Below are 115,343 nucleotides of genomic sequence, written 5' to 3' on the forward strand. Positions count from 1 at the left end.
GCCGATGGCTACCCTCTGCTGGTGATCAGTGAAGGCTCGTTGCAAGAACTCAATCGTCGCAGCCCAGAACAGCACAGCATGGATCAGTTTCGTACCAATTTGGTGGTGTCGGGCACTGAACCGTTTGGCGAAGATAGCTGGAAACGCATTCGCATTGGTGAGGTGGAGTTTGAAGCCGTAAAACCGTGCGAGCGTTGTATTTTGACCACCGTCGACGTACAGAAAGGTGAGTTTCGTCCAACCAAAGAGCCGCTGCGAACGCTGTCTCAGTTTCGTGCCAATGAACGCGGGGGCGTATTTTTCGGCCAGAACTTAGTGGCTAAAAATGAAGGCATGATCCGCACGGGTGATGTGGTGGAAGTGCTCGAATATAAAGAGAAAGAGTATTACCCCGACCATGGTCAAAGCCACTACCTGATGACGTGTGTCGAGCGTGAAGAGATTGCGCGAGACTTTGTGACCTTCTGGCTTGAACCGCAACACGGCCAAGCACCGAGTTACCAACCGGGTCAGCACCTGCCGATCGAAGTGGTGGTGGATGGCGAAAATGTCGCGCGCCGCTACACGCTCTCATCCAGCCCCTCACGCCCCGGACGCTTGGCGATTTCGGTGAAACGCATTGATGGTGGGCGAGTGTCCAATTGGTTGGCGGAAAACCTGCAAGTGGGCGATACGCTGGCCACCCAACTGCCGGATGGCAGTTTCCATCTTGAACAAGCGCTGCACCAGCAGCCCTTATTGCTCCTGTCTGCGGGCAGTGGCGTGACGCCGATGCTCTCGATGTTGCGTTATTTGGTCGATCACCAGCAAATTAACGATGTGGTGTTCTACCATCAATGCCGCGCGGAGGAAGACATTCCCGTTCGCGAAGAACTGGAACAGCTCAATCGCGAGTTTGACGGATTGAAAGTCTTTATCTCATTGACGCAGCCTCCGGTGGATTGGTTTGGTCTTAAAGGGCGCTTTTCACTGTCGCACCTGAAGCAAGTGCCCAATGTGGCCGCTCGCCAAGTGTTTGTCTGTGGCCCGGATGGGTTTATGCAAAAAGCTAAAAATCTGTTGTTAAAACAAGGATTGCCAGAAGCGGCCTATCATCAGGAAGCGTTCGGTGTGGCGCAGAGCGTGACCAAGGCATTTAAAACCCTGCAATTGAGCGTGAACGGCAACGTGTTTGAAGGCAACAACCAAGCGACTTTGCTCGATCAAGCGGAAGCGGCGGGGATTGCGATTGCCAGCAGTTGCCGTGCAGGCTTCTGTGGGTCATGTAAAGTGACCCTCGAATCTGGTCAAGTGCATCAACCGGATGTGCCTGCGCTCCAAGCGCATGAGCGCAACATGGGGGTTGTGCTGGCTTGCTGTTGTATTCCGGAAACGGATATCGAAGTGGTGGACTAATCGCAAAAAAAACACCTCCCATTGGGAGGTGTTTTTTTATCAAATCGTCTTATTGGGCGTCGCCTAACACCAGTTGGCACATTTGCTGATATTGCGCGTGATTGTCGGCAAACAGCTCCGCGACAATGGCCTCTTCTTTTCCGCCGGACAAACGGCGTTTCATCGCCTCGCGTACCAACAGCACCCAATGCTGCTCTTTGCTGATGCCGACGTGTTCGGTGACCGACCAATTTGCCAGCGCCTGCATAAACGGCGTGGTGCGCAGCGTCGGTTCAAAGTTTTGCACTTCGGCTTTTAAGACTTGCAGCAAATGCGGATACACTGCGTCTTCGCGTTGAGTGCGACGTAAACGTTCCAGCACTGCCAAACTCAGTGCACTATGGTGTACGAAGCCCGCTTGATGCGGAAAAACATCACGCACACGGACAGAGAAATCGACGCGGCTGATTTGGGTGTTCGGGAAGAAGGTCAACGCGCATAAACAATCGAGGGGAATCCACACCGCTTGATTCGGTTCCACGGCGTATTCCTGTTTCCCCAATTTGATCAGCACCAGTCCTTGCTCCACATGAATCAAGCTGTGCTTGGTGGCCCGTTTGCGAGACGTGGCTTCTAAATAGGGAAATAAGCACGTTTCTGACTGGATAGCGTAATTCATGGATGGCCTCGAGATAATTTGGGGCGCTAAGGGTACCGCTTTCACTCACAAAAGCCAATTCTCTCGCGCTGCAAACAGGCACGTTCAATGCATTACTCAATGGGTTGCATTGAAACACGCGTCGATGTGACGCGTATGGAAACCTTTTTCATTAAAGCTGGTCTGACCTTATGAATTATGTGGTAACGATAGCTGCGACGCTCGATGAGTATGCGTAGAATAGGCCAGCTTTTTATTTGACGTATAAGTATATGACTTCAACAACTGATCCTTTTGTAGATATTCGTCCATACAACGACGATGAGATTCCTGCGGCCCTTGATCGTTTGATCAATGACGAAGAGTTTATTGCTGCCATTTTGCAGCACCGGTTTGAGCGCCAGCCGTCTTGGCTAAAATCTCTGATGGGGCCGTTTGTTAAAGCCTACCTCAAATTTAAATGGGCCAAGCTGACTTCGGTGGAAGCGATTCAACTGGAAGTGAAAAAATACCTCGACCAGACGCTGGAACACACCACGCGTGGCGTGACTTACAGTGGTCTGAATCAGCTCGACAAAAACACCGCTTACCTGTTCGTATCGAACCACCGCGATATTGCGATGGATCCTGCGTTGGTGAATTACGGTCTGCACATCAGCGGTCACCGGACGGTGCGCATCGCCATCGGCGATAACTTACTGAAAAAACCATGTGCCACTGAGCTGATGAAGCTCAACAAAAGCTTTATCGTCAAACGTTCGGCCAAAGGCCCGCGTGAAATGATGAAAGCACTAGGCACGCTGTCGGGTTACATCAAACACTCGCTCGAAACGGGTAACTCCATCTGGATTGCACAGAAGGAAGGCCGCGCGAAAGATGGCAACGATTTTACTGATCCGGCTATTTTGAAGATGTTCCATGTGGAAGGTCGTAAACAGAAGATTGAGTTTGCGGACTACATTAAGTCGCTGAAAATTGTGCCAGTGTCGATTGCCTACGAAAATGACCCGTGTGACATCGCCAAAGCGCGCGAACTGTATGAGAAAGCCACGCACGGCAAATACGAAAAAGGTGAATTTGAAGATATCGAAAGTATCATTCAAGGCATTGTCGGTGACAAAGGCCGCGTGCATGTTGCGTTTGGTCATGTGATTGATCAAACCTTTGACACGCCGGAAGCGTTGGCTGAGGAGATTGATCGTCAGATCCATGAAAACTATCTGCTGTACCCCATCAACCTGTTGGCGGCCGGTGAAGAGAGTGATGAGATCACGCCTGCTGTGCGCGCGAAACTGAATGAAAAATTGGCGCAATTGCCTGAAGGGGCGCACGCGTACTTGCTTGATAGTTACGCCAACCCGGTGCGTAATCGCAAATAACGCGCAGCGTCAGCCTAAAAAAGAGAAGCCTTGGCTTCTCTTTTTTGTCTTTGGGAACTGGGATGTTAACGGGCGACAGCGCCGCCAAGGGTTAACTTTGTTGGCCATTGGGTGATCTGATTGCCGCCCAGATAGATATTGCCATGGACCGTCATGGTTTCGGGGAAGGTGGTGATTTGCGAGCCGCCGATAAACAAACTGCCTTGTACAACCAAGCCTTCGGGCAACTTGCTTAACGGCGTGCGGATCACGCTCAGATCGCCTTTCACAGTCAAACGCGGTGGCAGCGTCGCAAGGGGCGTGTCAGTAAAGTTGAGATAGCCGCCGACGTTAACGCCCGCTGGCCAGTTGGTGATCTTCGACCCAAGCAAATTGGCGTAACCACGAATAAATGTGCCCCGTTGGACGCGCGCCAACTGGCTGTTTGATGCATCGAGGCTGCCATTGACTTTGAGCCCGTTGGGCAGGCGGCTAATGCCGGTTTTGGCGATGTTAAGGTTGCCTTTTACCTCCAGACCATCGGGCAGGCTGGTAAATGGCTTATTGCGCAGATCCAAGTTCCCGTAGTTATCGAGATAATTGAGGATATGGTATTGATCCAGCGGGGATGCCATCAGCGGTATGCTGGGCAAGCACAACATTAAACAAAGCAGTAGTCGCGGCATAGCGGCTTCCGGTAGTCGTCACAATCACGTTGGTTAGTATCGCCAGCATTGCGCGCGGCTTCAATCCCTGTTGCGCGAAAAGGCGAGCAGCGTGGGAAAAGGTCACAAAAAACGGGCCAGGTCGGCCCGTTTCATAGCATCGGATGCTTGAACTTCGAATTAACGCGCCAGTGAGCGAGTTTTCAATTCGAAAATCAGTTTTTCAGCGCTCACTTCAAACTGAAAGCGGGCGTGCAATTCTTTTGCGTCATCGGCGAGGGGCAGAACTTCGTGTTGCACGTTCTCGTTCACCTGTTTGGCAACAGCGAGGTATTTTTCTAGCTCAGCATTCAGTTGTTCACGGCTGTCAGCGAAGATAGTCACTTCTGCCACATCATCGCCCTCACGGATGATATAACCCATTTCACCGGCCACACCACACGCTTCACACACTTCGGTTTCTACGTAGCTTTCGTTACTCATCTCATAATCCTCTTACAAAAGTTATGGTCATTCTAACCCTGTATGCAACCGTATTCCAGAGTCAGAGCTTGCTGTTTTTGCACTGTTTTACAGTGTGATATTTCGTATCGGGTCACATTTCAATTCTTGCATCATGGCGAATCTCTGGCGGGGAGATGTGATGTGAGTCAATTTTTTGTGAGTTTTAGTGCCATTATTTTGTCATACTGCCACCAATTTCATTGCTATAGCTTATGGATTGTAAGATTATCCTCAATCCAGTTAGCAATATTTTGTCGTCGTTTGATGACGTTTGTTCGGGTGTTTTCATCCATTCAATGAACCCATTCGTGTCGGTCATGGTTCGCATGCGGTCTGTCACGCGGGTGGTCTTAGGGCGCTTGTGTGTTGTCTTGGCAGCAAGGTATAGGGCATTGATAAATAATAAATGATGAATCGACCTCGCGATGCAGCCTGCCACTGTACAGTCATGTTCGTGCAACCATGTTTGTACAGTTATGTTCGTACAGTGATGTAGTCGAGTGCTGGTAGGCTTGTTGCGTGATTTGTCAGCGAATAAAAAACAATATGGGATTACATAAGAAGAGCTTTAACCATGCCAAAGCGTAGTAAAGAAGATACAGAAATCACAATTCAAAAGATCATGGATGCCGTTGTTGATCAACTGTTGCGACTTGGATACGACAAAATGTCATATACCACGCTAAGCCAGCAGACGGGTGTGTCACGCACTGGGATCAGTCACCATTTTCCGAAGAAAACAGATTTCGCCTCCGCGCTCGATGGACGTATTTTTAAAATGTTTATCGATCATCTGGATTTTGACAATGGCACAGACTCGTTCTCATCCAGTTGGGTGAAAGCGTTAGATAACTCGGAATTTATCGCCATCCTTCGTCTGCTGTTCCATCACATTGTGACCACGGAACGTGCAGAGAGCTTTGCATCAAACGGCATTGAACGTTTGTACCGCCTTGCGGATGAAAAGCTGGGTGATGGCAGTGATAAACAGGTTGAGTGGTTGATCGGCAAATCGCTGGTCACCATGAGCCAGTAACCGACCCCATAACTCAAAAGGCCAACTCATGTTGGCCTTTTTCATTTCTGAAAGGTGTCGCGATGAAGAAGGTGTCGCGATTAAGCCGCTGGATAAACCATCGGAAAATCCAATTGCGGATGCGGTGCCACCATTGCGTGATAGCCGTACACCCGTTCGATGAGGTCGCTGCTGAGCGCTTGCCAGGGCGGTGCATCGCACACCAGTTTTCCCTCGTGTAACAGCACCAGACGGTCTGCGTATTGCGACGCGAGGTTGAGGTCGTGCAGCACCACAATCACTGCGCAGGCTTGGGTGCGTGCTAAATCACGCGCAATGCGCAGCGTGTTGTGCTGGTGGGCCAGATCAAGCGCCGAGGTTGGTTCGTCCAACATCAGCACTTTCTGTTCGCCGCTTTGATGCAATTGTGTCAGCACGCGCGCCAAATGCAGCCGCTGCTTTTCACCGCCGGAAAGCGCCGGATAGACGCGCTCGGCAAGATGCACCACATCGGTTTGCGTCATGTAATGACGGGCGAGCTGACGTGTCTCTTGCTTGCTGGCATGGAGAGGAATGGCGCCCAGCTCTACTACTTCTTGCGCGGTAAATGGAAAACTCAGGCTGCTGCTTTGTGGCAGTAGCCCCACATGACGGGCAAGTTCTGCGGGCGGCCATTCATGGCGCGCGCGGCCAAAGAAGTGGATCGGTGCGGCGCTGTCGAGTTCGCCGCTGAGCAGTTTCAATAAGGTACTTTTCCCGGCGCCATTAGGGCCGAGCAGCGCGGTGACTTCACCTGCTCGAATCTCAAGATCAATCTCATCAAGCACGGTGCGAGCACCAAACCGAGCGGACAGGCCATGCGCCTGAATGGCAATCGACGACATCAGAAAATCTTCCCTTTTTGCTGAAATAGAAGGTAGAGGAAAAAAGGCGCGCCGACCAGAGCGGTGACAATGCCAATCGGCAGTTCGGCTGGTGTCGCGGCAACCCGTGCGACCATGTCGGCGATGGTCAATAGCAGCGCGCCAAGCAATGCCGAAACGGGCAGCAGATAACGATGATCCGGCCCCACCAACATGCGCCCCAGGTGTGGGACAACCAAGCCAACAAAGCCAATCATTCCGGCGGCACTGACCGTGACGCCCACACCAACGGCACTGAGGACGATCAGCGCGCGTTTGAGGCGCTGAATTGGAATGCCGAGGTGACGCGCTTCGGATTCGCCAAGCAGGAGCGCGTTCAGCGCCATCGCTCGGCGTGCAAAGTAGAGGTATAGCCCTAGTAACGTCAGCGCGCACAAGGTGATGCTTTGCCAGTTCGCTCCGGCAAAGGAGCCCATGGACCACAAGGTCAAATCGCGCAGCATTTGATCGTCGGCGACATAATTGAGGTAACCAATGCCCGCTCCGGACACGGCGCTGATCGCGACGCCAGCCAACAGCATGATGGTGACGGAAGTGCCGAATTTATTGGTGCCCAAGCGATAGACGATGATGGTTGTCAACGCGCCGCCGAGAAATGCGCACAAGGGCAACGTGATTGCGTTCATCCAACGTGCGTCAAAATTCAAACTGCCGAGGAAGACGATCGCCAGTGCCGCGCCCAGTGACGCGCCCGCCGAGACGCCGATGATCCCCGGCTCTGCCAATGGGTTGCGAAACAGCCCCTGCATCACGGTGCCGCACAGCGCGAGGATCGCGCCAACCAATAAGCACAGCAAGGTGCGCGGGAAACGGATCTCGTGGATCACCAAATTGATATGATTGGCGATGGTGTCACTGCGCAGCAGCAAGCTGTGCAGACTGTCGCTGAAACTGATGTCCATTGGACCGACGGTGATCGAATAAAGGGTGGCGATCGCGACGATCAGCCCCAACATCGATGTGGTCACATAAAGCGGAACCTGTCTTAACACGATTGATTAACCTTGTGGGTAGAGCAACGCTTGCAGGCGCTGTGCTTCTTCCAAGCTTTTCAGCCCCAAACCGCCCACGAGGGCATGACCATCGACGGTGACGATGCGTTTGCTTTGGCCCGCGGGTGTGGCGGCCAGCATGGGCATCGCTTTGAGAATGGCGTCCGCGCCGCCCATCTTATCGTAGCTGCGACCGCTCACCAGAATCACATCCGGTTGCATTTGAACCATGGCTTCCATGGACAGCGGTTTGTAAGCGTTCAAAGTACGAGCCGCCGGATTCACGCCGCCAGCGAGGGTGATCATCGCATCCGGCACGGTGTCACGCCCGGCCACATTGGCTGCACGTCCTTCGTGGATCAGCAAAAACAGCACCTTTTTGCGCGCAGCTATCTCCGGTTGGTGTGCTTGCAGCGTTTGCAGGGCATCGTCGACTTGTTGTTTCAGCGGTACGGCTGCGTCTTCGGTGTGCGTCAGGCGGGCAATCTGGTCGATACGTTGCAATAATCCCTGCGGCGTTGAATCACTGTTGATGACTTTCACCGCAACGCCAGCCGATTTCAGTTGGTTCAATGTGGTGTCTGGGCCCATTTCGTTGGAACCTAACACTTGCGTCGGCTCAAGCGCCAGCAGCCCTTCGGCGGACAACTGACGATGATAGCCGACTTTAGGCAGCGCCAAGGCGGGCGGTGCAACGCTGGTAACATCAATGCCGACCAATTGCTGCTGTGCGCCGAGGGCTAAAATTAGCTCGGTCACGCTGCTGCCAGCGCTGATGATGCGCTCTGCGGCTAAAGTGGGAGTAGAAAAGACGGTGAGTGCCGTGGCTGCCAGCCACACGGCGCGAACAGAGGTTTTCATAACAAATCTCATTCTGTTGAAGGTTTTTCGGTTAAGAGTTGTGTGGCTGGAATGCCGTTGTCTTGTAAGAAGGCCAGCAGCTTGACCAGATGCTGGACTTGCGCATGTTTATCGGCACCAATCACGATCGGGCGCTGATGGTGTTGATGGGCTTCCAGCAAAGCGAGCGTGAAGTTGTGCCAGTCCAGATATGCCTGACCGTCGATGGCCCAATACGGCGCTTCGGCGGTGATGTTGATGGTGAGAGATTGCGACGCCACCGTGGTCACTGCCGCCGAATCGCTGGTGGGTAAACTCACGTCCAGCGAGTCGAGCTTCACCGCTGCGGTGAGCATCAAAAACACCATCACGATGAAAATGATGTCGAGCAGCGGCGTGAGATCCGGCGTTAATCCAAAATCACGTTTGTAGGGCGCGCTTTTGATCATGGTGTACTCACTTCAGGTGAAGTGGCGGTGCTGTCTTGCGTGCGGCGCGCATCATGGGTATTGAGGCTGATGCCTTCCAGCCACAGATTGACGTAGTTGAGCGTGTGTTCAAGCTTGGCCATCACTTTGTCGGCCCATAAGCTCAGTAACTGCGCGCCAGCGATGGCGGGCAGCGCAATCATCAACCCCGCCGCGGTGGTGCGCATCGCAATGCCAAGGCCATCGGCCAGATCATTTGGGGTAATGTTGCCACTTGAAGCGGCGACGCCTTTGAACATTTCAATCAGGCCCAGCACAGTGCCGAGCAGACCAATCAACGGGCTGATGACGCCAATGAGCGTCAGCAGACGCAATCCGGCGTTGAGTTGATGACGCTTTTCTTGCAACCAAATGCCCGCCGCATCTTCGCGTAATGCTTTGGGAAACGCATGGTGCGCCAATAGCATCGCGACGGAGCGATATAACAATGGACGCTTGCCTGCCAACGCCTCGGCCAGCGCTTCAAGTTGCGTGGCGTTGGTGGGGGAAATGCCATTCAAGTGACGACGAATCGCCCCTTTTCCGACGCCCAAGCTCAAGATCACCTGAAATGCGCGCTCAGCCAGAATCATGACCGTCAGCGCGGAGCAGATCAGCAGCGGCCAAGTCATCAGGCCGAGTTGTTGTTGTAATTGATGTAGCGGTTCCATTATCCATCCAACCTAAAACGAACGGGGATTTGCACTCGGTGAGCAAGCGCTTCACCGTTGATGATGTGCGGAGAAAACTTCCACTGTTTGATGGCATCCAGAGCGGATTGGTCCAACATCGCAGTACCGGAAGACGAAATTAAAATCTGTTTGATTTGGCGACCGTGTTCATCGAGCCATACTTCATACGTTGCCACGCCCTCAATGCCCCGTTTTTGCGCCAAGCGCGGATAGCTCGGACGCACCGGGCGAGAGACAAACGACGGGCGATCGACCATCATCGGTGTGGCATTGGCGCCTTGGCTGCTGACGATGGGGGCAGGCTTGCTCGCAGCTACCGGTTCGACGGGGTTTGCGGCGGGCTTGGGCTTCACCGGTTCAGGTTTGGGCGCTGGTGTGGCGATGGGGTCGGTCGATTTAGCCACGGTGTCGGCCGTTGGCTTCGACGGTGTGGGTTTAACGCGCTTTGGCGTGACTTTGGGTGTCGCTTTAGGTATCGCTTTGGGCACTGCGGTGTGTTTCACCACCTTGGCGGGGGATTGCGGCGCAGGTTCCGGTGCGGCTTGCGGCGTTGTTGTGTCTGGCACTGTTTTTTCGACAACACGTTCCTTCGCTTGCTGCGGTGCGGGCTGCGGGGCGGCGACGAAATTAATGGCGACGGATGTGGACTGATTGCCAGCGGGCATCGCCAGCGCAGTGGATTGGTTTGCCACCAACATGAATGCGGCATGCAGTGCAAGAGAAACGCCGCCTGCGACAACATATCTTGGAAAATTCACGTTCAGCTCCAAAGCCTGTGGGTTAGTAAGTTTCAGAATTATCACTCAACATGCAAATAAGATCAATTATCAATTGCATTCTCATTTATCTGTATCTATCATTTTGTCACTTTGTACAGAAGGATGCTCGAGACCAGTCGTATCAAGCATTTGCTAGAGATAATGTATGTTGGATTTAAATAATTTTGATGAATCAATTCTTGGGTTAGAGACCCCAGATCCGCTGCGTTTCGCATTCAAGGCCAAACACTCCGCACACGCGGGGGGCGGCGTGGTGCCTGTACCGCCGCCATTGGCCCAATCGACGTGGGATCGCATCGCGAATCAAACCACCCACGCCACTCAGCGTTGTTTGTACATTCACGTGCCGTTTTGTCGCGTGCGTTGCACCTTCTGTAACTTTTTTCAGAATGCAGCCAGTCGTGAACTGGTAGACGGCTATTTTGCCGCCTTGATGACCGAGCTACGCGCCAAAGCAGCGTTGCCGTGGACCCAATCGGGCGTGTTTCACGCCGTGTACGTTGGCGGCGGCACGCCGACGGATTTGTCCCCTGCGCAAATTCGTCAGCTCGGACAAGCCATTCGTCACTACTTTCCCCTCAGCAGCGATTGTGAAATCACCCTCGAAGGGCGCACCAACCGCTTTAGCGATGAAATGTTTGATCACGCTTTGGAAGGGGGCTTTAACCGCTTTTCGTTTGGCGTGCAGAGTTTCAATACCTTGGTACGCCGCAGTGCCAAACGCTTGGATGAGCGAGAAACGGTCTTGCAGCGTTTGAGCGACCTCAGTGCCACGCAACAGGCGCCCATCGTGATCGATTTGCTGTACGGCTTACCGCATCAAACACTGGACGTCTTCGAGCAAGATTTACGTGATTATTTGCAAACTGGCGCGCATGGTGTCGACTTGTACCAACTGGTTGTGGGCGGCTCCGCACCGATGCTGAACTTGGTGGAAAAAGGGCGTTTGCCACCGCCAGCGACCACGCCAGACAAAGCGGCGATGTATGAGCTGGGCGTGAACTTTTTCGCGCGTCATCACCTCAAACCATTAAGTGTGAACCATTGGGCGCGTGACAATCGTGAGCGCAGCCAATACAACTCGCTGGCCAAAACCTATGCGCAAGTGTTGCCGATTGGCTGCGGCGCGGGCGGGAATGTCGGTGGGTATTCACTGATGCAACATCGCCAACTGCCAGCGTATATGGACGCGGTGAAACGAGGCGAAACGCCCATCGCGATGATGTTCGCGCAGCATGCGTTGGAACCGGTATTTGCGACGTTGAAAGCCGGGTTTGATGCTGGCGTGGTCGCGCGTTCTGCGTTCCAACAGATTGATGGCGGCGACAGTTTTGACCGGCTCAAACCGCTGTTTGCGCATTGGGCGCAGCGCGGGCTTGTCACCAATGACGATGCGTATCTGGTTCTGACACTGGCGGGGCGCTTTTGGTCCGTCACTTTGGCGCAAGCCTGCATTCAGGTTTTACAAACCAACACGGCGCAACATCGTATTGTGCAATAACCTTGGATAGAACTATGGAATCTCTACAACAGCAAGTGGCGCAGCTACTTGAACAAGAACCTACATTGTTACCTGCGGCGATGGCTGAACGTCTCAATGTGTCTGAATTTGATGTGGTCAACGCGCTGCCAGCAGAGATGGTCGCCGTGTTGGCGGGCAGTGACGCTGAAACCCTGCTGAGCGACATTGCCGATTGGGGCACCGTGACCACCATCGTCCAGTCGTTTGGTTCGATTTTTGAGGTCAAAGCTCCGCTGCCAAAAGGGAAAATGGCGCGCGGCTACTACAATTTGATGGGGCGTGACGGTCAGCTGCACGGCCACTTGAAGCTCGATACCATTGCGCACATTGCGTTGGTCAGCAAGCCGTTTATGGGACGTGAAAGCCACTACTTTGGCTTTTTCAGCGCGCAGGGCGACAACATTTTTAAGGTGTATTTGGGACGTGACGAAAAGCGCGAGCTGTTATCCGACCAAGTCACTCGCTTTAAAGCATGGCAACAACAACTACAAAAATAATGATCGGTTTGAGGAGAAAGTAAATGGATCAGCAAGTAAAGCAGGAGCGCCTGCAAGGACGTCTGGAGCCGGAAATCCAAGCGTTTCGTCAGGAACGTGCCACGCTGCAACTGGCCACTGTCGATGCAGACGGTCGCCCGAATGTCAGTTACGCCCCGTTCGTGCAAAACCAGGAAGGGTACTTCATTCTGATTTCCCACATTGCCCGTCATGCCCGTAACCTGGATATCAACCCTCAGGTGTCGATCATGATGATCGAAGACGAAAGCGATGCAAAGCAACTTTTTGCGCGTAAACGTCTGACGTTTGATGCGGTCGCCAAAAGTGTTCCTCGTGATGCGGCGTTGTGGCAACAGGTGATTAGTCAAATGAAAGATCGCTTCGGTGAGATCATTGATGGCCTGAGCCAACTCGAAGATTTCACCCTGTACTGCCTAAAACCAGAAAAAGGCCTGTTCGTGAAAGGCTTTGGTCAAGCGTATCAAGTATCTGGGGATGATCTGGTGGACTTTGTTCATCTGCAAGAAGGGCATCGCAAGATCTCAAACGGCTGAGACCGCGGTTGCGCGTCACCGCATCAAAGTAAATCTAAGGGCTGCACATCGCAGCCCTTTTTCATGCCGGATTTGCCCGTGGATGTGGGTAAGAAACCGGCGGTATCACCAATATAGTGCATTTTGGTACATCATTGTGCATAAGATGCATTGGTTTGGTGCAAATTAAAATGAAACAATTCAATAACATAAGAGAGTTGTCCTAGTGACGACTTCAGGATTAGTGAAGTCGTTTTTCGCAGGCGTGAAATTCAGCACAGCGTATTGTTTCTCAATTTTTGGAACGTGCTTTGCATAGTTTGAATGAATAATAATACACATGGATGGTGGATTTATGCAGTTAACGTCGGCGGAGCGAGGATGGCTTCCATGGCTGGGTCAGACCGGAAAATTGGCGATGCGCAAAGCGTGTTTTATGAACCGGAAACGCGTGGGATCGCTACAGCAAACCTTTGAAAATATTGCCAACACACGGGTTCAGATTCTCACCACTTGGGCGGAGAATGAATGGTCATTTCTACACGATGCCGCGCTTTATGTCGCGACCAAATCCCCTCAAGAATATCGAGATACACTCAATCGGTTGCTCAAACGCAGCAGCGACTTGTCTGAGTTGTTTATTGTCTCGCCCGAAGGAAAAATTGTGGACTCCACCTATCCGCCTCAGCAGGGAAAGTCGGTCGTGTCGATGTCCGCGTTACGCACCGGATTGACGCAACCTTTTTTGCACGGGCCTTATCGTGACGATGTCACGTTAGCCATCGGGCCGTCGAGTTCGCTGTTCCATGATGAAGTGACGCTGATGTTCTACCAACCCCTGATCAACGATGGCGTGCAGATTGGCTGTTTGTGTGGCCGCGTACCCAATGATGTGATTGGGGACTTGATCCAACGGGAAGCGGGGCACATCTACAGCGAATCGGGTGATAACTACCTGTTTATGGTGCAATCGCAGTTTGACCCGTCGATTCAGCAGGGCGTAGCGCTGTCGCGTTCGCGCTTTGAAGACAACCGTTTCTCTCATGGGGAAAACCTCAAGGAAGGCGTGAACACGCGTTGGGGCGTGGTGAAAGTGCAGCGTCACACTGAATTTGAAATTGTGTTTAACGATCCGGCCACCAACCAATTGCATCCTGGCGTGCGCGAAACGATCAAAAATGGCAGCAACTTGTTTGTCGAATATCCGGGGTATTCGGACTATCGCCACATTCCCGTGATTGGTAAAGGGGTGACGTTTACCATGCCGGGGTCGGTGGATCGCTGGGGCATGATGTGTGAATCGGATCTGGAAGAGGTCTATCGCCATCGTTCGTTGGCACAAACACTCGACCAACAGTTCACGCTGAGTATCTTCGCGCCATTGTTGCTGCCCTTTCTAGTCAGTTACGTGTATCCGCTACAAGAGTGGCAGTTGCTGCTCTTGTCGCTGCTGATGGGCGCGCTGGCGGTCGGGCTGTTCCATGGTTTTACCTCGCGGCCGATGGCCAAGCACCTTGAAAGTATGACGCAAGTGATGCAGGTTCTGGCGGAAGGGGATGGCAACTTGACTCGGCGATTGGATGCCAGTCGGTTCAAAGCCGATGAAACAGGCGATTTGGGGCGCTGGACCAACAGTTTTATCGACAGCCTTGAAGGCATCATCAAAGAGTTGGTGTTTGCCAGCCGCGAAGTGCAAAGCGTATCAGAGTCGATGTTTCGTCGCAGTCAATTGTTGCTGTCGACCAGTGACACCACCGCGACCTCGATCACCGACATGCTGTCTCTGGCTGGGATTCAAAGCCAGGAGATCAACAATGCCAACGACACGGCCAATGAAATGAATGTGTTGATGCAGGAAACGGTCGAAGCGGCGCAGTTGGATTATCAAAAGGCCGCGGAAAGCGCACACGACATCAAAACCATTGTGCAGTCGTCGGCGCAAACGGTGAACGAAGTGAACAGCGAAATGCAGAAAATCGGCGGCATTGTCGCGTTGATTACTGAAATTACCGCCCAAACCAACCTGTTGGCGCTCAATGCGGCCATCGAAGCGGCGCGCGCGGGGGAGCACGGTCGCGGGTTTTCGGTGGTGGCCGATGAAGTCCGCGTGTTGGCGAATAAAACCTCACAGGCGGCCAACAACATTGGCGACTTGATGAAAGCGCTGCACAGCCAATCGGAGTTGGCGGTGCGTTACATGCAAGAAGGCATCACCAACGTCGAAAATAGCACCCAAATCGTCGATGATTCCGCGCGGAGTGAGCAACTGCGTTCATCCGTCACGGGGTTGTTTACCTTGATTCAAGGCATTGCGCGCAACAGTGAAGAGCATCGCCAAACCGCCGATTCGGCGCAGCATACCGTGGTGAAATTGCAGGAAGCCTCATCCCAGTTGGCGCGGCGTACCACGTTGATGCAAAACTCATTGCAGCGACTCGACCAACTGGTTGGGCGATTTGAAGTGAGCAAGGCGTCGTAACAGACGCTTCTGGCGCGATCAAAAAAGGCGGGGAGACCCGCCTTTTTACGTTGAATGAGGTTGGCTTATTTCGAGGTTGGGTGCGGCGTGCGCGCCGATTTTTTCCAAGGCACGGCGAGCAGCGCGAAGATGCCGAGCGCATAAAACATTGACCAACCCAAACAGATAAATACACCGGTACACAGCAGCAGCGCGATGGCGGCCAGTACTTTGGCAAAACCGTGCAGCAGTTTGTAGGCGGCGAACATCGCCAACAGGTAAACCAACACAAAAATGCTGTTGGCCAGTTTCAGGAAGAATTCCAGATTCAATCCAGACCACTGGGCGACGACACAAGAGACCAACAAAATGAGGCCGACGATCCACGTGGCGTGCGCGGGCACGCCGCGGCGTGACAATTTCGCCACAGCACTGTTTGGACGGTATTCACGCGCTTGCGTCCACACCATGCGCGACAGGCTTTGCGTGTAGAGGTTCACACTCGCAAAGCAGGCGAAAAAACCCACTAGGCTGATCAAAATGGCAGCGTTGGCGCCGAACAGTTGATCGCTCAGCCATGGAATCGATGCGCTATCAAATTGGGGGCTGCCGTAGGCGCCAAATTTCAGGATTACCACCGAGCAGACCCAATAGGTTGCACCGGCGACAAAACAGCCCACCAGAATCGCAATCGGAAAATCGCGTTGCGGATTCTTAAACTCTTCCCCCATGTGCGCGAAAGCTTCAATGCCGACAAAACACCAGAACATGACCCCCAGCGCGGCGCCGATAGGCCACATCGATGCTTGGGTTAACGGTGGCATCTTCAGATCGTCACTGCTGACATCACCGACCACAAAGAAAGAAGCGATCAGCACAAAGATGCTCAACGCGATGACCGTTTGCAGACGGCCGGAGGATTTGGTACCCGCCAAATTGACACCAATCAGCAGCGCGATGGTCAGCGCTTGTGCCAATAAAGGGTGGTCAATCGGAGCGGGTAACAGTTGCTGTAAAAACCCGGCAGCCAAAGCAATTGCTGCGGGAACGCCTACAGGAATGACGCTAACAAAAAGCCAAGCGACCGCGCGCTCTAAGCGGGCGTTAAACGCTTGTCGGACGAAATAGGCCGTGCCACCGGCGTTTGGGTAACGTTTACCCAAGGCGGCAAAGGTCAGGGCGATCGGGCAGATGGCGACAAACAAAATCAACCACGCCCACAACGAGAACTCACCCGCAATCCCTGCCGCAATGGCAGGAATCATGAATAAGCCCGTACCCATTAATGTTGTTGAAAGCTGCCCGATACCGGACAAAAGAGTGATGTCTTGTCTGAGTTGCTGCACGTTCTCGTTCCCTGATCTTTATTATGATTCCCTGTCCATTTGGCATTGCACCAACATAGGGCTTATGGGGAAAAGGATACGCTTAAGTTGTTGTTTATGCATCTGCCAAAGTGGCTGGCTTTCACGTCAAATTGACGCATTTTCTTGGCTTTACCGTCATTTTGACGGTTAAAGTATGCGGAAAGTGTGAGAACAAGTAGTCTCACTGGGAAATTTATGTCAAATTAGCGAGGAATCAACAGGATAAGTTGGTGGTTTTTCACCGTGACTGTGCGACGAAAAACCTATTTGTGTGGAAATTATAAAAATGGATAAATTTGACAACCAGATCATCAACTTACTTCGGCGTGATGCGCGAATGTCCGTGAGTGACATCGCACGTGAAGTGAGTCTTTCCCGTTCCGCCATTACGGCCCGAATCAAGAAACTCGAACAGGATAAAGTCATTTTGGGCTACCACGCTCAAGTTGCGCAGCCCGAAACAAATAACAATGTGTGCGCTTACTTCGCGCTGAAGTTTGATACCTCGGCCAGTTTGCATTCGTGTGAGCGGTACGCCGAAAAATTGTATCAACTGCCGGGGATCAAATGGTGCCATGCCATCAGCGGGGAAACCGATTTGATGCTGTATGTGGAAGTGGAGAGCATGGCAGAGCTCAATGCGATTCGCGATGAATTGCAGCTCAACCCGCAACTGCGGAATTTGATGACGCACGCGGTACTCAAAGAGTTTTTCAATACCAAAAAGCAGGTGTGAATGAACGCACAACCGACTGTGGAACAAGGTGAGCAGGCGATGGCGCAACGATGTCTTACCAACCAACCAACCGACAAGTGAGTGACGTATGAATCACATCAACCTTAATCTGCTGCGCTCGCTCAAAGTTCTGCTGGATGAGTGTCATGTCAGCCAAGCCGCCCATAAACTCAACATCACGCAGTCTGCGGTGAGTCGTCAGCTCAGTCAGTTGCGCGAGCTGTTTGCCGATCCGCTGTTGGTGCGTGATGGCAATCAGTTGATCCCGACACCGAAAGCGTTACAGCTTCAAGCCAAACTCGAGCATTGGTTTCTCGAACTCGATGAGTTGATGGTGGAGGCTGAATTTGAGCCTGCGCAATGGAAAGGGGAGTTTGTGTTGGCGTCGAGTGACTACGTGGCGCAATTTATCTTGCCAGAGATTGTTGAAGCGATGGCAGTGCAATCGCCGCAGGTGTCGGTCAAATACTCTCTTTGGCAGCCCGATTTGCTGCCGCAGATGGCAGAATCCGACATTCAACTGGCCTCTACCATGTCGCCAGAGCCACCAGTCGGCGTGTCGTCGTTGCTGATTGGCGCCGATTATCCGGTGGTGGCGATGCACAATCAGCATCCGTTGGCCGCGCAAGCCACGCTCACGGTCGACGATTTGCTCGATTACGCGCACATCAAAGTGATTGGCGGCGGCGATAAAGACACCTACATTGATGAAGCGTTGGCCAAATTAGGCGAGCGACGCCGAGTCGCCTTGAAAGTCCCGTTTTTCTCCGCGGCGTTTCGCTCCTTGTGTCTTAGTCAGCATTTGATGGTGGTGCCGGAGCACATTGCCAACAACCTTCAACACCATTATGACGTGGTGTACAAACGCTTGCCCGTGACGACGCCACTGCACAAGTATTGGTTGTTGTGGCATGCCAAATACGACAATCAAGCTTCCCATCAGTGGGCGCGAACGTTAGTCCATGCCATCATGACCGAAACATCTTATTCGATTGGGTATGATTACAAATCATAGCTTTCATGAGAATTGTTGATTTCAATTAATACGCAAGGCTTGTTAATGTCGTGACTTCACTAAGGAGTTTCTATGACATTCACGGTTTGGCTTTCCCTTCTTACTATCTCGATTTTAGGTGCGATGTCACCGGGCCCAAGCTTGGCAACTGTTGCCAAACATACGCTGGCGGGCGGCCGAAAAAATGGCCTCGCAGCGGCGTGGGCGCATGCGTGCGGGATTGGTTTCTATGCGTTTATCACCTTAATTGGTTTGGCGGTGGTGTTGCATCAATCGCCATTGGTGTTTAAGACCGTGAGTTACGCGGGCGCATTTTATCTGGCGTATTTGGGATTAAACGCCCTGCGTTCGAAAGGCGGCGTGGCAGCGAAATTGGAATCGGGCGAGCGGGTGACGGTGTGGCAATCGGCGCAAGAAGGCCTGATGATTTCACTGCTTAGCCCAAAAATCGCATTGTTCTTCATCGCGCTGTTCAGTCAGTACGTCGCTGTTGGCAGCGGAGTGGGCAGTAAAGCGGCGATCGTGATGACGCCGTGGATCGTTGATGGCCTTTGGTACACCTTGATTACGTTCGTGCTGTCGAGCCCCAAACTGCTGAACAAGTTGCGCGCGAAAGCGGTGGTGATCGACCGCATCTCCGGCGTGGTTTTGATTGCACTGGCTGTGCGTGTGGTGATGACGGTGTAATTGCCTTGGGGTTGGGCTGCCTTGTCTCGGCACGACCCCCGTTTTTCCCAAAGAAAAAATTGTTCCAAAAAATAAGTAATCCCAAAGAAAAAGCCGCTGAGCATGTGATGCCAGCGGCTTTGTTGTGTCTGTGATTACGATGATCGGTGATGGCCGCCGGATACGTCTTCAAACTCGCCATCAATGACATGGCCTGGGTTACCCTGCGCCTGATAAAACGGGCGACGTTTCAGTTGCTTTTCCAGACGTTTTCCTGTGATGACGGCGGCGATAGCCAAGGGAATCGCCAGTAACAGGCTAAACATCAAAGCGAAGAATCCGGTGATCAGAGCCAGTGTGGTGACTAGAAATCGATACATGTTCTGCTCCTCTGTGTCATGAGTGGTTACTCTAACCGGGTCAAGATGAATCAAACATGAACAAGATCATCAAGATATTCAGAATAGGGTTCGAGTCATAATGACTTGTTTGAGTGTTTTTGCCTGATTTTTACGTGGTCGAAATGACCTTGTAAAATGTAATGAATATGATAAATGTCATATAAATCATATAGATAAAAATTGGCACGCAATATGCCATAAGAGCTGCGGAAAGCATAAATAAGCGAGATAAACTCGCCCTCATCACTCTGGAGCTTCAATATGTTCTGTATTCAATGCGAGCAAACCCTATCTACCCCTGCTGTGAAAGGTTGTGCCTATGCCCAAGGCATGTGTGGCAAAACAGCAGAAGTCTCAGACCTGCAAGACGTGCTGGTGTATTCATTACAGGGTGTCTCATTTTGGGCCAATCTGGGCCGCGCATGCGGTGTGACGATCGACGCGATCGACCAGTGGGCGCCGAAAGCCTTCTTCGCGACGTTGACCAACGTCAACTTCGACCCTGACCGCATTATTGAATTTGCTCAGTTATCTCATCAATACAAACGTCAATTGGAACAACAGGTCCGTGCAGCGGCGACGCTGACCGGCTTTGAGATTCCAACATTGTCAGCGGCGGCTGAGTTTGAGCTGCCACAGGACAAAGCGGCGCTGCTGGCATTTGCACCGACGGCAGCGGTGAACCGTGGCAAAGAGAGCCTGCACGAAGACATCATTGGCCTGCGTTTGCTGTGTTTATATGGCCTCAAAGGCGCTGCGGCTTATATGGAACATGCGCGCGTGCTGAGCCAAACCGACGATGCAGTGTACGCGGAATATCACCAGATCATGGCGTGGTTGGGTACGGATCCAACCGACATCGACGCGCTGCTGAAAACTGCGATGCAGATCGGCATGATGAACTACCGCATCATGGAAATGTTGGATAAGGGCGAAACTGAAACCTTTGGTCACCCAGCGCCCAACCAAGTGAACGTGAAACCGGTCAAAGGCAAATGTATTTTGGTGTCTGGCCACGATTTGCACGATCTAGAAAAAATCCTGCAACAAACCGCTGGTAAAGGCATCAATGTTTACACCAATGGTGAAATGCTGCCTGCTCACGGTTATCCAGAATTGAACAAATACCCGCACTTGGTGGGGAACTACGGCAGCGCATGGCAGAACCAACAAAAAGAGTTTGCTAACTTCCCGGGTGCGATTGTGATGACGTCAAACTGCCTGCTGAACCCGAATGTCGGTCAGTACGCGGATCGCCTGTTTACCCGCAGCATCGTGGGCTGGCCGGGCGTGGCGCATGTGGAAGGGGACGACTTCAGCGCCGTGATCGCGTGTGCGCTGGCGCAACCGGGTTTCCAATATGACGAAATTGAGCACTACATTACCGTTGGTTTTGGTCGCAACGCATTGATGGCGGCAGCACCTGCGGTGGTTGATCAAGTGAAACAGGGCAACATCAAACACTTCTTCCTAGTCGGCGGGTGTGACGGCGACAAAGCAGAGCGCAGCTACTACACCGACTTTACCGCACAAGCCCCACAAGACAGCGTGATTCTCACGCTGGCATGCGGCAAGTTCCGTTTCAACAAAAATGAATTTGGCGACATCAACGGCATTCCACGTTTGCTCGATGTCGGTCAATGCAACGATGCGTATTCGGCCATTCAGTTGGCATTGGCGCTGGCAAACGAATTTGACTGCGGCGTGAATGACTTGCCGCTGACGTTGGTGCTGTCTTGGTTTGAACAAAAAGCGATTGTGATTTTGCTGACCTTGTTGGCACTGGGCGTGAAAGGCATTTATACCGGCCCAACGGCGCCAGCGTTCCTGACGCCGAACCTGATGGCGGTGCTACAAGCGCAGTTTGATATGCGCAGCATCACCACAGTCGAAAACGATCTGGCGACCATTCTCGCCGCGTAATCACAATCAGGCCCTGCGTGCAGGGCCTGACAACAAGAGGAGAGCATTATGTCTGCTTGGGCAGAACAGGAGATTCTCGAATTGGTGTGTGCGCGTAAATGGATAGAAACGCCAGACTGTGTCAGCTTTGAGCTGGCCTCACCCGATACGGTGGCATTTGATTTCAAGCCGGGTCAATTTGCCAGTTTGGGGTTTGAGATTGCCGGTCAAACGGTGTTTCGCGCCTATTCCATCAGCTCGATGCCAATGCAGTCGGTATTGCAATTTACCGTCAAACGCGTGGCGGGCGGTCAAGTGTCGACCCATGTGGTGGAATCCCTCAAAGCGGGGGATGTGATTCGCGTGATGAAGCCGCAGGGGCAATTCAACACGGTCGATTGCCCACCGCGCGAGAAGGTGGTGTTGATCAGCGCTGGGTGTGGCATTACGCCCGTGATGTCGATGGCGCGAACGTGGCTTGCGCAGGGCAACGTGGCGATTGATTTTCTGCATGTGGCGCGCAGCCTCTCGGAAACGATTTATGCGCGCGAATTGCAACAACTGGCCGCGGCTTATCCGCAGTTTCATCTCAAATTATTGCTCAAAGATGCCAGCGGCACCGAACATCCGCAGGGGCGTTTGGATCAAGTGGGGCTGCAACATTTGATTCCCGACCTGCATCAGCGCACGGTTTATTTGTGCGGGCCAGTGGGCTTTATGCAGGATGTCGAGCGTTACTTACAGGCGCTTGAGTTTGACATGCAGCATTTCTACCAAGAGAGCTTTACGCCAGTTTACCACGAGAGCTTGACTTCAGCGGTGACCGAGCCGGTGCCGAGGGGCAATTCGTCGGTGCGTGTACGCGTGGCAGCGTTTGACGCGACAATCGACGCGCCCAGTGAAAGCTTATTGCTCGAGGCTTTGGAAACGGGTCAACTGCCGATTATCGCCGCGTGTCGTAGTGGCATCTGCGGATCGTGCAAATGCCGCGTGACGTCGGGAACGGTTCGTACCCACAGTCAGGACACCTTAACGGCCGACGAGATTGCGCAGGGATACGTGTTGGCCTGCTCCACAGTGATCGAATCGGACGTCGATGTTGCGCTCAACTAATCAATGTTGTGTCAACTCAAGTCACGCCTACTCAAGTCGCGTCAACTCAATGCGGCGCAGTGACGCCATCAATCGCTGAACTATTGGAGGGCCAGTGACAGCTGGCCTTCATCGCACTGCGTGTGTTGATTCAAAAAGGTGATAAACGCGCACACCGGCAGCGGTTTTGCGTAAAAATAGCCTTGAATGTAGTCTACGCCCAGCTCGCGCAAAATATCGAGCTGTTCCTGTGTTTCCACCCCTTCCACAATCACCTGCATATTCAAGCTTTGCGCGAGTTGCAGCATCGACACCAACAAGTTGTTGAGATGCAGCTCGTGGCCTAAATTCTTCACAAACACGCGGTCGATTTTTAATGTGTCGAAATGGAACTGACGCACGAAATTAAGCCCGGAATACCCCGTGCCAAAATCATCCACCAACAAGCGAATGCCAGACTGAGTCAAACGCTGAAAATTACGTTCAACGATTTTGAGTTCCTGTTCGCTGAAATCGCCATTTTCTGTAATTTCAAACGCGATGTATTCCGCAAAGCTTGGGTTTGCATTCACGCGCTCTACCATGCGATAGGTGAACGCTTCATTGCACATTAAGCTGCGATCAATGTTGACGCCAATGTACTTGCCTTGCATCAGTTCGGCGTTGTTGTCGACCAGTGCCAACGCGCGGTCGATGACAAAATCTGTCAGTTGTTCAATAAAACCCAACCGCTCGGCAAGAGGGATGAATATGGTAGGCGGAATTTGCCCCTGCGTCGGGTGGTTCCAGCGCAGCAAGGCTTCACAGCCAATCACGTGTTGAGTGGAGGCTTTGACGATCGGCTGAAAATAGACATCAAATTGGCGTTCACGCAGTGCATGCAAAATAGAACTTTCTAGGCTTTGTTTTTGCAGTACTTTTTTGCGCTTGTACAGATATGCAGACAACATCACAAAGTAGATACACAGTAATATCCACGCTTCACTGATAATAAAATGCAGGTAGGTTTTCGGCGTAATATAAAATTCAAGGACCAAAGGAAATACCGAAGATTTAAACTGCAGTGTATTTATTATCTCTTTGATTTCTTTATTTAAAATTTTGTTTTCATAAACTTTAATTTCAAATGGCAGCAGATCTTCATCAATCACATCACTCACAATACGTGTGAGATACCGAGGCGGTATCAACATACTGATACCTTTTAAATCGCTGTTAGCGAAAATATAGATCAGCGAATACGTTTTGGTGATCGCGGTTTTGGTGTACGCCAGTGTTTCGTGTGAAGGGGAGTGCAGGACTCGCTCAAAAATAGACGGATAGATGTTGACGGCGGAATAGCCTTGCGTGCTGGTGCAGTAAATCATCGGTGAATGGTTAAAAATACCGATCTCTTTGGCGTAGTCCGATTGGAACACGCTTTGTCGCAGATGACCTGCGACCTCTGAACACGGTCGTTCATGTTGCACCAGCGTGATTAACGGTTCTGTTTGCTGACGCGTGTGTTGCAGTGCCTGTTCAATAAATTGGATGGATTCTTTACCTAATCGGTCAAATCGTTGATGGCTGTATAAGGCGCAAAATAAAGCGTAAGCCAATAAAGCAATCCCGAGCAAAATAACCTGATGTATTAAAGATTGGCGGTCCAATCGTTTTAGGAAACAACTCAGTTTTGTTCGAATTAATTGCATACAGTATCGAATTCCAACTCAGCCTCGTTGCCATGGCGAGTATGTTTGTGTGACGGATGGTTTGACCAGTAACTATTTGCCATATTAGGTATTTTTAATCCGTTAAACGAACGAACATCATCGTCGATAGCCATGAAATAGTCAATGTTTCTACTTATTTCTGTTGATGAGTATGCGAGGTAATTAATCAGGATATACTGATATATAATTTATATTATTCTGACATTTTAATAATTATAACATTCAGGTTTTAATTCATTTATTAAATAATATAAACAAAAACTAATAATAAAAACGCCCCGAATGTTCGGGGCGTTTTGTCAGGTTTTACCGGGGTTATTGAGCATCGACCGTGAGGTCTACACCGCTGCTTTCTGTTTTGAGCTGCGTTTTGCTGTCAAGCAGGAACACACGCTCAGGCGCGATGTGTGCTTCATCTACCAGATAGGTTTTCACCGCTTTGGCACGCGCTTCAGCAAGGTTGCCCAACTGCTCTGGTGTGATGGTGGTCGCATTGACCAGTTGGTTGTAGAGGCCCAGCAGCAAGGTGGTTTGGATTTGTTCATCCGTGACCTCTTTGCCTTCTGCGCGTTCGATCAACTGTTGCTCCACTTTGTTTCGCTCTTGGCGAATGCTGAGATCCAGTTGTTTTTTCGCCAAGGTTTCTACGGCGTCTGCCAACGGCTCAGAATCGGCAATGCGGCTCGCACTGAAGTTGTCAGGAATGGCTTCAAGGCCACTCTCTTCCAGCATCGCTTGCTGCACTTGTTTCTCTGCCAACGCTGTACTGTCGTCGTTTGCAGACACTGACGCCGCAATGCTCAGTTTCAGTTGCGGGCGTGAATCCAGCGCTTGCGCCAGTTTCAGCAAGCGTTCTTGCTCTTCTTTGGACAGTTCATTGTCACCAAATGCAAACGCAATGTGGTTGAGTTCTTCGTCCGAGCCCACCAAGTTCGCCAGCAGTGAGAACGGCGCAGTCACCGCTTTGACGATGATGTTGCTTAGTGCTTTTAGAATCACGCTGCCGAAGCTGAAGCTTGGGTCTTCGACATCGCCAGACACTTGTACGCCCAAGTCAATCACGCCGTCTTTGTCTTGCAAAATGGCGATTGCAAGGGTCAGCGGCAGGCTGGTGGCCAGATCGGATTCACTAGGTTTACCCAGTTTGAGCTGGTCGATCACCAAATGGTTGTTGCCTTCCAGTTGGTTGTTGTCCAGCTTGTAGTTCAATGCGAGAGATAACTGACCTTTGTCGATGTAGTAGCCCGCATACGTGCCGGAATATGGGTTCACGGAGGTCAGCTCTACGCTCTTGAAGACCAAATCCAAGTCCAGATACGGTTTTTCAATCAGTGGGTTAATTTCACCTTTCAGCGTCACAGGCGCGTATTTGTCGATTTTACCTTTGATGTCCACTTGCGCTTTGGTGCCCGGTGTGGACGACAAGTGACGGACTGAGCCTTGCAGCGATTCAATGCCAGATGCGAAGTTCGGCGTCAGCGAGTTATCCGCAAAGAAGGCCGACCCGTTGACTAGTTTGACGGCGGCAATATCAATCGCCAGCGGTTTCTGGTCGGCTGGGCTGGTTTTCGTCTTCACCGCCACCGATTTGGCTTGTGGGGCCGACTTCGCTGCGGGCGCTTTGTTTTCTACCACAAGGTTGCCAATGTTGGTGCGCTTATCTTTGGCAATCATCACTTTCGCATAAGGCGCATTGAATGTGATGGTGTTGATTTTGAGCGTATTTTTCTTGGCATCGAAGTTGAGTGCATCGATGTTCATCGCCTGCCATTTGACCAGCGGTTGGTTTTGTACCGTGTCGCGGATCAGCAGGGTGTTGATCGCCGCTGCGCCTTGGTAGCTCGCTTGACCGTTGGCGTCACCAGCATACTTGCCTTGGGTCGAGAACTTGCCTTTGGCTAGCGTGAGGTTCACATACGGCTTGAGGTAAGGCTGCAATTGTGTGAGGTCGAGATCGGCGATCGCCAGTTGACCCTGGGCGCTGAGCGCTTTGGCATCGACGCTGCCTGAGGTTTTGATTTCGCCGCGCGGAGTCTCTGGTTGCGCGCGCGTGCTCGAACTGACGGCCAGTGACACATCGTAATCAATGGGCGTGTTGAGATCGCTGACCACCGGACCAGTTTTGATCGACAGCGGGAACACGCGCCAGAAGACGCCGCTACTTTGAACGCTTTCTTTCACGTTGATGTCGGTGTCGGTCATCGCAAATTGGTTGAGGCGCACCAACCAACTTGGCGCGGTGCCATCAGTGCTATTCGCGTTGTCATCAGTACCATTCGCGGTGCCGTTTGCAGAGTCATCGGTGCGAGCCGTGGTCTCCGTGTCAGACTTAGGTTGCGTTGCTGCGTCAGAAGTTTTAGTGCTTGCCGCTTGTTTCGGTTGAAACAGCGTTTGTAGATCCAACCCTTGGCGATCCATTGCAGCATCGACCCACAGTCCGTTGATCTGCACATCGGCAATGTCTACGGTTTGGGTTTCGCTGCTCACCCCAATGCCATGCACGGCCAATGACGGCAGTTTCACCTTCGGTGTTTGCCCATCGCTGATGGTGAGATGATCAAGGTTAAATTGACCGTTGCTCACTTGATAACGCAGCGCGTCGGTTTCGCGATCCAGCTGATAATGAGCGGCGAAGCCAATCGCCCCGTCGGTCACGGACGCTTGCATTTGATCGGCGGTAAATGGCCAGAAGGGCGGTAGTGTTAAACCTTGCAATGCCACGTCACCTTCAACTTTCAATGGTGCCAATTGGAACTGGCCTTTGAGGGTGAACTGGCTGTTATCCACGCCTCGAATCATGAAGTTGTAATGGTTGGCCGCTGAGGCGAGTTGCAGATTCTTATCTTGTGCATTTTGCGGCAATGCGAGGCTGTATGCTTGGCTGTCAAATTGTGACAGGTTCAGATTCAGGCCGTCGTAATTGAGTGCTGCACCCGTCACATCGTCTTTGAAATGAAATTGGCCTTGTGCAATTTCAATGCTGCCGATGCGAAACGCAGGAATGCCAGCATCGTGAGTGTCGGCTTCGTCTTTCGGTGGGTTTTGCGCCGCGTTGGCCTCGACGGTATCAAGGATATCGCTGAAGTTGAATCGCGCGTGTTCTCCTGCGCTCAAACGTTGCAGTGCGATTTTCGGCCCGGTCAAGGTGACGTGATCAACGGTTGGCGTGAATGTGAACAAGCTTTTCCAGAAGCTAAATTCGAGCTCCAGACGATCAAATTGCGTGAAAGCGCTCTGCTCATCTGCTTCTTGAATGGCAAACCCATCGATGCGAGCGCGCAATAAGAATGGGTTGATGCTGACCTGCTGCAACACCACGCTACGACCGGTTTGTTGCGTGATGATTTCAGGCGCTTTCGCTTTGAGCACGGCAGGGGTGATTAAACCTAAGGTGACGGCGTAAACGGCATACGCAGACACCGCATAGGTGCCGTAGCGTATCGGTTTGGGCGCTTGTTTAAAGCGCTGAGCAAAATGTGACAAGGCGTTTGACATAACAGGGGAGATCCCTTTGTTAACTTCAGTATTTGTCCGTCGCGCGGGCCTCATACCTACAGGCAATACAAGGGCAGCGGGTCAGGCCGGTTGGATGATGGGTCACCACCTTTGCGCGACTGCCGAATGAGGCGTTCCGAACGAGGGCTTCGTTATGATTGTATATCCTAACCCGAGGCTTGAGGAGTCGAGCCAGATTGTGGTCAATCTAGGGGATTAGAACAGTGGTGTTCAGTGTACCTAAATTTGACGCGTATGAATAAGATTCAACACGAATTTATTGTGTATCCAGAGGCAGAGAGTCGCAAGGGAGAGAAAAAGGGCCGCCCACATCAGGTTAGGGCGGCAAGCACGGGGGTGTGTATGCCGTCAGAAGGCGTGTGTCACGCGAGGTATCTGTCGTGAGCCGCCTTCTTCAGGATTGGTTGTTATTATGTTGTGGAGTTGAATATGTTTGTCTTGCGGTGATTAAGCCGCTGGGTACGTTTTGTAGCGTACGCCCATCATCTGTTCCATACAGTGAACCACTTGGCAGCTGTAGCCAAATTCGTTGTCGTACCAAACGTACAGGACGCAGCGATTGCCTTGCGCGATGGTGGCTGCGCCATCGACTACGCCGGCGTGGCGAGAGCCAACCAGATCGGTCGAGACAATTTCAGTGGATTCGGTATAGTCGATTTGCGCGGCCAGTTTTGAGTTCAGCGCCATCTCACGCAGGTAAGCGTTCAATTCTTCTTTATCGGTCTCTTTTTCAAGGTTCAGGTTCGCCACCGCCATGGAAACGTTGGGTGTCGGAACGCGAATCGAGTTACCAGTCAGTTTGCCAGCAAGTTCAGGCAGCGCTTTGGCAACCGCTTTTGCCGCACCGGTGGACGTCAATACCATGTTCAGAGACGCTGAACGGCCACGGCGATCGCCGCTATGGAAGTTGTCGATCAGGTTCTGGTCGTTGGTGAACGAGTGAACGGTTTCGATGTGGCCGGAGACCACGCCGTATTTGTCGTGCATTGCTTTTAGCACTGGCGTAATCGCGTTGGTGGTACAGCTGGCGGCAGAAATGATGGTGTCTTCTGGCTGAATGACCGACTCATTCACACCAAACACCACGTTTTTGATGTCGCCTTTGCCTGGCGCCGTCAACAGTACTTTTGCCGCGCCTTGCGAACCCAGGTGTTGGCCCAAGCCTTCAGAATCACGCCAAACGCCAGTGTTATCGACAACCAAGGCATTATGGATGCCGTACGCGGTGTAGTCGACGTCTGCTGGTGAGTTTGCGTAGATGAACTGAATGTAGTTACCGTTTGCAATCAGCGCTTTACGTTCTTCATCGATGATGATGCTGCCATTAAACTGACCGTGTACAGAGTCACGACGCAGCAGGCTAGCGCGTTTTTCGAGGTCACCTTTCTTACCACCGCGAACCACAATCGCACGTAGGCGCAGTGGGTAACCCGGACCGCTTTTTTCGATCAGCAAACGCGCCAACAGACGACCGATGCGGCCGAAACCGTACAGAACCACATCTTTTGGCTCATTCATGACATCGCCATTGAGTGCGCCTTGCAGCGCCGTGGCGAGAAAATCTTTCAGACCGTGCTCGTCATCATGCGATTGCCAGAATTGGTGTGCCATTTGACCGATATCAACACGACATGGCGACAGGTTCATCTCAGCAAGTTGTTGCACGATCGGCATGGTTTGTTCGAGGGAAAGCGGGGAGCCGGTGTAACGGCGAGCAATACGATGAGTTTTGATGATGTCGATGGTGTCAGCGTTGATCAGTGTTTTACCGAACAGGATCACTTCCACCCCTTTTTGACGATAAAGCTGACCGATGAGGGGAGACATGGATTCAGCAATCGTTTGGCTTGTTTGCCATTCTAGGAGATGTTTCTCTGGACTCATTTTTACTCGGGACCTTTCACGTTTCGTTGAGCTTTTTTGTCCATCGGTAGGGAGATGAACAACAGCGGTTTTGCCCGCAGTTTGGACTGCGTTTGGCATAGGGGGAGTTTGTTATTTTTATGTGGCCGGATTGTAATGGCTAACTGGTTATTCTGCTAGGAAAAATAATGACCAAATTTTTTGCTTTAATTTGGTGATAAACCAGTCAATACATGGGGTGGAGGCCGGTATTTTCACCGATTGACAAATGCAGATAGTCCGACTTATTTCGTGCTAATTTGGTTTCATATCTAGCTTATCGGTCTTGTTTGCATTATTTGTTTCACAAAAATGTAATATTCATCAAGTTACCCCCTTAAAAGGTAAACGAGATCGCCAAGGAAATAATGTGCGCTTGGGTTTCGATGCCGGTTGCTGGGTTTTGCGCTTTGGTGAAGTGGCCGCTCAACGCATTTTCTGTGCTATTGACCACTTGCCACTCTCCATTGAGCGCGACATTGGGCACAATGTTGTAGCGCAGCCCCACCAGATACGAGTCGTTGTCATACAGTTTTCGCCGTTGTCCGTATTGTAGATAAGGCTGCCATTTCCCAAATTGGCGTGCCAATCCCACGTACCAGTTTGAGTAGAGTTGATCGTCATAGATGTATTCAGCAAACAAGTGATAGGGACCGAGCGCATAGTTCATGCCCAGCGCCAACAAATCCATATCGTAATGCGAGACGTTGTAACCGCCAGTTTGCAGATCCGCTTCACTGGTGAGATACGCCAAACGGAACACGTTATCATCGCGATACCAGTCGACCGTCAAGCCGTAGGCCGCATCAGCATCCAGCGTGTATTGCATGTCGTAAATCTGGTAATCATTTTTACTCGGCAGCGCTGCAAAGGTCGATACCCGCAGTTGTGAGGTGTCGGTGAGCATGGTGTTCCACTCAAACGATGCGCCATCATAGTGGGTAATGCCCAGCAAACTGTCGTACACATCTTGGGGAGGCCGAATCCACGGGTAGGCGACCGAGACATAATAATATTCCGACATCATAAACACCGGCAGGCGCAAGCGACCGACTTTCGCGCTATAAGCGCCCCACGCCGATTCCAAATAGGCCCACTCGAGTTCGGGGCTGGAAAAATGATCTTGCGGGCGTTTGACGCCTTGCACCGACGCGCGCCAGCGATCATTGAGGATCCAATCTACTTGCAATCCCAGCGTGGTATCGCAATCAAAACACCCGTCGTCATCAATATCGCGATGCACAAAAATTGGCACGGATGTGTCAGATTTGGCGGCAGACACGTTGCCAAACCCGCTGACGCGCAGATGTTCCCCGACGTTGATTTGACTCATCGCCAGTGGAGAAAAAAGAATGAAGCCAATGAGAGACGTTGCGTTCATAGTGGTTCCTCACTATTGAAGACATAGATGACATGGACGGAGCCTGTCACCCAACTCGCGGGGATATAAGCGATGCCATTTTTATTGTGGGTGAGCCAAGCGATGACCTCTTGGATGTCGCTCTGTTTCGCCTCGAAAGGCGCTTTGCTGCGGCCAGAAAAAGTCTGCCGCGCCCAGATCGCTTGCATCTGCGCCGGGCTTTTACCCAGCAGGCCGTAATAAAACTGCTGACGCAGGGGGGAGTTCTGCGGCAGGTCGAGCAAGGAGATATTGATGTCGTCGATGTGGCTCAAGCGGCCGCGGTACAGCATCTTGACTTGGCTGGCTTTGAGGGGCGGCAGGTTGGGATTGAGCGTCACAATGGCGTACGACTCCGGGTACGCGGCGGTACTCCAGAACAGCACAAGGGATGTGATAACCAACCAGACTCGTTTCAGCAAAAACGGTTTTCCTTCACCTAACTGACTCAACTTTCTTGAAATTATGGGCGCAAACGGCACAAACACTGTCTACTCTTTAACCATAGGCTAGGTCTCTTCACATTCAAGGTTAAGGAATGCGCACTGTTTCTCGTTTCTCAATAAAAGCTCGACTGATGCTGCTGTGTCTCATGCCGATGCTGGTGATTGGTTGGGGAACTTGGAATCTGTTCAGCCAATTCCAAACGCAATTGGTCGCTTACCGTGTGATCACCAAAAAAATCGATGCGTTGAATCATCTGACGAACGCGACCCATCTGGCGTACGACATGCTGATCGGGCGCATTCATCAAAACGACGTTCAGCGCTTGCGGATTGCTCTCGACAACGAATTGACCCTCGTTGGCGCTAACATCGATGATCAAAATCTCATGCGCGTGTCCGGGAATTCTGCCTCATTAAGTAGCAGCAACGTCGCAGAGCTAAAAAGCCTCGCCAGCGAAATTGCTTCGGCGACGGTGGCCGAGACCCACGAATACGGCACCTGGACGTTCGATTTAATCTACGAATTGCTGACCGACATTCAAAAGCGCAGCAACCATGAAGCGCCCACCGACATTCATACTTTGGATGTGGTGTATGACGATTTGAGTTGGTTTTTGTACTGGATGCAGCGTGAGGCGTGGTTTATCCGCGATTTATCTCAGACGGACACGCTGACGCCTCAGCAGCTCGGTCAGTATTTCCAAATTGCGGAGCGTGAACAGCAACACCTTGAACGCTTTATTGATACGGGTGCCAGTTCGGTTCAGTTGGATCAGATCGTTAAGCTATTCGCGCAACAAGATTTTCGCCAAGGCGCCATTCTGCGCGACAAGATCCTGCGCCAAGAAGTGACGCCCAGTGAGTTGAGCGGATATGTGCAGACGCTGGAGAATCGCCAAGCGGCGGTGCAGAAGCTGTTTTTGGGCTTTTCCGAACATCTGTCGCAGCAAATTGATCAACAGGTTCGTCAGGAAAGTCAGCGGATCGCCGTGATCAGCGCTGTGGTGGCGGTGGTGTTTGTGCTGCTATTGGTGCTGGGCCTTGGGACGTTTTATCGCATTTCATCCAAGCTCAATCGGATCCTCGCCACCATGGGGCAGCTACGGGACAAGCGCGATAGCGTGAAGCAGATCGCCATTGATGGGAACGATGAGTTCTCCGATTTCGTCGGTAGCCTCAACCACATTATTTTGGAACTCAAAGCGCATGAAGAGCGTTTGATTCACGCCAAAGAAGAAGCGATTGCCGCCAACCGGGCCAAGAGTTCGTTTCTGGCCAATATGTCTCATGAAATTCGCACACCGCTCAACGGCATCATTGGCATGACTGAAATTTTGGCCTCTTCCGGATTAAACGTGAACCAGCAGGACATTTTAGATGACATTGATACTTCATCCCAATCGCTGCTGATACTGCTCAATGACATTCTCGATCTGTCCAAGATTGAGGCGGGCAGCCTGACGTTAAATCCCAATGCGTTCAATTTTGCTGAAATGGTGTACGACACCGTGAATTTGGTGAATGTGAAAGCGATCAGCCAGCACATCGAGTTGGCGATTCAGCTGGACCCTGAGCTGCCGGTGATGGTGGTGGCGGATGAGTATCGGGTGAAACAGATCCTGATGAATCTGCTCTCCAATGCAGTGAAGTTTACCCAAGACGGGTATGTGAATGTGGAAGTGAATTATGTCAGTCAAGACACGCCGCTGATTCGCTGTAGCGTCACCGACACCGGGAAAGGCATCGACAAAGACAAGCTGAGCACCATTTTTGACCCCTTTACTCAGGAAGATGGCAGCATTACCCGCCGCTTTGGTGGCACGGGGTTAGGGCTGGCGATTTGCCGCCAGTTATTGGAGTTGATGGATGGCTCGATTCAAGTGCACTCCACCAAAGATTTGGGGAGCCAATTTGAATTCACGATTCCCGTGACGCTGCCACTCGAGCAGCCAACGCCGCAACCGCTGAATCAAACCACGCTGTTTATCTCCAATAATTCCAATTACTCCGCAGCCATTCGCCGAGAGTGCACGCGTTTGGGATTGGCCGTGGTGGAAGCATCGACCATTGCTCATATTGAGGACGCTGCAGTGACTGCGGTGGTGAATGTGCTTTATTGCCACAGTTTGACCCACGGCAAGTTATCCGATATCGATGATTTAAAGCAGCGCTTCCCGCACGCTCGGCTCATTATGTTGCAACACCATTTGTTCACCAACAAAGCCGTCGCAGATGCCATTCATGGTCGCATTACGTTGCCATTTTTGGGCCTGAGATTTGAAAAGCTGTTGCGCGAATCGTCGCCAAGTGCGCAGCTTTCGCCCGTGCAGGATGCTCGCCACTCTCGGCCAGCGCAAGAAGAAGAGGAAGCGACAAATCCCCGTATTTTGATTGTCGAGGACAACTTGATGAATCAAAAAATCGCGACCTTCTTTTTAGAAAAAGCCGGGTTAGCGTACGTGATTGTCAGTAACGGTCAGGAAGCGGTGGACATTGTGACCCAAGGTGGCCAGTTTTCTGCGGTGCTGATGGATTGCATGATGCCGGTGATGGATGGCTTTACAGCGACACGTAAAATTCGCGAATGGGAGTCGGCGCAGGGGCTGAAAAACATTCCCATTATTGCGCTGACTGCCAGTGTGTTGGATGAAGACATTGCCCACTGTTTTGAAGCGGGCATGGACGCTTATTTGCCGAAGCCGTATAAATCGAAGCAGTTGTTTGACATCTTTACTGAGCTAGAAGTCGCGTAGGTTCGGGGTAATCCATCTGCTCGATGCGTTCAATAAACGCTTTGGCAGGCAGGGGTTTCGAATAGTAATACCCTTGGTACTCGTCGCAGCCTTCAATGGCCAACAAATGCAGTTGATTGTGGTTATTCACCCCTTCTGCCGTCACCACTTTTCCCATATTGTGCCCAAGCTGAATAATGGTACGCACCAGCATGTGATCGTCATGGTTGTTGACGCAATTGTCGACGAATGACTTGTCAATTTTCAAGACGTCAATCGGAAGCTGGCTGAGGTAGTTCAGTGAAGAATAAGCCACGCCGAAATCATCAATCGCAATGCGAATTCCAAGGGTGCGCAAGTCCTGACAAGTTTCACTCACGTTCTGTGGTTGCTGCATCAATGTGGTTTCGGTGATCTCCAGTTGCAATAATTTCGGATCCAGATGCGTTTCTCGCAGCGCTTTGGTCACCACATTAAAGATATCGTCGTAGAGAAACTGCACGGTGGAAACATTCACCGCGATGCAGATGTTGTGTCCGGTGATCTGCCACGCTTTGGCTTGCTTGCAAGCTGTCTCTATCACCCAGCGGCCAATCGGAATGATCTGTTGGCTTTTCTCGGCCAAGCCGACAAATTCCTCGGGCGAGATTAATCCTAAATCGGGATGGTGCCAGCGAATCAGCGCTTCGGCGCTGTGTACTTCGCCAGTTTTAATGTCGACTTTGGGTTGGTAGTTCAGGGTTAACTGCTGTTTTTCAATCGCATTGCTGAGTTCGCGTTCCAACTGATAGTTGCGAATGGTTTCACCAATCAGCTCTTCGTCGAAATGTTGAATGATGTTGTTGCCTTTTTGTTTGGCGCGCAGCACGGCAATATCAACGTTACGACACCAAATATCGCTGTCGTGCATCGCATCTTCAAACAGTGCAATCCCGATGCTCATCGTCATGTGATAGCTGCGGTTGTCGAGCTTAAAGCCTTGGCTGCATGCATCCAAAATGTAATGCGCCACCTGGTCCGCGTAGAAACGAATGTCGTATTGGTCTTTCAAAATAATTGCGAACTCATCACCGCTCATGCGGTACAAGTCCACCCGTGAAAAATCGAGTCCTTTCAGGCGTTTAGCCAGTTCAAACAGCAGCTTATCTCCTTGCTGGTGGCCCAAGCTGTCGTTGATCAATTTGAAATCGTCGATATCCAGTTGCAGCAGGGCGTAGTGTGTCTCGGTGTCACGCTGACGTTCAAGTGCTTTGGTGTCACGGGTAAACGCTTTGCGGTTTGCCAGTTTGGTGAGAAAGTCGGTGTAGCTGTCGCGGCGATAGCGCTCCAGTTGACGCTGCAATTTCTGTTTGTAATAGACGCCGACGGTCGCAAAAAAGGCAATGGCCGCCAGCTCGACGGCATCTTCTGTAAATTGATAAAACGGCGGCGTGCCGATTTTCTGATATTGCAGGTAGCTCCCAATCAGCAAAATGGCAGACACAAATGGCCACAGTGAGCCAGGAAACAGCACCAAATAGGTCAATGGAATCAGAAGAAATGACTCTTCTATGGCGTCGAGTGTGAGTGGCTCAAAATAGCTGCCCACTAAAATGACCGCAATAGACCCCATCGCCGCCAATCGTTTCGTCCAACGATGACGGCTGATCAGCGCGATCAACATCAAGGCCGGGTAGGCATAGTAATATTGCACCGCAGTGTGATGCTCGGTGAGCAAGGTGTAGCTAATGACGGAAACGGAGAGCAGATACAACAACGTAATAACGAAACGCGTACCTAATCCCGAACCTGACTGAATTGACGTCGATGCCATATGGATCCCGTGTGAGTCGCGTTTACGCCGCAAATGAAACCATGTGCAGCAATGATTTTGGATTATGTTTGGAATTGTAGTCCTAGTTCTGTAGGGGCAAAGCCGACTCAAGTCAAAAGCCATCGCTTTATGGACAAAGTTGTGAGGCATTCTCACTAAAGAGACGTATTTAAAAATTCGTTAACTTTTGATGTAGTTCAAAAGGTTGAAAAATGAGCGTTTTTAGGCGGGATCATGCGCAGTAAAAAGCCCTCCGAATGGAGGGCTGATATTATTTATGGATTTCACTGATGGGTTGAAGCTCGTGAACGGGCAGCCAGTTCACCTTCACGCCCGCTTGCAGGAACATATCCTGACTCACTTTAATTTTGTCTCCCCAGCGAGACAAAAAGTCTGCCGATTGCTCTGGGCAATGCACCGCAGAAATACCAGTTTGAATGATCTTGGCTGCGCAGTTGGGACAAGGGAAATGAGTGACGTAGATTTCACAGCCATCTAGATCGCGCTTGGCAAACAAGATGGCGTTCTCTTCCGCATGCAAGGTTTTGAGATATTTCATATCACGATCGTCGGTGTTGGCACTATCGGAAATGCCATGTGGGTAGCCATTAAAGCCGACGGAGACGATACGGTTCTGTTTGGTAATCACGGCCCCAACTTGCGTGGAAGGGTCTTTACTCCACGAGCCAACAAGTTCTGCCATTTGGTAAAAGCGTTGTGCCCATTTAGAAATCATAGGATGGTTTCCTCAACAGAGTTAGCGGTCTATTTTGCCGATTGTGTGATCAAGATTGCTCCTAATATCCTTAATTTACCAAGGTGAGTCTAGGAAAATCTGGGCTTTATCCGCCAATGGAACCCAACTGCTTCCTGATTGCTCGGATTGGGGTGAGATCTGCATCAAACTTTGTGGACTGGGTGTATTTTAGCAATAGGGAATATTTGAGATTCGCTTTGTGAGATATTTCTTACGCGTGTTGTAAGATATTGTCCATTTTGAGTGAAGAGAAAAACGAGTTTGTTTTATTAACCTATTGAAATATATCAATATGATAAAATTTCGCCCACTTTCTTGCTCAGTTGGATGTTGTGAGCCGCTTGCTGAAAATCTCCGATGTCGTAATCTCAAGTTGTCAGCAGGAAGCAGACACGGAACAGGAAAGACCCAAGGACAGGTCATCTTCAGGACGAAGATTCGATGATTCAGGATGAATGATCGGCATGGAAAGCGAAGGACATTAGCTGGAAGCTTGGTAACTAGGATGGTTACAACGGATGGTTAATGGACAACTTAAAGGAATAAGGCGTGAATCTGTCAGGATGACGGATAAGGGACACCGCTAGGAAGGCGATGAAACGGAATGCGCTGAAGGATACAGCAGACTATCAAGGAATAGATGCAGGGAGCACCTATTAGTAGCCGGATTGCTGCGAGTAAGAACTGAACCCCACTAAGCGAAAGCTTAGTGGGGTTTTCTTTTATCTGCGCTGACATAACGTGTGGTTCCTTGTGGCACGTTGTCGTCATGACAATAATCTCGATTGCGTGAGGCGAGAAGGATGAATGATAATGTGCCCATCCGCCTGACGGCGTCAGGCCAACCGAATAATGAGAGCGAACACGACGTGGAGAAAACCTCTGAGTTCTTGCTGAAATCCCTAAAAGATCACCCTGAACCTTACCTGTCGATTGGCACTTTACTGGAGTTGCTGAAACGACGTTCTTACGGGGCACTGCTGATCATGCTCAGCTTGGCTGGGTTGATTCCGGGCATCTCTTTTTTTGCCGGGTTTGCGATTTTCCTATTGGGGTTGCAGCTTGCTTTGGGGCTACAAGCGCCGCGTTTGCCGCGTCTCATTCAAAAGCGCAAACTGCATCGCCAGAAAACCATTCGCTTCATTGAAGAGTTATTGCCGTGGTTTGAACGTGTGGAACACTACATCAAACCGCGTTGGGCGCCGCTTTCCAATGCGTTGGCGCGCCGCGTGATTGGTCTCATCATCTGCGTGCTGGCGGCGGTCGCTGTACTGCCACTGCCGTTTGTGAACTTTCCACCGAACATTGCCATTATCTTTTTTGCGCTCGGCATCATTGAGCGCGATGGTCTGTTTTTGGTCATCGGTAGCGCGATCAGCGTCCTTGCGTTGTGGGTTGGCTATCTTCTGGTGCGTATAGCGATGAACTCGCTGATGCTGGTATTATGACGCCACAATCTTCTGGTTAAGATGAGTAGTAAAAATGGAAGCACAAGTTAAGTGGGTCGAAGCGTTTAAATTTATCGGACAATCTCAATCGGGTCATTCCATCGTGATGGATGGCAGCGGCGGCGCAACAGCGCCAAGTCCGATGGAAATTGGCGGGTAGAGCTGGAATTTAACATTTTAGATACATTTTCCCCTGCATTTCTATCTACCCTTGCTCCTTCTTAAGTTAAACCCTATCAACATTCCAAGTTGTTTCAGATTAATTTTGAAACTTAATCTGTGGTTGAAATTGTGTTCTCTAACAAAGTAAAGAATATCAACTACGTATATAGTGGGAATTTGGTTGAAAGTGCCTTAATTTTCCAATGATTTAGGTTATTTCAAATCAATATAACTAATAAATTCAATTCCCAGTTGGTATAGGCAGAATATGATTACACAAATAAACCTTAGTGATGTAGCAAGTTATCGAAACACAACATCGCTCAATACAGACAAGAAAGTGAACATAATCTATGGCTTAAACGGGGCGGGGAAAAGTACTTTCTCTAACTACTTTTACCAACCATGTGACGGGAAATACCATAAATGTTCGCATACTGATGATGGTTCAAAAATTCTTGTTTATAATCAGAAGTTTATTAAAGATGTCTTTTATGACAAAGACTTAATAAATGGCATTTTTAGCCTTTCAAGCGAAAACAAAAAAGCAAAAGAAAGAGTAGAGCAGTTTGGGATTCAGATCGAGCAACTAAATGAAAAGAGTACTGGTTTCCAGACTGAAATCGATAAGGAAAACGAGTCCTTAAAAAAGGCAAAAGATACTGCTGAAACTAATGCGTGGGAGATAAAGAAGAACTACTCAGGTGGGGATCGTGTTCTGGAATTTTGCCTTGAACGGTTAATGGGTAAAAAAGAAACATTATTCAATCACCTTGTATCAGTTCCTTTACCTGCCATTAAGCCAACAAAAACGATTGAAATGCTCAAAGAGGAAGTTGCGGCAATTGAGGGGGATAAAGCTACCACTTATTCAATCTTGCCTAAAATCACATTGTCTGAACTTTCAACAGAAGAATTGATACTACTCAAAGAGATAGTAATAGGTAATGAAGATAGTCCGATTTCAAAATTGATTAATCAGTTAAAAAATTCCGATTGGGTTAGTAGTGGTTTGCAATACCTTGCCGAGATTGAGGATGATACTTGTCCATTCTGTCAATCGAAAACTATTACACCTGAATTAATCAATCAGATACAAAACTACTTTGATGAATCATATGAAGAAAGTAAGACTAAAATCGAAGAGATAGTTACAAAATATAAAGGGATCGTTGAGTCACTAACTTCTTTTGATAACTACAAAACCTCTCCGTTCTGTGCAGATTCCCTTGCAGAGATGACCGAGATATATGGGCTAATTTCTGGTGCGTTAAATGCAAACTTGCAAAAGATTGAGCAAAAAAAACAGACTCTAAGTTTGCAAATTGAGTTAGAAGAGTTTGTCGAGCACATCGAAAAATTCAATGAACTTGTGGACACAGTAAATGACAACATAGTCATTCATAACAAAAAAGTTAATAACTCTGAAGCTGAGAAGGGCAAAATCAAGAAGCAATTTTGGCAAATTGTACGATGGGAATACGATCAGACTATCAAAGCGTATGAGTTAGCTCAAAAAGATAGTAATGACAAAACAACTACGCTGAAAGCTGACAAGGATAAGGTCGATACTGAGGTAGTTAAACTTGAAGCACAAAGAAAACAGCAACAGAAACAAACAGTCAATATCGAAGAATCTATTGTAAATATCAATAAAGGGCTTGTAGATATCGGTATTACCGATTTTTATATCGAGAAGTATGAAGAAGACCTGTATCGAATTGTAAGGACTGGTTCTAATGCTCCAATCTTTTCATCACTTTCAGAGGGTGAGAAGATGATCATTAGTTTTCTGTACTTTCGTGAGTTGTTCAAGGGTAAGCAAACTGCAGACGAAGGTAATGTGAAAAAAATTGCTGTGATTGATGACCCAGTGTCAAGCTTGTCTCACATTTATGTTTATAACATTGGTCAACTTATCAAGAACGATTTCTTTAATGCTACAAACGTTGAACAAGTATTTGTACTTACGCACAGCCTATACTTTTTCTATGAGCTTGTGGATTCAAAGCATGATAGAAGAGCAGAAACTCAATTACTTTTCAGATTGTCGAAGAACACGAAAGGCACAAGAATTGAATCGATGAAGTATGAAGAAGTTCAGAATGATTATCAGTCATACTGGTCTGTCATTAATGATGAGCATCAACCGCCAGCATTGATCGCTAACTGTATGCGAAATGTTATAGAGTATTTTTTCAACTTTGTTCAAAAAACAGATCTTAGTAATGTTGTTCAACATAAAAAACTAAAAGAAGTTAGATATCAAGCTTTTATACGTTATATCAACCGTGAGTCTCATTCCCTTGGACAGAACATAATTGACTTTAAGGAGTTCGATTATGCTGCATTTAAAGATGGATTGAGGTTAATATTTGAAGAGATGGGTTATCGAGAACACTATAAGAAAATGTCAAAGATATAGGAACTTTTAAAAGCCACTCTACTGAGTGGCCTTATGTTTATAAATAACCTAAGTACAAGGTTATTATCAAATTAGTAAGTCTTTGAGTTTTGAGGTTAAAATTGCTGAACGTAGTTCAATAAACTGATCATAGTTTTGAAGGCTAAGATCAGTGTCAGGAATGTGATGAGAAAACAAAAACTGTTCCTTTGTGATACCTGTTTTTTCTATCTCACTTTGCACCCATGCTTCGAGCGATTTGTCATTTTTGGACATATTCTCATTTGCATCTAACATTTGTAGGTTTCTCAAAGAGTTGTAAGTGTACCATCCATATTGATCTTTACTTTCTTGGCTTAACGAATCGAAGCTCGACTCTGGATGTAGATGATCTTTATGAAAATTGTTGTTTTTATAATCAAGGTTTGGATACAGCAGAGCTAATAGGGAAAATGCGTACTGATTGCTGTACTGAGTGTTCAGTAGCTCTTCAATAAACTCATCACTAATGCCAGTATCTTTTTTAATTTCTCTATTTATCGCATCAACTGGGAAAAGAGTTAGATCTTCTTTTATAGGGTTGGAAGTTACATCAGAAGTAAATGCTTTACGAATCTGATTCAGTACAGAGTCTGATGTTCCACCAAAGAGACGCTTAACCAATGCAGTGTGCAACCACTTCTCAATAACTTTACGATCTTCTGCGTAGCAAGATTTAGTCACAAAGTTGTTTATTATCTTTCTGTGATAAATATAATAAACTATTGGAATTACAGCATTTTTTGATGTTAATGTAGCATCGGTGAATCCAAAGGATTTGATAAGGTCGAACGTTGTTAAAATTGTGTCTCTGATATCATCCCACTCGTTTTCAAAGTCTGATGCATTTGATTTTGAAAAATTTGTGACTTTGAACTTGATATCTTTACTGTGTAGGAAAAGAAAGCTTTTTAGTACGAGATCTTTTGAAATATAGAAGCCTTTATCTCTTATAGTATCTACTAAGCTATGAATTTCCTTTCGAGCATTTTTGGTTTCCCAGTTAGCAACAGCAATAGACATGATTAAATCGGAGAAATTTAAAGGTTCACCACCACTATTTATCCTGATAAAAATATTTAATGCTTTGTCTATATCTTGTTCTTTTTCGAGGAAAAAGTTCACAATCCTTTGTGAGTGAATGACATTTTTTAATCTCGATAATGAACGATATGAAAACTCATTGTTTTTGTATCCGTTTTCATCTAAATGCTGATTAAACTCAAAATCGTCACTGAGTCCGTAGATATCTGATACCTTAAACCAGCTTGAAGATGACTTCTCAACATCACTTTCCGTTAAAAACTTAAACTCATAAACTCTTCCATCTTCTTCGTTTTGAAGTGGTTTAGTTAAGTTCAGGTACAGGTGACGAGTAGGGTAAACACGCTCACTATTTTCTTCTTTTAGTCGAGGAGTACGATAAGCGTAGCTACCTCTTAATCCAATATACAGTGAAGTTAAACGTTGTTGGCCATCTAAAACAGCGTGAAAATCATTGTGACCTGCCGTATTTACCTCTTCATTATGAGTTTGATATCTCTGTCTAAAATTACGTATGAATCTGTAAAATTTGAACTTTTCCTTGGTTTCACCTTCGACTCTCCAAAAAAGGAACGAGCTAATAGGATAATTCCTCATGATTGAATCAAAAAGCCATTCAATTTTGTCGTGTTTCCATTCAAATTCACGCTGTATAGAAGGTAAAAGGTATTTCTGTTTTTCAATATTTTCGATAGCTTCGGCGATGGTGATAGGGGCTTCGAAAGACATGCTTTGTCCTTATTTCTGATTGTTCTATTGTCGCAACATGAACGCCACAACGATTGTTCTTAGAATGTATATGAATACAACATCTTCATACTAAAAATACACGGAATCAATGAAATGCAAAATTTGTAGGTAGGTTTGAGTGTGTATAGTTTTGGGAATCATAATTATATTAAAACTTTGAATTTATATCAGCTCATGACCACATCGTCCACAAACAGTAAGCCTACCAACTTTCTTCGGTTTTCCTATGTTCATGCATTTTCTGCATATCAAGGTTCCACCCAATGATTTGGCAGAAGAGGGGATTTGGGAAAGATGTTTACTTCTATGAGCCTTCTCTTTGTAATGATTTGGAGTCTGAAAGTGAGAGTATGATCGTGCAAGTTTATCCAGCCGATTCTGTTCTTCTCGTTCTTGTCTCAGTGCTTCTTGTTTAACTCTCTCTCTTTCTTCTTGTTCGAGTTGTTGCCTACGCTTTTCGTCGTTTATATGGTTAATGACTTCTGCTCTAAGAGCATCAGTATCGACAAAATATGTTTTCTTATTTAACTCATCAAAATTGAGCATTGAGAAATCAACGAGTTCATGAACCCACTTATGAGCAATGTTTAAGTCTTCGGTCATAAATGGTTGACGGTAATAGCATTTTAAAACAAGTTTTTTGTTCAAATCTGATTCATGCTTTGCTTCGTTATCCAATACAAAAACATTGGCTTTGTTGGCATAAGCAATATCAAGAGTCGTAAACTTCTCTGCGTCAAAGTCAAGGAACACCCACGTAATATAGGCATCATTTTCTTTGTAAAACTGCTCACGGCTAATAATGACATCGAGAAAGGTTGTTGATACTTGAAGCTCAAAAACCACCTCACGAGAGTCTTTGGATAACATTGCTGAGATATCAGGTCTACGCCAGCGTTTGGCTATACCAGTTGGATGTTTTTCTCTGAACGTCTTTTCAACATGAATATCATTGTGAAACAGACTATCCGCTCTAAGGTATTGGGCTATAGTTTCTTTCCCTTCCCTATGAAGCCGACCTTCCTTTTGACCGTTATACTTCATAGCAAGGATTTCCTCTGCTGTGAGATTGGTTGTGGTCTTTACGGGACAGTCTTCAGAATCTTTTACATGAGCAAAGTATTTGGTTCTTTGTGGTGTGCCTTTAAGTAGCACTGGTTGGAAGTAAGTACTGCAGAGAGCGATTGGAGAAGTCTTACGGTTCTTTGCAATTTTTGTTCTTAATTCAAAAAGTACTTTTTCATCTGAATTATCTAAGAACTCATTTGTATCAATAACTTCGTTTTCTTCTGTCATGAAAACATAAGTCATGTTTCTCATACTCAACAACTCCAAAGACTTTGATTGCAAGTTATTATGCAATAAATAGATACTGTCTAAATGAACATGAGTGGATTTTGTGATGTATCACAACATAGTAATAAATTTTCGTTGCCCTGTTATCTTCCAAGTTTGTTGAAAAGGTGCAGAATGTAAATGTCTTATTGGTTTATAACGAGACCAGTAAAGGAGTAGTTCAGTGCGTAAGGTGCAATACTACATCCCTATATTTTTTATAATCAATGGCAAGAAGATATGTTATCTGATTGAATATCATAGGTGTGTAGAGCTTCGTTCATTATCGAAAAATAATAGAAATTAGCCATCTCTGGTTAATTTAAAGAAGTCATGAATTTGCTTCTAATGTTAAAATGATAACTATCATTATGTGTTGTAGGTTCAGGCAAGATGAAAGCAGAAGTAACGTGGATTGAAGATCTAAAATTCGTTGGTAAAGTTGATAAAAACGAGAAATTATCTTTGGCGCAGGCGATAGTACAATTGTTTCATCAATGGAGATCGTTACTCTTTAGTAATTTAACATAGGCTTGTTAATGTTGTATTTCAAAAAGTGATTGCAGTTACAGTAAGATCATCGTTTATCTAATCGTGCTACTCAGATTTTTCTAAGTAGCACTCTACCGTAATCAGAACTCAAGCGTATGACAGCCTTTTTCATAAAAAGGACCTACACACATTGTTGTACCTTCTAATTCGCTGGCGATCATAGAAGTGGTATATATCAACTGGAAGTCATTTTTGATGGTATTACATACCTCGACCATTTGGCGTTGAAAGTTCTGACTTCGCTCAACAACCATTCCTTTATCCTCTATATTATCCATGAGGATTAGGTTAGGAAAGCGAGAGTAAGAATCATCGGCAGATTGAGAGAATATGGAGAATCTTATACTGTTCTTCAGCACTACCATTGAACTTGCAGAAAATTTGTTTCTTCCATTCACATACATTTTGTCTTTAGAAAAATCAAAAACGATGTCATCTGGATCATCAAAAGCACCTTCGTAGCCACCGTCAGCTTTTAGTAACTCTTTGGCCTTTGATTCAATACCCTCATAAACAGAGACATATCTTTGCTCTTGCCGAGCCGATATCGTATCTAATTTTTCTTGAAGCTCATTGATCTTATTCTGTGCTAATACTTTTTTACGTTGTAGGTTATCTACATTAGATACTTGTTCTCGCTTCTCTTCTAATGAAATGACTTGGCTTTGTTTAAAGCCTATTTCGGTTGATATTTTAAGGAGTTCAGCCTCTTTTTCATCAGTTGATGAGTTTATTTCTTTTAACTCTGATTTTAGTGCATTTAGTTCTTGTTTTATTAAAGGAGTTTGAGAGTCAATTGTTAATAAATCATCCTCAAAGCTTTTAATTAACTTTTTACTTTCACTGATTTGAAAGTTGAGTTCATTAAGTAGTTGTGAATATGCAAAGTCTTTTTCTGAATTATGTTTTGGTGATTTGCAAAGACCACAATTATCACTACCTGCACTTTCCAATGGTTCAAGACAGGAAGGACAGTATTTAAAAGTGATAGTACCAAGGGAGTTATATGTTACCTGAGACTCGCCAAGAGCCGATTTACGTTGTTCCAATGAACGAAGGAATAGCGTTGTTTCATTAAGCTCTACTTGTGTTTCCAATCTATTAGCTGAATATTTACTCAATTTATTCGATAGTTCTTCAATTTTAGATACAAGCTCTCTAATTCGTTTGGATGTGTCTATCGAAACCTCGGCTGATGGTGTGCTCTTTATTTCTAAGCGTTTATTTTCTAAATCGACAATGTTTTGTTTTACCGCTTCAATATCGTTATTTAGCGACGATAAGTTAACTAAGTTCTCTTTATGACCAAACATTCTATAAATGGAATTTAGCTCGGCATTGAATTTTTCAAATTCTCTGTTTGCTTCAATTAATTCCTGTCTTAAGTTATATGCGTCAAGAGTATCAATGCCTAAAAGATATTCACCAATAGCTCTTCGAATCGTCAAATTGTCAAACTTAGTGTCTTCTTTTAAAAGCTTTTGTGGAGCAGAAAGTTGGTCAACGTAGATTAATCGAAGAATCTGATGCATCGTTAAATTTTTACTGTCATCAGTTTGATGGCGAGGCATATTTAACAATTCAAACATGTGCTGAGAGAAGCTATGTGTGTCGCCGCTTCTACGCATTCCGTATCTGGTCCAACGTTCATGGTCTTTAAGAGCAGATGTCATTTCTCCATCAAAGAACAGTACCTTTTCTTGACCTGTAGGGGTTATATCTCTTTTTAAGGTCACAATATGACCATTAACAGTTACTTCCAGTGCAACCCAATCACATTGTATTTGATGTTCAGTCCATTCTGTAATTTCAGCGCCAAGTCCATAATTGAGCAAATCCATAATCGTAGATTTACCTGTGCCATTTTTCCCTCTAATAATATTGACGCCAAGGTGAAACTTTTGATCGTAGACAATTTTCCCAGAACCATGTACCACTAATCTATTTATAAATAGCTTTGATAAACTCATGATTTCTCCAAATCATATCTAAATTCCATAAGTCCTGAACGAGCTTTCAATCCTTTTTTTCCATTGAATGAAATATCAGGAAGGTGATTTATTATGGCCTTGAACCAACATTCATCGGACAACTTTGAATTGTTAATTGAATCTTTTAAGGATTTTGGTATGTTTGCGCTATTAATCTTTAACTGACCATCTGTGAAAGATTTTTTATCCAGTAACCCTTTTGCGATCAGGTTTTGAATACAAATTGACTGGAAGTTTTCCAACTCAAACATTACTCTCTTTGTGTTTTTTATCGCTTCAAAAGGTTCTTTGATTTTATTGAAAGCTTCTCGATATGAACGTAATTCATTGGGTAATGGTTTTATCATCTTTAATAGGTGAGGGAAAAGTGTATAAAAATCCATGACACGATATGTTTCGATGTTGATTGAGTCTTTCTCGGATAATTCCAATATTAATATTAATATTAATCGATATAAACAGTGGTTTATATCTTGAGCTGGATGATACATTAACATTGCTTGCTCCACTGAATATGACACTTTCCAGTCAGGAAGTAGAGCATACCATTAACTAAATCGGTTGTTATTAGCGTATCATATCTCACAATTGCTTTGTGTATTGGTTCTACCAATTCATCAAATATAGTCTGATCTATTTGGTGTGTAGCAGCGTTGTTCTCTATTAATGGAGCTATTTTTGAGTGCCAAATAGTGCTAATAGCAGAAAGAATTTGTATGTAAACGTGTTGTTCGGATAAAGACATCTGATTTTTAGCAACTCTCCGTTCGAAGCGACTTTTGAGTAGAACAGCGCGGTCTTTTAATTCTTTCCGTCCGCCATTATCAAGTTTCTTCTCAAGACCGATAACTTCACGAGAAGGAAAATCCGTGATGTAATCAGCTAAATCCTCAATAATTGCAACAGATTCAGTACAATCGCCCAAGTTAGTTTTGATTTGTTCAATAGCTTGCTCCAACGATGTAAGTTGAACAAAAATATTATTGCCATTGTGTTGAGCTTCATTTTCATAAGTGACACTAATCGATTGAGCCATAATTAGAACTTATTGTCTCCGTTGTGATTAGCATTGTCTCTGTATGTGACAATTACCTCTTTCTTGGTCGGACTCGTAGTGTTGTTTGGTTCATTTACTGAACTTGAACGATTCAATAGAGCAATTATCATTAAAATAAAGAATATAGCTACAAGTGCTATGATTATGAAGAAAACTCTGTCCGAACCGAGTAAAGATATAATTTGCTCACTAAAGAAGTGTCGCATTAACAGGGCGAATAACAACCCTACTAAACCAACAGCTCCAGTGACTTTGATTATTCCTTCCCATTCTTTGATCATAGATGCGACACCCTGATTTTTTCAGCAATGATGCACTAAGTTGCATTTATTTTCCAGAATCTTGCTCAAGTTTGCCAAAGTTCATACAAGCTTTCCTGCTCGATTTGTTGCTCAATGCCAGACGCGGTTTAGTAGCAATCTGCTACTGATTTGTTCAATAGGCTTTCCTTTCTAAGTTTCAATAGTAGTTACACGTCTTCTTACTACCAAACATGAAAAGCTATTCCTCGGTATGGCTTTTTCTTATCTGTCATATACGGATATAATCAGATTGTTAAAAAATGCATTTTATCGAGATTATTGAGTTATGAAAGCAGAAGTTAAGTGGATTGAAGATTTAAAATTTGTTGGTAAAACAGATAAAAATCAAGAGATTATAATGGCAAGTGGTGACAGTACTTATTTCTCACCAATGGAAATGGTGTTGATGGCGGCAGGTGGTTGCAGCTCGGTTGACGTGGTGGATGGTTTGAAATCGGCGGGCGAGAAAGTGCGCACATGCACGGCGAAGCTGACCACAGAACGTCGCGATACGGCGCCACGGATTTTCACCAAAGTGAACATTCACTTTGCCGTTTCGGGCGACAACCTGAATGAAGCGGTGGTGGCACGCGTGGCAGCAGATTCGCTAGAAAAATACTGTTCGGTGTGCTTGATGCTGGGCAAAGGGGTCGAGATGACCCACAGTTGGGAAATCATCACCGACTGACGGAAACCGGGCCAACGCCCGGTTTTTTATTGGACGCAATTCGCTGTTCTTGTTGCCTTGGCTATGCTTATAGCACCGTTGATAGAAAACTCAGCAGCAACATGGCGATCAAAGGACGAATCACAGAGTGGTATGCCGATAAAGGGTACGGTTACGTCACCTCGGAGGCGGACGCGTTACGAATCAAATTTTATCAGCGTGATGTGTCCAACTCTGTCGACTTGAGCGGGCATGCCGGGCAAGCCGTACGGTTTCGCCTTGTGCAGGATGATGCCGGGAATCGCCGCGCGACGCATGTGGATGGTGTGCGTGCTTTTCCTTGGGCGTCGCTGTTGGCGATGTGGTTTTTGGCCGCGTTGGTTGGCGGTGTGGTGTATTGGCGTTACCCCGCTGAACTGGCGTATTCCTATGGTGCAATGAGTGCCGTGCTGTGGTGTATCTACGGCTTCGATAAACGAGCGGAAAAGCGAAAAAAACCGCGCACTGGCGCGTCGGCATTGTTGAGTTTAGCGCTGCTGGGCGGCTGGCCTGGCGCGTTGCTGGGTCAATACCATTTCAACCCACCTCATCGTTCACTTCTTTATCAAATCGTATTGTTTTTCATTGTGTTAAGCCATATTGTCTTGTTGCTCTGGACGCTCACGCCGACGGGAATTCAGGGGCTAGAAAGCGGTATCGCTTCGCTCCTCGCCTTGCGTTGGAAATAGGGGAAAGTCAATTTGCGGCTTTTACTCTTTTTTCTACTAAAAAAGTCGGTACGCTGTGCGAATAGAATGACAGGAGAACACGATGACCGAATTTGAAAAAATGATTGCCGGCCAAGTCTTTGATGGAGAAGACCCGTCGATCGTCACCATTCGCCAACGCGCCACAGCATTGAAACTACGCATCAACCAGTGCATCGATGACAACGAGCGCAACGCGTTGCAACAACAGTTATTCGGCTCGTTTGGCACCGACAGTGTTGTGCAGCCGCCTTTCCATTGTGAATTTGGACAAACCATTCGCATTGGCCATCACACCTTTCTGAACATGAATGTGGTGATGCTCGACAACGCGCCGATTACGATTGGTGACAACGTGCTGATTGGCCCGAGCTGCCAGTTCTACACTGCATCCCACTCGCTGGATTATCGTAGCCGCCGTTTATGGGAAACTGAATCGAAACCGATCGTCGTCGAAGATGATGTGTGGATTGGCGGTCATGTGGTGATTAACCAAGGCGTGACGATTGGTGCCCGTTCTGTGGTCGCAGCCAATTCTGTGGTCAACCAAGATGTGCCACCGGACACGCTGGTGGGCGGCACGCCGGCGAGAATCATTCGTCACTTAGCGCGAGAAGAGGACGCTTCTTTCTGCTGACGTTTTCCGCTACAGTGTTGATTCCTTTCATCATTTTTTAGTGGAGTCTGCTTTGTCCCGTCATCGGTATACCCTGTTTGGTATTGCAGCGATTTTGTTATGGGGTTGCCTGATGGGGCTGACTCGCACGGTCGCAGAACAATTCGGCCCGATTGGCGGCGCCGCACTGATTTACAGCGTGGCGTCACTGTTTCTGCTGATCGTGATGGGCGTTCCTAAAGTTCACCAATTCTCTTTGCGCTATGTGTTGATTGGCGGTGCGCTGTTCGTCAGCTACGAAATCTGCTTGGCGCTGGCCTTGGGAATGGCAAACTCGCGCCATCAAGCGCTGGAAATGGCGGTGATCAACTACTTATGGCCCGCTTTGACGGTATTGTTTGCGGTGCTGACCAGCCGTCAGCCCGTTAGCGTGTGGGTGTATCCGAGCATTGCGCTCGCCTTTGTTGGCGTGGCTTGGACGATTACCGGCGATCAAGGGCTGTCGTTTACGCTGATTGCGAACAACGTGGCCACCAATCCACTGACGTACGCCATGGCGTTTTTCGGTGCCATTATTTGGGCGGTGTATTGCAACGTCACCAAAATTATTGCCAAGGGCCAGAATGCGATTGGCCTGTTTTTTATCGCGACGGCCAGCGTCTTGTGGTTTCAATATGCCGTGAGCGATGAAGGCCCGTTGGTATTCACCGCCTCGGGAACGCTCAGTTTAATTTTGACGGGTGTGGTGATGGGCAGTGGTTATGCCTTGTGGAACGTGGCGATTTTACGCGGCAACATGCTGCTGCTCGCCACCTTATCCTACTTTACCCCTGTGATTTCAACGCTGTTTTCCTCCATGATTCTAGGCGTGATGCTGGGGGCGAGTTTCTGGCAAGGTGTGGCGATGGTGACCATCGGCTCGCTGGTATGCTGGTGGGTCACGCGAGAGCGCGCGACGAAAAAACGCCTCGCGGTGCCACACGAGTCAGCGCTATAAAGCAACTCCTGTGGCTTCAAACTGCGCTGAGCCTCTGCGCAGTTTGCGTCATTCTTCACTGTCTAAATTGCAATGCCATGAAACGTTCAATCACGCGAAAATTATTCCGCGTTGAGGCCTTGACATTTATTGACTCGCTTTGTAAAAAATAACTTCTCCTCGCTATATCTATATTCTTCTTTATATTTATTTTTAAACGTCACCCCAATTAAAAAGCCTTATTTACCCTGTGGGAATCGTCTTACACGTTCGCAGGAAGCGGATGACATTATTATTTCTGATTTGTTAATAGACTGTCCCTGTCGCTCAAGTTGTCCCACCTGATTCAGGTGAAGATATTAAACAATAATTTAAGGGTCAATTGTAGGACAAAGTCAAAGTCAACCTTCAAATCGGAGAATAGTTATAATGAATAAGGCACTCACACTAACAACACTTGCAGTATTATTCACGCCATCTCTTGTTATGGCAGAAAGCGCAAACACAATTACTTTCCAAGGAGAAGTTGCTGACCAAACTTGTTCTGTCTCAGTGAACGGCAATGCTGAATCTCCTGTGGTCCTGCTACCAACGGTTGCTGCAACAGATTTAACCGATGGTCTTTCGACAGGTACTACAAACTTTTCTCTGGGTGTGACGGGTTGTACTGCGCCAGCATCCAGCCTAAACATCGGCACGGTGTTTGTCGGCAACAACGTTACCGCAGCGGGTAACTTGGGCAACACCGGTACAGCAGACAACGTTGTGCTGCAACTTTTGGAATCTGATACAGCCACTGACCCACTGGATCTGACATCAACGGCCACTGCTGCGGGGTTAGTCCTTGCTGCTGGTGAAACTGAAGCAAGCCACAACTTTGCAGTTCGTTACTTCGCTGAAGGTGGCGATGCGACTGCGGGTACCGTCATCAGTTCGGTGCAATACGCGCTGACTTACCAATAATAATGTTTCTTTGTAATCATTCATAATAATGGCGGAGTGTGTATACCTCCGCCAAATAATACTTATCGTGAGGGGATATATGTATTTAGCTCACCGAATAGGTCTAATTATACTGTTGGTTTTTAGCTTTAATTCAGTCGCCAGTGTCGTGATGACAAATACGCGTGTGATTTATTATGAATCGCAGTCTGATAATGGGATGCAATTTTCAAATAAAGACGACTTCCCTTATCTTGTTCAAGTCTGGGTCGACGAAGGTAACCCAAGTTCCACCATCCAAACGCAATCCGATAAATTTTCTGTTGTCCCACCTATCTTTAGAATTGAAGCCAACTCAGGCCAAAGAATCCGAGTATTTAATACCAACAAAGCATTACCCAAAGACCGAGAAAGTGTTTTTTACCTGAATATGGTTCAAATTCCGCCAACCAGCAAAGCGGCGGAAAAAGAAAATAAAATGCTCATTGTTTTAAAAAATAGGGTGAAACTTTTTTATCGTCCGACTGATCTTCAAGATTCGGTCGAAGAGATTGATCGCAATTTATCGTTCTCCGTCAGCAATACCAATGGCTGGCAAGTGGTGGCTCAGAATAACAGTAGCTATCACGTGACCATCAATAACATCGTGCTGAAGTCTGGCGACAAAACGTGGCCAATCGAAAATAGCATGTTGACGCCCAAGTCGATGTTGCATTGGACACTCAACGATTTTGATCCGTCTTTAACGAATTACGAAGTGGACTTTTACCTAATTAATGACTTTGGGGCTCATGTAAAGAAAAGTTACTCCATCAAGTTATAGAAGACAATTATGAAAAAATTGACAAGTCATTTGATCATCAAGGCTGCTATAACATTCTGGGTGCTGACTCCGATTCACTGCGTGGCGGCTGAAACGTATTTCTTTGATGAAAACCTGTTGCTTGGGGATGGTTATAACAGTGAATTGCTGAAAAAAATCAGTAATGGCCCTCAGGCGGAGCCGGGTGTTTATCAGCTCGACGTGTACATCAACGCCTCATTTTATGGCAGCCATGATGTGTATCTATATGTGAGTGATGAGAGCGAGCATGCCCTCAACGCGTGTTTAAGCGGTGAGTTTTATCAACAGGCTGGCGTATTGCCTGACGTCGTGCGTCAGTCGCAAAGCGCCAATTGTGAAAGCGGCGTGCAGATCGAAGGTGTCACGGAACACATTGATATCGCCAAATTGAGGCTGAACTTAGGCATTCCCCAAGCTTATTTGGTTCGACATCCACGTGGTTATGTGGATTCATCGCAATGGGATGCGGGTGAACCGGTCTTTTTTAGCAACTACACCTACAACTATTACCATGCCAATTCCAACCATAGCAATGGCCAGGAATTTCGTTCCGATTCCCAATATCTGGGGCTGAGCAGCGGGTTAAATTTAGGGTTGTGGCACCTACGAAATATCTCCAACTATCAGCGCGCCAATAATTCAGGGCAAACGAAAGAGCAGTTCAACTCGATTCGTACTTATCTCTCTCGTCCGGTGTCGCGTTTGAATGGCGAAGTGATTGTCGGGGAAAGTTACACCAGTGGCACATTCCTAGGCAGCATCGGATTTGTGGGGTTGCAGTTTAAATCCGACAGTCGCATGTTGCCGGAATCTCAGCGTGGTTATGCGCCGGTGGTCAATGGGGTTGCTAACTCAACGGCGAAAGTGATTGTTCGTCAGAACGGTCGCGATATTTACCAAACCACAGTGCCAAGAGGCCCTTTCAGCATCAGTGACTTGTATCCTACAAGTTACGAAGGCGACTTAGATGTCGAAGTGATCGAAGCGGATGGATCGAGCAGTCATTTTCAGATTCCATTTAACGCGGTCCCCGGGTCATTGCGCCCTGATCTGCTTCGTTACGACATTTCGGTCGGCCGAACGGACGACACACAAGTCGAGAAGCTGTTTGCGGATTTAACGCTGGAACGGGGTATCAGCAACACCATTACCGGCAACACCGCAGTGCGCCTTTCGGATCACTATTTGGCGATGTCGTTGGGCGGCGTGTATGGCTCATCACTGGGGGCATTTGGTTCCAACGTGGTGTTTTCGCATAGCGACACGCCCAACGAAAGCACGGAACAAGGTTGGCGTTTGGGGTTGAACTATAGCCGTTCATTTGGCAGCGGGACGTCAGTCACGCTGGCAGGGTATCGCTATTCAACCGAAGGGTATCGTGAATTGACGGACCACCTCGGGCTAATGGCTTTAGACACCGACAATACAACGTACACGTCGACGTCGTTTAACCAGAGTCGTCAGTTTACCCTGACCATGAACCAGAACTTCGGCACCGGAGGCGTTCTGTATTTGTCTGGCTCTAAGATCCAATATCGCGACAATCGAAAGGACAACGATCAGTTCCAAATGGGGTTTTCAAGCCGACTGGGCCGTGTGAACTATGGGGTGACATATGCGCGCCAGTACATGAGCCGTGGCATTGACCCCTTTTCGGGAGAGAGTTTAGGTCGTGAGAAAGAGGACATTGTCTCGCTGAACTTGTCGTTTCCGTTGGGGGCTGCACATGAACGCAACGCGCCAAATATCAACGCCGGTTATACGCATAGCCAGAGTTCTGGCAGCTCGTATTACATGGGCGCTTCTGGCGTGCTGGATGACGACGCGACACTGAGCTACGGGATTTCTGCATCTCACGATGAAAGTACAGATGACACAAACCTAGCCATTTCTGGCCAGAAACGATTGTCGAAAGTGCAGCTGGGCGCGAGCTACAGCCATTCGGATCGCTATCGCCAGTTTGGTGCCAGTGCTCGCGGCGCCTTGGTGCTGCACAGCGGCGGTGTGACGGCGGGCCACACGCTCGGAGAGACGTTTGCGATCGTCGAGGCGGAAGGTGCCGAAGGAACCGAAGTGCGTAACTCACAAGGGACGCAAGTCGATAGTCACGGTTATGCGTTGGTGCCTTCTTTGACGCCGTATCGCTACAACAAAGTGACACTTGGCGCCAGTGGCAGTGAGCAAGTGGAAATTTTGACCAGTGAGAAACAAGTCGCGCCATATGCGGGTTCGGCGGTCAAAGTGACTTATCAAACGCGTTACGGCCAAGCGGTGCTCTTTACGGTCGACGGCGAGCAGGAGATCCCCATGGGGGCAGACGTTTCCAGCCCGTCCGGGCAAAGCCTGGGCATGGTCGGGCAAGCGATGCAAGCCTATGTTCGTGTTGAACAGTTGCAGGGCACGCTACAGGTGACATGGGGTAAAGCGAAAAGCTGTCGCTTTGATTACGACATTCGCGACATTGAACCTGCCAGCATTCTGTATCAAGACGTGCGTTGTGAGGCGGAAACATCTCCCCTGAACGACCCACAAATGGCTGATCCCCAAGAGAAAGAGCCACAAACCAGCGCCTCTGACACGCTGACGGTGATGGCGCCAGCGGCTTCGCTGGCTCCATTACCAGCAGTGACACCGGCTGCCACATCAACAGGGATGCGCGGTCAATATTGGGTGGTCGCAGGTGTTTTTGATGAGCTGACGAATGCCAGCGCCCAACTGGAACGATTGTTGGATTACGGATTTTCAACGACCCAGTTAGTTGGTTATCGCAACCGCCATTGGATCATCGTCAATAAATTTTCTGACCTGAAATTGGCGTTTCAAAACAAAAACGACGTGCAAAGGTTTGGGGTGGAATCGTATATCAAGGTAGGAGGTGAATAGATGGGAAGCAAACATGTCTATTATTCGATCTGTGCGTTTATCTTGCTGTTTTTGGCCGTGGTTGAAGACAGCAACGCGGCCAGTTGTACGCGCATTTCCAAGACGCAAGCAACGGATGAATATGGCAGTTATGGCGTTTGGGGTGGTGCTTATGATGCCAATAATGGCCCGTTGAACTTGCCGAGTACAATCAATATTACCGATGAAAATTTCCAGCCCAACGGCACCTTGTTGGCGTCTTCGGTGGTGGATTTTGTGCAATATGGGCAAAAAAATGGCTATGACCCAGAGCAGGTTTTATTCTCTTGCACGGCTGACAGTGCGGGCCAGTTGTACGAAATATATGCCACCAATGGTGATGATTATTGGGGGGGGTATTACAATGATGGTGCTGAATATGGCCTTGATTATGCTTATGCAACCTACATTCAAAATATGGTCATTCGAATCACCAATAATGAAACTGGCGAATATTTTAAGAAGAATTGGCAATATCGTACGTTAACGGATCTCGATACGGACGCTTCCGGTAATTTATTGGTGAAAGCGAAGAACTTCACCAGTGTCACGATTGAGCTCTATCGCATCGGTAAAGTGCGCGGTGTCACGACCACCGGGTCGTATCCTCATGCGGGACCGGCTGGTTATATTGCATTTGGCGGGCCGGGGATCTCTTATCCGGCGGATGGCGCAGACAGCCAAACTTCTTATCCGGGTTGGTATCTCTATTGGCCCGGTATTATTAACCTTTATTCCAATGTCGCGATTCGCCGCTCCAAAGCGTGTCGCTTCAACAGTGTGACGCCCACTGTGCTGTTTCCGACGATTTCCACCGAAGAGATCAACAACGGCGGTTCGCGAACCTCCAACATCGACATTACGTATCAGTGTCAATCGGGTTATACCGCTGGCGTGAGCGCGGGGCAGAACGCCGTTGGTTTTCAAGTCAGCAGTGGTAGTTATTCGGCGGCGCTGGCTGAAGGGTTGACGACTACGGGGTCAGGCTTAACGTACCTATTGAGCAACCAATATGGCGTGGACAGCAACGTGGCAACGGGGGTGGGGATTCGTTTAGAGCGTGAGGGTACAACCTTAAATTGGTTGAGCGACGCCAACGTCATGACCGGGGGCAATGCCGACGGTTGGTACAAACTCAACGGAACACAAGTGGCAACAGACGATGTGGCAGATAGTTATCAAGAGAGTTTTTCGGCCATTTTGGAAGCGTTACCGGGTCAAACGGCGACCCCAGGGAAAGTCTATGCACAAGCTCAAGTTTTTATTCGCGTTCAGTAGCCTCACCTTGTTGCAAGGCTTGCTGTTTACCCTGCCTGCGCATGCGGGCGTGACGGCTGAAACATCGCGGGTTGTGTTTAACAGCAGCAAGAAAGAGCAATCGTTGCAGTTGGCCAATCTCAACGCTTATCCCGTCATCGTCCAAACATGGATTGATGACGGCAGCCCGCAATCGACGCCGTCAGATGCTCAATCGCCGTTGATCACCATTCCGCCAGTCTTTCATTTGGCGCCGGGGGAAGAGAAGCCTCTGCGAATCATCAACGTCAATCAAGCGCCGTTGGCGGTTCACGATCGCGAGCAGTTATTCTGGCTGAATATCTATGAAGTGCCGCCCTCGGAAAAGGAGATGGCGTTTCGCTTGCAACTGACGATGCGCACGCAAATGAAAGTGTTCTATCGTCCGCCGGCGCTGAAAAGTAAACTCGCCTCACTCACTGACGACCAAGCGTTTTCGCTGCAACGTCAGCACATGACGATCGACAACCGCTCGCCCTTCTTTGTGACTTACAGCCAATTTGTTTTTGAACATGGGTTGGTGCTGCCCGGCATCATGGTGTCGCCATTTTCGCAAGCCGACGTGTTGTTGCCGCCAACTCATGGGTTAACCGCAGGCGACAACCTCACGTTTTCCTATATTGATGATTGGGGCAACGTCAACGAAGCAACTGCATCACTCAAGTAACGCAGTGAACGCTTCTGCCCTCGACATCAAAACCCCGCGGTCAACATGACGTTGCGCGGGGTTTTTTATGCTTGCTCGAACTCACGGAGGTTTGATGTGAGCCGCATTTTAGGCCGCGTCAGACCATGAAGTGCCCGTTTTCTCGGCGACTTTATCGCAAATGTAATGGCCGATGGGAATGGCGGAGGTTGCAGCGGGCGATGGCGCATTGCAAACATGTAGTGAGCGCGGGCTTTCCGCAAACAGAAAGTCATGCACCAGTGAACCATCTTTCATCACGGCTTGGGCGCGAATGCCAGCCGGATAAGGTTGCAAGTCGCTGACCTTCAAGGAGGGGCAATATTTCTGCACCATTTTCAGGTAGCCCGGTTTCCACCACGAATTGAACGTTTCAACCAATCCGGTTTTCAGATGCTTGCGGGTGACTTTCCAAAATCCGGGGAAGGTGAGCATGTCTTTGATATCCCGCAGCGACAGGTTAATTTTGCCGTAACCTTCTCGCTTCCAGCCTTGCACTGCATTGGGCCCGACCGTGACGCTACCATCAATCATACGTGTTAAATGCACGCCAAGAAACGGCAGGTCTGGATCGGGAATCGGGTAGATCAGGTGATTGACGATGCGGTTGTGTTTCTCTGGTAAACGGTAATATTCGCCGCGATAGGGCACGATCTGAAAATCGGTATCGATGTTGAGCATGCGCGTGATGCGATCGGCCATCAAGCCTGCGCAACTGATTAAAAATTGCGTGCGGAAGGTGTGAGATTGGTTGCCGATTTGGCAGCGAAGCATGATCTGCTCGGGAGTTTCTTCGATATCGAGCACTTCGGTTTTTAAGCTCAATTCGCCCCCAATGGCGGTGTATTCATCGGCCATTTTTTGTGTCACCAAGCGGTAATTGACGATCGCGGTCGATTTGACATAAATCGCGCCGTTGCCGGTGATGTTGGGCTCACGTTGACGCAGTTGTGCTTCGCTCAACAGCTCCGCTTCAATGCCGTTCTGCGCGCAGCGTTCATAGAGTGCTTGCATGCGTTGATATTCCACCGGATTGGTGGAAACCAGCAACTTCCCACACTGTTCATACGGAATGTGGTGTTTTTGACAGAATTGAATCGTCTTTTCGACCCCTTCGCGGCAAAAGCGTGCTTTCCGACTGCCGGGTTGATAATAAACCCCCGCATGAATCACGCCGCTGTTGTGCCCAGTCTGATGCATGGACACGTCATATTCTTTTTCGACCACCAGAACACGCGCGTGGGGATGACGTTGTTTGAGTTGCCACGCGGTGGATATCCCTACAATGCCACCGCCAACAATGACATAGTCGTACGACTGCTCCATGTACAAATCTCCAAATAGCTTGGCCCGTGTCGGACCACGGGCTGATAATTATCGTTGGGTTTGAACAGGCTCGGTATGAGCCTGTGTGCTGCTTGAGGCGGTTGATTAGCGCGAGAAATAACCGCGTTGGCGAAGTAATTCGCGGCTTAGTTCTGGATGCGGCACAAATTTGTCTCGCCCATGCAGCCAGCGATGGTTATGGATCACCAGCATCGAACCGACGTTCACGCGCACATTAAAACATGCGGGATCGTGCTCAAGTGATTCGCCCATTTCATACAGGTACAAGCCTTCACGCACATTTTTCGGCTTGGCAAATTGGTCGATGAACAGCATGTGCGGTTTGCCGTCGGCATCCTCTTCAAAAAAGACGGGGTGCGCAATGTCATAGCCCGTGTTTTTGCTTGGCGGCGCGCCCCACGTGATGTCTTGTTTCGCCATCGGATGGTTGTAGAACTTGCCCAAGTCTTGCCAGTCGTCGAGGTGCAGGAGGAGCGAATCGCCGCCTTCCATGTGGCTTTCATGCATTTTCATCATGAGGACAAAATCAGTACGTTCATTGACGTACGTGCCGTCGTTGTGCAGTTCCATTCGGCGATGTGCTTGGCGTAAATAGCTGTCGCTGTTGTCGACGTTCTTCACCGTGAATCGCGCGTAATACTTGCCGTACATCGCATCGAAGTTAGGTAAACCAATCAGGTGCGAAATGGCGGTCGAGAGTTTGACGAAATAACGGCGTTGCGTTTCGGTATCTTCAAATTCTGCTTGCACGTCTTTGTCGGCTTCCAGCAGAAACGCCCCTTGGTCACGGTCATCAATGATGCGCTTGAGCTGCGAACCCAGTTGGTAATCCGACGCTTTGTCGAGCGCATCGGCGACTGCAAAGCGAAGAAACGGTTTGTATTCGATCGATTGAAGATCCCACTCACACGTCAGGTCATTAAACTTTTCCAATAAGCTGCGTGCCAGTGTTACCACTTGCAGGCGTGGATTGGTTGGGTGCGGTTGTACGGTGAATGCGTGTTGTGCGGTCACTTCGGCGTCTTTTGTTTCCAGTCTCATAGAGTGATTCCTATCCTTTCATGTCAAGAGGGGTTCCGTGTTCGCCTTGTGCTGGAATGAGCTTTCAGCCGTGCAGGCAATTGGGGTAAGCACGCTGCTTTCTTGTTGCGGTTGCTGTTATGAAAAGGTAACTGAATTGTTGTCATATAATCAATATATCGAAAATATACTTTCAATCTATTTAATTGATGATAAATGGCAATGTTGAGGATGAATACGTCGTTTACTCACCATTTATTAATGAAATCGATGTGTTTCATCATCGATTGATATTGAAACTGCCTGTTTGCAGCTTTTTTTCATCGACATTTATTTGTTGGTCTCTCAAAAGCAGATATTCGGTTTGTTAGAGTTGTTAATGCTGTGTAAAAGCTTTTTTGAGGAACAATACCGATAAAAAAATGTGAGGATGAGAATGAAGAACACCATGAAACTGGCGCAAGGCTTCTTCTTAATTCCCATCATGATGGCTCATGGGTCACTGATCTGGATGCATGAGTTCGCGTTGGTACCGTTCGTTCTCTCGGTGGTTTATACGTTGGCGCTCATTGTGTCCTTTGCGGGTAGCATTGAAGGTCGCTTATTTCATCCCTTGTCCGTCTGGGCGCGAGCGATGTTGTTTATCGGCGCGTTGGCATTGGCCTTGCTCGATAGCGATATGATCAATATCGCCGCAACGATCGGGATTGCGATGATTGCGGCGCTCAATCAACTCAAAGGTCGGCAAGTGCTGAATGCTCGCACGGATTAACGTGCAGGCGCCACGAAATGAACAACAGCCCCTCTGTGTGCTTCACCGAGGGGCTGTTTTTTGTGTTGGTTGATGACAGCAAGCTCGCCAGAATCCCGTGCGAGCGGCTTCAAGAAAGTTTGGTGTCTTGAAGGTGGGTTTGATGATGATTCGTCTTGTGCCAATCTTCCATGAATTTTAGGAAAGCGCGCGCGGCGTTGGAGAGGTAATGACTGCTTTTCCAGCCGATGCCAAATTCAACTTTGATTGGCGGATTAAACGGCACGCACACCAAGGGTTCATTGTCGTGAATAATGCGTCGCAGGCAGGTGCTAATGCCGATGTCTTTTTTCAATAACGCTTTCACCAATTCAATCAGGTTGGTTTCATAGCGGATATCGGGCGTGATGTTGTTATTTCTGCAATAACGACTGATCGCTTCTCGCAATAAATAACCATCCCGAAACAGGATCAGCGGCTGCTGACAAAATTGCTCCAGCGACACTTCGGAACGCTGCGCAAAGGGGTGACTTTTATTCACGCAGGCGACGATTTCTTCCGGGCACAGCGCCACATAGCGAAGTTGTTCGAGAGGTTGGTCGGTTCGAACAAACGCCAGATCCAACGCACCCTCTAGCAGCATTTTTTCCAGTGTCGCCGTGCCATGTTCTTGAATATGGATGCGAATGTTGGGGTAGGTTTCCGTAAACGCTGCTAATGCTTCGGGGAAAAAGTAGGATCCGAGCATCGCCGAGACCCCAAAGTCGATTTTGCCGCGTTCGAGCCCTTTGAGTTCGTCCATTTCAATTTCGGCTAAGGCGACATCTTCCAAAATGCGTCGCGCATGGAATAACAATCGCATGCCATCGGATGTGAGCTGAATCTGGCGATTGGTGCGGTTAATCAGTTTCAGGCCAATCTCTTTTTCTAACTTTTGCATGCTGACGCTCAGCGCCGATTGGGCAATGTTGAGCTGATCGGCGGTTTTGGTGAAATTGCCATTGGCCGCGAGCGCAACGAAGTATTGAAGGCGTTTCAGTTCCATAATTATATTTTTCGATGAGTAGGGCTATTTCAATCTAATTTATAGATACATCGTCGCAATTCAAACGCGATGAGGCATTTCATGCGCTTAAATGCTCAAGATCAGTGGAGGCTCACAGTTTATGGGCATCGCTCAAATGTCTTCGGACCCGCATCGAGTCGTTTTACATGCAGCATTTATCGCTCGCACGAATGGTGGATTTTAAATATATGAATTCTCATATATATGGCTTTCCATATATTTTGATCGGCGTTAAAGTAGGGCCGTGATTGCGATGGCTGTGAACGTCTTTTGGCGTGGTTTCACCGCCAACATCAAGGGGTTTGGAGGATAAAATGGGATTGTTTGAACGGTATCTCACCGTGTGGGTTGGGCTCGCCATTTTGGGCGGGATTGGATTGGGCAGCGTGGCGCCACAAGCGTTTGCGACCCTTGCCAGTGTGGAATGGGCGCACGTGAACATTGTGATGGCGGTGCTGATTTGGTTGATGATTTTTCCGATGATGGTGCAGATTGATTTCTCATCTTTAAAGGATGTGGGCAAGAAACCCAAAGGTTTGGTGCTGACGCTGGTCATCAACTGGCTGATCAAGCCGTTCACCATGGCGTTTTTAGGGTGGTTGTTCTTCAAAGGGCTGTTTGCTGATTGGGTCGACCCGCAAACCGCCAGCGAATACATCGCGGGGATGATTCTACTGGGCGTCGCGCCGTGTACGGCGATGGTGTTTGTATGGAGCCAACTGACCAAAGGGGATGCCAACTACACCTTGGTGCAGGTGTCCATTAACGACATCATTATGATTTTTGCGTTCGCGCCGATCGCGGGGTTCTTGCTGGGCGTCACGGACATCACCGTGCCATGGAATACCTTGCTGTTATCAGTGGTGCTGTATGTCTTGATCCCGCTGGTGGCTGGGGCGATTGTGCGTCGTCAACTCGAAAAAGGCGGCGATCACGCTCGCTTGAATCAGTTCCTTGCCACCATGAAACCGTGGTCGATTGTTGGCTTGTTGGCCACAGTGGTGCTGCTGTTTGGTTTGCAGGCACCGACGATTTTGGCGCGTCCGGAAGCCATTGTGCTGATTGCCATTCCGCTGCTGATCCAAACCTACGCTATTTTTGCGATTGCGTATTGGGCGGCCAAACGCATGAAGCTGCCTCACAATGTGGCGGCGCCTGCCTGCATGATTGGTACCTCGAATTTCTTTGAATTAGCGGTGGCCGTGGCGGTATCGCTATTTGGCTTGCATTCGGGAGCTGCGCTGGCGACGGTGGTTGGTGTGTTGGTGGAAGTGCCGGTGATGCTCTCACTGGTGTGGTTTGTGAACCGCACGCGCGGCTGGTTTGATGTTGCGGCGTAGTCAGAATAGCGGGTAATAAAAAAGGCACGTCACTCGATGATTCGAAGTGCGCGTGCCTTTTCAGTTGGCTTCCAGCGTTTCGCTTAGCGTCGTGTCTGCATTGCCAGTTCAACGGCGCGTAGCTGTGCCAGCGCTTTGGTCAGTTCAATCTGCGCTTGCGCGAAGCTGATATCATCACCGTGGTGACGAATATTCTCTTCTGCGGCTTTGCGTGCTGATTCAGCACGTGCGCGGTCGATGTCTTTCCCGTGCAATGCGGTATCGGCCAGAACGGTCACGGCATCCGGTTGGACTTCCACCAAACCACCGGAGACATAAATAATCTCTTCTGGTTTGTGCAAGTCACCGACAATACGTGCCACGCCCGGTTTGATCTTACTGATCAGCGGAGAGTGGCCCGGACGAATGCCGAGCTCACCGTCAGCACCGGCGATGGCCAGGCCATGGGCTGGGCCAGAGTACAACGTGCCTTCGGCACTCACTACGTTCAGTTGAAACGTGTTTTGTGTAACAGCTATCGCCATGTTGCCTCCTGCCAATTAAACTGTTTTGGCTTTTTCAAGTACTTGTTCGATCGTGCCGCAGTACAAGAATGCTTGTTCTGGGATATCGTCGTACTGGCCATCCAGCAACGCTTTGAAACCAGTAATGGTGTCTTTTAGCGGTACAAACACGCCGGATTGACCGGTAAACACTTCCGCCACGTGGTAAGGCTGAGTGAGGAAACGTTCCACTTTACGTGCACGAGACACCAGACGTTTGTCTTCTTCAGACAGCTCATCCATACCCAGAATCGCGATGATGTCTTTTAGCTCTTTGTAGCGTTGCAGCGTCATCTGCACGCGTTGAGCCACATCGTAGTGCTCTTGGCCCACAATTTGTGGATCCAACTGACGTGAGGTGGAATCCAATGGGTCAATCGCTGGGTACAAACCAAGTGCTGCGATGTTACGTGACAGTACAACGGTCGCATCCAAGTGCGCGAAGGTGGTGGCTGGTGATGGGTCGGTCAAGTCATCCGCAGGAACGTATACCGCTTGGATAGACGTGATCGAACCGCTCTTGGTTGAGGTGATGCGTTCTTGCAGGACGCCCATCTCTTCCGCCAAGGTGGGTTGGTAACCTACTGCAGAAGGCATACGACCTAGCAGCGCTGATACTTCGGTACCCGCCAAGGTGTAACGGTAGATGTTATCGACGAACAGCAGTACGTCACGGCCTTCATCACGGAAACGTTCCGCGATGGTCAAACCGGTCAGCGCCACACGCAGACGGTTGCCCGGTGGCTCGTTCATTTGGCCGTACACCATGGCCACTTTGTCCAGAACGCCAGCTTCTTTCATTTCGTAGTAGAAGTCGTTCCCTTCACGGGTTCGTTCACCCACACCGGTAAACACAGACAAACCAGAGTGCGCTTTCGCGATGTTGTTGATGAGTTCCATCATGTTGACGGTTTTACCCACACCTGCACCACCGAACAGACCGATTTTACCGCCTTTAGAGAACGGGCAGATCAAGTCGATGACTTTGATGCCGGTTTCCAGCAGGGCAGTGCTGTTGGCTTGTTCTTCGTAGCTTGGTGCAGCGCGGTGAATGCCGTATTTTGTTTCTTCACCAATCGGACCACATTCGTCGATTGGGTCACCCAGCACGTTCATGATACGGCCAAGTGTTTTTTCGCCAACAGGCACGGTGATTGGGCCGCCAGTGGTTTCACACTGAATGCCACGTTTCAAGCCGTCTGATGAACCCATGGCGATACAACGTACGATACCGCCGCCCATTTGTTGCTGAACTTCCAGTACCAGTGACGAGTTGCCGCCAACCACTTTCAGCGCGTCGTAGACTTTCGGGCCTTGATTCTGCTCGAACTCCACATCAACAACCGCGCCAATCACTTTGACGATTTTGCCAATACTCATAATAAAAACCTCAAATTTCTCTCTAAACCGCCTGGGCGCCTGCAACAATTTCGCTCAGCTCTTGGGTAATCGCAGCTTGACGCGCTTTGTTGTACACCAGTTGCAGGTTCTCAATCAGTTGGCCCGCGTTATCTGTCGCAGCTTTCATGGCCACCATACGCGCGGCCTGTTCACAGGCGATAGTCTCAACCACACCCTGATACACCAGCGATTCCACGTAACGGTGAATCAAATGGTCAAGGATGTCTCGAGGTGATTGTTCGTAGATGTAATCCCAACGACTGTGTTTATCGCGCTCAATATCCTCTTTCGGAAATGGCAGCAGTTGCAGTACGTTTGGTTTTTGCACCATGGTGTTCACAAACTGGTTGAACACCATATACAAACGATCGATTTTGCCTTCGGAGTAGTGCTCCATCATGGCGTTCACGGTACCCAGCATATCTTCCAGTTTTGGCTTGTCGCCCAGACCGGAAGTCTGTGCGATGGATTTACCCATCGATTGGAAAAAGCCAATGGCTTTTGAACCGATCAAGGTGGTATCCACTTCCACGCCTTTGGCGCGCCAATCCTGCATCTCAGTCAGCACCTGTTTGAACAGGTTGGAGTTCAAACCGCCGCACAAGCCGCGGTCTGAAGAGATGATGATGTACGCCACACGTTTGATTTCCCGCTCTTGCAGGAACGGATGGCTGTACTCCAGCGTGCCGGATGATACGTGGCCGATCACTTTGCGCATGTTGATGGCATAAGGACGCGATGCTTCCATGTTGTCCTGTACCTTGCGCATTTTACTCGCGGCCACCATCTGCATCGCGCTGGTGATCTTCTGGGTATTCTGAACACTGGCAATCTTGGTGCGGATCTCTTTCGTATTTGCCATAAAGGCCTCCTACTGAGTGATGCAATACCCTTATTGCAGTGCCATGAACGCTTCCATCAGCGCAAACAACTGACTTTCAATCTCGTTGTTGTAGTCACCGGTCGTATTGATGGTTTGCAGTAGTTCAGCCGCATTCGAGCGAGCGTAAGACAGCAAATCGTCTTCAAACTTAGCGATGTCATGTAGCGCGATGTTGGTCAGGAAACCTTTCTCTGCTGAGAAAATCACTACGGCTTGCTCTGCCACACTCATCGGTGAGTACTGTTTCTGCTTCATCAGCTCAGTCACTTTTTCACCGTGGTCAAGTTGACGACGTGTGGTTTCATCCAAGTCGGAAGAGAATTGAGCAAACGCGGCCAGTTCACGGTACTGCGCCAGTGCAGTACGAATACCACCAGACAGTTTTTTGATGACTTTAGTTTGCGCAGCACCACCCACACGAGATACCGAGATACCTGGGTCAACCGCTGGGCGTAGGCCGGAGTTGAACAGTTGGGTTTGCAGGAAGATCTGACCATCCGTAATCGAAATGACGTTGGTTGGTACGAACGCTGACACGTCACCCGCTTGGGTTTCGATGATAGGCAGCGCAGTCAATGAACCGGTTTTGCCTTTCACTTCACCGTTTGTAGCACGTTCTACGTATGCTTCGTTCACGCGTGCTGCACGTTCGAGCAGACGAGAGTGGAGGTAGAACACGTCGCCAGGGAATGCTTCACGGCCTGGTGGGCGTTTCAGCAGCAGGGAGATTTGACGGTAAGCGACCGCTTGTTTAGACAAGTCATCGTAAACGATCAGTGCATCTTCACCACGGTCACGGAAGTATTCGCCCATGGTACAACCGGCGTAAGGTGCCAGGTATTGCAGCGCCGCCGCTTCAGAAGCAGAAGCCACCACGATGATGGTGTTGTCTAACGCGTTGTGCTCGTCAAGTTTACGAACCACGTTGGCAATGGTGGAGGCTTTTTGGCCAATCGCCACGTAGATACATTTTACGCCCAGAGATTTCTGGTTGATGATGGCGTCAATGGCCATCGCGGTTTTACCTGTTTGGCGGTCACCGATGATCAGTTCGCGCTGACCACGGCCGATTGGCACCATGGAGTCCACGGCTTTGTAGCCCGTTTGAATCGGTTGGTCGACCGATTTACGGTCAATTACACCCGGTGCAATCACTTCAACCGGTTCCATGCGATCGAATGTGACCGCACCTTTACCATCGATGGGTTGACCCAGTGTGTTCACCACGCGACCCAGCAGGCCGTTACCCACAGGCACTTCCAGAATGCGGCCGGTGCCTTTGACTTTCATGCCTTCGCATAGGTCCGCATAGGGGCCCATGACCACCGCGCCAACTGAGTGACGTTCAAGGTTAAGCGCCAGTGCAAAGCGGTTATCTGGCAGTTCCAGCATTTCACCTTGCATCACGTCAGACAGGCCGTGAATGGTGATGATACCGTCGCTTACAGAGACAATAGAACCTTCGTTACGTGCTTCGCTTTCTAGATCGAAGTTGACGATACGCTGTCTGATTAATTCACTGATTTCGTTTGAATTTAATTGCATTTCTTTACCCCATTACACATGTAGGTTGGTCGAGAGGCGGCCGATATTTGAGATGACGCTGCCATCAAACACGGTTTGGCCGGCTTTAATCACCACACCACCTACCAGGGATGGATCCAGTTGTTGTTCCAGCGTGATGGTTTTACCAAATCGCTGTGTTAATGCTTGAGTCAGCTGTAGCGCTTGCTCATCATCCAACGGCTCGGCCGTACACACTGTCACATTCATGGTTTGTTGGAGTTCCGCCACATAATCACGGAACTGGCTCAGGACTTCGCTCATCGCTTTGAGCCGATGATTCTCTGCCATCACTTTCAGAAAGTTTTGAAAGTATTGGCTCATAAACTCACCACCCACTTGTAGCATCATCTCCAGCAGCGGCTGTTCAGAGCTATCATCATCCATCTCATTGAGGATCAGGATGGTGTTAGGTTGAGTCAGAATCATCTCGGCGATGGACAGCATTTGCTGCCATTCGTCCAGCGCGTCGGTTTCTTTGGCGAAATCAAACGCGGCTTTGGCGTAAGGTTGAGCGACGACAGTTAAGTCAGACATGCGTCCTCCTACATTTCACTGATGAATCGGTTCACAAGATCGCGATTCGCAGTGCTGTCGAGATTACGGCTAATCAGCTTGCTGGCACTTTCTATAACCAAGTCAGCCATTTCCGCTTTCAGTTCCTGACGCAGACGGTTACGTTCGTTGTCGATTTCCGCCTTGCCCTCCGCAATGATGCGGTCTTTTTCTTGTCTGGCGAGTTCCACCGCTTCAGCGACCAATTGGTCCTGACGCTGCTGACCTTGCGCGATGATGGCCTGCGCTTTTTCGCGCGCTTCGGCAATCACTGTGGCGCCGTTGGCTTTCGCCAGCTCAAGTTCTTTTGCGGCTTTGTCTTTCTGAGCCAGACCTTCAGCAATTTCGGCGCGGCGCTCATCCAGTAGTTTGACGAGTGGTGGCCATACGTATTTCATGCAGAGCCACGCGAAGATCACGAACGAAATCGCTTGGCCGAGCATAGTGGCATTGATATTCATAGCACCCTCACATTCATAACGTGTTTTTGACGATTAATTTCGAATTACGCTACGGCGAAGATGATGTATAGACCGATACCGACACCAATCATTGGTACCGCATCCACAAGACCCATCATGATGAAGAACTGGGTACGAAGCATTGGGGTCAAGTCAGGTTGACGCGCGACACCTTCCAGATATTTACCTGCCAGGTTACCGATACCTGCGGCTGCACCCGCGGCACCCAAACCAATCAATAGTGCACCGGCTACATAGAGAACTGCGCTAACGATATCCATAACAACTCCTAGAATTGAATCAACAAGTTAAAATTAAATAAATTAAGAAATAAATTAGTGGCTTTCTTCAACAGCCATCGCCAAATAAACAACGGTCAAAACCATGAATATGAAGGCCTGAAGAACGACGATTAAAATATGGAATAATGCCCATGGAACACTCAGTGCCCATTGCATCCACCATGGCATCAATGCAATCAGAATAAATATCATTTCCCCTGCGTACATGTTGCCGAATAATCGCAAACCTAGTGAGATAGGTTTTGAAATTAACGTTACCAGTTCTAACACAAAGTTAACTGGATATAACAAAGGATGAGAAAAAGGTTGCGTAGTTAACTCTTTAATAAACCCTTTCAGACCTTTGTTTTTTAACGTATAGAAGATCACTAAAACGAATACACCCAAAGCCATCGACATCGTAATATTTACGTCGGCTGACGGTAGGTCTCTAAAGTGACTAATTCCCATCATTCGTGTGACTGCTGGAACTAAATCGACAGGCAATAAATCGATCGCATTCATCAGCAGAACCCAAACAAATATCGTCAGAGCGAGAGGACCAATCAACTTGTCTTTGGCCAGAAAAATCTCACTCACCATGTTGTCCACGAATTCAAAGATTAATTCGATTAAACATTGGAAACGACCCGGTACTTCTTTAGTTCCTTTGCTAACCGCAAAGCGGAACGCCAGAATGAAGGCGAGACCCATCACCCAAACCACGATCATGGAATCGATATTGATGCCCGACCAACCCTCGCCAGAGGTAAGAAAGGTCAGGTGGTGCTCAATGTAATCATGAGCAGATTGAACCTTCTCCATCTATGCTTTCCTTTCGGCCTTGTCTTTGAACATCGGTGTGAAAAAATGCCCAAGCATCGTGACACAGAACGCCAGCAAGACCACAATGTTGCGTAGAGCCATGAATCGAAAGGTCAATACAAACATCAGGATGGTGTATATCACTTTGATATTGCGGCTTAAGTTCATTAAGTCGCGCAAACTCTCCGTAGGTTTGAACTTCGATTTAATGGATGCCAGTAACATTCCGATCAAGGACGGGACCACCGCGATCACGACACCCACAAACGCAGATTCTGCGCTTAATGTGCCGTATCGCACGTACTCAAATCCGATGAATAACAACCCTAAGGCTGCTTGAGCACACAGTATCCGCTTGCCTGCCACCATAATGGCATTGCTGGTAATACTTGCTTCCATAAACCACCTTGTTAATTAAAATTACACTTCAAATTGATAATTAAAATTCACAAAAACCGTTATTTTGTTGAATTTAAAATATTCCGATAATTAAAATTCACAGATTTAAATTGCCGATGATAAATATAATTCACAGAATAATGGTAACCCGAGAAAACAACCTTCTCGTGAGTCCGAAAAAATATACACCCATCATTCGAAAGGTTTGAAGCCTAATAAGCTGAAAATTATCATTTCATTTTTGACGGTTATATTTATTTGTTTTTCAGAAATTTTGGGGATAGATTAAAAAGCAAGTTTGTATCGCAACACAAACATAGCTCTTCACAAGGACGCGACCCCATCGGCTCGAGTTATTATGTGTTGGCAATATGAACCCAAATAAAAGCTAATTTTTTGATTTACCAGAATCCCACTCTAGACCCGTTGTCTAGAGTGGTTTTTTTATTTGTTTTTTATTAAATTGGTGATTATTTAAACGTAATAAAAATTAACCCCGTGTTTTTATTCACGAGGTTATTCATATTTTTGGATTATTTTAGATTTTTTACCAGCAACTATTTGCTTAATATCACTCGAGCATGATGCGGCTGAATTGGGCGGTTATTGTGGCCCATGTGGGTGGTCAGCACTGCCTCTTGCTGAGCCGACAAAACTTGCGGCTGTTTCAGCACCAACCAACGAACCCCTTCAGTGCATGGCGGCGTAGTTAACGAGCCATTAAATCGATAATAATCAACTGTTTGTGGCAATAGTTCGCCCACCGAGAACGTCGCGCTCAGCGGCTGTGATTGACCCGGTTTCGGCAATGTCGCCGTCAGTTGATTCAGTGCCGTATTCGCTTCACCCACTTCAAACATCACCGCCAACACTGCCAAGTTGCCTTGTGCGTCCGCATTCACAAAATGTGCTTCCATTGGGTATTGATGCGTGTTGATGAGGTTTTCAGACGGCGTGTGGAAATGGAACTGCTGTAACGTGAACGTTTTGCCATCCACGGTCAGCGTGTTATCGCCACTGACACTGGCCTGCAAGGTGTGTCCATTGTTGGTTAACGCAGTGACCGTACCGGCATAATGCACCGTTAAAGGGGCCAGTTTGGCGCTGACCGTTTGCTTGATATTGATGGGGCTTTGGTTGACCCCAGCGGCGCACACGGACGACACGTTCCCCCAATGCGCCGGGCCATGTTCGCCCTCATATCCCCATTCTGATGCATGCGCATTGACCGCGACAGTGCGCTCACGGCCATCGCCAAACCTAATGTTTTCATGATACCTCCTTTTATGTGATTGAATTGCCTCGGGTGATTGCGTGATCCCGTGGGCAAACGCTGCATAGTAATGCCCCTTTTTATGCAGGGCGTATGCTGAAACATTAGATTGAGGCGTGAAATTGGAAGGGTGTTCTCAAAGCTTCAAAGATGGGCTGATTTTGGCAGGTTAACGGCAGTTTTTTTATGAATTGTTATTATTTATCAGTGAGATAAATATAAATAAACCTCAAGTTATCGGTTGGCGCGCGTGATGTGCTCATTTTTCGGTGTTCGTTTGCTGCGCGCCAAGTCGGTCCACGTGATTAAAAGTGGTAACGGATGCCGGCGTAACCGGTGCTTAATGTGACGTCAAAGTCTTCGACATCGACTTGTGCCGCGCGATAACCCACGTGCAGATCCACATGTTCGTTCAATAACACGCCAAATTCAGCGCCGTATTGGAACGCAGCTTCTGATTTTGAGGCTGAAACACCGTACTGCGTGGCGGTTGCATCCAGATCGATGGTACCCAAACCGGCAATGAGCGCGACGTACAGATCGGCGTGATCATATGAAACGATGAATTTTGGACGCACATTGATGAAAAATGCATCGCCTTCCACGTCAAGTTGGTCGGCAAAATTCACTTCACCGAAATGGCGGTACTCAAGTTCGACCCCCAATTTCACCACTTTGTGGGTGTTAAATTCATAACCAGCGAGCAGGTTATAACCAAAATCACCGAAATCCCCGGTTTCGTTGGTCGACAAACTGCCATATTCGATCTCTGCATTGTTGTATACGCCCAGCCCAGCGCCGACGTAAATGGTGCCGTTGGATTTTTCTTTCGTGCGCGGAGTGTCCTCGGTCTGAGCGATGGCGGCAGAGCTGATGCTCAGCATCGCGATAGCAGACGCGAACCATGGATTGAAGTGCATAGTTTCCTCTAAATAGATTGTGTTTTGGGTGATGACGATGGCGTCATCCATGAAGTGGCGTAACGATAGCATAGCTCTTTGTTGAGTATGCAATTGATTGTTATAAGAATGACTAAGGCAACAGATGGGGTGAACGTCCACATGGCGTTACAGTGCGTTGTTTTGTAAATAGTGCGTTGTTTTGTAAATGATGTGTGATGGCGATGAGGCAAACAGGTGCAATGCCTCATCGCGAGAGGCGGTGTAGCGCGCTATTGGAGGGGGCACATGCCGCTTTCACTGGCCAGCAACAACGTCAGTTCGGCGGCAGAGATCGCAACGCAGCCTGAGGTGTTCTGACCACACCACAGCGGTGAGAAATCGTCACGGCCGTGAGGTTCGGCCAACGCACGCAGCGCCGACATCTCGGCTGAAGCATAAGGAAACTGCGGTGCCAGTGCAGATAGGTAGCCCAAGTCGCGCATGGCTCGGTTGACAATGCCACGTGCTGGTCGTCCGGAAAACAGATTGGTTAAGGCGGTGTGCTCAGCGCGAGGTGTGGCAATCGCTTGGCGATGGAGTGGGGACGTCTTGGCTTCACTGCACAGCAGATACGCTGTGCCCAGTTGCACCGCTTCAGCGCCCAGTGTCAGCGCTGCTTTGATCCCTCGGCCATCGGCAATGCCACCAGACGCGATGACCGGAATCCGCACGTTGTGGGCAATTTGTGGCACCAACGCCAAGGTGCCAAGCTGGGTGGTGACGTCATCGGTTAAAAACATACCGCGATGGCCGCCCGCTTCAATACCCTGCGCGATAATGGCATCCGCGCCATGTGCTTCTAGCCACAACGCCTCTTGCAATGTGGTGGCCGAAGACAACACTGCGCAGCCCCACGATTTCACGCGCGTCACTAATTCAGGGCTTGGCAACCCAAAGTGAAAGCTGATCACGCGAGGGTGGAACGGCTCAATGGCATCGGCGATGTCATGGCTAAACGGTAAACGGCTGGCGCCGCCACGGTGATGTTCGGGCGCGCTACCGAGTTCGTCAAAGTAGGGGCGTAGCGTCTCGCGCCACACGCCCTGTTGCTCGGCATCGTGTGGCGGCATAGCATGGCAGAAAAAATTGAGGTTGAACGCTTTGTCGGTTGCCGCCTGCATCGTCTTGATTTCGCTTTCGATTTTATCTGCGCTCAGCATGCCGCAAGGCAGCGATCCCAAGCCACCGGCGTCACACACCGCGATGGCTAACGTGCTATCTTGCACGCCTGCCATCGGAGCTTGAATGATCGGAAACTCGGATCCTAACAACTCAGTGATCTTTCCTTTATACATCGTGCTTCCTTGATGAGATCGTTAAACGGCAATAGTCAGTCGGGGAGGGCATCAGCGGTTGCTGACACGATTAACGTTGCGTGATGACTGGAAATGAGTCAAATAGATTGTGATTTAGGCGATTGAAACTTTGATAGCAACGACAACATGGTGCATAAAATGCGACGCATTGCAGCGCAAAGATCAACGGCTTGCGAGATGGTTTGGTGTTCGCGACTGAGAGAAACCTTTGAAGTGCGCTTTCTACCCCAAGGCACGATTTACAATGTAAAACCTACTTGAAAGCGCAGCATTTCGGCACTGCGCTGTTTTGCTTTCTGACGCATTGCATCGGCGCCGCTGCTTTCAGCGCCTAAAATAGGATGGTTCACCCCATAGATTGTGGTAAAGTCCGCGCCTGCGTTTTCCCGCATTTTTATTGTTTCAATTGCCTCTTCAACCCAAAGCACAAGGTGTCGCCAATGCCATTTTCTACTCTCTCATTGAGTTCTGAGCTGATTCACGCACTGCCAAAAGACGTCAAGCAGCCGACCGATATTCAAGCGTTAGCGATTCCAGAGTTATTAGCTGGCAAAGATGTGTTAGCACTGGCGAATACTGGCAGCGGCAAAACGCTCGCTTATGCTTTGCCGTTGTTAGACAAACTCCACGCAAATCCTCAGCAAAAAGCGCTGGTCCTTGTGCCAACGCGAGAGCTGGCAATCCAAGTGAGTGAAGCGATCAACCAAGTTGGTCAAGCGCTTGAACTCAACGCCGTGTGTTTGTGTGGCGGCGTTGATAAAGCGCAGCAGCAGCAGGCGCTCGCGACAAATCCTCATATTCTTGTCGCGACGACTGGTCGTTTGGTTGATCTGGTGAATCACGGTTTGGATCTGAGCCATATTCATACCCTCATATTGGATGAAGCGGACCGTTTGCTAGACATGGGCTTTTGGCCGGATGTACAAAACATCGCGATGCAAACCGCCAATCAGCGCCAAACGGCAATGTTCTCAGCGACCTTTTCTGAAGCGTTGAAGGAAAAAGCGAAGCAGTTGATGCACGCACCCAAACAGGTGGCCGCGCATCAAGAAAATAGCACCAATCAAGACATCACTGAAACGCTGTTTTTAGTCAATAAAGGTAGTAAAACCAAAGCGTTGATTGAACTTATCCAACAAAATGCTTGGACGCGAGTGTTGGTCTTTATCGGTGCGAAAGAGAACGCCGATGGCTTAGCGAAAAAGCTCAATAAAGCGGGGGTGTCGACCACTGCGCTGCATGGGAATAAGAGTCAAGATGAGCGAGAAGAAGCGCTGGCTCAATTTAAATCCGGTCAGGTCAACGTATTGATCGCCACGGATCTGTTAGCGCGTGGCATTCACATTGAACAGCTGCCGGTTGTGATCAATTTTGAACTGCCCATGCATGCTGAAACATACGTTCACCGAGTGGGGCGTACCGCCCGCGCAGGCGAGCAAGGTGTGGCGATGTCGTTGGTCTGTCATGGTGAAATGGACGCACTGAACGCGATTCGTCATCTCACTCAACGTGCATTACCCGTGCAGGATTTAGCAGGTTTTCCTGTGACGGACAAACCGTCAACAGGTGAGAGCAAACGCGCGCCACGTGATAAAAAGGCCAACCGCCGTACCAACAATAAGAGCAGCATTAAACAGTTTCAGGGGAAGGTGAAACGCCAAACGCCGAAAAGCAAATAAACGAACAGCCACGCTGCTATGCTTCTACACCTCGAGCTACCATGCTTCTACACCTCGAAGTGAGCTGCGTGGCTCTGTTTTATCTGGCGTTTGTTGGGATCGTTTGGTTCACGTGTGGCCACTGACTCGGTGGCGATTCAAGTGTCCGGTGCACGGGCACCGAACCACTCAATCGACGGGGATGGGTTATTTCAGCAAGCTGGCGTAGATCTGCAAGCCTTGCGGGGTGAGTGAGTACACTCGGCCGTCTTCTTTGGCAACCAAGCCGCTATTCACCAATTGACGTAGGTGGAAGTTAAATTTGGTGTGATCTTCAATGCCAACCATGCGGCACAGATCCATAAACTTCACTTTACGATGCAATTTGAGCTGTTTGACCACCGTGCGGCGAATCGGGTTCGACAGCGCGCTGAAGATCTGGTCGTGCTCGCTTTCGGCAATATCCGCTTTCGGTGCGTGCTCTGCGTGGACGCGCTTCAGAGTGACCGATAAAGCCGCGAGATTGAACGGTTTGGTGAGAAACTCATCGGCGCCTTTTTTCATCGCATCAACGGCGATATCGACAGTGGCAAATGCGGTGGTGATGATGATGCCGATATTTGGCTGCAAGCGACGCAGCGACGTTAACGCATCAATGCCCGTCATGCCGCCCATCACGACGTCGAACAGCGCCAAATCAAACGGCTGTTTAGCTGCGATATCGAGCGCGTCTTCGGCGTTGTCACAGGCCGTGACAGCGAACGATTCTAACGTCAGCGCTTCGACCAGCACTTCGCGTAGCTGTGGATCGTCTTCTGCGAGTAACAGTTGTAACGTCATTGCATTTTCCTCGGGATACGAACTTCAACGGTCAGTCCATTATCATGGTTATACAGTAAGAGTTCGCCGTTGTGTTGCGAAATAATTTGTTTACACAGTGCCAATCCCATGCCCGTCCCTTCGCCTTTGGGCTTGGTGGTGAAAAAAGGCTGGGTCGCTTTGGCGAGCAGCGCATCGGGCATGCCGCCACCGCAATCGGTGAACGTCAGGATGGCATTGAGCTTATTTTGAAAGCCTTGAATACGCAGCGATTTGTGGGTTGTGCTCGCATCCACACTGTTGCCAATCAGGTTGGTGAACACTTCTTCGAGCAGGCCTGCATCACCATAAACGCTCAACGTGCTGTCGACATTCACCAATACATCAAAGCCTTCTAGGCGATATTGATTGAGTGACAGCGCTTGGTCGACGATTTCGGCCAACCGAACCGGTTGACGATGGATCGCTTTGTGGTGCGCGTAATTGAGCACTTCTTGGCTGATCTCCGCCGCGCGTCCTAAACCGTAACGAATGCGGTCGATTTGACGTTTGTGATTGCTGTCGTGCGCCAGTTGATGTTCGAGCAAATCGCAGCTCATCAGCGCACTGCTCAAAGGCGTTTTGATCTCATGGGCGATGGCGGAAGTCAGTTCGCCCAATTCGCGCAGTTTGGCATCTTGCAGCGAGAGCTGCAGCGCGGATTGCAATTGCTGATCGTGCTCTTGATCGAACACGCGCATCGCATTCCACAAACTGAGCAAAATCCCATATCCGCACAGTAAGCGAATGATCTGCACCCACAACGCCGCGTCGTCGGTCAAAAAGCCGGTGCTAAAGGCATAGGCAATCAGCGCCAAGCCCAGCAACTTAAACGCGCCGGGTGAGCCAAACCCTTCAAACTCAACTCGGTCGGCATAACTGTAAACCGCGAGCCCCGCCAATGAGCTAAAGCCCAGCCCCAACACCCAACGAATGTGGTTGCTGGCGTAATGGATAAACACCGGATACGCATAGTGATGATGCAGCCAGTACACACTGACCACAAACACGAACAGAAACAAGACGATGGCTTTTTTGATCAGCGTGATTTGGCGTTGCGACCACATACTCAAAGGCAACATGCGCCAAGCAAAATAGGCCAAAGGCAGAAACGACAAGCCCAGTTTTAACACACGAAAGGTGTCGATGCCGCGTGTCAGAATGAATTCATGTTGATAGAGATCGAAATAAAGTTCAGACCAAATATGAAAGGCGTGGACCAAGCCAAACAGGGCAAAAATAGGCAGTAATTGGGCAATTCGATTGCTGCTGTTTTTTAGGTTTCGCGAGAATATGGCGAAAGCGGCGGCGAAAAAAGCCAGCCCTGAAAGCAGATAGAGTTTGAAAATGATGAGCATGTCCATTGCGCGAGTCTAAATGACATAAATGCGACTATCAATTCAGGAAATTGCTCAAAACATCACAGTTAGATTGCAGGAATCGGTATTGTAGCACGCCGCTTGCACAGGCTTGGGGAATTGAGGGGCGGGCAGGGAATTGCCCCAGCGGCGTTGGTGACAATCCGCGAGTGGCCACGAACGCTCATGTGTTGCTATCGGTGGGCGGTTCTATCAGACATCGCGGCGGTACCATGCCCGCTGCGCGTTGCCAAGGACGTTTTACTTGGGTGGATAGTAACCAAGGCGCATGCCGCCCCAATGGCGTCCATTCACCATCACCGGCACCGAAATATCATGCATCACTTCGCCCGTGTCGCGTTTATAGGTTTGCAGCAACATGGTTTGCGTGTGCTTGCCGCAGCGTAGGCCGACGCGGTCACCAAAAATTCGTTTAGTGCGATTACGCGCCATGTCGACTTTGGGATCGCCCGTCAGGGCTTGGCAAAATTGGTTGTTGTGGGTGGGCACGTAACCGTGATCGTCCGTGGCAATGGCGTAAACCATTTCGCGGCGCTGTTGGATGACCGGCTCTTGCAGTTCAGGCAACACGGCATCGCAGTATTGATCAAACGCGGTGTGATATTTGGCCGGCGAGGTATTGGCGATGGGTTGATGCTGACGATCAAACAGCGCCTGTTCGGCGATTTTGCCGGATGCAATATCGGCTTCAAAACGCGCGCCGACGGCTTTCGCCAATCCGGCGGCTAAATCGTAGAACGGACGATGAATGCTTTCTTCAAAGTGTTCCACCAACACCGCATTGCTGTGTTCGGCGATCTGCATTAATTGCTCGGCTTCGCTTTGTAAATCAGAGAGTTCGTTGTCGCTGTCGGACAGCTCGCCCTGAATATGTTCAATCGATTCAGCGATTTGGCGCAGGCTGCGTTCGTTGGCAATCACATCCTGACTGATGCCACTCATTTGCGATTCTACTTCTTGCGATTGATGGGCGATGCTGTGCAGCCGCTGATTGACACTTTCGACTCGGGTGACACCTTGTTCGACCTTATCGGACAGCGCGGTGATGGTGGCCGTCACTTCCTGCGTTTCATCGAAAATTTGCTGCACAATGCCCGAAACTTCTTCGGTGCTGCGCGAAGTCCGTTCGGCAAGGCTGCGAACTTCATCGGCTACCACCGCAAACCCGCGGCCACTTTCACCAGCCCGCGCCGCTTCAATGGCGGCATTGAGCGCCAAAAGGTTGGTTTGCGCGGCGATGTTTTCAATCACTTCGGCCACCGTTTTGATGCGGTGTACTTGCGCGTCCAACGTTTGAATTTGGGTCACGGACGTCGCCGTTTGCGCGCTGATTTGCTGCATGCCCGCGATGGCGGATTCGAGCTCGCCGCGCCCCGCTTCGCTGGTGTCGCGCATGGTTTGCGTCGCGCCAAGTGCTGATTGCACACTGGTGGCGGTCACGGCGAGGGTTTCGGTGATCGCATTGGAGGTGTCTGCGATGGTTTGAATGGAGTCGACTTGGCGTGAGGTTTGCGTTTTCACCACATCAATCGCGTACGAGACCTTGGCCGCACTCACGGCGTTGGTGTTGAGTTCGGCAGCAATCAAGGGGGCAATCACCTCTGCCTCGGTTTGAGCCATGTCAGCGTTGGCAGCTGTGTGCCCAACCCGTTGCAACAGCCCCATGATGACGCCCGTGAGAAGAATCAGTGCAGCACTTTCGATGCCGAGCCAAGCGCCACCTGCGGCCGCCAAAATGGCGCAGGCAGAGAGGTTCAAGCCAATACGTTGTTGAGCGGATAGCATACGTTGTCCTAGTCGTTATTATTGTGATGTTGTATCCCGATTCGCCAATGTCACATGCTGGTGAGGATCCATCCTGATCAAACCAAGTCATGCTTAAGCCGCATTCAGGGTGTCGGGTATGCCTAAACTATAGCGTGATATTCACAGAGGGAACGTTGAGCTTGTGCCGCCTTTCACTAAAGTCTAATTGCGCCTCAAAGCAGATATGTTAGGTCGCGATTTGGCGTGTCACACGCCATTCCGTCTTGTATGCAGACCGTCTAAAACCCAATCATTAATTATTTTCATGTTGAACATGAAGTAATGCCACTTTTATTCATATAACCGCACATGTATAAAAAATACAGCGCTCATAACTCCAAATAATATTGATGGGGCTGGTTCACCTAACCCAATCACGCCGCTCACATCGCATAACAACCGTGAAATGGACGAAGCGCAGAAAAGTCACTCAGATTTAGCTCAGCAATAGGAAGGATGGTTACCATGAATACAGGCTTTAAATTTACGATTAACAGTGTGGTCTTTGATGAAAATTATCATCCTTCTGATAGCACACGTATTACCACGAACTTCGCCAACTTGGCGCGTGGCGAAAGCCGTCAGTCGAACCTGCGTAATGCGCTGAAGATGATTGATAACCGCTTCAACGCACTGGCGAACTGGGACAATGCCAGCGGCGATCGTTACTCTGTTGAGCTGGAAATCATCTCGGTGGATCTGGATATCGAAGGCAGCGGCCAAGCATTTCCATCGATTGAAATTCTGAAAACCAACATCCTTGACCATAAAACCAACGAGCGCATTGAAGGCATTGTGGGCAATAACTTCTCCTCTTATGTGCGCGATTATGACTTCAGCGTATTGCTGCTAGAGCACAACAAGAACCAACCGACATTCTCGATTCCAGAAGGCTTTGGCGACCTGCATGGCAAGCTGTTTAAAACGTTTGTGGATTCGCCAACCTACAAAGAAGCGTTTGCTAAGCCGCCAGTCATTTGCCTGAGCGTGTCAGACAGCAAAGTCTACGAGCGCACGGAAAATCATCACCCAATTCTAGGCGATGAATACTTGCCGAATGAGTCGTCACTGACCGAGCAATACTTCAAAAAAATGGGTTTGCAGGTGCGATACTTCATGCCCGCGAATAGCGCCGCGCCTTTTGCGTTCTTCTTCTTTGGCGATCTGCTGAATGATTACACCAATCTGGAGCTGATCAGTACCATCAGCACCATGGAGACGTTCCAAAAGATCTATCGCCCGGAGATCTACAATGCGAATTCGTCGGCAGGAAAACGCTACCAGCCGAACTTAAAGAACCTCGATCATTCCATTACCCAAATCGTGTATGACCGAGCAGAGCGTAGCCAGTTAGCGGTTGAACAAGGGAAGTTTGCGCAAGAGCACTTTATCAAGCCTTATCAAACCATTCTTGAACAGTGGTCTGCCAACACACCTTTGTAATTCACTCAAATTAATAGAAGAATTGACTATGAAAAAACTATTACCAACTTCAACCTCTGGCAGCCTACCGAAACCAACTTGGCTTGCTCAACCGGAAACACTTTGGTCGCCTTGGAAACTGCAAGGTCAGGAACTCACCGACGGTAAGCACGACGCACTGCGTGTGTCACTGCAAGAGCAACAACAGGCGGAAATTGATATCGTCAGTGATGGCGAACAGACGCGCCAACACTTTGTGACCACCTTCATTGAGCACCTCAGCGGCGTTGATTTTGAGAACCGCAAAACGGTCACGATTCGTAATCGCTATGAAGCGAGTGTGCCAACCGTGGTGGGACCGGTGTCACGTCAGAAATCGGTGTTTGTCGAAGATGCCAAGTTCCTGCGTCAGCAAACCGACAAGCCGATCAAATGGGCGCTGCCTGGGCCGATGACTATGATCGACACTCTTTACGATGATCACTACAAGAGCCGCGAAAAACTGGCGTGGGAATTTGCCAAAATTCTGAATGAAGAAGCGAAAGAGCTGGAAGCGGCAGGTGTGGACATCATCCAGTTCGACGAACCTGCGTTTAACGTTTTCTTTGATGACGTGAATGAGTGGGGCATTGCGGCGCTGGAGCGTGCGATCGAAGGCCTGAAATGCGAAACCGCGGTCCACATCTGCTATGGTTACGGCATCAAAGCCAACACCGATTGGAAAAAGACGCTCGGGAATGAATGGCGTCAATACGAGGCAGTGTTCCCGAAATTGCAGCAATCGAACATCGATATCATTTCGCTCGAATGTCACAACTCACGTGTGCCCATCGAACTGCTGGAACTGGTGCGCGGCAAGAAAGTGATGGTGGGTGCCATTGACGTGGCGACTAACACGATTGAAACCCCTGAAGAAGTGGCCGACACGCTGCGCAAAGCGCTGCAATTTGTCGATGCAGATAAGCTCTATCCATGCACCAACTGCGGTATGGCGCCTCTGTCACGTGACGTCGCCCGTGGTAAGTTGAATGCCCTGAGCGCTGGCGCTGAAATTATTCGCCAAGAGATTTTGGCGAAGTCCTAAATCAAATAAGAACATCTTAAGTAAGAAACCCAGTGCAATAGGCGTTGGGTTTCACTCTTGAATAAATTTTTATAACAGCACAACTTTCCTTGCTAACGACGTCAACACATCAAGATTTAACGGCTCTCTAAAAGTCTGTTCAAATAAATTAAGAACGAATGGATCGCACTGTTTTAAGTAGTTGAAACTTTTCTTTGAGCCCAGAAACCATAATCCGCGAATATCGAAATATATCTCCAGAAGGTCATGCTGAAGCCATGTACGACGATAGTTGCCATCTAAGTCGTTGTAATGCGCGCGCTCCAACATTTTCATCACCCATTTTTGAAGATGTTCCCTATCTGCATCAGACATCGGCGGTTTGCCTTCAGCGAGAATTTGCTTCACTTTTGCCAGGTACTCAATGCCTAAGCCTTGCGTATCGTATATGACTTTTCCATCACCGAAACGAAGAGCTTCTTTAGGAATTGAATTGAGACTCGCTGTCGGATAAACCCATACATCAAGAAAAGTACCGTGAAATAGCCTGGCATCTTTAAGTTCATCCGGGCGGTCACAGAAGCAGGCCATATCGATATCACTCGTTTCCGTTGCTTCATTACGTGCATGAGAACCATAAAGAATGATGGTGTGAGGTGCATATTTTTCTATGAGCTCTTGCTTGGCTAAATCTAGGATGTCGTCCATTTTCCCTCTGGGTATCAACACTTGTTTAAATTAATATTCAATGATGCACATATTTGCATGTCTTTTGAAGTAGTTGAAACGCATGGCGAAAAAATCGTGTAAGGTGTCATAAGTTATGTTGCTACAGACGATAAAAGAAACGGGCCTAAGCCCGTTTTTTTTTATCTACATGCTCCACAGGATGAGCGCCAGGATTTGCGGCGAGAGGATCCTTAAACACATCACCAGTGGATAGACCGTGGCGTAGGCGAGGGCAGAAGCGCCGCTCTCTTCGTGAATGGCGTTGGCAAAGGCCAGCGCTGGTGGATCGGTCATCGAACCGGCCAACATGCCGCAGATAGTCAGGTAGTTAATGTGGCCGAGTACGCGAGCCAGAATGCCGACCGTGATAAGTGGAATTGCGGTGATCAACACGCCGTAACCCATCCAACTCACGCCGTCACCTTGTACCAGCGTTTCGACAAAGTTCCCGCCGGATTTAAGCCCGACCACGGCCAGAAACAGCACAATACCGATTTCGCGCAGCGCTAAGTTGGCGCTCGGTGGCATAAACCAGTACATCTTACCGATGCTGCCAATACGGGCGAGGATCAGAGCGACAATCAGCGGGCCGCCCGCTAATCCCAGTTTGATCGCGGCAGGGAAACCCGGCAGATAGAACGGAATCGAACCCAGTAAAACCCCTAAACCGATCCCGACGAACACGGGTAGCATTTGCACCTGTTGCAGCTTTTGGTGGGCGTTACCCACCATGCCGCTAACCGCTTCAATTGCTTCCTGACGGCCAACCAGATTGAGAATGTCACCAAATTGCAGGGTTGAATTGCTGGTGGGCACCAGTTCGATACCCGAACGGTTTAAACGGGACACGACCACGTCGTATTTCTCTTTCAAATCCAGATCGCGTAGCTTCTTGCCGAGCACAATTTCATTGGTGACGACCAAACGTTGCACGCGCAGCGCTGTGCCACGAGTCGACAGCGACGCATCGACTTCTTCCCCAATCACCAACCGCGCTCTTTCGAGGGCGTTTTTGTCGCCTACTAAGTGCAGTAAGTCGTTCACTTCCACGCGTGAATCCGGTTTGGGAACATGCAGTGTTTCACCCCGTTTGAGGCGCGAACATACAATGTCACCTTCGCTTAGCGCCGGAATATCTTGCAGTTGCAAACCATTCAGATTGGGGTTTTTAACAGCGACGTTGATGGTGTGCAGATTCTCTTTTTTGTGGCCGTTGTGGGTTTCAAACTCGTCCGCTTCACTGTTGACGTTGACGCGGAAAATCATGCGAAGCAGCCACATGGTGATCAGAATGCCGCAGATACCAAATGGGTAGGCGATGGCGTACCCCATGCCGGTGAGGTCGAGTAAGTTGCTCTCTGCGCCCAGTTCGGTGAGGATTTGTTGGCCTGCACCGAGGGAGGGCGTGTTGGTGACTGCTCCGGAAAAGACGCCTAACATGACGGGCAGTGGCACATCAAACAGGTAATAAAGCGCAACGCTCACCACGCAACCGAGTAGAACAATGAGGGCCGCAAAGCCGTTGAGTTTGAGCCCGGAACTTCTCAGTGAAGAAAAGAAACCGGGGCCGACCTGAATTCCGATGGTGTAAACAAACAGAATGAGGCCAAACTCCTGAATGAAGTGTAAGGTTTCGTAGTTGAGTTGAACGCCCCAAGAGCCGGTAAAGTGACCGACCAGAATGCCGCCAAACAGCACCCCACCGATCCCCAAACCGACGCCATACACGCGCCAATTCCCAATCCACAGACCCAACACCGCTACCAGCGCAAGAATACTGATAGAGAGTGCGATATCACTCATAGCGAGTCTCCTGATCAATTAAAAATCATGGCGGGCAAACGCGATTGAACAGCAGACAGGGGTAGGCGTAAGAACTGCGAGAGTAAAACTGCAAGCGTGGTTAGGTCTACAGCTGAGGGGTTCAAATACGGAGACTCAATGGCTGTCGTCCGTTTTGTTGTTGCCCTGAACTGATTACCAGTAATACTGCAATGGTGCATAAAAGTTAACCGTGGTTATGCAAAATTGTGCACCTTAGCGGATATTGGTTCGTCGTGATAAATCTTTGTTAATTATAGGTAAATAGCGTTTATAAAAAGGGATGAAAGTAAATAAAATGCGACGTGAATGCCAGCCATAATTAGCCAACGAAGTGTGTGAGCGATGACGGTTTTTACGCCGTCATGCGCCGTTGAAAATTGAAAAATTAGAGACAGGTTTTGCGCGGCTTAGTGGTTGCGGATCTTACTTTGCCAGTAGTGGTACAACCCGTCGATGTCGCCGGATGTCAGCAGTTTCATTGCCCCCTTGAGCTGCGCATCTGGCCAATGCCACCATTGCATCTCCAAGAGTGTCTCGATCTGTTCGGGCGTGAAGCGGAAACGAATGTGTTTCGCGGGATTGGAACCGACGATTTCATACGGCGCGACGTTTTTCGTCACCACCGCACGGCTGGCAATCACGGCACCATCGCCAATGGTCACGCCGGGCATGATCATCGCTTCTGAACCAATCCACACATCATTACCAATCACGGTATCGCCAGCGCGAACAAACCCATCGTCGGCATCGGTAAAGGCATCGTCGTCGACATAAAAGAACGGGAAAGTGCTGACCCAATCGGTGCGATGGCCTTGATTGCCCGCCATCATAAAGACTGCGCCGGAGCCGATGGCGCAGAACGCGCCGATGATCAGCCGATCCACATCTTCGCGATCAGGGTTTAAATAGCGCACGCAATCGTCGAAGCTGTGGCCGTGATAATAACCGGAGTAATAGCTGTGGCGACCCACGTGAATGTTAGGATTGGTCACCTGTTCGGTGAGCGGTTGACCTGAAAATGGATTGTCAAAGTAGTTACTCACAACGATTCCTTAAGACGGTTTTAGACGACGGTATTGCGTGGCCGTGCCACTTAACACGTCGGAAAGTGTAAACGATTAAGCTGGCCGTTGACCACTGGCGTGCTGCAACAGTTGGCTTATCAGTTCTGTGGTGACCGCCGGTTCGCCCAATTGGCGACAGTTCTCAATCACCGGGCCACAGATTTCGTGAATCTCCATCGGGCGGCCTTTTTCACGATCGACCAGCATCGAGGTTTTGATCGCATCAAACTGACAAATGAGATCGAACATCGCATCGACGTCTTGCTCGGTCATGGTCACGCCGGCCACACTTGCCGCACGCGCTGTTTCCTGCATGATGGTGTGAATGGTATGGCGCAGCACCGGATCGCGCGTCACCACGCCAGTGTCTTGCATGGTCAGCGCGGTGATGGGATTGACAGCGTTATTAATCATCAGCTTGCGCCACAATGCGTAACTCACGTCGTCATACAATTGGTTGGGAATACCCGCATCAAGGAAGATGGCCGCAAGCTGTTCTAGCCATGGTTGTAGGGTCGGGTTGTGTTGTACGTTGGGCCAGGCGCCAAAATCGATTTGTGCAATGCCTGTCGCTTCCACCACGCCGGGGCTGAGCACATGGGCACCAATTTTCACCGCCAAGCCACCAATGGTGCGTTCGACGCCGAGCGCCTCGGCAATCACTTGTTCGTTGGTCACGCCGTTTTGAATCGACAACATCGGCACTGAACTGCCTGCCAACCAAGGCTGCATTTGCGCCAAAATTGGTGCGGTTGTGCTGCCTTTTGATGCGAGGATTAGCAGATCGAAGTCCGCTGCGTTCTCCTGCTTGCAAAGGCCCGCGACGTCGGTGGCGTTCACGCGGCCTTCAAACGAGAAATCAGGATGGCTGAGCGATAAGCCGTGGCTTTGCAAGGCATCAAGGTGAGCGCCTCGGGCCACCAAAACCACATCGTGACCAGCATGTAGTAAACGCGCTGCGTAGTAACATCCAATGCCGCCAGCGCCTAAAATCGCGAATTTCAAGGTTCTCCTCCTGAATGACCTTATTTATATTAGAGTCAACAGGTTACCCCTTATCGGAGTATGCGGCCAGCGGTTTCAGTCGACAAAATCTGCTTTAAAACGCCGCAGAAAGGGAGAATAATTTGTCGTCTCTCATTCAGGATCTCAACCCACAGGAGTGGATGATGAATTCGGACTTGCGTTGTTTCTTTGCACTGACCTTTGCTGCCGAGGAAAAAGCTCAGCTTCGCCGCGAGCGCGAGCGGCTCAAAACTCATGCCACAAAGGGGACGTTTACGCACAGCGATAACTTTCATCTCACATTGGAATTCATTGGTGAGGTCGCAAGTGAGCATTTACCCACGCTGAAAGGCTTATTGCATGAGCTTGAATGCGCGCCGATGACACTTCATGTCGACCATCTCGGTCATTTCCATATCAAAGGTCGTCAACTGATTTGGCTGGGTGTGACCCAACAACATGACTTGATGGCCTTGCAAGCAGCACTACGCATGAAGCTCGCTGACACCCCCTTTCCTCCAGAAAATCGACCTTATGTGCCGCACATTACGTTGGGACGGCACGTGATGCTCGATACCCGTTTGAGCGACATACCGATGGCGCCGTTGACGCTGGTGGTGCATTCCGTCGCGTTGATGGAAAGCAAGCACGTCGACAACAAGCTGATCTATGACGTGCTAGAGGAAATTCGTTTGGTCGACTGAGCCGCCCGTATGTACCATGGGCAGCGGTGTGCTGCTTAGTTCTCGCCCTTAGTTTGAGTGCGGCGTCGCTGCAATTGGCCGTTGGTCTTCGTGCGTTGGCTTGTTAAGATGACGACCTCAACCCTGTAACCGATATCCGACCCCATGAGACTAGACAGCCGCCTTTCCCGTGTTTTGCACATCCTTTTGCATTTGGTGAAACAACCGATGACGTCGGAGCAATTTGCGACCATGCTCGGCACCAACGCGGTGGTGATTCGTCGCACGATGGCGGGGCTGCGAGATGCGGGGTATGTGACGTCCACCAAAGGGCAGGGCGGCGGCTGGACATTGTCTTGCGATCTCCAGCGCGTGACCTTACTCGATATCTATCAGGCGGTTGGCGAGCCGAAGATTTTTTCGATCGGCTTTGACAACGTCAACCCCAATTGCGTGGTCGAAAAAGCGGTGAATGCGTCGTTGCGTGACGTGCTGCACGAAGCGGAAGTGCTGCTGCTGACTCGCTTTTCTCAAATCTCTCTGGCGGATCTCAGTCAAGAATTTATCGCGCAACTGGAGTAATCCTCGCATCCCCTCTGTTTAAAAAATAACCTTAGTTTTTTTGGCGTTGATCTCGTTTATCTCCTAACGTAACATTTTGAGTTACATTAGGAGGCGTCATGATGAATACACTATTTGATCAAGAACTGTTACACGGTGTTTGGGTTTGTTTGGTACTGGCGATCAGTGCATCGAGCATTTCCATCACCATCACACAAACCGAATTGTTTGCGCCGTTGCGCGCGTTCACTGAGCGTTTGGGGCACATGATCGGTTACCTGTTTCGCTGTTTTTACTGCATGAGCCACTGGGTGGTGATTGCTGGCGTTGTGGTTTATCAACCGGTGGTGGTGCAAAGCCCGTATTGGCCAGTGGATCTGGTGGTTTCCACGTTTTTTGCCATCACGCTGAGCAGTTTTTTCAGCGGTCTGATGTTTCAGGTGTTTCAGGCGGCGATGGGTAAAAAAATCAAAGAGCTTGAAGTTCAAGCACTGATGGCGGCTGCGGCCAGCAATGCATCCTCGGCCGTCAAGGCGGAGAAGGCTAAGGCATAATCTGTCTGTTGTGAAAGGAGGCAGTGAGTGCTGTTGAAGCGCGACACGGCCTCCTTGCATCTCGCGAGTGGTGATTGAACTACACTGTAGAAGGGATTCACCGAAACAAGTGAGAAAGACGATGAACAATTGGATCATGGCTGGGTTGATTGGCTTAACCTGTAGTTTCTCGACGTTGGCCTTGGCAAACCACCACGAAAAAACCGAAGGGATGATGGATGACGACGACATGGGCGCCATGCATCAAACCATGGGCATGTCTGCTGAAGAACGTGAAGCGTACAGGATGAAACTCAACGCGTGCGAAAAAGAGGGCCACAGTACCCAAACGTGTGAAGCGAAGTTAGAGCGCAGCCTCGGCAAAGCGGGTTCGATGCATCAAATCGACGAAGACAAAGCCAAATCGATGGACAAAGGAAAGTTGATGGACAAAGGAAAGTCCATGGAAAAGGCCAAGTCGATGGATAAAGCGAATGCCAAAGGCATGTCCGCGGAGGAGCGTGAAGCGTACATGACGAAACTCAAAGCGTGTGAGAAAGATGGCCGCAGCGCAAAAGAGTGTCAGGCGAAACTCGATAAACAGATGAACAAAGACAAAATGATGAAAAAAGAGAAGGACAAAAAAGACAAAACCTATTGAGTGTCCATCGGCATCTTGAGGGCGAACATTAGGTTCGCCCTTTGTTTTTCAGTGGCTTAACAATTCATGGATGCCTCATGTCGCCAAGCATGGCACAATGGCGCACTCCATTTTAGGATCACGAGCTCATGAACGATCTCCACCTCTACGTGGCGGCGATGTTGGATTCGACGCCTGCGCTGACGATTGCCGAACGCACCACAAATGAAGACACCACGCAAGACGACCAAGGTGAGCGATTTTACACGCGCGAACAAACCGTGACGTTTACCAATGGTGTGGTGATCCATCAATCGATTGAACAAGCGTTCGATGTGCAGCCCAACGATGCCGTGTGCGCCGAATGTTGGATCAGCTATCGTGTCGTGAGCGAGCCGGAAACGATGAATATTACGCCGAAGCGAAAGCATTTTATCAATGCGTGTCAGCAGGCGTTTTGGCTCAATATTCGCCGTGCTCAGCAGTAGTTGCGGGCTGCACTAGCGTTCGAGACGAACTGGTTTAAGCTTATAAAAAATAATCACCGACAGAGAATAAGAATCAGTGAAAGGCAAAATTACGCGTTGGCATGATGACAAAGGGTATGGCTTTATTACGGCGCCGGACGGCAAGAGTAAAATCTTCGTCCACATTTCGGCGGTGAAACATCGCGCTAAACGACTGGCGAAAAACGACACCGTGTCATTCGATGTAGAGCAGGATCGCAAAGGCCGATTGAACGCCGTGAATGTCGAATTGACTGGGGTTAAAGGGCTGTCAGTCACCGCGTTGTTTGGTGGCACGTTTTTGGTGTTTGTGTCGGGTGCCACCGTTCTATTGGGCGGTTCGGTGCTGTTTATTCCGCTTTATTTGGTGATGAGTGTCCTGACGTACATGGCGTATGCGGGCGATAAACGGGCCGCACAGTTGGGCAATTGGCGCACATCAGAAAATACCTTACATGTGTTGGCGCTCGCCGGTGGTTGGCCCGGTGCGTTAATGGCACAAAGCCAGTTGCGGCATAAATCGAAAAAGCAGCCGTTCAAAACCATTCTGTGGCTGACTATTTTCATCAATATGGCCGGCTTTTTCTGGACGTTCTCTCAGCCCGGACATGACGTGATGAACCGTTTGACTCATTTGATTCTCTAGCGCATCGCGCTTAAAGAATGTGCAAAACGCCCGCGCGATATCAATGCAGCGGGCGTTTTGCGTTTGTAGACTGGTGTTTCGATGACCGAGGATCGAAACCGTGAGCGACAACACTATTCAAGACATCATTGCCAGCTTTACTTCCATTGAACAGGCACTGACCTACTTTGAGATCGACTTTGATAGCCGATTTATCGACGAGTATCGTGAACCACTGGTCAAACGTTTTTATGGCTATTTACTGCTCGAAAAACCGCAGGATTGGTTTGCTGCGCGGCGTGCACTGAAAAACGCTTATTGTAAAATTCAGCGAGGTCGGTTGGATCCGCATACGCGTTCGGCGTGCCGTGGCTGCACGTCATGCCAGCGTCGCTGAGTAATTTTTCTGCGGAAAGAATGCGGGGGCGATAGACAAGTGGCTGGATTGCATTTGCCTTCATGTCCCTCGCGCTGCGTATAGAGTTTGTGGTGAACGTTTTCTCAATCGCCATCGGTTTGATACAGTGATGTGAAGCCAGCCAATAGCCAACTAATAGCCAAGCCAAGAATGACAGGGAATGTGAATATGAAGCGATCGGTCAAGTGGATGTTGCTCGCCACAGGCGCGCTGCTAGGCGCGTGCACGCAGAGCGATTGGCGCACCGCAAGCCGAGAACCGGCAGGCATTGCGCCCGACCCGCAACACAATCGTCAAGCAGTGATTGAATTTTACGCCGCCGATGCGTTTAGTTGGCGCGGTTGGTTTGCTGTGCATACGTGGGTGGCGGTGAAGCCGCACGATGCCGAGCAATACACGGTCTATGAAGTGATTGGCTGGCGAGTGGATCGCGGTCAGCCTGCGCTGTATCAATATCAAACGGCGACTCCGGATCGTTACTGGTATGGCGCGCGCCCTGAAAAAGTGCTGTCGATTCAAGGCGAAAAAGCCGAGCAATTGATCCCGAAAGTGCAGGATGTGGTGGCGCTGTATCCGTGGGCCAACGAATACACCTTGTTCCCGGGGCCAAACAGCAATACGTTTCCGGCATGGGTGGGGCGGCAAGTGCCAGAATTGGGGCTGAAAATGCCATTTCGCGCGATTGGCAGTGGCTATGGCGAGTAAGAATTTCTCCCGAGTGTGAAAGCGGTTCATCAGGCGACTTTATTTGCGTGAGCGGAGCCGATAGAATGCGCAAAAAGCACAGAAAAGTAGACATCTCATGGCAAAACTTACGCTCCAGGAGCAAATGTTAAAAGCGGGCTTGGTGAACGAGAAGAAATTCAAGAAAGTTACCAAAGGCGCGAAAAAATCTCGCGTTCAATCACGCGAAGTCAAAGCGGCGGTTGAAGAGCAAAAGCGTCAGCAGCAAGAGCGTGACAAAGAACTGAATACACAAAAGAACGAAGCGCGTTTGAGCAAAGAAATTCAGTCGCAAGTGAAGCAACTGATTGAGCTGAACAAGCTCAACACCAAAGATGGCGACATCAAATACAACTTCACCGACGGCACGCTGGTGAAATCGTTGTATGTGACCTCACTGCTGCGCGAGCAATTGATCAAAGGCATTGTGGCGATTGCGCGATACGAAGACACATACGTGATTATTCCAAGCGTTGTTGCCAATAAAATTGCGCAACGTGATGAGCAAACCATCATCGAGCAACAGGTTGCTTCAAGCGACACGGTAGATGAAGACGATCCGTACGCCGACTTCGTCGTACCAGACGATCTCATGTGGTAATTCACCGCAAAAAACAGACAGAAGCCCGAGCAATGCTCGGGCTTTTTTGTCTTCGTGAAATGGGATTACAGCAGATCGGTGATGGCAATGCCGACACCAAAGCGCTGCTGATTGTGGTTGTAGTCAATCAGGTTTTCGCCATACCCCGTGGAGTATTTCGCGTAGCCGCGCACTTTACCCCAGATCGGGAAGGTTAACCCCAACTCGGCGTAGCCTTTGTGGGTGGCGAAGTTTTCACGTCCGGTAAAGTTCAGGGTGAGGTTGTCCCATTTATACGCGCCCATCAGCTCAAAGTGCCCCATGTAATCCGTGATGTCTGGGTTGTCATCGCCGTTGGGATCATCAGCGCTGGTTTTGTCATTTTCGGGAATGCGCCACCATGGACGCAGGTTGAGCGCCAAACGATTTTTCTCGTAGGCAAATGAGGCATATACGCGGTTCCAACTGCGCGACAAATCTTGTCGTTGGCCGTTGGACTGATGCTCAATGCCAAATCCTAACCAAGTGTTCCCGCCCAGCGGTTTCCAACGGGTGGGCGTGAAGTAAAACAGTTCCGGTTGATAATCGGTTTCGCGGAATGGACGAGAAATCGATTCTGCATACACCTGCCAGTACGAGCGCAGCGTGAAGCCAAAGAACAGAGCATCATCTTCAAACAGCAGATCGGTATAATTGAGTGGCACTTTAAAACTGATTTGAAACTCCGATTCTGCTTTGCGCAGGCCATCTGCCCAACCCGATTCTTCATACGCTTGTCGGTTGATACTATCGGTGTAGACGATGGGTAAAATGTAGTTCATGCGATGCGCGGTCATCACAAAAGGACGAAATTCGGTGCTTTTTTCTGATTCGCGGCGTTGGCTCAGTAGGTCTTCTTTCTGCGTCTCGGACGGGGTTTCACTCATCGACTGACAACGCTGACGCACTTGGTTGATGGTCATTTCACCGCTCTGCGATTGGGTGGCCGTCAACAGACATCGGTCATAGTCACTGAGTTCTTGCGCCTTCAATAAAGGCGACGAGAGTAGCGTTGCCGCTAGCAGTGTCGTCTTCATGGTTGCATCCATGTTGCTTCCTTCGCATTCAATTAAGTTCAACCTCGCTATTATAAAGGCGCTTTGAAAGTAGGACGTAAGAGAATTGTTATTCGAGCGCTAAAAACGATAACTGTGCTGCTTTGCCTCATGATCATCGCTGCATGATGTCGCGTGAGGAAACGGCTACCCACCAAAATATCCTGATTGACATCGAGGGCTACCTGCTCGCATCATGCCGGATTACATTTAGCGAACACGTTCAAAACTTCATCACAATGGTCATGTTAGAATGGTGCGCTGGCAGTGGGTTTGAGAAAAAATGATGTCTAAGTTGTTTAAAATAATGGTTTCGGTGAGCGCGGTATTTTTGGTGGGCTTTGGTGTGCTCGCCTTTCATTCCTACCAGTCGCTGACGTTTATGAATCACGGATTGCGGTGGTTTTGGGTCGATAGTCAACTGATCAGTTTCAACGATCACGCCATGCAAAGCGCCCGTGAACATCATTCCAATCAACTGATTTATCGTCAGGTGGATATCGGCCATCATCTGGCTGTGTTCCTTAACACCACCAACAATGGTTTCTTTTTGTTTACCTTCGTGAAAGATGCGCCGTGTGATGAAAAGTCACCGATTCAAGCCACGTTACAGGTGAATGAGGCGCCCAGCGAAACGGTGAAGTTCATCTGCCAAACAGCCAACAGCGCTGTGTATCGAATTGCCAAACCTGATTTTCATCAGTTGCAGTTAGCCAACAACGATTTTCAGTTTGATCTCAGCGGAGAGTCTTGGGATTTTGACGCGTTGAAGAAAGATGACTACATGCAACGCAATTATCGTTTCTTTCAAAAACACAGCGGTGAAACGGTGTCGCCATGGGATCGGGATTAAGGGCGTTTGATTCTGCGTCTTCGCAGCAGCGCGTTCTCCAGATAAAAAAGAACCCCAAATATTGGGGTTCTTTGCATTAGGGCCGGTTATTTCCCGGGGCGTAGCACCGCTTTTTTCGGCACTGACCGGGGTTCGTCCAGCAAGCCAATGATCAGCGATGCCGTGGCGATCAAAAGCACGATCGTAAATGGGAAGCCCGTGGTTACCGCCATCGCTTGCGCGGCAGCAAGCCCGCCGCCCAGCAACAAGGCAATCGCCACCAAGCCTTCAAACGTACACCAGAAAATACGCTGCGGTGTTGGCGCATCCACTTTACCACCCGCGGCGATGGTGTCGATCACCAGTGAGCCGGAGTCGGCAGATGTGATGAAGAACACCACGACCAGAACGATACCCACGATCGAGGTGATGCTCGACAGCGGCATGATTTCCAGCATTTCAAATAGCTTCAGTGGTAAATCGGCGTTTTTCACCGCTTCGTAGCCTTCATTCACGAATTGGCTGATGGCGGTGCCGCCAAATGCGGTCATCCAGAATACACACACGGCGGATGGCACCAACAGCACACACACGATGAATTCACGCACGGTACGGCCGCGAGAGACGCGAGCGATGAACATACCAACGAATGGTGACCATGAGATCCACCATGCCCAGTAGAATGATGTCCAACCTTGTGAGAAGTTGACATCAGGTCGTGCGAACGGATTCGACAACGCAGGCAGATTCGTGAGGTAAGCGCCGATGTTGTCAAAGAAACCAAGCAAAATCGCCGCCGTTGGGCCTGCAATGACGATAAACAGCAGGAGCAGTGCCGCCAAACCCATGTTGATTTCAGACAGCAGTTTCACGCCGCCATTCAGGCCGGCGACCACTGAGATCAAGGCAAACGCAGTGATGACCACAATCAACACGATTTGCGTGGTGTCAGTGAGTGGTACACCAAATAGGAAGTTTAAGCCTGTTGCTGCTTGCGACGCGCCGTATCCCAACGAGGTGGCAAGGCCAAAGACCGTTGCGATGATCGCCAAAATGTCGATGATATGACCCGTCCAACCCCACACGCGTTCGCCAAACAGCGGATAGAAAATCGAGCGCATGGTCAGGGGCAATCCTTTGTTAAAGGAGAAGATGGCTAAACCCAGCGCCAATAGCGCGTAAATCGCCCACGGGTGAAGTGCCCAGTGGTAAATGGTGGCAGCCATGCCCAGTGAGCGGGCCGCTTCCACATCGCCGATTGCACCCGCGAGCGGCGCCCAGTCGGTGCGTACGCCGTTTTCAAACACCGGACCTGCCAGTGATGTACTGAAGTGCGACATTGGCTCAGACACGCCAAAGAACACCAAACCAATCCCCATGCCAGCGGCAAACAGCATCGCCAACCAGCCCATGTAGCTGTAATCTGGAGTGGCGTCGGTGCCGCCAATGCGCACGCGCCCCAATGGTGAAATGGCTAAGCCCAAGCAGACGATGACAAAAATGTTGCCGGAAAGAAGGAAAAACCAATCTAAGCTTGAGGTTAACCAAGAGCGCATGTGAACAAACAGAGGCTCTACTTGTTCACGGAAGATTAAGGTTGCGAAGACGAAAATCACGATCGCCAACCCAGAAACCGCAAACACGCGGTTATGAATATCAAGACCAAATGGTCCTACGGACACAATGACATTGTCCTGTCCGACGGTATAGTCGGTGTCTATGGGCGTTGCTTTTCCGCTTGGATGCGGAATGCCGCCATTATTATCACTCATAGTCCTTCCTATTGCTTTGAATGCATTTACATCACATCGTGACCCGTTTGCTGGCCGGGCATGATGCCCCGGTTTTGTGCCACATCTTGGGCAAAATTCAACGAGGGTTCCATGCAGTGAATAAACGCGCGAGCGTTCGTCCAATGTGCACAAATGTGATATTCAACACGGTATTATATAGAATTTCTGAACTTATTTTGAGGGGGAAATGTTTCAGGAGTGTCATTTTATCTTCTCGATACAAGAATTTATCGTTTTCTCGCACGTCGATAACAATCCATCAGGTTGTGTAAAACAACCCATCAAAAAGGCGAACCCTGAGGTTCGCCTTTTGCGTGTAGGTGAAAAACGTCATTACTCTTCGTAATTCTCAATGCTCGGGCAAGAGCAAATCAGGTTACGGTCGCCGTAGACGTTGTCGACACGATTGACGGTTGGCCAGTACTTCGAGGCTTTCGCTTGCGCGGAAGGGAAGCAGGCGATCTCGCGCGAGTACGGGTGAACCCATTCGTCGCTTGAAAGGTCAACTTGTGTATGTGGTGCGTTTACCAATGGGTTGTCTGCCAGTGGCCATACACCAGAATGAACTTGGTTGATCTCTTCGCGAATCGCGATCATCGCATCACAGAAGCGATCCAGCTCGGCGAGATCTTCCGATTCTGTTGGCTCAACCATCAGCGTGCCCGCAACAGGGAACGACATGGTTGGCGCGTGGAAACCGTAGTCCATCAGACGTTTTGCGATGTCTTCTTCGCTAATGCCGGTTTCTTCTTTCAGCGGACGAATGTCGATAATACATTCGTGCGCAACACGGCCATTCGCGCCACGGTACAGAACAGGATAGTGAGGACGCAGACGCTCCATCACGTAGTTCGCATTCAGAATCGCCACTTCAGTCGCGTTGGTCAGGCCTTCTGCGCCCATCATTGCGATGTAAGCCCAAGAGATAGGCAGAATCGAGGCGCTACCCAGATCCGCGGCAGAAACTGCGAAATCTGTGCCTTCCAGGCCGCCTTCAATGTGACCTGGCAGGAATGGTGCCAGATGTGATTTCACACCGATAGGACCCATGCCCGGGCCGCCGCCGCCGTGAGGAATACAGAACGTTTTGTGCAGGTTCAAGTGTGAGACATCAGAGCCGATAAAGCCTGGCGACGTCAAACCCACCTGAGCGTTCATGTTCGCGCCGTCTAGGTAAACCTGACCGCCAGCTGCATGAACCATGTCGCACACCTGACGCACCTGTTCTTCGTACACACCGTGTGTCGACGGGTAGGTGATCATGATGGCAGACAGGTTGTCTTTGTGTTTTTCGATTTTCTCTGCAAGGTCAGTGATATCCACGTTACCGTTGTCATCACATTTCACCACCACGACTTTCATCGAAACCATTGATGCGGTCGCCGGGTTCGTACCGTGCGCAGAGCTTGGGATCAGGCAGACGTTACGATGGCCTTCGCCACGGCTTTGGTGGTAGCGCTGAATCGCAACAAGACCTGCGTATTCGCCAGACGCACCCGAGTTGGGTTGCAGCGAGAACGCATCGTAACCCGTGATTTCACACAGTTTCGCTTTCAGATCGCTGGCCAGAGCCGCATAACCTGCTGCTTGAGCTTTGGGGGCGAATGGGTGAATGCAGCCAAATTCTGGCCAAGTCACAGGAATCATTTCTGCCGCTGCATTCAGCTTCATGGTACAGCTGCCCAGTGGGATCATGCCGTGCGTCAGAGAGAAGTCTTTGTTTTCCAGTTTTTTCAGGTAACGCATCATTTGCGTTTCGCTGTGGTGCGTGTTGAAGACCGGGTGAGTGAGGTATTCAGACGTACGACGGCAGTTTTCTGGAATCGCAGCAAACTCGTTCGCTTCAATAGAGGCAGACAGAGCCTGAACGCTTTCGCTGACGCCGAACACGCCAAACAACGCTTCGATATCAGCGATGCTGGTGGTTTCATCTAAGCTGATGCCCAGTTGAACAGGCAATTTACGCAGGTTGATGTCGGCCTGCTGTGCTTTCTGGTACAGCGCGTCAGTGTTGGCACCTGAATTGATGGTGATGGTGTCGAAGAAGCTGTTGTGCGCCAGTTCGAAGCCCGCTTTGGTCAGGCCAGCGGCCAGAATTGCAGTCAGGTGGTGCGTGCGGCGAGCAATCGTGCGCAGGCCTTCAGCACCGTGGAATACGGCGTAGAATGACGCCATGTTTGCCAGCAGCGCCTGAGCGGTACAGATGTTGGAGGTCGCTTTCTCGCGGCGAATATGCTGCTCACGCGTTTGCATCGCCATACGCAGGGCTTGGTTGCCTTTTGCATCGATAGATACACCGATGACGCGGCCTGGCATGGTACGTTTGTACGCATCACGCGTTGCCATGAACGCTGCATGCGGACCGCCGTAACCCATCGGCACGCCGAAACGTTGCGCAGAACCGATCACCACGTCTGCGCCCATTTCGCCGGCAGGTTTCAGCAGCGTGCTGGCCAGCAGGTCAGTTGCGACTGTCACCAAGGTTTTATTGGCGTGCGCTTTGTTGATGATGTCCGTCAGATCGCGTACTTCGCCTGTGGTGCTTGGGTATTGCAGTAGCGCACCAAACACGTCTTGCTCTACAAGGCAATCGATTGCGCCAACCTGAACTTCAAAACCTAGGAAAGCCGCACGAGTCTTCACCACTTCGATGGTTTGCGGGTGAACGTCGTCTGCCACGTAGAAGACATTGCTCTTACTCTTACCTGCGCGGTGACACAGTGCCATCGCTTCGGCAGCCGCGGTCGCTTCGTCTAGCAAAGAGGCGTTCGCGATTTCCATCCCCGTCAGATCCATCACCATTTGTTGATAGTTCAGCAGCGATTCAAGACGACCCTGAGAAATTTCTGGTTGGTAAGGCGTATAAGCCGTGTACCAGCCCGGGTTTTCCATCACGTTACGCAGAATGACGTTGGGCGTGAAGGTGTTGTAGTAACCCTGACCGATGAACGTGCGTTTGATTTGGTTTTGTTGGGCGAATGCTTTCATGGCAGTCAGCATGTCGGCTTCGCTTTTCGCTGGCGCAAGGCTCATTGGCTTTTCCAGACGAATGTTTGCTGGAACGGTTTCTGCAATCAGCGCTTCGAGAGAAGCCGCGTTGATGGTGTTGAGCATTTTCGCTTGGTCAGCGGTGTTGGGTCCGTTGTGGCGAGCAACGAACTCATTTTGAGTGCTTAGGCTGTGAAGTAATTCAGTCATTTTCCTTTCCCTTGAAAAAAAGCCGCCCGTAAGGGCAGCTTTATTCTGAGACATTAGTCTTCTTCGATAGAGCTCAGATACTCTTCGGCGTCTTTCAGATCGTCGAGTTCAGCTGCGTCAGACAGTTTCACTTTCACAATCCAGCCGCCGTCGTATGGCTGTTCGTTGATTAGCTCTGGGCTATCCTGAAGGTCTTCGTTCACTTCTACAATCACACCAGATACAGGTGCGTAGATGTCAGAAGCTGCTTTTACAGATTCAACCAGTGAGAAGCTTTCGCCTGCATCGCATTCGCTGTCGACTTCGGGTAGTTCAACAAACACAACATCGCCCAGCATTTCCTGAGCGTGCTCAGAGATGCCGATTGTTACTGTACCGTCACCGTTGTCGCGCACCCATTCGTGGCTGTCTGTAAACTTCAGTGTTTTGTCCATTGCATAATCTCCAAAATGTATCGAATTTGCTGCTTAAGGTGGGCATCAACGTTGAATTGGGTTTGACGTTGATGCGCCTTCTGCGTCATTAACTGTTTATTGGTAAAGCGGGAAGCGCTGGCATAGCGTCTTCACTTGTTTGCGAACTTGTTGTTCCACATCCGGGTTACCTTCAGGGCTTTCAACTAAGCCATCCAGCACGTCGCCAATCCACTCACCAATGAGTTTGAATTCTTCACGGCCGAAACCACGGCTGGTTCCAGCGGGCGTACCTAAACGAATGCCCGAAGTAATCATAGGCTTCTCTTCATCAAAAGGGATGCCATTTTTGTTACATGTGATTCCTGCGCGCTCTAGTGCTTGTTCGACCACGTTGCCTTTCAATCCTTTCGGACGCAGGTCAACCAGCATCAGGTGCGTGTCGGTTCCGCCAGTCACAATGTCACAGCCGCGAGTTTGCAATACTTCGGCCAGAACTTTTGCGTTCTCGATCACCGAATCAATATAACTTGAGAACTCAGGGCCTAGCGCTTCACCAAATGCAACCGCTTTTGCTGCGATGACGTGCATCAGTGGGCCACCTTGCAGGCCAGGGAATACCGCCGAGTTGATCTTCTTAATGATCTCTTCGTGGTTGGTCAGAATCATGCCGCCGCGTGGGCCGCGCAGGGTTTTGTGTGTGGTGGTGGTCACGACATGGGCATGTGGCAGCGGGCTTGGATGAGCGCCCGTGGCAACCAAACCGGCGATGTGCGCCATATCAACCATCAACAGTGCGCCGACTTCGTCAGCGATGTCGCGGAATTTTTTGAAATCAATGATGCGTGGAATGGCTGAGCCACCGGCAATAATCAGCTTTGGTTGGCTTTCCAGCGCCAGTTTGCGTACGTCGTCGTAGTTGATTTCCAACGTTGCGCGGTCGACACCGTACTGCACGGCGTTAAACCATTTGCCCGATAAAGCAGGGCGCGCGCCGTGCGTTAGGTGGCCGCCAGCGTCCAGCGACATCCCCATGATGGTGTCGCCCGGTTGTAGCAGCGCCAGCATCACTGCGCCGTTCGCTTGTGCGCCAGAGTGCGGTTGAACGTTGGCATATTCGCAGCCAAAGAGTGACTTTGCGCGTTCGATGGCAATGGCTTCAACGCTGTCGACGTGCTCACAGCCGCCATAGTAACGACGACCCGGATAGCCTTCCGCGTATTTGTTAGTCAGGCAGGTGCCTTGGGCTTGCATGACGGCTTTCGACACAATGTTTTCGGAAGCAATCAGTTCGATTTGTTCGTTTTGACGGGTGTATTCGGCTTGAATGCCGGCAAATACCGCATCGTCCGTAGCAGCGAGGTTCGTGGAGAAGAAGCTCTCCAGGCTGTGATTTTGGTAAGCTTTGTTCACGTTTGCGTTCATGGTAGATGACCTTCCCATAATCTGACGAGCGTTTGAGCGTCTTGCGGCTCGTCGGTCCTTCTTCTTCGATTCTGCCAAAGCAAAATCGTGCATGTGTTGGTTGTTCCTTAATCACGGCTATCGGTTCAATCGCGGGTGAGCCACTGAGGTGACTCGTGGTGATTGCACCGATAACTGACCCCAAAAACAGGGTCCAAACCCGCAGCCAAATGTTAAATCCTTGCCACTTGAACGCGGTAACTTGCATCTCTTAATCTAACAAGGACGTAACATACTCCCTGTGGTATGAACAATCAATCAAAAATTTCCTATAGGAAACACGGTTTCGGTTTTTGCTACCTAAAGCACGCTTTATTTCTGATTGTGCTCTTTAATCACTCTGTCGCTTCGTGCAACAATGTTTTTTACGACAGGAAGAATAAATATTCGAGGGAAAGCATGTCAGAAGACATTTATGATGAGTACCCATCATTGACGCTCGCCAAGGAATCCGGCGACCAAACGATCGAACCGCTTAAACTCGGCCAGCGCATAAAAGACATTCGCGCCAAGCTTGGCATCACGCTGGAAGAGGCCAGTCAACGCACGGGGTTGGCTCGTTCCACACTCAGCAAAATCGAAAACGAACAGATCTCACCAACGTTTCAAGCCATGCAGAAACTGGCGCATGGTTTGCAAATTGATATGCCTCAACTCTTTGAGCCGCCTAAAAAAATTATGGCAAGCGGCCGTCGTGATGTGACCAAGAAAGGGCAGGGTAAACCGCATCCAACCCAAACTTATGAGCATGAATTGCTGGCTACGCAACTGTCGAATAAAAAGATGATGCCGTTTAAAAGCCGAGTTCGAGCACGTGCATTTGAAGAGTATGGTGACTGGGTTCGCCATGACGGTGAAGAGTTCCTGTTGATCCTCGAAGGCGAGGTGATGTTCTACAGTGAGTTCTATGAACCGGTGCTGCTGGCCGAAGGTGACAGTGTGTATTACGACGCCAATATGGGCCACATGTTGGTCTCGGTGAGTGAGGACGATGCGCTGATCTTGTGGGTCACGGCCAAGTAAAGTGAAAAACTGAAAAATTTCCTATAGTGAAAGCAACCGTTTGCTTTTTGTTGCGAATTGAAGAAAAATGCGCCGCAGTGATGAGAATGTCGTCAGTGCGGCGTTTTTCTTTTACCGCTTTAAATGTGATTGAGTTGTTAATTATGACAATTCTCACTGTTTTGAACTTGTTAATCCGCTAAAACAAGGGCATCTTTGTTCACTATTGGAAACATGGTTTCCTGATGCGCACTTTTGCGACAGTTTTTGCTAAACACTAGCGGCTACACTCAAAAGACGGAGTCTGGCTTAATGGAGAAGAAAATGACTCAAGAACATGCGACACAAGAACTCCTGATCACACCATTGCACGCGCTTCACGTGGAAGTTGGCGCAAAAATGGTGCCTTTTGCGGGGTACGACATGCCGGTGCAATACGCCTTGGGCGTGAAGAAAGAGCACTTGCACACACGCGAAGCAGCAGGTCTGTTTGACGTTTCACACATGGGTCAGCTTCGTCTGCACGGTGAAGGGGCGGCTGCCGCACTGGAAACGCTTGTTCCGGTTGATGTGGTCGATTTAGCGGAAGGCAAACAACGTTATGCATTCTTCACCAACGAGCAAGGTGGCATTCTGGATGACCTGATGGTGGCGAACTTGGGCGATCACCTATTTGTGGTGGTGAACGCGGCCTGTAAAGACCAAGACATCAACCACCTACAGGCGCATTTGCCATCAGGTGTCGAGCTGGAAATCGTTGACGACCGCGCGCTGCTGGCGCTGCAAGGCCCGAAAGCGGCTGAAGTGCTGGCTCGCCTGCAACCAGCGGTCGCGGATATGCTGTTTATGGACATTCAGCAAGTGCAAATCGATGGCATCGACTGCATCGTAAGCCGCAGTGGTTACACCGGCGAAGATGGTTACGAAATCTCAGTACCCGCTGACCAAGCCGAAGCGTTGGCTCGCACCTTGACGGCGTTTGAAGAAGTGGAGTGGATTGGCCTTGGCGCACGCGACTCGCTGCGTCTTGAGTGTGGTCTGTGTTTGTATGGTCACGATTTGGATGAAACCACCACACCGGTTGAAGCCAGCCTGCTGTGGGCAATTCAGCCAGTTCGTCGCACGGGCGGTGCGCGTGAAGGTGGTTTCCCAGGTGCGGATATCATTCTGTCGCAAATCGCGACAAAAGATGTGTCGCGCAAACGTGTGGGTCTGGTTGGTCAAACCAAAGCGCCTGTGCGTGAAGGCACCGAACTGTTTGATGCTGATGGCGTAAAAATTGGTCTCGTGACCAGCGGCACTGCCGGGCCAACTGCGGGAATTCCGGTTTCCATGGCGTATGTGCGTGCCGACTTAGCGGCCATTGGGACGGAAGTGTTTGCTGAAGTGCGCGGTAAAATGCTGCCGATGCTGGTGGAAAAAATGCCGTTTGTGCCGCAACGTTACTACCGCGGCTAAGCGATTGAATTTGCGACAACAGCTCCTTTTTAGGGGCTGTTTTTTTATTTATCATGCATACTTTTATTGACGCTTTGACTGGCGCGTAAGGCCAGTGTTGCTGAATGGTACGTATCAAGTACTATCTGAGCAGGTTTACTTTAAGGATATCGACATGACGACATGGAAGGTGTTGGCGGCGCTCACCAGTTTCTTTGCTGCTGTACCCGCATTGGCAGCCACGACGGACGTGACCACATACATCGTTAACGGCACCACGACCTCGGTGACGACGTATGACTCGTTTGTCAGCCTGTATTACGACCGCATTGAATACGATGGCGTCTATGGTGTCGGCAGTTATTGCGGCGGTACCATGCTGGATGAGACGCATGTGCTTACGGCCGCACACTGCATCTTTGATGGCTCCGGCAATTTGGATGAAAACTACAATTTGTTTACGGTGGTGGCGCAAACTGACAGCGAATCCGCCTTCCCAAACGGTAATATTGAAACCGTGCGAGCGTCTGAATTCTATTATCATCCCGGGTATGAAGACTCTTCCACCAACCTGTGGCCGAATGATATTGCGATCATCAAGTTAGAATCGACCCTGAACGTGGTTGGCTATACCGATATCCCCAGTGATGACACTTATCGCTTAGGAACAGATAACACAGATAATGATACCAACGACAATGTGTTTGAAGCCGTCGGCCATGGCAATACCAGTACCGGCACCGATGACAGCGACGACCTGCTGGTGACCGACATGAACTATGTTTCGAACGCGACGTGTCAGCAGGATTTGACCAAGCTGACCAGCAATCAGATCTGTTTTGGTGGTGATACCAGCGTGACTACGGGGCTGGACAACGGCACCTGTCAGGGCGACTCGGGCGGCCCTATTTATTGGAATGACAGCGGTACATTAAAACAAGTGGGCATTGTCAGTTTTGGCCCCACCACGTGCGGCAACCCGTGGACCATGTCCAACGCCGATGCAGTATTTACCGAAGTGGTTGACTACACCAGTTGGATCAACAGCGTGCTGGCTGGCAGCGAAACGCCAGATTTTGTGGCCACGGATGACAAACGGGTCGCTTATCTCAATGGAACGACAACATCCGACAGTGGCGGCGGCGGTTCGCTGAACATGGTGAGCTTTGGTGCATTATTGGTCCTGGGATTGTGGCGTGCGCGTCGGGTTAAGCGGCTTCACTCAAAATCGTATTGCGGCCCTGTTCTTTCGCCATATACAACAAACGGTCGGCGTGTTTGATTGCCTCATCCACCGATTCGGTGACGGGCCAAACACCGCCTGAAATCGTCACTTTCGGCGCTTGTACATACAGCGCCACATCCTCGCGAATCCGGTCAAAAATACGCACAGCTTGTTCGGCAGAGTCAGTTTTGATCACCACCACAAACTCTTCACCGCCAAAACGAAACGCATAATCCGATAAGCGAATGCGGCTTTTAATCACAGACGCCACGCGTTTAATCACTTGATCGCCAATGTCATGGCCATATTTATCGTTCACCAACTTGAAGTGATCGATATCCAGAATACACAAATGATATCGGTGATGCGCTTTGAGCTGACGACTGACTTTTTTCAAATAGTGGCGATTGTGCAGCCCGGAAAGCTCGTCGGTGAAGGTGATTTTCGTCAGTTCCTGTTTGTCTTTGCGAATGCGATACAGGTAGAGGCTCACGCCCGCCGTGATGCTGCCGAACATCAAAATCAAGTAGAAGTAGGGCGGAACCAGTTCATGGTTATCGACCACTTTGACCAAGTAGGTTTTGCCGTCATTCAGCAGATCGAGTTTGCGGTAGATAAAGCTAAAATCATCGTATTCAAATAAACCGGCAAAGCGGTTGGAGCGTTGTAAATCCTGCCATACATGGGGCAAGCTATCCCCCAAATTGCTCAGGCTGTCGATTCCGGTGCGAGAGCTGGAATAGACGGTGCCGAGTTGATTGATGAGCAGGATGTTGTCGCCGCCAATTTCAGAAAATTCATTGAGATCGATCTCCAACACCAGATACCCGATGTGGCGCTGATGGCGATAGATGGCCTTAAACTCGGTGAATACGCCCCATTGCGGTGAGAGCAGCAGTTGCGTTTGCTGGCGATTGAGGCTGCTGCTGTAAAAGCGGTTGTAGGTGGTGATCCAGCGTTGGTAGCGATACCCCACGGGCGGCGTCTTCGCCACGATCGTCATGGATTTGATCAAGGATTGGGTGGCGAGCAACTGATTGGCGAGATCCAAAAACGGCGCTGGATCGTCAAAATAACGGGTGGCAATGTGCGAGTCACCGATGGCGAGGAAGCTCGACGCCAGGTTGCGTTTGAGGATCAGGGTATTTTCTAACGTTTTGAGTTGCGCGGCGAAGTCGGATTCTTTGTCGGATTTAACGTAGCGCATCGGCGTATTAATCAGGAACACGATGACGAGCGTAAACAGAAGGCATTTAACCTCCAGTTGAAAGGATGATGAGCTGGATATTGGGGTTTGATTGAGGATCATGCGCCTGAAACACTTCCGTATGTTTCGGCGATATTATGGAGCAATCTCACTAAAATCCAGTCACTTAGATGAAGGATTTATGAACATCGCTTTGAATCAGAGCGAGTTCACATCGTGTGGTTTAACCAGTGGTGAGGTTGCTAGACAGTGTGTAACGGCTGGCACTGGCAAGCGACAGCGGCTTCGAGAACCAGTAGCCCTGCAAATAGGACGCGCCCATTGCGCGAAACTTCCTGAACATGTCACTGTTCTCAATGCCTTCAATCACGATGTCGACGCCTTTGCTGCGACTGAGTTGAATGATGAAGCTCAGGTACTCTTCGGAGGCTTGGTTGGTCAAGGTTTTGGTGGCCATAGAACGATCGATTTTAATTTGATTCAACGGCAAATCGAAAAAGCTGTGAATGGAGCTAAAGCCGGTGCCAAAATCATCCAAAGAGAGCTGAAAGCCCATTTTGCTCAGGGTTTCCAATTGATTGAGCGCATTCTTGTTGCCATCCAAAATCACGGTTTCCGTCAGTTCTAACACGATGGATTGAGGATCAATGCCCGCTTCACTGGCCATCATTTTGATGTTGGAAGGGAAGGTGCTATTGAGCAGTTGCAACACCGAAACGTTGATGTTGACGCGAATGTTCACGCCGTTGACTTTGTTGTAGCGACTGATGAATTCACACGCTTTTTCAAAGACTTGATAACCCAAGTCGGTAATTAACCCCTTCTCTTCGGCCACGGGAATGAATTCGTCGGGGAAAATTTCGCCAAACTCTTTGGAACGCCAACGTACCAGCGCTTCAAAGCTCGATACTTGGCCGCTTTGTGCATTTAAAATGGGTTGGAATTTGACGGAGAGTGAACGCGATTGCAGCGCTTCTTTGAGCCCGCGCTCGATGTAGAAGAAGCGATCAACTGCACGCTGCGTTTTGCCGTTGTAGATTTCAATCCGCGAGCGTTTTTTCTCACCAGCGTACTGACAAGTGCGTGAGGCAATATTGATGATCTGCTCGGCGCTGTACGCATTTGAAAATTCAGGATAGACGCCGATGCTCATGCTGTCGCCAAACAAGTGCCCATGTTCTTGCGCTGATTTTGCGTAGCGATCCAAGATGTCGTGACACAATGCGGTCAGCGCGTCATGGCTGATGTTTTGGCTCAGCAATAGGGCAAAGTCATCGGAGCGAACGCGATAGAATTCGGTGTCGGGATTGGTCACGCTGTTTAGCGCGGAGATCAAATGATGCAAGATGTGCTGCACCACTTCCGTACCGTATTGGTTCAAGTAGGATTTGATGTCGTCAATTTGGATGTAAAGCAAGGTGCCCGACTTTTGGTCGTCGAGTTTGATTTGATCAATATCTTTGAGCAGTTTGGTCGCGTTGGCTAAGCCGGAAACGTTATCGTAAAACGCCGCCTGATTGAGATAAGACTCCATCAACTTCTGATCAGAGATATCCCGATGGCTGCCGACCATAAACGTTTCGCCATCCCGCTGGCAGGTGACGGCGGTGCCTTCAATCCACACATACTGCCCATTGCTTTTACGCGCTCGGTATTGCGCGGTGGCTCGGCCGATACTCGCAACATGGTGATGCACCCGCGCTTCCAGATCCTCACGATCCTGCGGGTGAACGACAGTGAACCACTCATTCAAAGTGATTGTGGAAGCATTGAAACCAAATTGTTGATAAAAGCCAGGGTTGTAAAATGTCATACAGCCCTGCTCATCCATGTGAAAAATCCCCTCGCTGAATACGTCAAAGATATGCATCAAACGTTTTTGATAGACGTCTGAAAACATATTGATCACGTCTGCGGGTTTTTCCTGCGTCAATGACATATCAATGCACCTAGCTCTACTGAACCATACGGATTCTGAGCACTAAAGTTAAAGCAACAACGTTAAAAAATAAAAGGCGTTGATAACAAAGTTATTAATTTAATTTTCTTTTAGGCGTCAACTATATCTTTTATGAAAGAATGTCTCAATTATGAAATTCCATGTAAATGATAAGCGTGCGTACACCCATACTTTTCAACACATTGAATATCTATTGAGAATGATTTGTGTTAGTCGACTATGTTGAAGCACAAAAAAAGCGGCTTACAAGCCGCTAATCTAATCCATATGAGTGGTGGAATGCCAGTCTTCGTGAACGATTTATCGATCCCAGTAGGTTTCTTCTAGGCTGTCTTCTCGTTCAGGCAGCGCACGTGACAAACGTGGCGAGTGCTGCGTTAACACTTCGTAGCTGACGCGGTTGGCATATTTGCACACTTGCGATAGCGACGAGTAGGTCAAATAGTGTCGATCGTGCTTGGCCGAATTGGGTACATTGCGCAAGTGGTAGCTGTTGGCCGCCATGTCGTGCAGCAATGCCGACAACGCGCCATCGCCAGCACCGTTGGTGTTTTTGATCTCTAAGGGGCCGCCAAGGTATGGGCCGATGTGAGAATAAACACGCAGTGGCTGCTCGCAGTCTTGCTGGCGCATTGCGCGGCTGAATTCGTATTTGTTGAACTCAGCAATATTGCCCGGCAGCAGCGGCAGTTCGGTTTCGCGTTTAGCGGCTTCATCGACGTAGCCGGCCATGTATAGGCCAACTGGGCCAGCGGTACACAACACCAAATCGACCCATTCGAGCGCTTTATCGGCAGCGAGAAGCGGATCTTTTTCGCCGGTCAGCGCTTCACCTTCTTCTTCATTCATCGCCAAAACGGTGACGTGTTCTTTGAGGTAGTCCTGCCACCATGTTTCATTGCCTTCGATCACGTACTTCGTGCCAAGCGTGAGTACCACCGGCACCGATTTCGCTTTGGCAATTTCAATGGCGCGTTGTACGGCTTGAGGCATCGGATCGTTTGGCTTACCGCGCATCAGATACGAAGAGACCACCAAAGCAGACGCCTTATCGAATACGTCTTCAGGAATGCTTTCAGGATGCAACTGGTTCATGTGACCTTCGTTGATCGCAAAAGTACGTTCACCATTTTCAGAAATGAGAGTGTAACAACGGCCAATCGGGCCATCCACGGTTTGAAGATGGTTGAGGTTCATGCGTGACGACGTGCGGCACAAATAGCGATACGCGTAAGAGCCAACTTCGACGTTTTTTGACATCACGCCGAGCAGGACCGATTTGCTGTCCGCCAGCACGGAATAGTTGTGCAGGGTATTGCCAATGGTGTCACCCGGGTATTGGTGTGTGATCAAATTCCGTTCGACCAGTTCTTGGTAAAGCGCGTCGGCTTGACTCTCTTCCAGTACCAGAGAATGTCCTTTACTCAGGTTGTATTTGTCTAAGAATGCATTATCCACGCGCGCTTCAATATCAACGATGGTCTGACCGACACCGACGATCGTAGGGCGATGGAGTAGTGGGGTTTGTTGGATTTGGTTGACCAACGGATCACGGGCGTGCGTCGGAAAATAATGCTTAGATTTGCGCTGTCCAGGAAACTTCATGTGTTAAGTGGGCATTGTGAAAGAATTTTCGCGGATGATATCACAAAAATTTATGCAAAGTTTCATTTTAACGACATAAAAAAGCGACTCAGAACGAGTCGCGGGCATTGATGATGTGCGCTATTTTTCAGCAGTCGTAGGGAAGGCGTTGTAAGCCTTTGTTCCCCAAAGCGGTACCGTCGACAGGCTGTGCTTGAAACTGCCTTCGGTTTCTTTGGTGGTGTATGAGAGGTAGAGCAGCGTTTGGTTCTCAGCATCGTAGATGCGGCGTACTTTCATGGTTTTGAAGAAAATACTCTTTGATTTCTTAAAGACCACTTCACCCGATTTGCTCTTATCAATCTGTGCGATCATTTCTGGCGTAATGTCGCCGGTTTGACGGCAAGAGATGGAGCTGTCGCTTGGATCTGCAAAACTCAGATTCGCTTCAATGGAAGCGATATGACATGTCACACCCGTCACCACATCATCTTTGAGCGAGCCAATCTTAATATCTTTCATGGTAAACATACCCAAGCTGACGTCGCCCACTTCGGAGTTATCACACCCGGCAAGGGCAAGCGCGCTTAAAGAAATTACGGCTAATTTCTTGATCATTTTATTATTCCAACTGTTCACGTTGAGTCCATGATAGCAGTATGTTACGAGAAAGACAGAACCGAATTGTGGTAGACTCTAGGTTTTCGGTGCTGTGACACGATTTCGCCTGCGCGCGATCATCGCCGTCTGCACCTGATATTTTGCTAACGATAAGAAGTACGCCTTATGACACCGTCATCTCATGCGATTGTTGAAATCAAAAATCAGTGGCTCTGGAGCCAAGTTGATGTCGAGTATCCGACACCGGAAAGTCTCAAGGGGCGTGCGCTCTATCAAGCCCATACCGCATCTCGCCAGGTTCAACCCTTTGCCAGCCAACCGCAGGATTCAGCGGCACTGGATGATATCTTTCTGGTCGATTTTCACCGCCTGACCATCATGTTTGCACTGCTACAAGCGGCGCAGATGGAGACGGAAGCTGAGCAGAATTTGCTGGTCGAATTCTTCACCCAAATTATCTTTTCTGAGCCTTGCTCACTGTATGTCGGGTTTGAAAACTCACAACCAGTGGCGGCCGCGATCGTCACCGCACATGGCGACAACGTATTGGTGTCGGACATCGCACTGAATGCCAATCAAACCTACGCCGATGCCCCTCAGTTTGCCGCGGCTGTGTTGGCGAAATGGTGCCAAGCCCATGCGTTCGATGGCGAGGCGTTCCTCGAAGTATAAACGTCAATAATGTTGCAGCTTTAAGACAGCTTAGGCCACTCACGTTCAGAAAAGTGATGTTGGTTGGGAAATTGTTTTTCACCATGTGAGAACGGTTTCATTTCCTTCGTTGTGTTATTTCGTCGTGATTGTATGCGTATACACTGCTCGAAAAGGGGGAGCGTATATGACTAACAAAAAAACAAACTGCGTTATTTTTGACTGTGAAGGGACGTTGGTTGACAGCGAGCGTCTTTGTTGCGAAGCCCTTGTTCGAATATTCAATGAGTTAGATGCAAATCTGACGGTGGACGATGTCGCGGATACCTTCGAGGGTGGCAAGATTGCGGACATTCTGACCGCCACATTAGAGCTGGCATCCATGACTGCGGATTTAGATGTTTTGGAAGCGCGCTACCGCGATGTGTTGGATACGCTGTTCGCTCATGAACTGAAACCAATGGATGGCGTGTTGCCTCTGCTGGAGACGTTGACGCGTCACAATGTGGAGTTCTGCGTGGCCTCAAATGCGCCGCGCAATAAAATCGAAACCACGCTGCAGTTGGCCGGCTTGCTGCCGTATTTCAATGGTAAAGTCTTTTCGGCGTTTGAAGCCAACAGTTGGAAACCCGAACCGGATTTGATTCGCTATTGCGCGATGAATATGGGCTTCATGTTGGATGAGTGCGTGTATGTGGATGACACCGCAAAAGGGGTGGAAGCGGGTGTGCAAGCGGGCGTGACCACGTATCAGTTGGAACCGTTGAGCCCGGCCAACCGCACCACGCACGACGACGTGGTGATCCTCAGTAAATTAGAACAACTTACGGACTATGTCTGTTAAGCGAATACGACGTGTCAGCGAATAGAGCGATTCGATGAACACATCGGTTCGTTGAACACCAATAAACGCCGCGCTAGCTTAGTGCATGGTTGGGCGAAGCGAGTGCGTGCGATGTAATGCAGATGAATGATGCAGCAGCATCAATTGCAGTTGAATGCTTTTCAGATGGTCGGTTTTAAATCCGCACTGACCGCAAATAAACTTTTCCCCATCCTCCGACATCAGGTATTCGTCATGTTGGCAAAGTGGACAGCAATCGAGCGATAAAGCATCGGTATGGTTTGATTTTGTCATAATGAACTTACTCAGCAGCGATAAAAGCGTGAATGTTGACCCTTATGGATGAAGCCTTGGCTGCTCGCCGGTGGCGCCATGATGTTGGGTTTCATTTGTTATGCTTCTAGAATAATCGGAATCATGAATCCGTACTGTTACAGTGTTGGGTTTTGTGCTGGTTTTGAGAGTGAATTCATAAATAAATCTGTCATCACACTGAAAAACAACATAGAAATTTATTCTATTTCTAAGGCTGATGGCACTTTTAAAGTTCTGAATGAAAATCATACCGATTCTCAGTGAAAATGACCGCATCGTTGAATGGGGGGGACTGAGATCGCAGCGTGGTGGTATAGCACTCTCCGCACCGACGATTTCGGTATATGCTTTGTGAAGTGATGAGGTTTCGATTGAACTCGATGAGAGGAGAGCACGATGGAGAAGCAGGCATTCTGCATGGTTTTGACCACCACCAATCGTCCGGAAAACGCGCAGCAAATCACCCATAGCCTGCTGTCAAAACAACTGGCAGCGTGTGTGCAGTCCATGCCAATTCAAAGCCACTATCTGTGGAATGGCGAAGTATGCTGTGATGCCGAAATTTTGCTGATCATCAAAACGCGCCAAGCGTGTTATGCCGACCTTGAACAGGAAATCGCGCAGCTGCATTGTTATGAAGTGCCACAAATTGTCCAAGTGCCGATTGTCGATGGCTTCAATCCATATCTGGCATGGATTGAGCAAAATACACCGACGACAGAAACCCGGTAGCAGGTGAGTCACCTGAACAGATCAGGTCACGCACACAAATCGAGGCGCTCAAGCACATCGAATCATCCAAATAAAAAAGGAGCCTCAGCTCCTTTTTCTATGCGCGTTCTATGCGTGCGATTTTCTACACCATACGAGGTATAACCGGTTAAGCCACGGAAAAGCGCTGCGGTTGCATTCGGCACTGCACGCTCATCACGCACAACGCGGTGATCGCTCCCAGTGTGTCGCACAGCATGTCTTTTTGAGCATCCCAAATGTCGCCTTGTGATCCCAAAAACGCGATGCCTTCCTCGCCGCCCGCCAAATCGGCATACCACCATTCGATGATTTCATAGCCAGCGGCAATACTCATGATGCAAAACAGCGCAAACGCTCCTGCGATCCAGCGGTTCGCGAGTTGGCGGCGAATGAGATATTCCGCGATGGGGTAAGCATATAAGCCGATTGCAAAGTGTGCGACGCGGTCAAAATTATTGCGCTCAGAGCCAATCAGTTGGTTGAACCAGTCAAATGGGACTTCTGCGAATGTGTATTTCGCGCCAATGGTATGTAGGGTTAACCAAATAAACATCAGCAGGTAGGCCGTTTTACTTAACGTTTGATGGGTGGATGCCCACCAAATCCCGACCAAAATCAGTACGGCGGGCAGAATTTCGGCGATCCATACCGCGCGTGACGATGGGGCAATGGCCGAGAACACAAAGACCACAGCGTAGGCAAGCGTAAAGCCAATCAAACTTTTGGGAAAATTCATTGGGTGATCAATCCTTTTTTAAGTGCTGAGCCTATGGTGCCACTATTATGAACGCTGTTCAATTGTGTTTTTGCGCGGGAAAGTCATCTGACGTAAACGTTTACTGTTGAAATTGGCGTGGTTCGCTCAGATTCAGCGCATTCAAAACCGAACATTTCATTAAAGTTTGATTTACCCCATAGTGACTTTTAAAATCCCGCGTTCAATTCTCATAACAAAAAAGTAAAGTCATGAAACTGGACACTGTCGATTATCTTGCTCCGGATGCTGCCGAGCAATTTGTAAAGTCACTGCGCGAAACGGGATTTGGCGTACTCAAAAACCACCCGATTCCCAAAGAGTTGGTTGAATCCATCTACGAAAATTGGTACCAATTTTTTACTTCAGCACGTAAAAATGAGTTCCAGTTTAACGTCGATACACAAGACGGTTATTTCCCTCCTAGCGTCTCGGAAGTGGCGAAAGGTCACACCGTGAAAGACATCAAAGAGTACTTTCACGTTTATCCTTGGGGTCAGATCCCGCAAGAGCTGAAAGAACAGATTCTGGATTACTATGACCGCGCAAATGCATTTGTCGCAGAGCTACTGAGCTGGGTGGAAGCACATGCTCCGGCAGACGTGCAGGCGCGTTTTTCGATTGCCTTGTCTGAGATGATCAACGGCAGTGAGAAAACCTTGTTGCGTGTGCTCCATTACCCGCCAATGAGTGGTGATGAAGAGCCGGGCGCAATCCGCGCGGCAGCGCATGAAGACATCAACCTGCTGACGGTGCTTCCTGCGTCGAACGAGCCGGGCTTGCAAGTGATGGGCAGCGATGGCAGCTGGATCGATGTTCCTTGTGATTTTGGCAACTTGATCATCAACATCGGTGACATGTTGCAAGAAGCATCGGGCGGTTACTTCCCGTCGACCACGCACCGCGTCATAAACCCAAGTGGTGAGCGCCAAACTCAATCGCGCATTTCTCTGCCGCTGTTCCTGCATCCGAAGCCAGAAGTGGTGTTGTCTGAGCGTTACACAGCGCACAGCTACCTGATGGAACGTTTGCGTGAACTGGGCGTGATTTAACCGCGCTCGGTTATCTACCTCAAGGCCAGCCATGTGCTGGCTTTTTTATTGTGTCAACGTTACATCAGAAACAGATGCTAGTTCAAAAACTTGCATTGTGAAACGGAGTGCGACTCGACAAATCGGTCAATTTGGATTTGAATTTAATGCAGGGATTGAAAAACGAGCATCGTATGTCTGATACACAACCGCTGAGCGCGACCTTCCAAACGTACATGGAAAATCCGCTGCTCTGGCCGATTCTGGAAGTGTTGAAACAACAGCCATCGGGCTGGAAAGTTCACACGTTGGCCGCCCATTTGAGCGAACTTGAATTGGTGCCAGTACTCGATGATGCGCCAGAAAAAGACTTGTTTAAACGTAACTTTCTGATCATGAACGCGCTCTATCAGTTGCAGGAAATCTTGTATCCACAAAAATGGTTGCAAGTAGAAGCGATGGACATTGTGTTGATGCCGATGTTTCGTAATGCCAACCATGTTATCGACCCGGACGAGCCTTTGCGCGATTACTACACCAACTGGACCCATTATGAGGCCAGTGAAGGGGAAGTGAAGCGGCTATTGAACGAGTTTTGGACCCGCTATCGTCGGTTTGTCGGGGGGGAAACGGTCAGTCACCTCAATCGCCATGAGGCCTTGCGTTTGTTTGACTTACCGAGCGACGCAACATCGTTTGAGATTCGCAAAACATGGCGCAAACTGGCGCTGCGTTGGCATCCGGACCGTGACAATGGCGATGCCGAGCAGTTTCGTATTTTATGTGCTGCATGGAATGTGTTACGTCAAGAGTATTAATTTGCTGATTTGAATACCAATAAAAACGCCCGCGACAAGGTCTGCGGGCGTTTTTTTATTGTTGCTCAGCGGCTCTAACGGCTCAGCGGCTCTCGCTTCTCTGCTTTTTTCGAGGGCACACGTTGTATGCACTCACGCATCAAAGGCCAGCCGATTTCGCCGAGACGTTTACGCTTTGAATTGCGATTTGCGCATGCGGTTCAATGCAGCCATGGCATCTAGAATGCGTGGCTTGGCCAGATCGCCGTGATTTGGCATCGCGGTGTACCAGTGTTCGGTGAGCATTTCCGCCATCTCTTTGGCTGGGTTTTTTGACCAACCTGGCAGCTGTGCCAACTGGAACCACAACCAACCAATTGCGTTCACTTCAGACGCTGATTCCAACTGCTCTAGCGCTGAAATATCTGCAAACTCTTTCCCGAAGCGCAGCGCATCAACCCCTTTGGCGGAGACGCGGAACTTTCCTTCAACCAGCAGTTTTTGCAGCGCGGCACGGTTAAACGAGCGCGGAGGGAAGGTTGCCAGTGGCGTTTCACATTCGTTACGACGGGCCGTTGGGTGCTGAGCGATCACTTGCTGTGCTTTCTCGGTAACGTCGACGGCTTGGTAATCGTGCATTTGAATCACGGTGTCCGCCACATCTAGATAATCGCCTGAGCCGCCCATGACCACCAAAGTTGAAACACCGAGTTCATCACGCAATTGACCGATACGGTCGACCAGCGGCGTGATGGGTTCATCGCCTTTGCTCACCAGCGCTTGCATGCGCTCGTCGCGAATCATGAAGTTGGTGGCAGAGGTATCTTCATCAATCAG

The 115,343-nt window shown here is 49.4% G+C and carries 105 protein-coding genes and 1 pseudogene (2 of these 106 running past the window's edge); 48 read left to right on the plus strand and 58 right to left on the minus strand.

Annotated elements, in window-relative coordinates; all coding sequences use genetic code 11:
- A protein-coding gene (locus VFA_RS14895; protein WP_004727679.1) for an MOSC N-terminal beta barrel domain-containing protein crosses the window boundary here: on the plus strand, positions 1-1,395 show its 3' portion. It extends 426 nt beyond the left edge of the window; the window shows 1,395 of its 1,821 coding nt (coding positions 427-1,821); the start codon falls outside the window, past its left edge; the stop codon is at positions 1,393-1,395.
- A 49-nt stretch (positions 1,396-1,444) separates the two neighbouring features.
- Here the strand turns inward: VFA_RS14895 and VFA_RS14900 are convergent, their stop codons facing one another.
- Positions 1,445-2,053: a hypothetical protein gene (locus VFA_RS14900; RefSeq protein WP_038151874.1), complete on the minus strand. Its 609-nt coding sequence runs from the start codon at positions 2,051-2,053 to the stop codon at positions 1,445-1,447.
- 251 nt (positions 2,054-2,304) lie between these two features.
- Here VFA_RS14900 and VFA_RS14905 point away from each other — a divergent pair, with 251 nt between their 5' ends.
- Positions 2,305-3,411, plus strand: coding sequence for a 1-acyl-sn-glycerol-3-phosphate acyltransferase (locus VFA_RS14905; RefSeq protein ID WP_004727681.1), 1,107 nt, complete (start codon positions 2,305-2,307; stop codon positions 3,409-3,411).
- 65 nt (positions 3,412-3,476) lie between these two features.
- Here VFA_RS14905 and VFA_RS14910 read toward each other — a convergent pair whose 3' ends face one another.
- Complete coding sequence (locus tag VFA_RS14910; protein ID WP_038151876.1) at positions 3,477-4,076, minus strand: hypothetical protein; 600 nt, start codon at positions 4,074-4,076, stop codon at positions 3,477-3,479.
- 159 nt (positions 4,077-4,235) lie between these two features.
- Positions 4,236-4,538, minus strand: coding sequence for a YfcZ/YiiS family protein (locus VFA_RS14915; protein ID WP_004727683.1), 303 nt, complete (start codon positions 4,536-4,538; stop codon positions 4,236-4,238).
- A 595-nt stretch (positions 4,539-5,133) separates the two neighbouring features.
- On the opposite strand from VFA_RS14915, the gene VFA_RS14920 reads away from it, so the two are divergent.
- Positions 5,134-5,595 carry a TetR family transcriptional regulator gene (locus tag VFA_RS14920; RefSeq protein ID WP_004727684.1) on the plus strand — a complete coding sequence of 154 codons (462 nt, stop codon included), beginning with the start codon at positions 5,134-5,136 and terminating at the stop codon, positions 5,593-5,595.
- Between the two features lie 80 nt (positions 5,596-5,675).
- Here VFA_RS14920 and VFA_RS14925 read toward each other — a convergent pair whose 3' ends face one another.
- The 6 genes from VFA_RS14925 to VFA_RS14950 are packed head-to-tail and all read right to left on the minus strand — an operon-like array spanning position 5,676 to position 10,246.
- Positions 5,676-6,458, minus strand: a complete 783-nt coding sequence (locus VFA_RS14925; protein WP_004727685.1) for a heme ABC transporter ATP-binding protein — start codon at positions 6,456-6,458, stop codon at positions 5,676-5,678.
- Positions 6,458-7,453, minus strand: a complete 996-nt coding sequence (locus tag VFA_RS14930; RefSeq protein ID WP_004727686.1) for a FecCD family ABC transporter permease — start codon at positions 7,451-7,453, stop codon at positions 6,458-6,460. Before VFA_RS14930 ends, VFA_RS14925 begins: the two co-directional genes overlap by 1 nt.
- A 42-nt stretch (positions 7,454-7,495) precedes the next feature.
- Positions 7,496-8,350: a heme/hemin ABC transporter substrate-binding protein gene (locus VFA_RS14935; RefSeq protein WP_004727687.1), complete on the minus strand. Its 855-nt coding sequence runs from the start codon at positions 8,348-8,350 to the stop codon at positions 7,496-7,498.
- 8 nt (positions 8,351-8,358) lie between these two features.
- On the minus strand, positions 8,359-8,778 hold the full coding sequence (locus VFA_RS14940) for an ExbD/TolR family protein (protein WP_004727688.1): 420 nt from the start codon (positions 8,776-8,778) through the stop codon (positions 8,359-8,361).
- A complete protein-coding gene (locus VFA_RS14945; protein WP_004727689.1) occupies positions 8,775-9,467 on the minus strand; it encodes a MotA/TolQ/ExbB proton channel family protein in 693 nt (230 codons plus the stop codon). Before VFA_RS14945 ends, VFA_RS14940 begins: the two co-directional genes overlap by 4 nt.
- Complete coding sequence (locus tag VFA_RS14950; protein WP_038151882.1) at positions 9,467-10,246, minus strand: energy transducer TonB; 780 nt, start codon at positions 10,244-10,246, stop codon at positions 9,467-9,469. The genes VFA_RS14945 and VFA_RS14950 overlap by 1 nt, the downstream gene beginning before the upstream one ends.
- Positions 10,247-10,412: 166 nt before the next feature.
- Here VFA_RS14950 and hutW point away from each other — a divergent pair, with 166 nt between their 5' ends.
- The 4 genes from hutW (at position 10,413) to VFA_RS14970 (ending at position 15,298) form a co-directional block, all read left to right on the plus strand.
- Complete coding sequence (gene hutW / locus VFA_RS14955; RefSeq protein WP_004727691.1) at positions 10,413-11,768, plus strand: heme anaerobic degradation radical SAM methyltransferase ChuW/HutW; 1,356 nt, start codon at positions 10,413-10,415, stop codon at positions 11,766-11,768.
- A gap of 14 nt (positions 11,769-11,782) precedes the next feature.
- A complete protein-coding gene (gene hutX, locus VFA_RS14960; RefSeq protein ID WP_004727692.1) occupies positions 11,783-12,286 on the plus strand; it encodes a heme utilization cystosolic carrier protein HutX in 504 nt (167 codons plus the stop codon).
- Positions 12,287-12,309: 23 nt separating this feature from the next.
- Positions 12,310-12,840: a heme utilization protein HutZ gene (hutZ, locus tag VFA_RS14965; RefSeq protein WP_004727693.1), complete on the plus strand. Its 531-nt coding sequence runs from the start codon at positions 12,310-12,312 to the stop codon at positions 12,838-12,840.
- 334 nt (positions 12,841-13,174) lie between these two features.
- Positions 13,175-15,298 carry a methyl-accepting chemotaxis protein gene (locus VFA_RS14970; protein ID WP_038152315.1) on the plus strand — a complete coding sequence of 708 codons (2,124 nt, stop codon included), beginning with the start codon at positions 13,175-13,177 and terminating at the stop codon, positions 15,296-15,298.
- Between the two features lie 65 nt (positions 15,299-15,363).
- On the opposite strand, the gene yjeH is transcribed toward VFA_RS14970, so the two are convergent.
- Positions 15,364-16,623, minus strand: coding sequence for an L-methionine/branched-chain amino acid transporter (gene yjeH / locus VFA_RS14975; protein WP_038151884.1), 1,260 nt, complete (start codon positions 16,621-16,623; stop codon positions 15,364-15,366).
- Positions 16,624-16,930: 307 nt separating this feature from the next.
- Between yjeH and VFA_RS14980 the strand changes: the two genes are divergently transcribed.
- The 3 genes from VFA_RS14980 to VFA_RS14990 all read left to right on the plus strand — a co-directional run bounded on the left by VFA_RS14980 (position 16,931) and on the right by VFA_RS14990 (position 19,082).
- Positions 16,931-17,380 (plus strand): Lrp/AsnC family transcriptional regulator, encoded by a 450-nt coding sequence (locus tag VFA_RS14980; protein WP_004727696.1) that lies wholly within the window; start codon positions 16,931-16,933, stop codon positions 17,378-17,380.
- An 88-nt stretch (positions 17,381-17,468) separates the two neighbouring features.
- Positions 17,469-18,395, plus strand: coding sequence for a LysR family transcriptional regulator (locus tag VFA_RS14985; RefSeq protein ID WP_004727697.1), 927 nt, complete (start codon positions 17,469-17,471; stop codon positions 18,393-18,395).
- Between the two features lie 72 nt (positions 18,396-18,467).
- The gene (locus VFA_RS14990; RefSeq protein WP_004727698.1) at positions 18,468-19,082 is read left to right on the plus strand and encodes a LysE family translocator; all 615 of its coding nucleotides are present in this window, start codon (positions 18,468-18,470) and stop codon (positions 19,080-19,082) included.
- Between the two features lie 134 nt (positions 19,083-19,216).
- Here VFA_RS14990 and VFA_RS14995 read toward each other — a convergent pair whose 3' ends face one another.
- Entirely contained in the window at positions 19,217-19,441 is a 225-nt protein-coding gene (locus VFA_RS14995; RefSeq protein WP_004727700.1) for a hypothetical protein, read from the minus strand.
- Positions 19,442-19,723: 282 nt separating this feature from the next.
- Between VFA_RS14995 and hcp the strand changes: the two genes are divergently transcribed.
- Positions 19,724-21,385 (plus strand): hydroxylamine reductase, encoded by a 1,662-nt coding sequence (gene hcp / locus VFA_RS15000; protein WP_004727701.1) that lies wholly within the window; start codon positions 19,724-19,726, stop codon positions 21,383-21,385.
- Between the two features lie 48 nt (positions 21,386-21,433).
- Positions 21,434-22,477 (plus strand): FAD-binding oxidoreductase, encoded by a 1,044-nt coding sequence (locus tag VFA_RS15005; protein WP_004727702.1) that lies wholly within the window; start codon positions 21,434-21,436, stop codon positions 22,475-22,477.
- Between the two features lie 80 nt (positions 22,478-22,557).
- Here VFA_RS15005 and VFA_RS15010 read toward each other — a convergent pair whose 3' ends face one another.
- From VFA_RS15010 to VFA_RS15030, 5 genes are all read right to left on the minus strand, one after another.
- On the minus strand, positions 22,558-24,054 hold the full coding sequence (locus VFA_RS15010) for an EAL domain-containing protein (protein ID WP_004727703.1): 1,497 nt from the start codon (positions 24,052-24,054) through the stop codon (positions 22,558-22,560).
- Between the two features lie 429 nt (positions 24,055-24,483).
- A complete protein-coding gene (locus tag VFA_RS15015; protein WP_004727704.1) occupies positions 24,484-27,663 on the minus strand; it encodes a DUF748 domain-containing protein in 3,180 nt (1,059 codons plus the stop codon).
- A 468-nt stretch (positions 27,664-28,131) separates the two neighbouring features.
- Positions 28,132-29,568 carry a glyceraldehyde-3-phosphate dehydrogenase gene (locus tag VFA_RS15020; protein ID WP_038151892.1) on the minus strand — a complete coding sequence of 479 codons (1,437 nt, stop codon included), beginning with the start codon at positions 29,566-29,568 and terminating at the stop codon, positions 28,132-28,134.
- Between the two features lie 355 nt (positions 29,569-29,923).
- A complete protein-coding gene (locus VFA_RS15025) occupies positions 29,924-30,967 on the minus strand; it encodes a porin family protein (RefSeq protein WP_004727706.1) in 1,044 nt (347 codons plus the stop codon).
- A complete protein-coding gene (locus VFA_RS15030; protein ID WP_038151894.1) occupies positions 30,964-31,407 on the minus strand; it encodes a hypothetical protein in 444 nt (147 codons plus the stop codon). Before VFA_RS15030 ends, VFA_RS15025 begins: the two co-directional genes overlap by 4 nt.
- A gap of 116 nt (positions 31,408-31,523) precedes the next feature.
- Here VFA_RS15030 and VFA_RS15035 point away from each other — a divergent pair, with 116 nt between their 5' ends.
- Positions 31,524-34,184 (plus strand): hybrid sensor histidine kinase/response regulator, encoded by a 2,661-nt coding sequence (locus tag VFA_RS15035; RefSeq protein ID WP_038151897.1) that lies wholly within the window; start codon positions 31,524-31,526, stop codon positions 34,182-34,184.
- Here VFA_RS15035 and VFA_RS15040 read toward each other — a convergent pair.
- Together VFA_RS15040 and VFA_RS15045 are read right to left on the minus strand one after the other, a co-directional pair.
- Positions 34,162-35,976 carry a putative bifunctional diguanylate cyclase/phosphodiesterase gene (locus tag VFA_RS15040; protein WP_004727709.1) on the minus strand — a complete coding sequence of 605 codons (1,815 nt, stop codon included), beginning with the start codon at positions 35,974-35,976 and terminating at the stop codon, positions 34,162-34,164. The two genes, VFA_RS15035 and VFA_RS15040, sit on opposite strands and share 23 nt — an antisense overlap.
- A 271-nt stretch (positions 35,977-36,247) precedes the next feature.
- On the minus strand, positions 36,248-36,712 hold the full coding sequence (locus tag VFA_RS15045; RefSeq protein ID WP_004727710.1) for a dCMP deaminase family protein: 465 nt from the start codon (positions 36,710-36,712) through the stop codon (positions 36,248-36,250).
- A gap of 824 nt (positions 36,713-37,536) precedes the next feature.
- On the opposite strand from VFA_RS15045, the gene VFA_RS15050 reads away from it, so the two are divergent.
- The 3 genes and pseudogenes from VFA_RS15050 (at position 37,537) to VFA_RS15055 (ending at position 40,768) form a co-directional block, all read left to right on the plus strand.
- Positions 37,537-38,181: an exopolysaccharide biosynthesis protein gene (locus VFA_RS15050; protein ID WP_081454455.1), complete on the plus strand. Its 645-nt coding sequence runs from the start codon at positions 37,537-37,539 to the stop codon at positions 38,179-38,181.
- 34 nt (positions 38,182-38,215) lie between these two features.
- A pseudogene (locus VFA_RS23245) lies at positions 38,216-38,332 on the plus strand (OsmC family protein); the annotation flags it as partial.
- Positions 38,333-38,611: 279 nt separating this feature from the next.
- Positions 38,612-40,768 carry an AAA family ATPase gene (locus VFA_RS15055; protein ID WP_004727713.1) on the plus strand — a complete coding sequence of 719 codons (2,157 nt, stop codon included), beginning with the start codon at positions 38,612-38,614 and terminating at the stop codon, positions 40,766-40,768.
- Between the two features lie 66 nt (positions 40,769-40,834).
- Here the strand turns inward: VFA_RS15055 and VFA_RS15060 are convergent, their stop codons facing one another.
- The 5 genes from VFA_RS15060 to VFA_RS15080 form a co-directional block, all read right to left on the minus strand.
- Complete coding sequence (locus VFA_RS15060; protein WP_004727714.1) at positions 40,835-42,559, minus strand: DUF262 domain-containing protein; 1,725 nt, start codon at positions 42,557-42,559, stop codon at positions 40,835-40,837.
- Positions 42,560-42,742: 183 nt separating this feature from the next.
- Complete coding sequence (locus VFA_RS15065; RefSeq protein ID WP_004727715.1) at positions 42,743-43,900, minus strand: DUF6035 family protein; 1,158 nt, start codon at positions 43,898-43,900, stop codon at positions 42,743-42,745.
- A gap of 647 nt (positions 43,901-44,547) precedes the next feature.
- Positions 44,548-46,437 (minus strand): ATP-binding protein, encoded by a 1,890-nt coding sequence (locus VFA_RS15070; RefSeq protein ID WP_004727716.1) that lies wholly within the window; start codon positions 46,435-46,437, stop codon positions 44,548-44,550.
- A complete protein-coding gene (locus VFA_RS15075; RefSeq protein ID WP_038151900.1) occupies positions 46,434-46,955 on the minus strand; it encodes an ABC-three component system middle component 5 in 522 nt (173 codons plus the stop codon). Before VFA_RS15075 ends, VFA_RS15070 begins: the two co-directional genes overlap by 4 nt.
- On the minus strand, positions 46,949-47,494 hold the full coding sequence (locus VFA_RS15080; protein ID WP_050780271.1) for an ABC-three component system protein: 546 nt from the start codon (positions 47,492-47,494) through the stop codon (positions 46,949-46,951). The genes VFA_RS15075 and VFA_RS15080 overlap by 7 nt, the downstream gene beginning before the upstream one ends.
- Before the next feature lie 609 nt (positions 47,495-48,103).
- Here VFA_RS15080 and VFA_RS15090 point away from each other — a divergent pair.
- The 9 genes from VFA_RS15090 to VFA_RS15130 all read left to right on the plus strand — a co-directional run bounded on the left by VFA_RS15090 (position 48,104) and on the right by VFA_RS15130 (position 57,472).
- Positions 48,104-48,505, plus strand: a complete 402-nt coding sequence (locus VFA_RS15090) for an OsmC family protein (protein ID WP_004727717.1) — start codon at positions 48,104-48,106, stop codon at positions 48,503-48,505.
- A gap of 101 nt (positions 48,506-48,606) precedes the next feature.
- Positions 48,607-49,212: a DUF1294 domain-containing protein gene (locus VFA_RS15095; protein WP_038151905.1), complete on the plus strand. Its 606-nt coding sequence runs from the start codon at positions 48,607-48,609 to the stop codon at positions 49,210-49,212.
- An 82-nt stretch (positions 49,213-49,294) separates the two neighbouring features.
- Positions 49,295-49,867 (plus strand): sugar O-acetyltransferase, encoded by a 573-nt coding sequence (locus VFA_RS15100; RefSeq protein WP_004727720.1) that lies wholly within the window; start codon positions 49,295-49,297, stop codon positions 49,865-49,867.
- 52 nt (positions 49,868-49,919) lie between these two features.
- On the plus strand, positions 49,920-50,843 hold the full coding sequence (gene yddG, locus VFA_RS15105; protein WP_004727721.1) for an aromatic amino acid DMT transporter YddG: 924 nt from the start codon (positions 49,920-49,922) through the stop codon (positions 50,841-50,843).
- 465 nt (positions 50,844-51,308) lie between these two features.
- On the plus strand, positions 51,309-51,785 hold the full coding sequence (locus tag VFA_RS15110) for a fimbrial protein (protein WP_232281724.1): 477 nt from the start codon (positions 51,309-51,311) through the stop codon (positions 51,783-51,785).
- 79 nt (positions 51,786-51,864) lie between these two features.
- Complete coding sequence (locus VFA_RS15115; RefSeq protein WP_232281725.1) at positions 51,865-52,587, plus strand: fimbrial biogenesis chaperone; 723 nt, start codon at positions 51,865-51,867, stop codon at positions 52,585-52,587.
- A gap of 9 nt (positions 52,588-52,596) precedes the next feature.
- Entirely contained in the window at positions 52,597-55,491 is a 2,895-nt protein-coding gene (locus VFA_RS15120; protein ID WP_004727724.1) for a fimbria/pilus outer membrane usher protein, read from the plus strand.
- Complete coding sequence (locus VFA_RS15125) at positions 55,492-56,787, plus strand: fimbrial protein (RefSeq protein ID WP_004727725.1); 1,296 nt, start codon at positions 55,492-55,494, stop codon at positions 56,785-56,787.
- Positions 56,753-57,472, plus strand: a complete 720-nt coding sequence (locus VFA_RS15130; RefSeq protein WP_004727726.1) for a fimbrial biogenesis chaperone — start codon at positions 56,753-56,755, stop codon at positions 57,470-57,472. The genes VFA_RS15125 and VFA_RS15130 overlap by 35 nt, the downstream gene beginning before the upstream one ends.
- Positions 57,473-57,580: 108 nt before the next feature.
- On the opposite strand, the gene lhgO is transcribed toward VFA_RS15130, so the two are convergent.
- Complete coding sequence (gene lhgO, locus VFA_RS15135; RefSeq protein ID WP_004727727.1) at positions 57,581-58,816, minus strand: L-2-hydroxyglutarate oxidase; 1,236 nt, start codon at positions 58,814-58,816, stop codon at positions 57,581-57,583.
- 105 nt (positions 58,817-58,921) lie between these two features.
- Positions 58,922-59,878: a glutarate dioxygenase GlaH gene (gene glaH / locus VFA_RS15140; protein ID WP_004727728.1), complete on the minus strand. Its 957-nt coding sequence runs from the start codon at positions 59,876-59,878 to the stop codon at positions 58,922-58,924.
- A 415-nt stretch (positions 59,879-60,293) separates the two neighbouring features.
- Between glaH and VFA_RS15145 the strand changes: the two genes are divergently transcribed.
- Positions 60,294-60,629 (plus strand): hypothetical protein, encoded by a 336-nt coding sequence (locus VFA_RS15145; protein ID WP_004727729.1) that lies wholly within the window; start codon positions 60,294-60,296, stop codon positions 60,627-60,629.
- A gap of 109 nt (positions 60,630-60,738) precedes the next feature.
- On the opposite strand, the gene VFA_RS15150 is transcribed toward VFA_RS15145, so the two are convergent.
- Positions 60,739-61,653: a LysR family transcriptional regulator gene (locus VFA_RS15150; protein ID WP_004727731.1), complete on the minus strand. Its 915-nt coding sequence runs from the start codon at positions 61,651-61,653 to the stop codon at positions 60,739-60,741.
- A 335-nt stretch (positions 61,654-61,988) separates the two neighbouring features.
- Between VFA_RS15150 and arsB the strand changes: the two genes are divergently transcribed.
- Positions 61,989-63,014, plus strand: coding sequence for an ACR3 family arsenite efflux transporter (gene arsB / locus VFA_RS15155; RefSeq protein ID WP_004727732.1), 1,026 nt, complete (start codon positions 61,989-61,991; stop codon positions 63,012-63,014).
- A gap of 83 nt (positions 63,015-63,097) precedes the next feature.
- Here the strand turns inward: arsB and VFA_RS15160 are convergent, their stop codons facing one another.
- The 13 genes from VFA_RS15160 to VFA_RS23830 all read right to left on the minus strand — a co-directional run bounded on the left by VFA_RS15160 (position 63,098) and on the right by VFA_RS23830 (position 73,882).
- On the minus strand, positions 63,098-63,538 hold the full coding sequence (locus tag VFA_RS15160; protein ID WP_004727733.1) for a F0F1 ATP synthase subunit epsilon: 441 nt from the start codon (positions 63,536-63,538) through the stop codon (positions 63,098-63,100).
- A 15-nt stretch (positions 63,539-63,553) separates the two neighbouring features.
- On the minus strand, positions 63,554-64,936 hold the full coding sequence (gene atpD / locus VFA_RS15165; protein ID WP_004727734.1) for a F0F1 ATP synthase subunit beta: 1,383 nt from the start codon (positions 64,934-64,936) through the stop codon (positions 63,554-63,556).
- A gap of 22 nt (positions 64,937-64,958) precedes the next feature.
- Positions 64,959-65,819 (minus strand): F0F1 ATP synthase subunit gamma, encoded by an 861-nt coding sequence (gene atpG / locus VFA_RS15170; RefSeq protein ID WP_004727735.1) that lies wholly within the window; start codon positions 65,817-65,819, stop codon positions 64,959-64,961.
- 30 nt (positions 65,820-65,849) lie between these two features.
- Positions 65,850-67,385 carry a F0F1 ATP synthase subunit alpha gene (gene atpA, locus VFA_RS15175; RefSeq protein WP_004727736.1) on the minus strand — a complete coding sequence of 512 codons (1,536 nt, stop codon included), beginning with the start codon at positions 67,383-67,385 and terminating at the stop codon, positions 65,850-65,852.
- Between the two features lie 12 nt (positions 67,386-67,397).
- Complete coding sequence (locus VFA_RS15180; RefSeq protein ID WP_004727737.1) at positions 67,398-67,940, minus strand: F0F1 ATP synthase subunit delta; 543 nt, start codon at positions 67,938-67,940, stop codon at positions 67,398-67,400.
- 8 nt (positions 67,941-67,948) lie between these two features.
- Complete coding sequence (locus tag VFA_RS15185; protein WP_038151913.1) at positions 67,949-68,419, minus strand: F0F1 ATP synthase subunit B; 471 nt, start codon at positions 68,417-68,419, stop codon at positions 67,949-67,951.
- Positions 68,420-68,463: 44 nt separating this feature from the next.
- A complete protein-coding gene (gene atpE, locus VFA_RS15190) occupies positions 68,464-68,700 on the minus strand; it encodes a F0F1 ATP synthase subunit C (RefSeq protein ID WP_004727739.1) in 237 nt (78 codons plus the stop codon).
- Positions 68,701-68,754: 54 nt separating this feature from the next.
- Positions 68,755-69,525: a F0F1 ATP synthase subunit A gene (gene atpB / locus VFA_RS15195; RefSeq protein WP_004727740.1), complete on the minus strand. Its 771-nt coding sequence runs from the start codon at positions 69,523-69,525 to the stop codon at positions 68,755-68,757.
- Positions 69,526-69,924 carry a hypothetical protein gene (locus VFA_RS15200; RefSeq protein WP_004727741.1) on the minus strand — a complete coding sequence of 133 codons (399 nt, stop codon included), beginning with the start codon at positions 69,922-69,924 and terminating at the stop codon, positions 69,526-69,528.
- Positions 69,925-70,481: 557 nt separating this feature from the next.
- The gene (locus tag VFA_RS15205) at positions 70,482-71,189 is read right to left on the minus strand and encodes a carbonic anhydrase (RefSeq protein ID WP_038151915.1); all 708 of its coding nucleotides are present in this window, start codon (positions 71,187-71,189) and stop codon (positions 70,482-70,484) included.
- Between the two features lie 313 nt (positions 71,190-71,502).
- Positions 71,503-72,117, minus strand: a complete 615-nt coding sequence (locus tag VFA_RS15210) for an outer membrane beta-barrel protein (protein WP_004727743.1) — start codon at positions 72,115-72,117, stop codon at positions 71,503-71,505.
- A 251-nt stretch (positions 72,118-72,368) separates the two neighbouring features.
- The gene (locus VFA_RS15215) at positions 72,369-73,433 is read right to left on the minus strand and encodes an NAD(P)H-dependent flavin oxidoreductase (RefSeq protein ID WP_004727744.1); all 1,065 of its coding nucleotides are present in this window, start codon (positions 73,431-73,433) and stop codon (positions 72,369-72,371) included.
- 260 nt (positions 73,434-73,693) lie between these two features.
- Positions 73,694-73,882, minus strand: coding sequence for a hypothetical protein (locus VFA_RS23830; protein ID WP_140209455.1), 189 nt, complete (start codon positions 73,880-73,882; stop codon positions 73,694-73,696).
- 12 nt (positions 73,883-73,894) lie between these two features.
- On the opposite strand from VFA_RS23830, the gene VFA_RS15220 reads away from it, so the two are divergent.
- Entirely contained in the window at positions 73,895-75,133 is a 1,239-nt protein-coding gene (locus VFA_RS15220) for a DEAD/DEAH box helicase (RefSeq protein WP_004727746.1), read from the plus strand.
- A gap of 186 nt (positions 75,134-75,319) precedes the next feature.
- Here the strand turns inward: VFA_RS15220 and VFA_RS15225 are convergent, their stop codons facing one another.
- The 3 genes from VFA_RS15225 to VFA_RS15235 form a co-directional block, all read right to left on the minus strand.
- Positions 75,320-75,952, minus strand: a complete 633-nt coding sequence (locus VFA_RS15225; protein ID WP_004727747.1) for a response regulator — start codon at positions 75,950-75,952, stop codon at positions 75,320-75,322.
- Positions 75,949-77,334: a sensor histidine kinase gene (locus VFA_RS15230; RefSeq protein ID WP_004727748.1), complete on the minus strand. Its 1,386-nt coding sequence runs from the start codon at positions 77,332-77,334 to the stop codon at positions 75,949-75,951. The genes VFA_RS15225 and VFA_RS15230 overlap by 4 nt, the downstream gene beginning before the upstream one ends.
- 255 nt (positions 77,335-77,589) lie before the next feature.
- Positions 77,590-79,134, minus strand: a complete 1,545-nt coding sequence (locus tag VFA_RS15235; RefSeq protein WP_004727749.1) for a methyl-accepting chemotaxis protein — start codon at positions 79,132-79,134, stop codon at positions 77,590-77,592.
- A gap of 486 nt (positions 79,135-79,620) precedes the next feature.
- Between VFA_RS15235 and VFA_RS15240 the strand changes: the two genes are divergently transcribed.
- Positions 79,621-80,598, plus strand: a complete 978-nt coding sequence (locus tag VFA_RS15240) for a DUF1852 domain-containing protein (protein WP_004727750.1) — start codon at positions 79,621-79,623, stop codon at positions 80,596-80,598.
- Positions 80,599-80,626: 28 nt separating this feature from the next.
- Positions 80,627-81,661 (plus strand): methionine synthase, encoded by a 1,035-nt coding sequence (locus tag VFA_RS15245; RefSeq protein WP_004727751.1) that lies wholly within the window; start codon positions 80,627-80,629, stop codon positions 81,659-81,661.
- A 69-nt stretch (positions 81,662-81,730) separates the two neighbouring features.
- Here VFA_RS15245 and VFA_RS15250 read toward each other — a convergent pair whose 3' ends face one another.
- The 4 genes from VFA_RS15250 to VFA_RS15265 all read right to left on the minus strand — a co-directional run bounded on the left by VFA_RS15250 (position 81,731) and on the right by VFA_RS15265 (position 86,262).
- Positions 81,731-82,348, minus strand: coding sequence for a nucleotidyltransferase domain-containing protein (locus VFA_RS15250; RefSeq protein ID WP_004727752.1), 618 nt, complete (start codon positions 82,346-82,348; stop codon positions 81,731-81,733).
- A 165-nt stretch (positions 82,349-82,513) separates the two neighbouring features.
- Positions 82,514-84,172 carry a putative transporter gene (locus tag VFA_RS15255; protein ID WP_004727753.1) on the minus strand — a complete coding sequence of 553 codons (1,659 nt, stop codon included), beginning with the start codon at positions 84,170-84,172 and terminating at the stop codon, positions 82,514-82,516.
- 428 nt (positions 84,173-84,600) lie between these two features.
- On the minus strand, positions 84,601-85,236 hold the full coding sequence (catB, locus tag VFA_RS15260; RefSeq protein WP_004727754.1) for a type B chloramphenicol O-acetyltransferase: 636 nt from the start codon (positions 85,234-85,236) through the stop codon (positions 84,601-84,603).
- A 75-nt stretch (positions 85,237-85,311) separates the two neighbouring features.
- Positions 85,312-86,262, minus strand: a complete 951-nt coding sequence (locus VFA_RS15265; protein WP_004727755.1) for a ketopantoate reductase family protein — start codon at positions 86,260-86,262, stop codon at positions 85,312-85,314.
- A gap of 122 nt (positions 86,263-86,384) precedes the next feature.
- Between VFA_RS15265 and thpR the strand changes: the two genes are divergently transcribed.
- The 9 genes from thpR to VFA_RS15310 all read left to right on the plus strand — a co-directional run bounded on the left by thpR (position 86,385) and on the right by VFA_RS15310 (position 91,552).
- The gene (gene thpR / locus VFA_RS15270) at positions 86,385-86,966 is read left to right on the plus strand and encodes an RNA 2',3'-cyclic phosphodiesterase (protein WP_232281727.1); all 582 of its coding nucleotides are present in this window, start codon (positions 86,385-86,387) and stop codon (positions 86,964-86,966) included.
- Positions 86,967-87,110: 144 nt separating this feature from the next.
- Positions 87,111-87,527 (plus strand): Rrf2 family transcriptional regulator, encoded by a 417-nt coding sequence (locus VFA_RS15275; RefSeq protein ID WP_081454243.1) that lies wholly within the window; start codon positions 87,111-87,113, stop codon positions 87,525-87,527.
- 98 nt (positions 87,528-87,625) lie between these two features.
- Positions 87,626-88,060: a DUF1360 domain-containing protein gene (locus VFA_RS15280; protein ID WP_004727758.1), complete on the plus strand. Its 435-nt coding sequence runs from the start codon at positions 87,626-87,628 to the stop codon at positions 88,058-88,060.
- A 121-nt stretch (positions 88,061-88,181) separates the two neighbouring features.
- Positions 88,182-88,700, plus strand: a complete 519-nt coding sequence (locus tag VFA_RS15285; protein ID WP_004727759.1) for a hypothetical protein — start codon at positions 88,182-88,184, stop codon at positions 88,698-88,700.
- A 128-nt stretch (positions 88,701-88,828) separates the two neighbouring features.
- Positions 88,829-89,167, plus strand: coding sequence for a hypothetical protein (locus tag VFA_RS15290; protein ID WP_004727760.1), 339 nt, complete (start codon positions 88,829-88,831; stop codon positions 89,165-89,167).
- A gap of 76 nt (positions 89,168-89,243) precedes the next feature.
- Entirely contained in the window at positions 89,244-89,831 is a 588-nt protein-coding gene (locus VFA_RS15295; protein ID WP_004727761.1) for a DUF1294 domain-containing protein, read from the plus strand.
- Positions 89,832-89,931: 100 nt separating this feature from the next.
- Entirely contained in the window at positions 89,932-90,207 is a 276-nt protein-coding gene (nifW, locus tag VFA_RS15300) for a nitrogenase-stabilizing/protective NifW family protein (RefSeq protein WP_004727762.1), read from the plus strand.
- 189 nt (positions 90,208-90,396) lie between these two features.
- Positions 90,397-90,933, plus strand: coding sequence for a DUF3750 domain-containing protein (locus VFA_RS15305; protein ID WP_014258109.1), 537 nt, complete (start codon positions 90,397-90,399; stop codon positions 90,931-90,933).
- Between the two features lie 97 nt (positions 90,934-91,030).
- The gene (locus VFA_RS15310; RefSeq protein WP_038151923.1) at positions 91,031-91,552 is read left to right on the plus strand and encodes a DUF2058 domain-containing protein; all 522 of its coding nucleotides are present in this window, start codon (positions 91,031-91,033) and stop codon (positions 91,550-91,552) included.
- 65 nt (positions 91,553-91,617) lie between these two features.
- On the opposite strand, the gene VFA_RS15315 is transcribed toward VFA_RS15310, so the two are convergent.
- Positions 91,618-92,619 carry a phospholipase A gene (locus tag VFA_RS15315; RefSeq protein WP_004727765.1) on the minus strand — a complete coding sequence of 334 codons (1,002 nt, stop codon included), beginning with the start codon at positions 92,617-92,619 and terminating at the stop codon, positions 91,618-91,620.
- Between the two features lie 292 nt (positions 92,620-92,911).
- On the opposite strand from VFA_RS15315, the gene VFA_RS15320 reads away from it, so the two are divergent.
- Positions 92,912-93,478 carry a hypothetical protein gene (locus tag VFA_RS15320; protein WP_370447179.1) on the plus strand — a complete coding sequence of 189 codons (567 nt, stop codon included), beginning with the start codon at positions 92,912-92,914 and terminating at the stop codon, positions 93,476-93,478.
- Positions 93,479-93,564: 86 nt separating this feature from the next.
- Here VFA_RS15320 and VFA_RS15325 read toward each other — a convergent pair whose 3' ends face one another.
- The 4 genes from VFA_RS15325 to VFA_RS15340 form a co-directional block, all read right to left on the minus strand.
- Positions 93,565-95,229 carry a BCCT family transporter gene (locus VFA_RS15325; protein WP_004727768.1) on the minus strand — a complete coding sequence of 555 codons (1,665 nt, stop codon included), beginning with the start codon at positions 95,227-95,229 and terminating at the stop codon, positions 93,565-93,567.
- A 354-nt stretch (positions 95,230-95,583) separates the two neighbouring features.
- A complete protein-coding gene (gene gcvP, locus VFA_RS15330; protein WP_004727769.1) occupies positions 95,584-98,448 on the minus strand; it encodes an aminomethyl-transferring glycine dehydrogenase in 2,865 nt (954 codons plus the stop codon).
- A 53-nt stretch (positions 98,449-98,501) separates the two neighbouring features.
- Positions 98,502-98,882: a glycine cleavage system protein GcvH gene (gene gcvH / locus VFA_RS15335; RefSeq protein WP_004727770.1), complete on the minus strand. Its 381-nt coding sequence runs from the start codon at positions 98,880-98,882 to the stop codon at positions 98,502-98,504.
- A 96-nt stretch (positions 98,883-98,978) separates the two neighbouring features.
- A complete protein-coding gene (locus tag VFA_RS15340; protein ID WP_004727771.1) occupies positions 98,979-100,286 on the minus strand; it encodes a serine hydroxymethyltransferase in 1,308 nt (435 codons plus the stop codon).
- Between the two features lie 438 nt (positions 100,287-100,724).
- Between VFA_RS15340 and VFA_RS15345 the strand changes: the two genes are divergently transcribed.
- The 3 genes from VFA_RS15345 (at position 100,725) to VFA_RS15355 (ending at position 104,046) form a co-directional block, all read left to right on the plus strand.
- The gene (locus tag VFA_RS15345; RefSeq protein ID WP_004727772.1) at positions 100,725-101,348 is read left to right on the plus strand and encodes a helix-turn-helix domain-containing protein; all 624 of its coding nucleotides are present in this window, start codon (positions 100,725-100,727) and stop codon (positions 101,346-101,348) included.
- Positions 101,349-101,651: 303 nt separating this feature from the next.
- On the plus strand, positions 101,652-102,785 hold the full coding sequence (gene gcvT, locus VFA_RS15350) for a glycine cleavage system aminomethyltransferase GcvT (RefSeq protein WP_038151926.1): 1,134 nt from the start codon (positions 101,652-101,654) through the stop codon (positions 102,783-102,785).
- A gap of 154 nt (positions 102,786-102,939) precedes the next feature.
- Complete coding sequence (locus VFA_RS15355; protein ID WP_086027308.1) at positions 102,940-104,046, plus strand: S1 family peptidase; 1,107 nt, start codon at positions 102,940-102,942, stop codon at positions 104,044-104,046.
- Here VFA_RS15355 and VFA_RS15360 read toward each other — a convergent pair.
- The 4 genes from VFA_RS15360 to VFA_RS15375 form a co-directional block, all read right to left on the minus strand.
- Positions 103,973-105,217: a GGDEF domain-containing protein gene (locus VFA_RS15360; protein ID WP_115333289.1), complete on the minus strand. Its 1,245-nt coding sequence runs from the start codon at positions 105,215-105,217 to the stop codon at positions 103,973-103,975. The genes VFA_RS15355 and VFA_RS15360 overlap by 74 nt on opposite strands.
- 202 nt (positions 105,218-105,419) lie before the next feature.
- Positions 105,420-107,135 (minus strand): sensor domain-containing protein, encoded by a 1,716-nt coding sequence (locus VFA_RS15365; protein ID WP_004727776.1) that lies wholly within the window; start codon positions 107,133-107,135, stop codon positions 105,420-105,422.
- A 321-nt stretch (positions 107,136-107,456) separates the two neighbouring features.
- A complete protein-coding gene (locus VFA_RS15370; RefSeq protein ID WP_004727777.1) occupies positions 107,457-108,761 on the minus strand; it encodes an inosine/guanosine kinase in 1,305 nt (434 codons plus the stop codon).
- Positions 108,762-108,881: 120 nt separating this feature from the next.
- On the minus strand, positions 108,882-109,358 hold the full coding sequence (locus tag VFA_RS15375) for a CreA family protein (protein WP_004727778.1): 477 nt from the start codon (positions 109,356-109,358) through the stop codon (positions 108,882-108,884).
- A gap of 168 nt (positions 109,359-109,526) precedes the next feature.
- Between VFA_RS15375 and VFA_RS15380 the strand changes: the two genes are divergently transcribed.
- Together VFA_RS15380 and VFA_RS15385 are read left to right on the plus strand one after the other, a co-directional pair.
- The gene (locus VFA_RS15380; RefSeq protein WP_004727779.1) at positions 109,527-110,033 is read left to right on the plus strand and encodes a hypothetical protein; all 507 of its coding nucleotides are present in this window, start codon (positions 109,527-109,529) and stop codon (positions 110,031-110,033) included.
- A gap of 166 nt (positions 110,034-110,199) precedes the next feature.
- Positions 110,200-110,856 (plus strand): HAD family hydrolase, encoded by a 657-nt coding sequence (locus VFA_RS15385; RefSeq protein WP_004727780.1) that lies wholly within the window; start codon positions 110,200-110,202, stop codon positions 110,854-110,856.
- A 78-nt stretch (positions 110,857-110,934) separates the two neighbouring features.
- On the opposite strand, the gene VFA_RS15390 is transcribed toward VFA_RS15385, so the two are convergent.
- Complete coding sequence (locus VFA_RS15390) at positions 110,935-111,150, minus strand: hypothetical protein (protein WP_038151933.1); 216 nt, start codon at positions 111,148-111,150, stop codon at positions 110,935-110,937.
- 417 nt (positions 111,151-111,567) lie between these two features.
- Here VFA_RS15390 and cutA point away from each other — a divergent pair, with 417 nt between their 5' ends.
- Positions 111,568-111,903, plus strand: coding sequence for a divalent-cation tolerance protein CutA (gene cutA / locus VFA_RS15400; protein WP_004727782.1), 336 nt, complete (start codon positions 111,568-111,570; stop codon positions 111,901-111,903).
- A gap of 148 nt (positions 111,904-112,051) precedes the next feature.
- Here cutA and VFA_RS15405 read toward each other — a convergent pair whose 3' ends face one another.
- Positions 112,052-112,660 carry a DUF2238 domain-containing protein gene (locus VFA_RS15405; protein WP_004727783.1) on the minus strand — a complete coding sequence of 203 codons (609 nt, stop codon included), beginning with the start codon at positions 112,658-112,660 and terminating at the stop codon, positions 112,052-112,054.
- 230 nt (positions 112,661-112,890) lie between these two features.
- Here VFA_RS15405 and VFA_RS15410 point away from each other — a divergent pair, with 230 nt between their 5' ends.
- On the plus strand, positions 112,891-113,730 hold the full coding sequence (locus tag VFA_RS15410) for an isopenicillin N synthase family dioxygenase (RefSeq protein WP_004727784.1): 840 nt from the start codon (positions 112,891-112,893) through the stop codon (positions 113,728-113,730).
- A gap of 173 nt (positions 113,731-113,903) precedes the next feature.
- The gene (locus VFA_RS15415; RefSeq protein ID WP_038151940.1) at positions 113,904-114,527 is read left to right on the plus strand and encodes a DNA-J related domain-containing protein; all 624 of its coding nucleotides are present in this window, start codon (positions 113,904-113,906) and stop codon (positions 114,525-114,527) included.
- Between the two features lie 168 nt (positions 114,528-114,695).
- Here VFA_RS15415 and VFA_RS15420 read toward each other — a convergent pair whose 3' ends face one another.
- Positions 114,696-115,343: the 3' portion of an ABC-ATPase domain-containing protein gene (locus VFA_RS15420; RefSeq protein WP_004727786.1), read on the minus strand. The gene runs 1,002 nt beyond the window's last position; 648 of the gene's 1,650 nt are visible here — the last part of the coding sequence; its start codon lies off the right edge, out of view; its stop codon occupies positions 114,696-114,698.

Origin of the sequence: Vibrio furnissii CIP 102972 (assembly GCF_000176175.1) — a bacterium.
Lineage (GTDB): Bacteria > Pseudomonadota > Gammaproteobacteria > Enterobacterales > Vibrionaceae > Vibrio > Vibrio furnissii.

What these genes read in the sequence shown, in the direction of transcription:
- VFA_RS15095 (WP_038151905.1), top strand. Translation starts at nt 48,607, where the DNA reads ATGGCGATCAAAGGACGAATCACAGAGTGGTATGCCGATAAAGGGTAC.
- VFA_RS14915 (WP_004727683.1), bottom strand. Translation starts at nt 4,538, where the DNA reads ATGAGTAACGAAAGCTACGTAGAAACCGAAGTGTGTGAAGCGTGTGGT.
- VFA_RS15390 (WP_038151933.1), bottom strand. Translation starts at nt 111,150, where the DNA reads ATGACAAAATCAAACCATACCGATGCTTTATCGCTCGATTGCTGTCCA.
- VFA_RS15100 (WP_004727720.1), top strand. Translation starts at nt 49,295, where the DNA reads ATGACCGAATTTGAAAAAATGATTGCCGGCCAAGTCTTTGATGGAGAA.
- VFA_RS14910 (WP_038151876.1), bottom strand. Translation starts at nt 4,076, where the DNA reads ATGCCGCGACTACTGCTTTGTTTAATGTTGTGCTTGCCCAGCATACCG.
- VFA_RS15310 (WP_038151923.1), top strand. Translation starts at nt 91,031, where the DNA reads ATGGCAAAACTTACGCTCCAGGAGCAAATGTTAAAAGCGGGCTTGGTG.
- VFA_RS15215 (WP_004727744.1), bottom strand. Translation starts at nt 73,433, where the DNA reads ATGTATAAAGGAAAGATCACTGAGTTGTTAGGATCCGAGTTTCCGATC.
- VFA_RS15045 (WP_004727710.1), bottom strand. Translation starts at nt 36,712, where the DNA reads ATGATTTCTAAATGGGCACAACGCTTTTACCAAATGGCAGAACTTGTT.
- VFA_RS15355 (WP_086027308.1), top strand. Translation starts at nt 102,940, where the DNA reads ATGACGACATGGAAGGTGTTGGCGGCGCTCACCAGTTTCTTTGCTGCT.
- VFA_RS15225 (WP_004727747.1), bottom strand. Translation starts at nt 75,952, where the DNA reads ATGACGTTACAACTGTTACTCGCAGAAGACGATCCACAGCTACGCGAA.
- VFA_RS15255 (WP_004727753.1), bottom strand. Translation starts at nt 84,172, where the DNA reads ATGAGTGATATCGCACTCTCTATCAGTATTCTTGCGCTGGTAGCGGTG.
- VFA_RS15210 (WP_004727743.1), bottom strand. Translation starts at nt 72,117, where the DNA reads ATGCACTTCAATCCATGGTTCGCGTCTGCTATCGCGATGCTGAGCATC.
- hutZ (WP_004727693.1), top strand. Translation starts at nt 12,310, where the DNA reads ATGGATCAGCAAGTAAAGCAGGAGCGCCTGCAAGGACGTCTGGAGCCG.
- VFA_RS15275 (WP_081454243.1), top strand. Translation starts at nt 87,111, where the DNA reads ATGAGACTAGACAGCCGCCTTTCCCGTGTTTTGCACATCCTTTTGCAT.
- VFA_RS15410 (WP_004727784.1), top strand. Translation starts at nt 112,891, where the DNA reads ATGAAACTGGACACTGTCGATTATCTTGCTCCGGATGCTGCCGAGCAA.
- VFA_RS15145 (WP_004727729.1), top strand. Translation starts at nt 60,294, where the DNA reads ATGAAGAACACCATGAAACTGGCGCAAGGCTTCTTCTTAATTCCCATC.
- gcvP (WP_004727769.1), bottom strand. Translation starts at nt 98,448, where the DNA reads ATGACTGAATTACTTCACAGCCTAAGCACTCAAAATGAGTTCGTTGCT.
- VFA_RS14980 (WP_004727696.1), top strand. Translation starts at nt 16,931, where the DNA reads ATGGATAAATTTGACAACCAGATCATCAACTTACTTCGGCGTGATGCG.
- VFA_RS15015 (WP_004727704.1), bottom strand. Translation starts at nt 27,663, where the DNA reads ATGTCAAACGCCTTGTCACATTTTGCTCAGCGCTTTAAACAAGCGCCC.
- VFA_RS15285 (WP_004727759.1), top strand. Translation starts at nt 88,182, where the DNA reads ATGAACAATTGGATCATGGCTGGGTTGATTGGCTTAACCTGTAGTTTC.
- VFA_RS14905 (WP_004727681.1), top strand. Translation starts at nt 2,305, where the DNA reads ATGACTTCAACAACTGATCCTTTTGTAGATATTCGTCCATACAACGAC.
- VFA_RS15415 (WP_038151940.1), top strand. Translation starts at nt 113,904, where the DNA reads ATGTCTGATACACAACCGCTGAGCGCGACCTTCCAAACGTACATGGAA.
- VFA_RS15320 (WP_370447179.1), top strand. Translation starts at nt 92,912, where the DNA reads ATGTCTAAGTTGTTTAAAATAATGGTTTCGGTGAGCGCGGTATTTTTG.
- VFA_RS15385 (WP_004727780.1), top strand. Translation starts at nt 110,200, where the DNA reads ATGACTAACAAAAAAACAAACTGCGTTATTTTTGACTGTGAAGGGACG.
- VFA_RS15060 (WP_004727714.1), bottom strand. Translation starts at nt 42,559, where the DNA reads ATGTCTTTCGAAGCCCCTATCACCATCGCCGAAGCTATCGAAAATATT.
- VFA_RS15160 (WP_004727733.1), bottom strand. Translation starts at nt 63,538, where the DNA reads ATGGCGATAGCTGTTACACAAAACACGTTTCAACTGAACGTAGTGAGT.
- VFA_RS15090 (WP_004727717.1), top strand. Translation starts at nt 48,104, where the DNA reads ATGAAAGCAGAAGTTAAGTGGATTGAAGATTTAAAATTTGTTGGTAAA.
- VFA_RS15375 (WP_004727778.1), bottom strand. Translation starts at nt 109,358, where the DNA reads ATGATCAAGAAATTAGCCGTAATTTCTTTAAGCGCGCTTGCCCTTGCC.
- VFA_RS15250 (WP_004727752.1), bottom strand. Translation starts at nt 82,348, where the DNA reads ATGGACGACATCCTAGATTTAGCCAAGCAAGAGCTCATAGAAAAATAT.
- VFA_RS14900 (WP_038151874.1), bottom strand. Translation starts at nt 2,053, where the DNA reads ATGAATTACGCTATCCAGTCAGAAACGTGCTTATTTCCCTATTTAGAA.
- VFA_RS15040 (WP_004727709.1), bottom strand. Translation starts at nt 35,976, where the DNA reads ATGGCATCGACGTCAATTCAGTCAGGTTCGGGATTAGGTACGCGTTTC.
- VFA_RS14990 (WP_004727698.1), top strand. Translation starts at nt 18,468, where the DNA reads ATGACATTCACGGTTTGGCTTTCCCTTCTTACTATCTCGATTTTAGGT.
- gcvH (WP_004727770.1), bottom strand. Translation starts at nt 98,882, where the DNA reads ATGGACAAAACACTGAAGTTTACAGACAGCCACGAATGGGTGCGCGAC.
- VFA_RS15340 (WP_004727771.1), bottom strand. Translation starts at nt 100,286, where the DNA reads ATGAACGCAAACGTGAACAAAGCTTACCAAAATCACAGCCTGGAGAGC.
- VFA_RS15245 (WP_004727751.1), top strand. Translation starts at nt 80,627, where the DNA reads ATGAAAAAACTATTACCAACTTCAACCTCTGGCAGCCTACCGAAACCA.
- VFA_RS15235 (WP_004727749.1), bottom strand. Translation starts at nt 79,134, where the DNA reads ATGCTATCCGCTCAACAACGTATTGGCTTGAACCTCTCTGCCTGCGCC.
- atpE (WP_004727739.1), bottom strand. Translation starts at nt 68,700, where the DNA reads ATGGATATCGTTAGCGCAGTTCTCTATGTAGCCGGTGCACTATTGATT.
- VFA_RS15185 (WP_038151913.1), bottom strand. Translation starts at nt 68,419, where the DNA reads ATGAATATCAATGCCACTATGCTCGGCCAAGCGATTTCGTTCGTGATC.
- VFA_RS15305 (WP_014258109.1), top strand. Translation starts at nt 90,397, where the DNA reads ATGAAGCGATCGGTCAAGTGGATGTTGCTCGCCACAGGCGCGCTGCTA.
- VFA_RS15200 (WP_004727741.1), bottom strand. Translation starts at nt 69,924, where the DNA reads ATGGAAGCAAGTATTACCAGCAATGCCATTATGGTGGCAGGCAAGCGG.
- VFA_RS14940 (WP_004727688.1), bottom strand. Translation starts at nt 8,778, where the DNA reads ATGATCAAAAGCGCGCCCTACAAACGTGATTTTGGATTAACGCCGGAT.
- VFA_RS15075 (WP_038151900.1), bottom strand. Translation starts at nt 46,955, where the DNA reads ATGTTAATGTATCATCCAGCTCAAGATATAAACCACTGTTTATATCGA.
- VFA_RS14925 (WP_004727685.1), bottom strand. Translation starts at nt 6,458, where the DNA reads ATGTCGTCGATTGCCATTCAGGCGCATGGCCTGTCCGCTCGGTTTGGT.
- VFA_RS15325 (WP_004727768.1), bottom strand. Translation starts at nt 95,229, where the DNA reads ATGAGTGATAATAATGGCGGCATTCCGCATCCAAGCGGAAAAGCAACG.
- atpB (WP_004727740.1), bottom strand. Translation starts at nt 69,525, where the DNA reads ATGGAGAAGGTTCAATCTGCTCATGATTACATTGAGCACCACCTGACC.
- VFA_RS14935 (WP_004727687.1), bottom strand. Translation starts at nt 8,350, where the DNA reads ATGAAAACCTCTGTTCGCGCCGTGTGGCTGGCAGCCACGGCACTCACC.
- VFA_RS15240 (WP_004727750.1), top strand. Translation starts at nt 79,621, where the DNA reads ATGAATACAGGCTTTAAATTTACGATTAACAGTGTGGTCTTTGATGAA.
- cutA (WP_004727782.1), top strand. Translation starts at nt 111,568, where the DNA reads ATGGAGAAGCAGGCATTCTGCATGGTTTTGACCACCACCAATCGTCCG.
- VFA_RS15115 (WP_232281725.1), top strand. Translation starts at nt 51,865, where the DNA reads ATGTATTTAGCTCACCGAATAGGTCTAATTATACTGTTGGTTTTTAGC.
- gcvT (WP_038151926.1), top strand. Translation starts at nt 101,652, where the DNA reads ATGACTCAAGAACATGCGACACAAGAACTCCTGATCACACCATTGCAC.
- glaH (WP_004727728.1), bottom strand. Translation starts at nt 59,878, where the DNA reads ATGAGACTGGAAACAAAAGACGCCGAAGTGACCGCACAACACGCATTC.
- VFA_RS15220 (WP_004727746.1), top strand. Translation starts at nt 73,895, where the DNA reads ATGCCATTTTCTACTCTCTCATTGAGTTCTGAGCTGATTCACGCACTG.
- VFA_RS15080 (WP_050780271.1), bottom strand. Translation starts at nt 47,494, where the DNA reads ATGGCTCAATCGATTAGTGTCACTTATGAAAATGAAGCTCAACACAAT.
- VFA_RS15025 (WP_004727706.1), bottom strand. Translation starts at nt 30,967, where the DNA reads ATGAACGCAACGTCTCTCATTGGCTTCATTCTTTTTTCTCCACTGGCG.
- VFA_RS14970 (WP_038152315.1), top strand. Translation starts at nt 13,175, where the DNA reads ATGCAGTTAACGTCGGCGGAGCGAGGATGGCTTCCATGGCTGGGTCAG.
- VFA_RS15110 (WP_232281724.1), top strand. Translation starts at nt 51,309, where the DNA reads ATGGCAGAAAGCGCAAACACAATTACTTTCCAAGGAGAAGTTGCTGAC.
- VFA_RS15065 (WP_004727715.1), bottom strand. Translation starts at nt 43,900, where the DNA reads ATGAGAAACATGACTTATGTTTTCATGACAGAAGAAAACGAAGTTATT.
- VFA_RS15280 (WP_004727758.1), top strand. Translation starts at nt 87,626, where the DNA reads ATGATGAATACACTATTTGATCAAGAACTGTTACACGGTGTTTGGGTT.
- VFA_RS15125 (WP_004727725.1), top strand. Translation starts at nt 55,492, where the DNA reads ATGGGAAGCAAACATGTCTATTATTCGATCTGTGCGTTTATCTTGCTG.
- hcp (WP_004727701.1), top strand. Translation starts at nt 19,724, where the DNA reads ATGTTCTGTATTCAATGCGAGCAAACCCTATCTACCCCTGCTGTGAAA.
- VFA_RS15345 (WP_004727772.1), top strand. Translation starts at nt 100,725, where the DNA reads ATGTCAGAAGACATTTATGATGAGTACCCATCATTGACGCTCGCCAAG.
- VFA_RS15070 (WP_004727716.1), bottom strand. Translation starts at nt 46,437, where the DNA reads ATGAGTTTATCAAAGCTATTTATAAATAGATTAGTGGTACATGGTTCT.
- arsB (WP_004727732.1), top strand. Translation starts at nt 61,989, where the DNA reads ATGGGATTGTTTGAACGGTATCTCACCGTGTGGGTTGGGCTCGCCATT.
- hutW (WP_004727691.1), top strand. Translation starts at nt 10,413, where the DNA reads ATGTTGGATTTAAATAATTTTGATGAATCAATTCTTGGGTTAGAGACC.
- atpD (WP_004727734.1), bottom strand. Translation starts at nt 64,936, where the DNA reads ATGAGTATTGGCAAAATCGTCAAAGTGATTGGCGCGGTTGTTGATGTG.
- VFA_RS14995 (WP_004727700.1), bottom strand. Translation starts at nt 19,441, where the DNA reads ATGTATCGATTTCTAGTCACCACACTGGCTCTGATCACCGGATTCTTC.
- VFA_RS14920 (WP_004727684.1), top strand. Translation starts at nt 5,134, where the DNA reads ATGCCAAAGCGTAGTAAAGAAGATACAGAAATCACAATTCAAAAGATC.
- VFA_RS15380 (WP_004727779.1), top strand. Translation starts at nt 109,527, where the DNA reads ATGACACCGTCATCTCATGCGATTGTTGAAATCAAAAATCAGTGGCTC.
- VFA_RS15150 (WP_004727731.1), bottom strand. Translation starts at nt 61,653, where the DNA reads ATGGAACTGAAACGCCTTCAATACTTCGTTGCGCTCGCGGCCAATGGC.
- VFA_RS15315 (WP_004727765.1), bottom strand. Translation starts at nt 92,619, where the DNA reads ATGGATGCAACCATGAAGACGACACTGCTAGCGGCAACGCTACTCTCG.
- VFA_RS15120 (WP_004727724.1), top strand. Translation starts at nt 52,597, where the DNA reads ATGAAAAAATTGACAAGTCATTTGATCATCAAGGCTGCTATAACATTC.
- atpG (WP_004727735.1), bottom strand. Translation starts at nt 65,819, where the DNA reads ATGGCAAATACGAAAGAGATCCGCACCAAGATTGCCAGTGTTCAGAAT.
- VFA_RS14985 (WP_004727697.1), top strand. Translation starts at nt 17,469, where the DNA reads ATGAATCACATCAACCTTAATCTGCTGCGCTCGCTCAAAGTTCTGCTG.
- VFA_RS15050 (WP_081454455.1), top strand. Translation starts at nt 37,537, where the DNA reads ATGAATGATAATGTGCCCATCCGCCTGACGGCGTCAGGCCAACCGAAT.
- VFA_RS15055 (WP_004727713.1), top strand. Translation starts at nt 38,612, where the DNA reads ATGATTACACAAATAAACCTTAGTGATGTAGCAAGTTATCGAAACACA.
- VFA_RS15005 (WP_004727702.1), top strand. Translation starts at nt 21,434, where the DNA reads ATGTCTGCTTGGGCAGAACAGGAGATTCTCGAATTGGTGTGTGCGCGT.
- VFA_RS15290 (WP_004727760.1), top strand. Translation starts at nt 88,829, where the DNA reads ATGAACGATCTCCACCTCTACGTGGCGGCGATGTTGGATTCGACGCCT.
- VFA_RS15180 (WP_004727737.1), bottom strand. Translation starts at nt 67,940, where the DNA reads ATGTCTGACTTAACTGTCGTCGCTCAACCTTACGCCAAAGCCGCGTTT.
- VFA_RS15370 (WP_004727777.1), bottom strand. Translation starts at nt 108,761, where the DNA reads ATGAAGTTTCCTGGACAGCGCAAATCTAAGCATTATTTTCCGACGCAC.
- VFA_RS15365 (WP_004727776.1), bottom strand. Translation starts at nt 107,135, where the DNA reads ATGTCATTGACGCAGGAAAAACCCGCAGACGTGATCAATATGTTTTCA.
- VFA_RS15130 (WP_004727726.1), top strand. Translation starts at nt 56,753, where the DNA reads ATGCACAAGCTCAAGTTTTTATTCGCGTTCAGTAGCCTCACCTTGTTG.
- VFA_RS15035 (WP_038151897.1), top strand. Translation starts at nt 31,524, where the DNA reads ATGCGCACTGTTTCTCGTTTCTCAATAAAAGCTCGACTGATGCTGCTG.
- VFA_RS14930 (WP_004727686.1), bottom strand. Translation starts at nt 7,453, where the DNA reads ATGTTGGGGCTGATCGTCGCGATCGCCACCCTTTATTCGATCACCGTC.
- VFA_RS15405 (WP_004727783.1), bottom strand. Translation starts at nt 112,660, where the DNA reads ATGAATTTTCCCAAAAGTTTGATTGGCTTTACGCTTGCCTACGCTGTG.
- VFA_RS15020 (WP_038151892.1), bottom strand. Translation starts at nt 29,568, where the DNA reads ATGAGTCCAGAGAAACATCTCCTAGAATGGCAAACAAGCCAAACGATT.
- VFA_RS14945 (WP_004727689.1), bottom strand. Translation starts at nt 9,467, where the DNA reads ATGGAACCGCTACATCAATTACAACAACAACTCGGCCTGATGACTTGG.
- VFA_RS15230 (WP_004727748.1), bottom strand. Translation starts at nt 77,334, where the DNA reads ATGGACATGCTCATCATTTTCAAACTCTATCTGCTTTCAGGGCTGGCT.
- atpA (WP_004727736.1), bottom strand. Translation starts at nt 67,385, where the DNA reads ATGCAATTAAATTCAAACGAAATCAGTGAATTAATCAGACAGCGTATC.
- lhgO (WP_004727727.1), bottom strand. Translation starts at nt 58,816, where the DNA reads ATGGAGCAGTCGTACGACTATGTCATTGTTGGCGGTGGCATTGTAGGG.
- hutX (WP_004727692.1), top strand. Translation starts at nt 11,783, where the DNA reads ATGGAATCTCTACAACAGCAAGTGGCGCAGCTACTTGAACAAGAACCT.